Here is a 115,343-nt window from a genome sequence, read left to right on the forward strand (position 1 = left end):
GATGTATGGCTGGAAAACCGCTTTCGTCTTAACACTGCCGATCAACATAATGCTGACGCTACTTGGAATCGATCATACCGCTCTTCAACCTTCGAACTTATTGATTTCTAATCTAATTCCGCTTGTCACAAGTTATCTCATCTTTATGGCAAGCCATCGATGGTTGGCGCGTAATATTTTTGTTTTTATTTTTGTTTGTGGGTTTATCAATGGCGCAATTACAGGAAGCTTACACTTGGCGATTAGCGCGGCATACTTATCCTTAACTGAACAATATCACTGGCAAGTAATTTATGATAATTATCTGATATTTATAGTGTTAATGCTTTTCCCGGAAGGATTACTCAACGGTATGGCATTAGCCATGTTGAGTGTTTTCAAGCCTGAATGGCTGAGAGTTTTTTCAGACCGAGACTATATTTACCATCATTCTCAAAAAGACTAATCACATATTTTCAATTTCGAGGCATTTTTGCGAGCAAACATGTGGTGAGATCATGTTTCACGATGACGACTAAGGCTACTCTAAGTTCATAACGAATTGATTAGATTTTAGATAGTGAGGCAACCATGGAAATGACCAATGCTCAACGTTTGATCCTATCAAACCAATATTTTTTAATGTCGCAGCTCAACCCTGAAAATTCAGCAAAATATCAACGCCTTCAAAATATCGTTGAACGCGGTTATGAACTGCAAATGCGCGAAATCATGAAAGATTTTGGCTGTGTGAAAGAAGATGAATGCCGTGAAATCATCGACATCATGGAGATGTATCACGCGATGCAAGAGTCTTACAACATGCTGGCAGAAAATGCCCAAGGTGACGTAGACAAACGCCGCTTGACTTTCTTAGGGTTCGATATTGCAACCGAAGCCCATTTGGTGCATTACGTACGCTTTTTGATCGATTCTGAAGGTCTGTATCCGCAATTTGATAAAGGCGAACATCACTTCAATAGCCAAACACCTATGCTAGATAAATATCGTCGTATGCTAGTTTGTTGGCGCAATTGTCCACGTCAATATCATTTGTCTCCAGCGGAATTCCGACAAATTTTTAACGCATAAATTATGCTTTTATGTTCTCAGAGGCCGCAATTTTTGCGGTCTTTTTTTGCTTTATTTTTGTTAAATTTCAAATAAAAATCTGGCAGTTACCGCAAATCAACGAGATAATTCGGTCAAATACTCGCCTCCTACCATCTAAAATTCCTTTTTTGAACGGATTTAAAATCCGGCACCCCCTTCACGTTTTGTAAATAAACATATCTTTTTTAAGCAAAATTCATAGAACCAACTAGTCTTAAATATAAAGGATTTGCAATTCAATGCGGGTTGATTGTCGTAAGACAAGTTCAGAGGGGAATTCATTATGAGTATTTTCGACCACTTCCAAGCACGCTACGAAGCCGCCAAAGATGAAGAGCTTACGCTTCAGGAATTTTTGACGCTTTGCAAAGACGATAAAAGTGCTTACGCCAACGCAGCAGAACGGCTATTAATGGCAATAGGAGAGCCAGAACATATTGATACAGCGAAAAATTCTAGGTTAAGCCGTATCTTTTCAAATCGAGTCATTTCTCGTTACGAAACATTCAAAGACTTTTATGGCATGGAAGAAGCAATTGAACAGATTGTTTCTTACCTTAAACATGCCGCTCAAGGATTAGAAGAGCGTAAACAGATTCTTTATCTACTCGGCCCTGTCGGCGGTGGTAAATCGTCTTTAGCTGAGAAATTAAAAGCACTTATGCAACAAGTGCCTATCTATGTGCTGACTGCGAACGGTAAACGCAGTCCGGTTAACGACCATCCATTTTGTCTGTTTGATGTCAACGAAGACGGCGAATTGTTGAAACAAGAGTACGGTATCGATAAACGCTACCTTCGCTCGATCATGTCGCCTTGGGCAGCGAAACGCCTACATGAGTTTGGCGGTGATATCAGCAAATTTAAAGTGGTTAAAGTCCGTCCTTCAATTTTAGATCAAGTGGCAATTGCTAAAACCGAACCTGGCGATGAGAACAACCAAGATATTTCTTCACTGGTGGGGAAAGTCGACATTCGTATGTTGGAGCATTATTCACAAGACGACCCAGATGCCTACAGCTATTCTGGTGCTCTCTGTAAAGCCAACCAAGGTGTGATGGAATTCGTCGAGATGTTTAAAGCGCCGATCAAAGTTCTTCACCCACTCCTTACCGCAACTCAAGAAGGGAACTACAACGGGACTGAAGGCTTATCTGCTTTACCATTTGATGGAATGATTTTGGCCCACTCGAATGAATCAGAGTGGCAAACGTTCAAAAACAACAAAAATAATGAGGCATTCTTAGACCGTGTATACATCGTCAAAGTCCCTTATTGTCTGCGTGTTTCTGAAGAAGTTAAGATCTACCAAAAACTCTTGGATCATTCAGAGCTTTCCCATGCTCCGTGCTCACCAAGTACACTCGATTTACTATCGCAATTCAGTATTCTTTCACGCTTGAAAGATCCTGAAAACTCATCCATCTACTCAAAAATGCGTGTCTACGACGGTGAAACGTTGAAAGATACTGATCCAAAAGCCAAAAGCTATCAGGAATATCGCGATTACGCAGGGGTAGACGAAGGCATGTCGGGTCTATCAACACGTTTCGCATTTAAGATTTTGTCACGTGTGTTTAACTTCGACCAAACCGAAGTCGCGGCGAACCCAGTTCACCTGTTCTACGTTATCGAGCAACAAATTGAACGTGAACAGTTCCCACAAGACACCACAGAGCGCTACCTCGAGTTTTTAAAAGGCTACTTAGTACCTCGATATGTTGAGTTCATCGGTAAAGAGATTCAAACCGCGTACTTAGAGTCCTACTCAGAATACGGGCAAAATATCTTTGACCGATATGTCACTTACGCAGACTTCTGGATTCAAGACCAAGAGTATCGCGACCCAGAAACCGGACAACTGTTTGATCGTTCTGCGCTTAATAGTGAGCTTGAAAAAATCGAGAAGACGGCTGGTATTAGTAACCCTAAAGATTTCCGAAATGAAATCGTCAACTTCGTACTGCGTGCAAGAGCCAATAACAGCGGCAAAAACCCTGTTTGGACCAGCTACGAAAAATTACGTACCGTCATTGAGAAGAAAATGTTCTCCAATACTGAAGAGCTTCTTCCTGTGATTTCCTTCAACACCAAAACCTCCTCTGAAGACCAAAGAAAACACGACGACTTTGTTGCTCGTATGATGGAGAAAGGCTATACCGAAAAACAAGTTCGGTTGTTGTCCGAATGGTATTTACGAGTACGTAAATCCTCTTAATGGACTGCCTTATCGAGAAGAGTGGCTTCACCGCCACTCTTCAATGGATTGATGTTGATAAGGGGTAATTCATGGCACAATTTATCGATAGACGATTAAACGGTAAGAACAAGAGCGCGGTCAATAGACAGCGCTTCTTGCGTCGTCATAAAGAGAAAATTAAAGAGTCTGTTGCGGATGCCGTTAACCGCCGCTCAATCACCAATACTGATACCGGTGAAGATGTTTCCATCCCAGCGAAAGACATCAAAGAGCCATTATTTCATCAAGGAAAAGGTGGCTTAAAAGAGCGCGTCCATCCTGGTAATGATCAATTCATTACCGGAGATAAAATTGAACGTCCGAAAGGCGGAGGCCAAGGTGGTGGCGCTGGTGAAGGTGATGCAAGCCCTGATGGCGAAGGCGAAGACGAATTTGTATTTCAAATATCCAAAGACGAATATCTCGATATCCTGTTCGAAGACTTAGAGTTACCGAACCTTGAGAAAAACCAGATAAATCGAATTACCGAATGGAAAAGCCATCGCGCCGGTTATCAAACGGCGGGTGTCCCGTCCAATATCGCAATTGTTCGCTCACTGCAGCAATCACTTGCTCGCCGCACTGCGATGAACGCAGGGAAAAAACGTCTGGTTAACGAACTTGAAGAAGAGTTAGAACGCATAAAAAACAGCGAACCGGCTCAACTTCTCGAAGAGAAACGCATCAAAGCCGAAATTCAGGAGCTTCGCGACAAAATCAATCGTGTTCCTTTCATCGACACCTTTGATTTGCGATTTAAAAATTACGAAAAACGGCCAATTCCATCTAGCCAAGCGGTGATGTTCTGTTTGATGGATGTCTCTGGTTCTATGGATCAGGCAACCAAAGATATTGCCAAACGTTTTTATGTCCTACTGTATCTGTTCTTAACCAGAACTTATGAAAATGTTGATGTTGTGTTCATTCGCCACCATACCCAAGCCAAAGAAGTGGATGAACACGAATTTTTCTACTCGCAAGAAACTGGGGGCACCATTGTCTCTAGTGCATTAAAGCTGATGGATGACATCGTTAAAGAGCGTTATCCACTTGATCAATGGAACATCTACGCTGCTCAAGCGTCCGATGGCGATAACTGGGCGGACGATTCTCCACGCTGTCGTGAACTGTTAGTAGAACGATTGCTTCCAAGCTGCCAATACTATTCTTACATCGAAATCACCAAGCGATCTCACCAGACTCTTTGGCATGAATATGAAAAACTCGCCTCAGGCTTTGATAACTTCGCAATGAAAAACATACGCTCTGTTGAGGACATCTTCCCGGTATTTAGAGAGTTGTTTAAAAAGGAAACCGCATAGGGAGACAGTATTATGACAGCAAAAACTCGCCAAAAAACCGAGGCGAACAGCAAGTTGCTTCCTGATGGACCAGATTGGACATTTGAACTACTCGAACGTTATCACACCGAAATTAGGCGTGTGGCGAACGAATATCGCCTCGATACATACGAAAACCAAATTGAAGTCATTACGTCAGAACAGATGATGGATGCCTACTCAAGCATAGGTATGCCCATAAACTATAACCATTGGTCGTTTGGCAAAAAATTCATTCAAACCGAGCAAGGCTACAAACACGGTCAAATGGGACTGGCTTATGAGATCGTCATTAACTCTGACCCTTGTATCGCTTATTTGATGGAAGAGAATACCGTGACCATGCAAGCGTTAGTCATGGCGCATGCCTGCTACGGGCACAATTCATTTTTTAAAGGCAATTACCTGTTCCAAGCGTGGACGGATGCTAGCTCTATCATCGACTACCTATTATTTGCCAAAAACTACTTGGCTAAGTGTGAAGAAAAATTCGGCGTCAACGAAGTCGAAGATTTACTCGACTCTTGCCATGCACTGATGAACTTCGGTGTCGATCGCTATAAACGCCCTGAGAAAATATCCATTGCCGAAGAAAAGGCACGCCAGGAACAGCGTGAAGCATACCTGCAATCTCAAGTGAACGAATTGTGGCGCACCGTACCTAAATCCAAAATCAAGGAGGAAGAACAACAGATTCACTTCCCGTCAGAGCCACAAGAAAATATTCTCTATTTCATTGAGAAAAATGCCCCATTACTTGAGCCTTGGCAGCGTGAAGTGGTTCGAATTGTGCGAAAAATTAGCCAATACTTCTATCCACAAAAACAGACCCAAGTGATGAACGAAGGTTGGGCAACCTTTTGGCATTACACCATCCTTAATCACTTATATGATGAAGGCGTCGTGTCGGATAAATTTATACTGGAATTCTTACATAGCCATACCAGTGTGGTCGCCCAACCGGCATACAACAGCCCTTATTTCAATGGTATTAACCCTTACGCACTCGGCTTTGCGATGTTTAGGGATATTCGCCGTATCTGTGAAGAACCAACCGACGAAGACCGCGAATGGTTTCCAGAGCTCGCGGGTAGTGACTGGCTGGAATCACTGCACTTTGCGATGCGCAATTTCAAAGACGAAAGCTTTATCAGCCAGTATTTATCGCCAAAAATCATTCGCGACTTTAAATTGTTTTCTATTGTCGATGATGACCACAAAAACTTTATTGAAGTCAGTGCGATTCACAATGAAAGCGGCTATAAAGCAATCCGAGAGAAATTGGCGTCTCAATATAACCTGAGTAATTTGGAGCCTAATATCCAAGTTTATAACGTCGATGTGCGTGGCGACCGTTCGCTAACGCTGCAATATGTTCCTCACGATAGAATCCCACTTGATGAGAGCTACCACGAGGTATTGAAGCATCTGCATCGCTTGTGGGGATTTGACGTTAAACTTGAAGAAGTCAAAGAAACAGGCCGTCGCGAAGTCATCGGCGTATGTCCAACCAAACATGAGCATACTCAACAGCCTTAGTTAGCCTAAAAATAAAAAGGAGCCCTATGGCTCCTTTTTATTTTTAAAGCCGTCTATTAGCGGCTTTCAACAATCGCAATGACTGCTGCCAAATCTTCCGGTGTATCAACACCTGCGGGCGGCGCTTCACGCGCAACATCGACATGAATACGCTCTCCATACCAAAGCACACGTAGTTGCTCTAATGATTCAATTTGCTCTAGCGTAGATGCTGGCCAATTCACGTACTGGTTAATAAAACCTGCACGATAAGCATAAATACCAACATGACGAAGCAAAGGGTTGACCACTTGCTGAGGTGATTTCTGAAAGTTGTCCCTATCCCAAGGAATGCTGGCGCGGCTAAAATACAGCGCGTAACCATCTTTATCACATACCACTTTGACCGCATTTGGGTTAAAGACTTCGTCTTGGTGCTCAATTTCAACCGCGAGCGTCGCCATCGGCGCCTGACTCTTAGCTAGATTATCCGCCACTTGCTTGATGTTCGATGGTGGGATCAGCGGTTCATCACCTTGTACATTGACCACGATATGATCGTCGGGAATCGCCATTTTTTGGACGACTTCCGCCAAGCGCTCAGTACCAGACTGATGAGTTGGCAAAGTCATGCAAACATCGCCACCAAAGTCATTTACAACCTTGGCAACACGTTCGTCATCGGTAGCAATAATGACTTTTTCCGCACCCGCTTGGATCGCCTGCTCGTAAACCCATTGAATCATTGGCTTGCCACAAATATCCGCAAGCGGCTTTCCTGGCAATCGAGTTGACTGGTAACGAGCCGGAATCACGACGGTAAATGACATTATCTGCCCTCTTCAATCGACATTTCACGCGCTTCCGGTTCTAGCAGCACCGGAATCCCTTCTTTAATAGGGTAAGCTAAGCGATCAAGTTTGCAGATAAGCTCTTGATTAACTTTATCGAATGTCAATTTACCTTTGCAGACTGGACATGCAACGATTTCAAGCAGACGGTGATCCATAATTTTCTATAACCTCTTTAATTCTATTTAAAATACGCGCTTCTTGTTGCGAATCAAAACTTGCCGACACCGGCAAATACCACCAATTGTCTTGGGCGTAATCGGCGCATTTCACTGCATCTTTTTCTGTCATGATCAGATGCTGGCCGCGATTTGCAAGCGCCTTCAATTCGGATGGTTCAAACGCTTGATGATCCGCAAACCCTTGGCTAAATATTGGTTTTGCGCCCAGACTCTCAAGGGTCTTGAAGAATCTTGGCGGATGACCAATACCCGCCATGGCGACTAATTCTTTCAGCTGACTAACCGGCATACGCTGACCATTGGCTAAGTTTACCGCCAAACTCGGCGTCAGAGTCATTTTAATTTCTAACGGCTTTGCAACGCCGCCGTTATTGATGACAAAATCCACTTCATTTAAACGCGATAGCGGCTCACGCAGTGGCCCAAGAGGTATCGATGACTCATTGCCAAAGCGTCTTTTACCATCAACAACAATAAACTCTATATCTCGCTGCAACGCATAATGTTGTAAACCATCATCAGTAATGATCACATCGACATCATAGGAAAGCAGCGCTTTGACGGCTTGCGCGCGTTTAGGGTCAACCGCGACTGGCGCACCAGTACGCTTAAAAATTAATTTAGGTTCATCTCCGCAATGAGCCGTCGAGGTTGAATCATCAACGATAAGCGGATATTGAGCAGCTTTAGCGCCATAACCGCGCGAAACCACACCAGGGCGATAACCCAGTGTTTGCAACAATTCAACCAGCCAAATCACCACAGGTGTTTTGCCATTGCCACCCGCGGTAATATTTCCAACCACAATAACCGGTACGGGCGCTTTGTAGCTGCTTTTTTTTCCTTGGATGTAAGCATCACGTCTTGAACGAGCGATATAAGCGAAGAGTTGACTTAACGGCCACAACAGTGGCCATAACAGGTATTTGAGTGGGTGGTTTTCAAACCAGATTTTTTCAACCACCATCAGCCACCAAACTGAATTCGGTGCAACTGCGCATATGCGCCATCAGCTTCTAACAGCGCTTGGTGAGCGCCGCGTTCGACCACTTCTCCATCATCAATAACCAAAATTTCATCGGCTTTTTCGATGGTCGACAAACGGTGGGCAATCACTAATACGGTCTTGTCTTTTTGCAGTTCATCAAGTGCTGATTGAATCGCTTTTTCTGATTCAGTATCCAGAGCTGAGGTGGCTTCATCAAGAATTAAGACTGGAGCGTCACGCAGTAACGCACGTGCAATCGCGATGCGTTGGCGTTGACCACCCGATAAGCTGGCACCATTTTCACCGATCATGGTATCTAGGCCTTTGTCCATTTTGCCGATGAAGTCCATCGCATAAGCAAGCGTCGCCGCATGTTCGATCTGCTCACGGGTATATTTTTCGGTTGCCGCATAGGCGATGTTGTTGGCGATAGTATCGTTAAACAGGTGTACGTTTTGCGACACCAAGGCGAAATGCGAGCGCAGATTGTTGAGCTTGTAGTCACGCACGTCATGGCCATCAAGTAGAATTTGTCCAGAATCGACGTCGTAAAAACGGGTAAACAAGTTAGCAATGGTACTTTTACCTGAGCCCGAACGACCAACTAACGCGACCGTTTTCCCCGCCGGAATCGAAAAGCTCACGTGTGATAGTGCGGGTTTTTCTTTGCCGCTGTAGGTAAAAGTAACATCTTTGACGTCGACATCGCCTTTCGCTTTCTCTACCACCAGTTCACCGCTGTCTTTTTCGACCTCAAGATCCATCAGGCCAAATAAAGTCTGGCTGGCAGCCATACCGCGCTGAAAATCAGATGTGACGTTGGTCAATGCTTTAAGCGGGCGCATCAAACCAAACATCGCAGAGAAAATCACGGTAAATGTCCCCGGAGTGAGCTCACTGCGAATCGAGTCAAAACTGGCTAAAAACAGTACTGCAACCAGAGCAAGAGAGGCGATCAGTTGAATTACTGGGTTAGCAGTGGCTTGAGCGGCGACCAACTTCATCGAGTGTTGACGCATTTGGTTACTGACCTTATCAAAGCGTTCACGCTCAACATTATGCCCACCATAACTGAGCACTACTTTGTGGCCTTTCAGCATCTGTTCGGCAGAAGAAGTGACATGCCCCATACTTTCTTGCATGTTACGAGAGATTTTTCTAAATCGTTTCGATACCACACGAATCGCAACCGCCACAATCGGCGCAACGACAAACAGCACTAGAGAAAGCTGCCAGCTGTTCCAAAACATCAACACCAACAAACCAATAATGCTCGCGCCTTCGCGAACGATACTCACCAACGCTTTACTGGTTGCACCAGCAACTTGCTCTGAGTCGTAAGTAATACGCGACAGCAAACCGCCAGTGGATTCTTTATCGAAATACGACACTGGCATATGCATAAATTGATTGAATAGCTTGCGGCGCATTAGCATCACCACGTTGCCAGAGACCCAACTCAAACAATAGGTCGAGACAAATCCGCTCAAACCACGAACTAACATCATGCCGAAAATAATGAACGGGAGAATTTTGAGGAAATCGGATTGGGTAGAACCAAAACCTTCATCTAACAAAGGCTTTAACAAAGAAACCATATAGGTATCGGCGGCAGCGTTGATCACCAAAGCGATAACGGAAACAATTAAACCTGCTTTGAATAACCGAATATAAGTCCATAACCTGCGAAAAGTTTTACCTGTGGTTTCGTCTTTGTTTAATGACATAAAGTTTTTATTGTTTGTAAATTTGCGCCTATTCTACTCGGTTACGTAGCATCTGCCTATACCACGACTGCCCATGAGTCTCTCTTAACTGCTTGGCTAACCAATAATTTGAATAGAAATCTAAAGTTATCTGTCCACTGCTTCCAGTATCGAACCAAATTGCGCCATTTTCTAGGTAACGGTTGACGACTTTTTGGTCAGGAAGCCCCCAGCGACCATCTTTTTCCAGTGACGCAATCGCAAGCTTGGCATCTACTTTACGCACAAAGCCTTGCGATGAAGAGGTTCGACTACCATGATGGGGCACAATCACAATATCGCTTGCAAGATTCGGTTGACGAATCATGAGCCACTCACCGAGCGCACTAATATCTCCTGCGAGTAATATGCTAAAACGGCCATCGGAGATTCGCAGCACACACGAGTGGGCGTTATAGGCTCGATCCACACGATTTGGTGGCCAAAAGGCTTCGAGTTCAAGCCGATGCCAACGCCATTTAACGCCTTGAGCACAGGTTTGATAGCCCGGTAAGGTTTGACTGGCAAGACGCAGCGGTGGCTGCCAGTAGTGCTCGATAAACTCGCGCCCGCCTGCGTGGTCGAAATCTAAGTGACTCAAAACCAATCCATCAAGATACTTTATACCGCGCTTATGCATAAGTGGCGTAATTACATCTTGAGCAAAGCCACCCGATAGCCAGGCGGTGCCGGTATCATAAAGATACGCCCGCTCGCCTTGCTGGATAAGCACTGCTAAACCGTGACCAACATCGAGCACATCAACTCGCCATTGAGAGTCTTGCTTGACGCTCGAAAAAAGCCAATAACCACTTAGTAAAGCGCCGCACCACAATCGAAATAAAGGGGTTAATAGTGGCCAAATGATGATCACCATCAGCAACACAACCACCGCAGGGATATAGATACTCGCCACAGCAAACCAGCCAAAGTGCGCGGCGCTAATCGCTTCATGTACCCAGATGAGCAACCAATCAACGCCCTTCCAAATCGTAGTGCTTATCGACGCCGCTGAGCTGGTCATTAACGCGATAAGAATCAAAGGGACGATAACGATGCTAAACAGCGGTACAAACACCAAGTTATACAAAGGGCTAACGCTGCTGACACCGTAAAACCAAACTAGCGACAGCGGCATCATTCCGACAAAAATCCACACTTGAACCGATATAAGTGATGTCAATTTGTACCAAGGCTTGAACGAAGATTGCACAGGTTGGCGGCTGATAAACAGAAAAATCACGCCAACCGCGACAAAGGACAGCCAAAATCCCGAACTCAGCGTTGAAAAAGGGTTGAAGAGCAACACCACACACAAGGTGACTAACCATTTATAGCTGGCGGTTAAACGCCACCCCGTCATAAGCAACATTGAATAGATGACGCACATCACCAATGCGCGTTGAGTCGGTAACGTCATTCCAGCCAGCCAAGCGTACGTCAGCGCGCAAATCATACCAAGCAGATACGGCGCTCGGTACATAGCAAATGAAATGCGGAGTAGAAGCGTGCCGAGTCCCCATCCCACGCCAAACGCAATGCCAATATGCAAACCTGAAATCGCCATCAAATGACTTAAACCACTATTTTTTAGCGCTTGCCAAGTCAAAGCATCGATATGGTTTTTTATCCCAAACGACAAAGCCAAAATGAGTGCTTGCGAAGGCAATCCTTCAGTTTGTTGCTGAACTCGAGTGATTAGCCGCTGCTTGAATGAACCAAATTGCTCAAGTCGAAATCGAGTTCCTGACATGGTCGCAGTGGCGAGAATGTTTTCTGAAAAATAGTGCGCTTCTTGATCATAACCAACTTGGTTAAAGCGGCCTAAGATCGGCTTAAGACGAATCTGAGTATGAATCACATCGCCAATAAAAAGCGCTGTGGGGGCGATAAAGCGAATTTTAGGTTGGAAAAATCTGGTTACATTTTGTCCGTTGATTGATCTTAACACCAATGTTCCTTCAAAGCCGTGACTTATTTGCGTAAAAAGGCTGTCAACCTTTGCAGTTATGGTAATATCCCGACCAGATTGAAAAAGTACTTTCATCTGCTGGTTGACGGCGTATCCATGTACCAAAATGGTGAGACACGCAATGTACAAACCACAACCCCATCGTAACCGAGGCATTGTTCGGCTAAGTAATAACAATACGACGCAAATCAAGGACCACTCGACTTGAGGCATTTTCGGCCAATAAGGAGCGGTAATGATTCCAATCGATAAGGATATAAGCGTCCAGTAATGAAAGAAGAGAGTCATAGTCCACTATGCCAAGAAAGTTTATTAAACGTTTTATGCCAGACCCGGAAACCATCAAGCGTCAAAAGGCGCTCAAGATCTTTGGCAACGTTTTATATAATCCGAACTTATGGTGCCTGAATCGTCGTTCTGCAGCGGGCGCGTTTGCTGTTGGTCTGTTTATGGCGTTTGTTCCTCTTCCGAGCCAAATGATCATGTCGGCTGGGCTGGCCATCGTTTGTGGCGTCAACCTACCGCTTTCTGTCGCTCTGGTTTGGGTCAGTAACCCAATTACCATGCCGGTGCTGTTTTATTTTGCCTATAAAGTCGGCGCAAAGATTCTTCATGTTCCACCGCAACACTTTCATTTTGAACTGTCATGGGACTTCATCTGCAATCAAATGAGCACTATTGGCCCTCCATTTATTCTCGGCTGCATGGTTTGCGGTGTGTGTTCAGCGCTTATTGGTTACTTCGGAATTAAAGGCTTATGGCGCTATTCTGTGGTGAGAAGCTGGCAAAAGAGAAAACAAAAATAGCCAAGGCTCGCAGCCTTCGAGTGAACTCATCAAATAATGAAACTGCGCTGCGATTCATGAATGACATTGTGCAGAAAACAAAAAAGGCCCTTTACGGGCCTTTTGGTTTTCATGTGCGCGATTTTCACAGCAAATTACTTGGCGCTTAATACCGTTGCCGGGTTCAAGCGACTTGCCCTTGAGGCTGGATACCAAGTCGCAAGCAGGCTTAACACGATTGCGGTACCGGAAACCATCAGCACATCACTGGCTACCACTTGCGATGGCAGAAAGTCGACAAAGTAAATATCGCCAGATAGAAAATGATGACCAATCAAACGCTCTAAGCCTTTAATTAAGTTGGTTAAATTAAGAGCAATTACCACACCAGCTAAACTGCCAAATACACTACCCAGCACACCAGAAAACACCCCTTGCCAAACAAAAATACGCTTAATCAATCCGTCTTTTGCCCCCATAGTGCGCAAAATAGCGATTTCAGATGCGCGGTCTTTGACCGCCATCATCAGCGTTGAAACAATATTAAACGTCGCCACCCCAATCACCAGCACCATCACTAAATAAATAATGGTACGCACCAGCTGAATATCGCGGTACAAAAAACCGTATTTCTGCTGCCAACTGCGAAGATAAACGTAATCGTTCAAGGTGTCCCCTACTTCGCGCACGATCGCCGTGGCATTGAGCACATTGTCGACTTTAATCGAAACACCCGTCACGGCATCGCCTAACCGGCTATACGCTTGGGCATCTTTTAGCGGCAGCAACACTAAGTTATGATCGATTTGCCCATTGAGTGTAAGCAGGCCGGCAACTTTGACGCGCACGCGCCGCGGCGCCTGAACTTTTGCCGAGCGGCTCTCTTCAGGAATCATCAGGGTAATGTAATCACCTGGTGTAACCGCTAATTGCTCAGCAACGCCTTTACCCAAAATCACTTGCTGCTGGTCAGCCTGAAATTGCGCCCATGCCTTGGGCTCAACAAAATTGACCAAACTCGACACCTTGCCTTCCAACGCTTTATCTACGCCGCGCACCTCAATGGCTTTTAGATTAGTGTCCTTTTCTGCTAAGGCGGTAAAACGCACATATGGCGCAGCCGCGACAACGTGTGGGCTTTGCTGGGCTTGTTGGACCATGTTCTGCCAATTAGAGACTGGCGCACGAACCCCTTCAAACTCACCATGAGGAACCACAGACAAAACGCGATTTTTGAGTTCGCGTTCAAAGCCATTCATTGCCGACAGACCAATAATGATCACCGCAACGCCAACGGCAATGCCAATAGTTGATGACAGCGAAATAAACGACACCATCTTATTGCGCCGTTTGGCGCGGCTAAAGCGTGCACCAATAAACAGAGATAACGAGGAAAACAATTAATTGCCCCCCACGTTAATTAGCAATCCATCCTGCATATGCAGTTGGCGATCCATTTTACCAGCCAATTCTCCGTCATGAGTGACCACCAAAAACGCGGTTTTTGATTCACGGTTCAGCTCACGCATTAAATCGTAAATTGCCAACGCGGTTTTATGGTCGAGATTACCGGTTGGCTCATCGGCCAGCACCAAATCTGGGCTATTGACCAGCGCGCGCGCAATGGCGACACGCTGACGTTCGCCGCCAGAAAGCTCGGCAGGACGATGGTCAACGCGATGGGTCAAACCGACTTTCTCGAGCAGTTGCAGCGCCTTCGCTTTTGCGCTGGCAATTTTTTCACCGCCGATAAGAAGTGGCATCGCAACGTTTTCAATCGCGCTAAAGTCGGATAACAGATGATGAAATTGGTATACAAAACCTAAATGGCGGTTACGCATCTGCGCTTGCTTATTGGAAGACAATTTCGCCAGCTCTTGACCAAGGAAATTTACATGCCCCTCAGAGGCATCATCCAACGCGCCCAGAATATGCAGCAAAGTGCTCTTACCTGAGCCAGAGGTACCAATGATGGAAGCCAACTCACCAACTTGTAGGTCAAAGCTAACCCCTTTTAGGACTTGAGTGTCTAAGCCGCCTTCGCGATAGGTTTTACATACGTTTTTACATTGCAGAAGGTTATTCATATCTCAAAGCCTCGGCAGGGTGAACAGAAGATGCACGATAAGATGGAAACAAAGTGGCCAGCAAGCTTAACGTAATGGCTAGCACAACGACGATGGCGATTTGCAGCGGCTCAATCATAACGGGCAGCGAGCTGCCACCGGCAAATAGTGCAATGCCTAAACTCGATAAAATAGCGTTTAAGTTGGTGGCTAACACAACGCCCAAAACACCACCGACTAAAGCGCCAATCACGCCACTGCTCGCCCCTTGCACCATAAAAATGGCGAGAACTTGTCTGTCACGCATACCTTGAGTTTTTAAAATCGCGACTTCGGATTGCTTCTCCATCACCACCATAATCAGCGCTGAAATAATATTAAACGCCGCAACACCCACAATAAGCCCAAGCATCAAGCCCATCATATTTTTTTCCATTCGCACGGCTTGGAATAACTCGCCACGTTGGTCGCGCCAGTCACGCCAATGCCAACCCTGTGGCAAAGGCTGATTGGCAAGGTCACCAACCACAAATGGGTCGTCAAAGAACAAGCGCCAGCCAGTCATGGTATTAGCGTTATAGCGCAGCAAACGGCCCGCGTCTTCGATATGAGTGATGATCAGTTGTCCATCGATATCAGAGCCGGTGTTATAAATTCCGGCCACAGTAAACATACGCTGACTCGGAATCCGGCCAATCGGCGTGAACTGGCTGGCGCTGGTCACCATCAAACGCACTTTATCACCGACGGAAACACCCAATGAGCGCGACAATGCATAACCGATAAAGACTTGATATTTGCCCGCCTGAAGTGACGAAAGATGACCGGCAATCAAATGCTGCTGAATCGGATCCTGTTGCTGTGGCTCGATGCCGACCATTAACCCGGCGCTTAATTGCGAATTACTCTGGATCACCGCTTCACTCTCAACGATCGGTTGAGGTTTACCCGCAGACGACATAGCTTGAATAAACGCAGGTGCGTCGTCACTGCGCGCTGTTTTGCCATGGTCTTGCGATATCACTGCCTGCGGAAGCACGCCTAAAATGCGTCCTTTGAGCTGTGATTCAAATCCGTTCATGACAGAAAGTACCGTCACCAGCGACATCACACCAATCGTAATACCTGCTGTCGACATATAAGAGACAAAGCGACTAAACCTATCCCCGGACCGGCCGCGCAAATAGCGCAAACCGATGAATACAGAAATGGGATGAAACATAACACCAACCATAGAATTCGGATGGCGTTACTGTAACGATTAATCGGTTAGGGTTGTAGCCCTAAATTGCTAATTGAGCGTTAAAATGTGTGATTAACAAGGACATATCTTGATTAGTTGGCTGGTATGACGATAATCAGACAATATTAAGAAGGAACTCAAACATGACAGAACAAGAGTATTTCACCGTTCATCACCAGCTAACTATCAACGCACAACCATTAGCGGACGATTTTATCTTTCCTTCTTCTGCCCAGTTTGAAGCCGAAATTCCTGCGCCATTTGTGGTTGCTAGTGAGTTCAGTCAACTGGATATGCTTAACGACAGCGCGCGCAAAGAACTTAATAATTCCGATTTCAAGCACGTGATTAATTTGCTCGATACGCAGAACTCGAAACTCAACTTATTGCTGACCTTTCTGCTCTCTCAGCAAGATGACCCACAGTACCGCTCCACCACTGTCGCGTTTGGTGCGAGCCAATGCAGCTATTTATCTGCGACGCCGCTCAATAATGAACAAGCGTTGCGTGTTAAGCTGTTTCTAGAACATCCAGCGGCGGCCATTTACTGTTATGCTCGCGTTATCGGCTGTGAAGCTCACGAACAAGGTTATCTGATCACGGCCAAATATCAGATGCTTAGAGACGCCGACCAAGATTTATTAATCAAAGCAGCACTGTATCAACAGCAGAAATTGCTACGTCAACGTTCCATCGATAGAGAAAATAATCAATAGTTTTCACATGACGACTTCCTCATTACTCCATCTGGCTAATCCAACAAAGCCCGGTGATAAGAAATACGTTGGAAACCTCAAAGGCGCGAGTTTAGCCCTCGCCATTGCAGAGCTGGCTAAGCAGCACTCTAGCCATACGCTACTCGCCGTACCAGACCCGCAAACCGCGCTTAAGTTACAGCAAGAAATTGAGCAATTTAGCCAGCAAAGCGTGAGTGTCTTCCCTGATTGGGAAACGCTGCCCTACGATAATTTCTCTCCTCATCAAGAGATTATTTCAGAGCGTATCGCCAAGCTGTACCAATTGCCGACCCAAACCGATGGCATCACCATAGTGCCAGTCGGCACCCTATTACAGCGTCAATCCCCGCGTGATTTTCTGATGCAGCATACCTTGATGGTTAAGGCAGGCGATCTATTTTCGCTTGAGAAACTGCGTCTGCAGCTTGAGATTTCGGGTTATCGCCATGTCGATCAAGTGTTTGGCCCCGGTGAGTACGCCAGTCGCGGCTCCATCTTGGATCTCTACCCTATGGGTAGCCAAGCGCCCTATCGTATCGACTTTTTTGATGACGAAATTGATACGATTCGTACCTTTGACCCAGACACTCAGCGCTCGATTGAAGATATTAAAGAAATTCGCCTACTGCCTGCTCATGAATTCCCGTCAACAGAAGTAGCGATTGAAGAGTTTCGTATTCGCTGGCGTCAGCGTTTTGATGCCCGTCGCGAGCCAGAATCTGTATATATGCAAGTGTCTAAAGGCACGTGGCCTGCTGGTATCGAATATTGGCAGCCGCTGTTTTTTGAACACACTGAAACCCTATTTGATTATCTATCGCCAAATAGCCAACTGCTGTGCGTTGGTAATATTGAAGCGGCGATGGACACCTTCTTGACCGATGTCGATTACCGCTTTGAACAACGAAAAGTTGACCCACTGCGGCCACTGCTTGAACCGAATGAGCTGTGGATGCGCAAGGATGAATTATTCAGCCGCTTAAAACAGTTACCGCAGACGTTTTTGTCGGTTGACCCAATCGAAGAGAAACAAGGTCGCAGCAACGCCGCAATCCAAGCGCTGCCTGAGCTTAGCGTACAACATCAAAAGCAAGAGCCATTAGCCGCCATTCGCCACTTCACCGAGCAATTTAGCGGTAAGGTGATTTTTTCGGTGGAATCCGAAGGTCGCCGTGAAGCGCTGCTTGAGCTGCTGCAACCCGTCAAACTCAAACCAAGTGCCTGTGAAAGCTTTGCAAAGGCGCTCGAAAGCAGTAAAAAACACACGTTAGTACTGGGTTCTAGTGAACACGGTTTTATCGATACCGATAATAATATTGCGCTGGTTTGCGAAAGCGATTTACTTGGCGATCGCGTTATCGCAAGGCGTAAAAAAGACCGTCGTAATACCAATAGCGATGCGGTTATTCGTAACCTTGCTGAGCTCAAACCCGGACAACCTGTGGTACACATCGACCATGGCATCGGACGCTACATAGGGCTGCAAACCCTAGAAGCTGGCGGTATGACCACCGAATACGTGACACTGGAATATCAAGAAGGCGCCAAACTGTATGTTCCGGTTGCCTCGCTAAACCTAATTAGCCGCTACTCGGGCGGCGCAGAAGATGGCGCTCCGCTGCACCGTCTTGGTGGTGAAGCTTGGAGTAAAGCGCGCCGCCGCGCCGCAGAAAAAGTTCGCGATGTCGCGGCAGAACTGCTCGATGTCTATGCCAAACGTGAGCTGAAACCTGGTTATAAATTTGCCCTCGACCGCGGTCAATACGCCACCTTTAAAGCGGGATTCCCATTTGAAGAGACCGACGATCAGTCTACCGCCATCAATGCGGTGCTTTCTGACATGTGCCAAGCCAAAGCAATGGATCGTTTAGTCTGCGGCGATGTCGGCTTTGGTAAAACCGAAGTGGCAATGCGCGCGGCATTTGTCGCCACCGACAACGGAAAGCAAGTTGCGGTGCTGGTGCCCACCACGCTCCTCGCCCAGCAGCACTTTGAAAACTTTCGCGATCGATTTGCCAATTTACCGATTCGTGTCGAAGTGCTGTCACGCTTTAAATCGGCCAAAGAGCAGAAGCAAATTATGCAAGACATCACCGATGGCAAAGTCGATTTGGTGGTCGGAACCCATAAATTACTTTCAAGCGAGATTGTGTTTAAAGACCTTGGCCTGCTGATCGTTGATGAAGAACACCGCTTTGGCGTACGTCAGAAGGAAAAAATGAAAGCGATGCGCGCCGATGTCGACATTCTTACTCTGACCGCAACGCCAATTCCGCGCACGCTGAACATGGCGATGAGCGGTATGCGTGATTTGTCGATCATCTCAACGCCACCAGCACGACGCCTTGCCATCAAAACGTTTGTGCGCGAGCGTGAAGACAGCGCGATTCGTGAAGCGGTACTGCGTGAAATCATGCGCGGTGGACAAGTGTATTTCCTGCATAACCAAGTCGAGACTATCGATAAAGTCGCAGAAGATTTGGCAAAACTGATTCCCGAAGCGCGCTTAACCGTCGCTCACGGTCAGATGCGTGAACGCGAGCTGGAGAAAATCATGAACGATTTTTATCACCAGCGTTTCAACCTGTTGGTGTGTACCACCATTATTGAAACTGGCATCGACGTCCCGACCGCCAACACCATCATTATGGATAGAGCCGATAAGTTAGGTTTGGCTCAGTTGCATCAGCTACGCGGCCGGGTTGGACGTTCGCACCATCAAGCATACGCGTACTTACTCACGCCGCATCCAAAAGCGCTGACCAAAGATGCAATCAAGCGCCTTGATGCCATCGCATCACTTGAGGATCTCGGTGCAGGCTTTACTCTCGCCACCCACGACTTAGAGATTCGCGGGGCTGGGGAGTTGCTCGGTGATGAACAAAGCGGTCAGATTCAATCCGTCGGCTTTACCTTATACATGGAAATGCTTGAACAAGCGGTGGAAGCGCTCAAAGAAGGTAAAGAGCCATCACTGGATGATTTGCTGCGCGACCAGACCGAAGTGGAACTGAGACTGCCGGCACTTCTGCCAGACGATTATATCCCAGACATCAACACTCGCTTGTCGATGTACAAACAAATTGCCAGCGTCAGCGACCAAGGCCAGCTTGATGAGCTCAAAGTCGAGCTGATTGATAGGTTTGGTTTATTGCCAGATGCAGCTAAAAACTTGTTATCTGTTGCGAACTTAAAGATCAATGCTGCTAAGATAAAAGTGAAAAAAGTCGAAGCGCATGAAAAAGGCGGATATATTGAGTTCTATCCTGACGCTGACATTAATCCGGCGTTTTTGGTTAAACTATTGCAGTCTCAGCCACAAAAATTCGCGATGGAAGGACCAACCAAGTTCAAGTTTGGGGTACCATTAGTCGACAGGCGCAAGCGCCTGGATTTTGTCAACGACATGCTTAATGAGTTTCAACAAAACTTGCTTCCAGTCAGCTGATTATTAAAAGCAAATATGCAGTGCTTAAAACCGAATTACGGAGTTGTAATGAAAAAACTGATACCACTCTTACTCTTCTTTGTCGCTTTACCTTCATGGGCAGCGCGACAATTCGATGTAGAAGTGATCATTTTTAAACGTGCCGTTGATCCAGAACAGACCGCTGAATCATGGCCAAACGAGTTACCTAAGATTGATATGAGCAACGCTGGTAGCCTTAATGATGCCAACTACGTTGCCAACCAAGGCGCCCAACTGCTTTCGCCTTCGCAATATCAGCTTAATCAGCAAGAACAAGCGTTGAAAGACCACGCTGGCTTCCAAGTGTTATTGCATACTGCGTGGCGTCAAGGCGACGGTGGCCGTTATGCTTCTCCGGTTTTTCATATTCGCTCTGGTCGAGACTACTCACAGCAATTCAATGCTGACGGTTCGCTGCGCGGCGGTGAAGGCAGCGAAGTTATTGATGGGGTTACAGAACAAAGCATCAGCGGCCCGCTGTATGAACTCGATGGTAAATTCCAAGTCTATGTTGAGCACTACCTCTACGCTGACCTAAATCTCGATCTTAAAGAGCCGAGCGTACGTAACATTACCTTAGAACAGAAAGATCTCGACCTAAGCGCCGACAATCTCGACAGCACCGACGACACAGTGCAAATCGGTATGATGGAAGATGTCACGCCGACAGTGAAAAAAGAGGAATTCCTCAAAAGCTACCGCATGGAGCAAAAACGCCGCATGCGCAGTGGTGAGACCCACTTCCTTGACCACCCATTGCTTGGTGTGATCATTCAAGTGCGTAAAGTCGCTGAATAAATGCAATCTATGCCCTCGTTTGAGGGCATTTTTATAAGTGGCACACCATGAGTCCTGATTACCAAATCCTCTCACCTCGTTTAGTCTTGAAACTTATCGATAGCGACCACGCGCTTGAGCTACAAGCTCGTGTCGCCCTATCCCCTTCCCTGCATCGCTGGATTGATTGGTGTGAACCCAATTTTAGTCGTATCGATGCTGAGCAGTTTATCGTCGCTACACGCTTAAACTGGGTGAAATCTCATGCTTATGGCTTTGGAATTTTTCGGCGCTGCGATGGCGAGCTGCTCGGCATGGTCGCGATAAACGAGTTTTACCACACCTTCAATATGGCCAGTATTGGCTATTGGGTGGCAGATGATTATCAAGGACAAGGCTATGCCAAAGAAGCAATTAACGCTTTAGTGGAGTTCTGCTTTAGTCAGTTAAAACTGAGCCGACTTGAAATTGTCTGCGATCCAGACAACCATGCCAGTCAGCAGGTCGCCAAACGCTGCGGCGCAGAATTTGAGGCGTTGGCGAGAAATCGTTTTATCTTTAATAAAAAGCCGCGTGATGGAATGGTGTATGCGATTGTGCCCTGAGCATGATTCGCTTTTGCAAAAAACCATCACTGCCTAGTCTGCGGTTTAGAGCTGACAATAAAAAAGAGCCCATTCAGGCTCTTTTTTATTTGTTATGCGGTATGCAGTATGCGGATTAATGCAGTTTTAGATTTGGACGTAATACGCGGTTAATTCGTCCCATCAGAATAATCAAACCGGTTTTAAACGCACCGTGTAGCGCCATTTGGTGCATACGATACAACGAGATATACACCACGCGAGCGATGCGACCTTCAATCATCATCGAACCTTTGGTCAAGTTGCCCATTAAGCTTCCCACGGTTGAGAAGCGGCTTAATGACACCAAAGAGCCTTTATCTTTATAAACGTAAGGCTTCATATCACGGCCACTTAGCTTAGCCACAATGTTGCTAAATGCACGACTCGCCATCTGGTGTGCGGCTTGCGCGCGAGGCGGTACAAATGAACCATCGGCTTGCTGACACTGCGCCAAATCACCAATCACGAAGATGTTTTCATCACGAGTGGTTTGTAGCGTTGGCGTCACCACCAATTGGTTAATACGGTTAGTTTCAAGACCGCCAAAGTCTTTCATAAAATCTGGCGCCTTGATACCCGCAGCCCAAACCATTAATTGCGCAGGGATTTTCTCACCGTCTTTGGTCGTCAAACCTTCGCTGTCGGCGCAAGTTACCATAGTTGAAGTGCGAACATTAACGCCAAGTTTGGTTAACTCGCTGTGCGCCGCAGCCGACAAACGTGGCGGCAGTGCTGGCAAAATACGCTCGCCCGCTTCGACCAAGTTAACGTTCAGTTTGCTTGAATCTAAGTCGCCAAAACCGTAGGTTTTTAGCGCTTGAACCGCGTTGTGCAGTTCAGCCGACAATTCAACGCCGGTTGCACCACCGCCAACGATGGCGATATCCACCGTACCATTACCATTTTTCGCGTGCAGTTTGAGGAACTCATTGTTCATCTCTGTACGGAAACGGTGAGCTTGCGCTGGGCTGTCAAGGAAGATGCAGTTTTCACGTACACCAGGAGTGTTAAAGTCGTTTGAGGTTGAACCAATAGAAAGCACCAACATGTCGTATTCGACTTCGCGCGCAGGCATCAACAATTCGCCTTCGTCATCGGTCAATTCAGCAAGTTGAATCACTTTACGTTCACGATCAATGCCACACAGAGAACCGAGATGAAAGTCAAAATGATGGTTTTTTGCGTGAGCGCGATAGCTCAATGCGTCAACCCCTTCATCTAACGACCCGGTTGCTACTTCATGCAACAAAGGCTTCCATAAATGGCTTGAGTTTTTGTCGACTAAGGTCACTTTCGCTCGGCCTTTACGCGCCAACGTTCTGCCAAGTTTGGTTGCTAACTCCAAACCACCGGCACCACCGCCTACAACAACAATTCTTGTCACAACAACAATCCTCTTAAAATGAATAAACGTGTTTCAGCCCGATATCATCGAACCGATAGAATTCGTTTGTGGCGCGACTGTCGCCAATATTTAAAGGGTTTATCCACCAGATATTGTATCTGTATTGCACTCAACTTGACGCTCAATGCCTAACGCAGTGTTGCGTTGACTTGGCTATTTGTGGGCGGCTTTACATGCTCGCTCTCAATTTTTTTTGATATTCATCAAATAATTTGGAATTTGTCATTATATAGAGCAAAATGCGCTTCGCAACCAAAGAATGCGTAGCGACGAAAGAAAATTGCAACAATTTCTAGCGCCAAAATAACAAAAACAGCGTTTCAAAAACATAAAAAAAGCAGCTTGCTTACACATGCTGCTTGTTAGTCACTAAAACATTCAGTTTTGTTGCTTAAATGCTTTCATTGCTTGAAGATGCTGGGAGATCTTTTTGAACTTATGTGTCTCGTTTTCATCCCAAACTATCTCATAATAAGGTGATAATTCCTGCGCTGTTGACGAATTGTCACGCACCTCGTCACTTCGTGACAGAATCACTAAACATCGACCTTTATTGTTGTCTCGAAAATTTTCAACACACTTGGTCGCGATGTCTTCGTACTCTTCGGGCCTATCAATACGCCCATCCATATTGTGCTGTGGATGCAAATTGGGATTGAAAATGACTTGCTTGATGCCGCACAAAAAACCGATGCGCTCAGACCAGTAGCCCCCGAGCCCAACACCACAAATCAGCGGCGATGAATCCTCTGACTGTTCGAGAACCTTGTCCACCTCTTTGAGTAGATGCTGCATGTCGTGTTTGGGATGCAAAGTACTGTAGTTAATGAATCTGACATCATCATCGATGAACTGGAGCTGCATCACTTTTTCGTGGTTGCCAGGGCTGGTGCTATCAAATCCGTGTAAATAAATAATCATGTTACCCCCCGATTTCAGTCTGTTTAATCTACCACGAAGGCTAGGGTTTTAAACCCCGATGGTTTGAATTCTCAGCTCGAATTCCCAAAAAGTGATCATCACGTCATAATCCTTCGAGCAACTGTTGCGCTTGACTCAAATATTGTTCATCGCCCCATAATTGGTGCGCGAGCAGATACCACAGCAGCGCCATCATGGTTGCTCGTGGTTGCCAAGCCTGTACTCCTGCTATCCAATCATCGACTTCGATTAAATTGCGCAGTTGGCAATAGCGCGCCACGGCCTCGTAAGGGCTTTCCTCTGCGATATCAATACACAGAGCTAAATCAAGCCGCGGATCGGCAATGCTGGCGTACTCCCAATCGATGATACGATGGCCAAGAGGCGTATCGACCATGTTATAGCCGGCCAAATCAAAGTGACACAACGTTAAATCAACGGGCACCAAACTTGGCGCTTGACGCCACTTGTGATAGATAGCTTGGTAGGCTTCACTTTTGTAGCGGCTTTCAAGGCGAATCCAGTAATGGTCGACTCGAGCAGTATAATTGAAGGGCGCGATAGGAATGCGCGCGGTTGGAAAACTGTGGACTCTCACTAAGCTTTTTAGCAAAGACTCGAAACTTAGCCCTTTGGTTAACGATTCGCCTTCAATCCACTCCACCAGCAAACCATGACCATTAATATAAATTGGTTTGGGGCCAATACGCGAAGGCTCGATCGTGGTTAAGATTTGGTATTCTTGAATACGTGAGATGGAAAAAGCTTGAGTAATATGGGTGGTCGGCCGCCAGACATAAGCACTGCCATCGCGCAGCACGATTTTCCAACAGCGATTGGTCAAGCCCCCAGTCAAAGTTCGAGCATAATCGGGAGCAAGAGAAAATAAGGAGTCGAGTGACGCAAGTGAGTCATCCAGTTGACAAGCTTCTTGCCAAGACATTCGCGCCATACTCGTCCCCTTTTCACAGCAACCTAAAAGCCGGTAATCGACGTTACCGTTACATACCTAAAAAGCTTTTAGATTCTTGTTTGCGAATTTCAGTTTCATCCGCCCATTCGATCAGACCGGTTTGTAGGTCCATAAGTCGCATGGTCATTTTGTAGTATACGTCTTTGTCGCTGCCTGCGCTCTTCGCAATGCTGGATAAGTTACCGTATAACATGTATTGAGCGCCGACCATTTTACCAAATTGGATCGCGGTGCTTTGGTTAACCAGCTCATCATTGTTTTGGAAGTTTAACTGTTCGCGTACTGATTCAACGCGGTTCATATCAACAAAGCGGAACTTACCGGAGTTAAGCAGTTTGGTACTGATGCTATCGGTAATGGATTCGGTGTCGATATGTTCGCTGGTTTTGTTTTTAATGCTCTCAACAAACACAATTGGTCGCGAGTTTTGGGTAATCGCAGCCACAGAGCCAGACGCCATCATGCTATCCACCATATCCGCCGCAATTTTTTGCAGATCGGTTGAGCCAAAATCAATCGTGGTTGTTTCTACCGATTGCGCATCGCCATAGCTGATTTGGTTTGAACACCCACCTAACATCACCGCTAAGCCCACCAAAGCTAGAACACTTTTATTCATTATTGGTTCCTCGTTTACCAATTGTCTTGATTTTAAATTGTGTACTCAAAGTCGTTAGACCAAAAGTTACTCATCCAGTTCACGAACTTGCACACGAAAGTGCTTGCCGTTTGGATTGATTGATACTTCAGAAATCGCCATGGTTTCCATGCCGCGAATCACCGCCTGACGCCAAGGGCCTTGCTTTAAGTTAACTTCAAGTCCCTGATCATCATACCAGTAGAATCGATATTGAATGTGCAAATCGCCACTATATTGGCTCGCTAAGCGCACTACGCCACGGGCATGACCATCGACTTGGGTCGTCGCGATGCTGTCGATTTTGAGCCGCGACCCTAACACATTATCGCCAAAAAGCACGGTTTGCGTTGCACCATCGATGCGCAGCCCTGCGGTATTACTTGCGCACGCCGTGAGAGTCAGCGCCACAAACAGTACTGATAACCATTTTTTCATTACAGCCTTCCTAATTGTTTATGCCAAATGGTCGAGTTATCACCTTGACGAGAAAGCCACACCAATGCGGTTCTTCCCTCAGCGACATCGAACGAATAATCTTTACCATCAACCGTTACCACTTGTTGCCCTGGCGCCACAATGCGACTGGCACTGTTGACTTGCTCTGGCAACGTCAACCAACTACGGGTATCAGGTTGTTCGGTTAATGTGTTCCAAACATTAAAGAGCAAATTACCAACATCATCTTTGGCCGCCTGGCGGCGTAACTGCTCTTTTGCCACCACTCGCAGCGCTTGGCGCAAAATCAGTGCTGGCATACGTTCAGTTAAGTCACGAGTTGCCATTGCGTCCACATCAACCAGAGCGCTATCGCTCAGATTTTGATGATTTAGCTGCATCGGTGAAAAGGCTTGCTTTGGCGTATCACGGTAGTACGGAAGTGCCATAGAGTACCAAGCGGTGCCACCTTTACTGTCAAAGATCGGTAAAGCTTGCTTCCAGCCATCAAGAGCACGCACCACCCCTTGTTCTTCGATGATGATGACGCGACTTTTCCCTTGTGGTAACAACTCTGCTGCGCCATAACGTTTTTCTAATAAGCGCAAATCTTGGCTCATGCCAAGCCGTTTGGCGACGCGTTTTGTGCCCTCGATAATTTGCTGGTTGTCTGGTGCTACCGCTAACGCGCGGCGATAATCCACATACGCGCCATTAAGATCGCCCGACGCTTCATATAGCAGCGCCGAGAGATAAAAAAGATATCCGTTTTGCACACTTTGCAGAGTTTTACCTGCATCGGGATAATTGGCTAACACACTGCCTAAATTGGGGCTCAGCCCTTGGGAGGTCATTTCTTTTTGCGCAGATTCCAACTCGGCTTCGCGCTCTTTGCGCGCTCGCTCTTGAACTTGGTTGGCGCGGCGCATTTCCACCAAAGCACCTTCGAGATCGTTGTCGTGTACGTAACTAAGGCCAAGGTATAAGTGCAAAAAACCAAGCTCATAATCGGCGGGACGATAAATGTTGAGGTTATCGTTCACCGCCAGCGATCCAACGCTGGTCGCGGTATCTGAGATGGAAATGGTGGCTTTGTCTTGTTGCACTCGAACCGCTTGATCACTTTTCTCAAGGAAGGATTTTCCATTCGAATAATCTTGGTTGAGAATCGCCACGCGGCCTTTCTCAAAGTTATCCAAAATATCCCCGGCCACCGATTCATTCAGTGCTTGCTGAGCTTGTTGGTACTGACCGGTTTTGACCGATTGATACAAGGCTTGATTTTGTGCGCTGTAATGGCTAAAAAGATTGCCAGCTGAAAAGTTGGCGCACGCCGATAATACCGAGGCGCTAGTAATCGCTAATGCGAGTTGAATGCGACGTCGCACTTCTCACTCCAATCAAAAAGTAAAGGTTAAGCCATAAGACGTGAGCAGAACATTTCACGTCTTAAGTTCGTGGCGTTAGACCGTAATAAAGCTAAAAAGTTTACGTTAACTCAATAACATAGGACCAAGAGGTTGCCCTCCGACCAAATGCATATGAATGTGGTAAACCTCTTGCCCACCATGCGAGTTGCAATTGACAATCAAACGGTAGCCGTTTTCGTCAATCCCCTCTTGTTTCGCGATTTGCTTCGCTACGGTAAATAGGCGACCAAGTGCTAGTTCATCTTCAGTCGTCACATCGTTCACAGTTGGAATATGTTTATTGGGAATGATCAAAATGTGGCTCGGCGCACGCGGGTTGATATCACGAAATGCAGTCACTAAATCGTCCTGATACACCACATCGGCAGGAATCTCTTTACGCACAATTTTGCTAAAAATGGTTTCTTCGGTCATAAATCCTCCAACTCCTTAGAAAAACAAAGATTCCCAAAGTATGCGGCATGGGCATACAAAGCTCAATAAAAACAGACTGAGGTTAACAGATTCATGATTCGACTATTTTGTGAGGTTATTTTTGTATTGTGCGTCATAAAATGCGTAACCGCCCTGAAATAGTATGGCGCTGTTTCTGTTAACTTTTTTTAAACAGTTTTTGTATTGCCACGAAGTAAGGGAGAAATCTATGAAAGGCTCTGTCATTAGGCGCATGTATGTGGGGTTTGCCCTACTGATCGTCATGTTTGCCATCACCACATTTATGATGATGCGCAGCATGCAAACCATTCAAAGCAACTTTACCTCCGTGTCTAACCAAGCCTTACCTTTGGTTTCTTCTGCTAACCAAACCAGTGTAAAACTGCTCAGTGCAGACAAATACTTTAAAGATTTTCTAACCACCCAAAATGAGACTCGCATGCAAGAAATGCGCACTCAATTTGCTGAGGCTCAGGTGGATTACCATAAGTCACTGCTGCAGTTACAATCAGCCAGTGCGCACCAACCACAGCTGAGCGAACAAATTGAAAAGTTGAATGCGGCAGAAACGCGTTATTTTTCAGAAGCAGAGCAAGCGATGGAAAACTACCAAGCCATGTTCGCGGCGCAAGAAAAAGTGCAACAATCTACACGTAACTTTCAGCGTTTAACCTCAGAGCTCAGCATCGGTATGAAAGAGTATGTCGATGGCCAATCAAGCATTTCCGTTAAGATTATGGCCAAAAGCTACTTTATCAAACTCAAAGAAGCCGAAAGTATCACCTCCGATGCACTCGCCAGCAACGACCGCGACTTTGTCGCTAAAGCGGTGGCAAAAAACAAAAAAGCCGTGACTCATCTTAACTACGCTTATCGAGGTTTGACCGCTCAGTTACCCAGACTGAAAGACACTTTCGACGCTTCGGTGGAACAATTTACCCGTGACATCGGCCAAAAAGGTGGTGTGCTCGACCAGCACAGTGATTATTTAACCGCGAAAGCGGCGCTCTATGACAACATCGCCAACCTAGCCGCAGAAGTGGACAACACTATGGCGCTGTTAAACACCTTCAGCGTTGAAGCTCAAAATGGCCTCAATGATGCCTTACTCGATGCCGAGCAGGTCTACCATTCTGGGCTTGTCAAAGCTATCGCAATCGGCATTGTGGTGGTATTGCTGGCAGCAGGCGTTGGTTATCACGTTGCTCATAGTGTCCGTGAACCATTGACTCGGATTCTGGCGACACTTGAAGGCTTAACTCAAGGCGATATGACTCAGCGTATCGACATTCGTTATAACAATGAATTTAGCCGCCTAAGTCGCCACATTAATGAGCTGGCAGACAACCTTCATACTATTTTGCAGCGCTTAAATGGTGCTTCCGACAACCTCACCTCAACGGCGAATAATAACCAGTTGACCTCGCAAGATGCGCAATCGCAACTTAGCCATCAGCGTGAACAAACCGCAAGCGTCGCAACGGCAATGGCACAGATGGCTCACTCGGTTCAAGAGGTAGCGAGTAACGCGCAAAGCTCGCTAGAAATGGTTGAGAAAGTCGAACGCGCGTCTGAATCCGGGCGTACCATTATGAATCAAAACATCACCACCATTAATCAGCTCGAACAGCGTCTCAATCACTCCGTTGATGCTGTCGCTGACCTTAAGCAGATGAGCGGTAAAATAGGCACTATCTTAGATGTGATTCGCGGTGTGGCAGAGCAAACCAACTTACTTGCTCTTAACGCCGCAATTGAAGCGGCTCGCGCTGGCGAGCAAGGCCGAGGCTTTGCTGTGGTGGCTGATGAAGTTCGCGTGCTCGCCAAACGCACCACCGATTCAACCGCCGAAGTGGAAAACATGATCAGTAACCTGCAAAACAGTTCAACCTCTGCCAGCAAAGTCATTGAAAGTTGCAGGCAGGAAATGACGCTTTCCGTTGAACAAGCTTCTAAAGCCAATAACGCGATGGAAGAAATCCAAGCATTGATTATCGAGATCAGCCAAATGAGCGGCCATATTTCTCAAGCGGCCGCCGAACAAAACGAGACCACCGCAGAAATTGCACGCAATATTGAAGAGATTAATGCGATCGCCGGCATGAGTTATCAAGCCATAGCCGACATCGCCAATACCAATGTGCAACTGACTGAATTAGCTAATCAACAAGGTGCACTCGTACATCGCTTTAAATTGTAAAATCATTGTAAATTATTGACCAAAGGCGGCTTTCTTTTAGGGGTCGCCCTTGTTTTTTGCGATCTGTGTCTTTATATGATGCTTATAGGCTTGCTCACATCGTCCCTTAATCTCACTTTTGCAAGCCGTACATGAGGAAATCATATGGCAGTTCATGTAGGCATTATTGACTCGGACCCTATTCGTCTGGTCACCCCGTTATTAGATAAGCGCACCGTTAGTCGCCACATCATTTTCATTGGCGACAGTACTCAACAAGAAATGTATACCCGCCTTCATACTGTACTTAATCAACGCGATATCACCTCCGAATTCTTTGAAATTCCTGAAAGAGCCAATACATCCCAGATCAAAGTCGCTGTCCATGGCTTGGCAGAAACGCTTAAGGCTCGCGGCGAGCAAGAGGTCAAACTCAACGCCAGTTGCGGTTTGCGCCACAGACTGCTGTCGGTTTATGAAGTCTTTCGTAGTTACCACTGGGATATTTTCGTTGTCGAACCGAGTACCGATAGCCTTTGCTGGCTCTACCCAGATGGTAAAGAGGAAGTTCAAGTCGAAGACCACATTACCATTGCAGATTACCTGACAATCTTTGGCGCTCGTGGTGAGTTCAATCATCAAGAATTGCCACCACAGCTGGACAAAAAGCTATACGAACTCGGTGAAAGCTGGGCCAGTAACGCGCTAGAACTTGGGCCTGGCCTTGCCACCTTGAATTATCTTGCGACCACCTGCCGTAAAGAACACAAGCTGGATGTTGAGCTATCAGAAAAACAGCAAGGCTATCGCGAATTGGCGATGCTGATCGATGATCTGGTGCAGGCCAAAATCGCCAGCTATGAAAATGGCGTGCTGACCTTTGCCAACGAAGACGCCAGACGCTTCTCCAACGGTGAGTGGCTAGAGACTCTGGTTCACAGTACGGTTAAACAGATTCAAGAAGAAATGCCAACCATTCAGGACCGTTCATTAAACGTACAGGTCTATCGTCAACTCGGTGAACGTGAAGTCCGCAATGAATTGGATGTGGCCTCAGTGGTCAACAACAAGCTACACATTATCGAGTGTAAAACCAAAGGTATGCGCGACGACGGCGATGACACCCTGTATAAGCTCGAATCCCTGCGTGACCTACTTGGCGGACTTCAGGCTCGTGCTATGTTGGTGAGCTTTCGCCCGCTGCGCTACAACGACATTACTCGCGCCGAAGATTTGGGGTTAGCCTTAATTGGCCCAGATGAACTTAAGAACTTAAAAGCTCACTTAAGCCATTGGTTTAAAGGCGCTGGCGGCGCAGAAGATGATTGCTAATCACGTTTAAAAACGACAGGCTCTCAACGTCAAAAAGGCTCCATCAAGGAGCCTTTTGCGTATAGAAGTTAACCCGTAGCTTGATGTGAATTAGCTGTCATCTTCAGTAAAGTTGGTTGGCAGAGTCTTTTTCATTTCGTTCCAGATCTGCGCGCTGTGCATGCCATATTGACGTATCACTACTGCCACTTGATCGCGTTCACCACTTTTACACACTTGCAGCAAATCACGGTAAAATTGCAATGCTAATTTACGTGATTCAGCGTTTGAGAAATAGTAACTGCCGACACGATCATAGAGCTTCTTAATCCCGTTAAAGATCAAGCCATAAATTTGGTTTCCAGAATGGAATGCCAAACGTTGGAACAGCATGTAATCGTAAAAGTTAAACGTTTTGGCGATCAAATTCGCTTCACGAATTTGTTCGTCTTTTTCACCATCGTCTTTAACATGTTGCTGAATTTTTTCCGCGTATGGCGACGACGCCATAAAAGCATCCCAAGATGGCGCGCCAAGCAGTGTTTCACACGATTCGATCACGGTAATAATGGTGCGTTCAGCATGCTCTTTATTAAGTTTAAACGCGTAACCCATAAAAATTGGGCTGATATTGGTGCGTGCAGCGAGAAGATCTTCCACAATCGACGTCGCATTTTCTGCATCCAGAGTCATCAAAGTATCGAGAATATGCAGACCTGATGTCTCCATAAACTGATTCACTTTGGTCGGTTTACCATGTTGAATGGTTAACCATCCATCACGTGCCAAACGCTGTAATACTTCACGTAATGTCGTTCGTGTTACACCGATTAATTCTGATAGCTCACGCTCTGCGGGTAAAATTGAACCTGGAGGGAAACGACCTTTCCAAATACTCTCAATAATGTATTTTTCCGCGAAACCTGCAGGGCTTTTTGCCTTAATGACCATTTAATTTTTAATCCAAGTTTTTCGTTATTTGGTTCTATTACCACTCATCATACCACTAGTTGTTAAATACAGGAAACAAACGCCCATGAAACTTGGGCTCAAGCCCACAATGAATATAGCTATTTTGTATTAGATTTAATCAATCCAAATGCTGCATCAATATATGAGTTAATTAACCACACAAAATTCGATAAGTTAACAAGTGCATATAATATTGAACTTTAAATAAGCAATTCAAAAAATAGACACACGCAACAATTTGTCTTTGATTAAATACTCGCGAGCTCAATAATTGGATAAATTTAATACAAGGTTATTATTCCAACAACATCGCCGTTACAGCATAGAAACCATACGAATACCACATCGATCCCGTTTTTCAACAAAAACGCCCTTTTGCCAACAACAAAGCGCCTTCAAGCGTTGACTAAATCTATGCGTACAGTAGAGTAGCGCTTAAGTATGAGTGCTTGTCTTCTCAATGGATGACTTGGCAAGACCACAAGGATTACGTACTTGTTGTTTTACTAATTCATTGTTTTGAAACACTTCCTTTCTTTCGAAGTCAAGCGTCTCCCTTTCCTTATTGCAGATTATAAAGAGAAGCTCAAAATGCCGATATCGTTCGGAAATGCCTTAATGAAAAACTTTCTGGGTAAAGCACCAGACTGGTATAAGCTCACCATCATCGCCTTTTTAGTGTTAAACCCGATCATTTTCTTTTTGATCGATCCCTTTACCGCCGGCTGGGTTTTGGTCGCTGAGTTTATTTTTACTCTCGCAATGGCACTCAAATGTTATCCGCTACAACCTGGTGGTCTACTCGCCATAGAGGCGGTGGCTATCGGTATGACCAGCCCAGAACACGTAAAACATGAACTGGTTGCCAACATCGAAGTATTGCTACTCTTAGTGTTTATGGTTGCTGGCATCTATTTTATGAAGCAACTTTTGCTGTTCATCTTTACTAAGATTTTGCTTGGCATTCGCTCGAAAGTGCTTCTTTCTGTTGCCTTCTGTTTTGCCGCTGCGTTTCTGTCTGCCTTCCTTGATGCATTAACGGTGATTGCAGTTATCATCAGCGTGGCCGTCGGTTTCTACGCTATTTACCACAAAGTCGCGTCAGGTAAAGGTTCAGGCTCAGATCATGACCATACTCAAGACGAGCACTTCACCGAACTCACCCGTGACGACCTTGAAAATTACCGCGCGTTTCTTCGCTCATTGTTGATGCATGCCGGTGTGGGTACTGCGCTTGGCGGCGTAACTACCATGGTGGGTGAACCGCAAAACTTGATCATTTCAGATCAAGCCGGTTGGTTATTTGGCGAATTTATTCTGCGCATGGCACCAGTCACGCTACCTGTATTCATTCTCGGTATGCTCACTTGTGTGTTGGTTGAGAAATTCAAAGTGTTTGGTTATGGCGCGCAGCTTCCAGATGCCGTGCGCACCATTCTTAACGATTACGATATTGAAGAGTCGAAAAATCGCTCGAAACAAGACATCGCGAAGCTTTGGATTCAAGGCCTTATCGCGGTATGGCTAATTGTCGGTCTTGCCATGCACTTGGCGGCTGTGGGCCTCATCGGTTTGTCCGTTATCGTTCTTGCCACTGCATTTACCGGTGTGATTGAAGAACATGCACTGGGTAAAGCGTTTGAAGAAGCGCTACCTTTCACTGCCCTACTCGCCGTGTTCTTCTCGATTGTAGCAGTCATCATCGACCAAGGGTTATTTAAACCCGTCATCGATGCGGTGCTGCACGTTGAGAATGAAAGTACCCAGCTCGCTCTGTTCTATCTCGCTAACGGCGTACTGTCGATGGTCTCGGATAACGTGTTTGTCGGCACTGTGTACATCAACGAAGTGAAGACAGCGCTAAATGAAGGCATTATTTCACGCGAACAATTTGATATGTTGGCGGTCGCGATCAACACAGGAACCAACTTACCATCGGTGGCAACCCCGAACGGCCAAGCGGCGTTCTTGTTCTTGCTGACTTCCACACTGGCTCCGCTGATTCGCCTTTCTTATGGAAAAATGGTGGTGATGGCGTTGCCGTACACAGTCGTACTTACCGTTACGGGTCTTATTGGCATCATGGTGTTCTTAGAGCCCGTTTCCGCGGTGTTTTACGACTTAGGCTGGATCAGTGATAGCGTTTTGGAAGCCAGCTCACCTGCAGCGCCATCTAGCCATTAAAATTTAGATTGCACGTGAAACTATTTCTCGATAAAAAGCTCTGATAACCCAGAGCTTTTTTATTTTAAGGACATAATTTGTGAACCTATTAACTTCAATAAAGTCGTTTTCAATGCAAAGACGCGCTTGGTTATTGCTGCTGGCTTTTATTATTGTTTTTGAAGCCTGTGCGCTATTTTTCCAACATGTCATGATGCTCGCACCTTGTGTGATGTGCATTTATGAACGCGTTGCGATGCTGGGTATTGGTTGTGCGGCAATTGTTGGTGCCATCGCACCGCAGAATCCCGTATTTCGCTGGTTAGGCTTAATTGGTTGGGGCCTTAGCGCATACAAAGGCTTGACGCTCGCGATGCAGCATGTCGAATACCAATTCCATCCATCTCCGTTTGCAACCTGTGATGTATTCGTCACGCTACCGAGTTGGATGCCGCTCAACAAGTGGATGCCATGGATGTTTGAAGCCTACGGCGATTGCAGCAAAGTCGTTTGGCAATTTTTAACCCTTTCTATGCCGCAGTGGCTCGTCATCATTTTTGCCGGTAACTTGATTGCTCTTGCGATTATCGTGATAGCCCAATTGACAAGAACGAAACGCTAAGCAAATAAAACTCACCATAAAAAAATCCCCGCTGCTGCGGGGATTTTTTTAGTTCATATCTCGATTAGGCTTGGGCGCAATAACCTCTCGGTTACCGTTATGCCCCGGCGCACTCACAATGCCCTGAGCTTCCAATTGCTCAACAATCCGCGCCGCACGGTTATAACCAATCTTAAAGCGGCGCTGAACACCAGATACCGAACCACGACGGGTCTCCACCACATGCTCTACAACTTGGTCAAACAGTGGGTCAACATCTTCATCTGACTCCATTTTCTCACCAGGAAGCAGCGTCTCTGGGCTTTGGTCACCATTGGTGATTTCATCAATGTAGTTTGGCTTACCACGAGCTTTCCAGTTATTCACCACAGCGTGAACATCGTCATCAGAGGCAAAAGCGCCATGCACACGCACGGTATGGCTAGAGCCTGGCGGCAAGTAAAGCATGTCACCCATTCCCAGCAGCGATTCAGCGCCGCCTTGGTCAAGAATGGTGCGTGAGTCGGTTTTGGTCGATACCGTAAACGCCACACGGGTTGGAATGTTGGCTTTAATCAAACCGGTAATCACATCCACAGATGGGCGCTGCGTAGCCAGAATGAGGTGAATACCCGCCGCACGTGCTTTTTGCGCCAAACGTGCGATAAGCTCTTCGACTTTTTTGCCTACCACCATCATAAGGTCGGCGAACTCATCGACGATCACGACGATATAAGGGAGTTTTTCAAGTAGCGGCGGCTCTGGATCCATGCTGTCACCCGCTTGCCATAGTGGGTCATGAATCGGATGCCCGGCTTCTGCCGCCATTTTCAGTTTGTCATTAAAACCTTTGATGTTCCGTACACCAAGCGCCGACATCAGCTTGTAGCGGCGCTCCATCTCACCGACACACCAACGCAGCGCGTTGGAAGCATCCTTCATGTCGGTCACGACTTCCGAAAGTAGATGTGGAATGCCTTCATACACCGAGAGCTCAAGCATTTTCGGGTCGATCATGATAAAGCGCACATCATCTGGGGTAGATTTGTACAACATACTGAGGATCATGACGTTCACCCCAACCGATTTACCGGAACCTGTAGTACCAGCAACCAGTACGTGCGGCATCTTGGACAAATCAGCCACAACCGCGTCACCAGCGATGTCTTGACCCAGCACAACGGTGGTCGGTGACTTCGCCTCGGTAAATTGCGGGCTGCTAATAACATCCGATAGATACACGGTCTGACGGCTCATATTTGGCAATTCCAAACCAACATAAGGTTTCCCAGGAATCACTTCCACCACGCGCACCGCCATCGCAGATAGCGAACGCGCTAAGTCCATCGATAAACCAGAGATACGGCTGACTTTAACGCCAGGCGCCAAGTCCAGCTCAAAACGAGTAATGACTGGGCCTGGGAAAATGTCGACCACTCGAGCTTTGATTTTGTAATCGGCCAGTTTGGACTCAACCAAACGCGCAATATCTTCAAGAGCCTCTCGGTCAATAAAGTTTTCACGCTTCTCTGGATGGTACAACAACTCGAGCGTTGGCATAGGTTCGGTTGGCTTAGGCAACTGAACGTCGTTTTGCACCAAGAACGGGTTTTGCTGTGCGACCTGATTGGCCTGCGCTTCACTCACGATATTTTGGAACGCCGCAACATCTTGATCCTCAACCTCGGGCTCATCAAACTGATGGGCAGGCATTTCGGGCTCTTGCGTTTCAACGTCTTGAATTTCTGCGCCGCTAAATGGCGCATCTTCATCATCGATATCAAAACTTGAGAAGCTTGGCTCATGGCTGGTATTTGGCTCAACCTGATGACTGATCTGTTCGAGGTTATGGCGACTTAGCAATGGATCGTCTTGCTCATCAGTGTCAACCTGCCATGGCAAATTGTCGATGCTAAGATCTTGCTCGTCTTGAACATCAAAACTTGGGTCTGAATCTTCGCTTTGGTAAGAAACTGGCTGCGATTCCGATTGATGGGCAATGGCAGACTCTTGTTGCGCGGCAGCGGGCTGCGCCGCACTACGTTGCCAATCTCCCGCTTCTAGCTGTTCGATAGTCGCTCCAAGCTGACGGGCACGCTCATCCGCGTCCATGTCATCGTCATCATCTTCAGCATGGTACATCGGAGCTTGCGGCTTAGGATCCGCCGCTGGCGTGGAGAAATCGGCAAATAATGGGTCGTTTTCTTCATCCACATCGATGGGCTCTACCACGTCACGTTTTTCAGGGACGTGAATATTAAATCGGCGCGGCTCAGGCTCTACCGCTGGGATTTGTTCAAGTTTAGGTTCTGTCAAGAGCATATCATTGCTGTCTGCCACTTCATCACTCGCAATCGGCGCTGCGATACGCGGCTCAGCAGTCGCTCTTGGAGTAACAATATTCGAACTGAGATCTGGTTCAATGGTTTCATTGCGGCGGCCGCGGATTTTATTCAGCATGCCGGTGAGAACACGTAAACTAAAGTTACCTAACCAATCGACAATCTCTAGCCAAGAAATACCCGTTAGCAGCGTGAACCCCGCCCCCCACATAAACAGCAGCACCAAGGTGGTGCCCAGAACGTTCAGTGTGGGCAGCGCAAGACTGGTGAGCACATCACCAATCACACCACCGGATGAAAAGTACCAAATATCGTCAAAGTTGATATCGGCCAGCCCACAGCTGGTGAGGATAAGAATCGCAAGACCCAGCAAGCGAGTGCCCCACAACATTAAGTTAAGAGGTTCGTCTTCTTCACGTTTGCGAAATAGCACCCAGGCAACGCAAGTTAAGATTACTGGGATTGGATACGCCAGTGAACCAAAACTGAAAAACAGCGTGTCAGCAATCCAAGCACCGACGATACCGCCAGCATTCTCAACGTCAACGCCCCACGCGGTTTGCGACCATGAAGGATCGGCTGGATTAAAGGTCAGAAGAGAGACCGCAAGGAGAATAGAAAAAAGCACCGCAACAATGAGCGCGCACTCTCTCAAACGTTGCGTACCGGTTAGACGGGAAGACGTAGGCTCTTCACCCGTTTTAATGATTGTTTCTACTTTACTTTTGTTCTCTTTGAACATAACCAACTTAACTATAAAAATATGGAATCTAATGTATAAAAATAGTCCGAGCGACCACGTCGTCTCGGACTACTGATTTAACCATATTGGCGTCAAAAACCCAATTATATAAAGTCAGAATATCGAAAGGGATTCCGACCTTACCAACCGTTAACGAGTTTTGATAACCAATTGATTGGTCTGCTTCACTTCTTCCATTACCACGTAAGTACGAGTGTCATTTACCCCAGGTAAACGCAGTAAAGTATCGCCAAGCAGTTTACGGTACGCGCCCATGTCTGATACACGAGTTTTCAACAAGTAGTCAAAATCACCCGAAACGAGGTGACACTCTTGAATATCGTCTAAATTTTGCACAGCAGTATTGAACTGTTCAAATACATCAGGAGCACCACGGTTGAGCGTAATTTCGACAAACACCAATAGTGATGCGTCGAGATATTGCGGGTTTAATAGCGCGGTGTATCCGGTAATGTATCCTTGACGTTCAAGACGACGCACACGCTCCAAACATGGTGTTGGAGATAGCCCTACTCTTTTAGAGAGCTCAACGTTTGAAATGCGACCATCTTTTTGCAATTCATTAAGAATATTGCGATCGATACGGTCTAAATCCTTGGACGGCTTCTTATTGTTGTCTGCCATTTTTTATTCCACCTTATTACTTCCTTGCAAAAAAATATACTACAACTATTAAATATTTAGCATCAAATTTTTCAAACTTAATCCTATACTCGATTTAAATTCGATATCAATACCCTAAATATAGTTAATACGACCAAATAAAAATAAGGAGTCAGGATGATCATTGGCGTACCAAAGGAAATCAAAAACCACGAATATCGAGTGGGTATGATCCCAGCTAGCGTTCGCGAGCTTGTTTCACATGGTCACCAAATTTTTGTAGAAACCAACGCCGGTGTGGGCATTGGTTTTTCAGACGATGATTACATCGCTGTAGGGGCATCCATTCTTCCTACTGCTGCCGACGTTTTTGCGCAAGCAGATATGATTGTTAAGGTCAAAGAACCTCAAGCTGTTGAGCGCGCTATGCTCAAAGAGGGGCAAATTTTATTTACTTATTTGCACCTAGCACCAGATTTTCCACAAACCGAGGAGCTAATCAAGAGCAAAGCCATCTGCATAGCCTATGAGACTGTAACAGATAATATGGGTCGCTTACCACTATTAGCACCAATGTCTGAGGTCGCGGGCCGAATGTCTATTCAAGCGGGTGCACAAACCTTAGAAAAATCCCATGGCGGACAAGGCCTACTTATCGGCGGTGTACCTGGCGTTGAACCGGCGAAAGTGGTGATTATTGGCGCTGGTGTCGTCGGTGCCAACGCCGCGCGCATGGCCGTAGGTTTACGCGCTGATGTCACCATTTTAGACCGTAATGTCGATACACTTCGCAGACTAGATGAAGAGTTCCAAGGTCGTGCAAAAGTTGTCTACTCGACCGTAGACGCCATCGACAAACACGTCACTCAAGCAGACTTAGTGATCGGCGCGGTATTAATTCCTGGTGCTGCAGCGCCAAAATTGGTCACCAAACAACACATTGCCAAAATGAAACCCGGTTCTGCAGTGGTTGACGTCGCAATAGACCAAGGCGGCTGCTTTGAAACCTCTCATGCCACCACTCACGCAGATCCCACTTACATTGTGGACGAGGTGGTTCACTACTGCGTGGCTAACATGCCTGGCGCCGTTGCTCGTACATCGACATTTGCGCTTAACAACGCCACTCTGCCATATATTGTTAAACTTGCCAACAAGGGTTACAAAGACGCCCTACTCGAAGACAAAGGTTTCTTGCGCGGTTTGAATGTCATTTACGGACAAGTCACATGTAAAGAAGTCGCGGAGGCGTTTGGTTTACAGTATCTCGATGCCGAACTTGCACTAGAAAAATTCAGCTAGTTACCGTTGCCACGAAGACAAGTTAGAAAGTAGTAAGACTTAAAAACCAAAAAAGCTCTCGTTATATGAGAGCTTTTTTATTGGTACTCGGTTAAACATTAATGGATAGCCGAGCGGTCTAAACAGCGATAGGTTGAAAGTTAAAACCAACGCTCGAGTACGGATTTGTCTAATTGGCGAAAGGCGCTTTTCAATACCTTAGCAAGCTCCTTATAACGCGGTTTGCTTTTGATCGGCTCTAAAACACCACCACTTTCGATGATTTTCTGATGCAATTCGCGATACCAGCCAGCGAGAGATGGTGGCAATTGAGTGTTGGCGCGATTACCCAGCCACCAAAAGCCTTGAATGGGCAAACTGATCGCAAATAAAGCAATGATCACCGTTTGCGGCATCGCTTGATAATTGTTGAATACCATCTGCGTGAGTACGCTGATCGCGGCAATCGCCGGCATGGATTTAGTCGCAAAGCGCGTCGCTTTAATGATTCGCTGCTCAGGAAACATTGGCGTTAACTCTTTACGCATCGGCCAGATATCCATGTATTTTTGTCCATCACGTAAGCTATGAACTAATCCAACTTTATTACTCATGATACCCTCTCACTTCCGCGAAACGCTGATTCACTAAAAAATAGTTTAATCTTTCAACTTACAGCGTAAAAACTTGATAAAAGTTAATAGAACTTCAAATTTTTTTTGTTATATTTGTCTATTATCGCTATCCTTTGCGCACTCTCAATACCATTGTTGCTGTTATTTACAAAATAGGCAACTTTGACAAGATTTTCGCAAGGATTGCACAAGTTGCCTTCCGGGTAAAGCAACGTCTCACTATACGGAAATTTGAGTTTTATTGACCAAGATTAGTTCGCACTCCTATTGAGTTCGACTATATTCTGGTGAAGATTTTTCATACTCACTGATTTTTGAATCAGACGAATAACAGGTAGTAATACATGTCTAAGCTAGTTTTAGTTTTAAACTGCGGTAGTTCATCACTTAAGTTCGCGATTGTTGATGCAGAGAATGGCGAAGAGCATCTAACGGGTCTTGCGGAATGTCTACATCTTCCAGAAGCTCGCATCAAGTGGAAACTTGATGGTAAACATGAAGCACAACTGGGCAATGGTGCAGCACACAATGAAGCGCTTGCTTTTATTGTCGAAACTATTCTTGCTTCTAAGCCTGAACTGGCAGAGCAACTTAAAGCTATCGGTCACCGTGTCGTTCACGGCGGCGAGAAATTCACTCAATCTGCACTGATTACTGATGACGTAATTAAAGGTATCGAAGACTGCGCAACACTTGCACCTCTTCATAACCCTGCGCACATCATCGGTATCAAAGCAGCGCAAAAATCTTTCCCAGAGCTACAAAACGTTGCTGTGTTTGATACTGCGTTCCACCAAACTATGCCTCAAGAGTCTTACCTATACGCTCTTCCATACAATCTATATAAAGAGCACAGCATTCGTCGTTACGGTATGCACGGTACTTCTCACCTATTCATTACCCGTGAAGTGGCTAAGTTGCTAGGCAAGCCTGAAAGTGAAGTTAACATTATCAACTGTCACTTAGGTAACGGCGCATCAGTATGTGCGGTTAAGAACGGCCAATCTGTTGACACTTCAATGGGTCTAACTCCACTTGAAGGTTTGGTGATGGGTACTCGTTGTGGTGATATCGACCCTGCGATCATCTTCCACTTGCATGACGCACTTGGTTACTCTGTTGAACAAATCAACACTATGCTGACCAAAGAATCTGGCCTGCAAGGTCTAACTGAAGTCACTTCTGACTGCCGTTTTGTTGAAGATAACTACGGCGAGAAAGAAGAAGCGACTCGTGCGATGGACGTATTCTGCCACCGCTTAGCTAAATATGTCGCTGGCTACACCGCGTCTCTAGAAGGTCGCCTTGACGCTATCGTATTCACTGGCGGTATCGGTGAAAACTCAGCACCAATTCGCGAAATGGTACTTAACCGTCTTGGTATCTTCGGTATCGAAGTGGACAGCGAAGCAAACCTTAAAGCACGTTTTGGCGGCGAAGGTACAATCACAACGGCAAACAGCCGTATTCCAGCAATGGTTATCTCTACCAACGAAGAGCTAGTTATTGCCGAAGACACAGCACGTCTAGCTGGTCTTTAATGACTTTTCTGGCTAGCCACTCGGCTAGCCAGTTTTCTTTCTAATAATAGAAAAAACCACAGGGCTCAGTTTCTATTCCATCGAAGCCCAGGAATAAGAAGTTGGGCTTTAATTCAATAGTTAAAGGTACTCTGCTAATGTCCCGTACTATTATGCTTATCCCTACTAGCGCTGGTGTTGGTCTTACTAGTGTTAGCATGGGTGTTTTACGCGCGATGGAGCGCAAAGGTGTCAAAGTTTCTTTCTATAAGCCTGTTTCTCAACCTCGTAGCGGTGGCGATCAACCCGATCTAACATCGACTATAGTGGCAGCAAACAGCACCATCAAAATCGGCGAACCTATGCCGATGTCAGTGGTCGACAATCTTATCAGTAGCGATAAGATGGACGAGCTTTTGGAAACTGTGGTTGAGCGTTACAATCAGGTCAACAAAGAATCTGAAGTAACCTTGATCGAGGGTTTAGTCCCTACTCGCAAACATCCGTTTGCTAATAGCGTAAACGCGGAAATCGCAGCCACGCTAGGTGCAGAAATCGTGCTTGTTGCGACGCCAGGTACAGATAACCCATCTCAACTTAAAGAGCGCATCGAAGTTGCATGTTCTAACTTCGGTGGCACTAAGAACAAAAAAATCTCTGGTGTAATCATCAACAAGCTTAATGCACCAGTTGATGATGCTGGTCGTACTCGCCCTGACCTTTCTGAAATCTTTGATGATGCAGACAGCGCGAAGAAAAACCAGCTTGAAGTGATGCAGATCTTCAACTCTAGCCCAATTCGCGTGCTAGGTTGCGTGCCTTGGAGCATCGATCTTATCGCGACTCGCGCCATCGATATGGCGAAGCACCTGAACGCTGAAGTCGTGAACGAAGGTGATATCAAAACTCGTCGTATTAAGAGCATCACATTCTGTGCACGCTCACTGCCACACATGATTGAGCACTTCAAACCAGGCTCACTACTTGTGACATCAGCAGACCGTCCAGACGTTATCGTTGCAGCTTCTCTAGCTTCAATGAATGGCGTTGAGATCGGCGCTATCTTGCTGACTGGCGGCTACGATATGCCAAAAGAGATCGTTGACCTATGTAAACCCGCTTTTGATTCTGGCTTGCCAATTTTCAAAGCTCAAGGTAACACTTGGCAAACATCGCTTAACCTACAGAGCTTTAGCCTTGAAGTTCCAGCTAACGATAAAGAGCGTATCGAGTTTGTTAACGAACACGTTGCAGGCCACATCGATGGTAACTGGATCGATTCGCTAACCGAAGGCGCGGAAATGTCACGTCGTCTAAGCCCACCAGCATTCCGCTACCAGCTTACTGAGTTCGCTCGTAAAGCGGGTAAACGTATCGTGCTACCAGAAGGTGATGAGCCACGTACTGTGAAAGCAGCGGCTATCTGTGCTGAACGTGGTATCGCGACTTGTGTGCTTCTAGGTAACCCAGCAGAAATCAAACGCGTTGCTGAGCAGCAAGGCGTAACGCTAGGTGCTGGTATCGAAATCATCGATTCAGACAAAGTTCGCGAAAACTACGTTGAACGTCTGGTTGAACTTCGCGGCGCGAAAGGTATGACCGAAGTTGTTGCTCGTGAAAAACTAGAAGATTCTGTATTCCTAGGCACTATGATGCTTGAAGCAGACGAAGTTGACGGCTTAGTTTCTGGTGCGGTACACACAACGGCGAACACCATTGTTCCTCCGTTCCAAATCATTAAGACTGCGCCAAACGCGTCAATCGTATCATCAATCTTCTTCATGCTGCTGCCTGACCAAGTATTGGTATACGGTGACTGTGCAATCAACCCAGATCCAAACGCGGAACAATTGGCTGAAATTGCTATCCAATCTGCAGATTCTGCAGCCGCATTTGGTATCGACCCTCGCGTTGCAATGATTTCATACTCTACGGGTGAATCAGGCAAAGGCGCGGACGTTGATAAAGTTCGTGAAGCAACTCGTATCGCTCAAGAAAAACGCCCTGACCTCGTTATCGATGGCCCACTTCAATACGATGCGGCTATCATGGAAAACGTTGCCGCTTCTAAAGCGCCAAACTCTCCAGTAGCAGGTAAAGCGACAGTATTTGTATTCCCAGACCTAAACACTGGTAACACAACATACAAAGCGGTACAACGCTCAGCAGACCTAGTCTCTATCGGTCCAATGCTGCAAGGTATGCGTAAGCCTGTGAACGACTTGTCTCGCGGCGCTTTGGTTGACGATATCGTCTACACCATCGCTCTAACTGCAATTCAAGCAGCGCAAGCTAAATAAGCATCACTACATGGATTCAAGCCGCAGCCTTCGCTGCGGCTTTTTTTATTTGCTCGACTTTCCCCACAAACTCCAATCATCGAAAACCGATTCATCCTGACTTTCGAGTGATGACGCTCAATCATCTGCCACCAAAACTTTCTAAACCTTCACGCCATCTTTCATGAAATATCATGATTTTTAAGCCAAAACCCGATTTTCGAGAAATTTGATTCTATAGTTACAGCATCAACCAATCACGGCTTAACTAGTGACGCGAAAATTCCGATTTTCCTTACATCACAAGGCGTTACAAAAATGTCCTTAATCAATTTTGAACGCGGCTGAGTTACTTAAAATTCCCACTCTTTCTAATAATAAGTGCAATAAAGATGAATAAACTTCTCAAAGCAACGTTATCCGGTTCGGTTCTTTTATGTTCTTCAGCACACGCTGCAGGACTTTACCTTTACGAATTAGCCAATACCGATGTCGGCTTCGCTTCAGCAGGCAATGCCGCGCGAGCACAAGACGCTTCTGTACTTGCAACCAACCCAGCAGGCCTTAGCCACATTCAAGGCCGTTCATTTACCGGCGGCTTACAAGGTCTGTACGGTGATGCAACTTATGAAATGGACAGTGGCGCGGATGGCGGCAACGTCGTTGGCTTTGTACCTATGGCTTCAGCGTTTTACAGCCAACAGATGGACGAAAACTTGACCGTCGGCATCGGCTTGTACGGCAACTATGGTATGGGGTTAGAGTTTGATAATTTCCCGCTATCCGAAGGTAAAACTCAAAGCGTTATTCTGCAACCTTCTGCGTCGTACCGCTTAAATGAACACTGGTCATTAGGTGCTGGGCTTGGTATTCATTACGGCACGTTTGAGGCTAAAGGCGATCTGCTAAGCTCTGACGTAGATGACACGGACGTTGCTATCAACGGTAAGTTCGGTGTGTTATACGAACCGAGCGATCGTACTCGCTTTGGTCTGGCTTACACCTCAAAAGCTGAGTTTGATTTCAAACTCAAAGGTAACGTAGCGCCAATGAACCTTGATTTCAGCCTCAACAGTACTGCGGTTAGCCCGCAGCAAATCGCGATGAGTGCGTTCCATCAGGTCAACGACCGCTTCGCTATTATGGGTAACTTAAACTGGCAAAACTGGGAAGATTACTCATCTAACGATAAGTTCAGAGATACTTACCAGGTCGCGTTTGGTACCCAATACCAGTTGAACCCAACCGTCAAATGGAATGCCGGTATTGCCTACGACACCAGCATGTTTAAACATCAGTACAATGGTGATTTGACCATTCCAACCGGCGGTGCAGTGCGTGTTGGTACAGGCTTTGACTATGCACTTAGCGAAGGTCGTTCAGTGGGTGTCGCCTTTACTGGCGTATTCATTGACTCGTCTAGCGTAAGCGACATGGGCGCTTACAACGGTCACTACCACAATCCAGCGTTGTACTTCCTAAACGTTACCTACAGCTGGGCTGAAAAATAATCTCTAACCGATGTTAGCGATATAACCGTGAATGTAAAAAGAGCCGCATCAATGCGGCTCTTTTTTTTAGCGGGCAGTTACTTGTCGCGCCCGTGCTCACTCATTAAGTCCATCTCTGGCCCTTTTGGCACAATCTGAGTTGGGTTGATGGTGGTATGACTGAAATAGTAATGGCGCTTGATATGATAAAAATCGACCGTCTCTTTCACTTGCGGGAACTGGTACAACTCTTTCATGTAACCATTAAGATTCGGGTAATCAACAATGCGCTGCTTATTACATTTAAAATGCCCAACATAGACGGGATCAAAGCGAATCAAGGTGGTAAATAAACGCCAGTCCGCCTCAGTCAATTGTGAACCGGCTAAATAGCGATTATGCGCCAGATGCTCTTCGACTTTATCCAACGCATCAAACAGACTGTCATAAGCTTCTTCATAAGCATCTTGCGTGGTTGCGAATCCACAGCGATAAACCCCATTGTTAATATTGGGATAGATGAACTCATTCCAATGATCAATCACCGGGCGCAAAGCTTCAGGGTAATAGTCATCATGATTGCCGGTTAACTGATTAAATTCCGAGTTAAACATGCGGATAATTTCAGAAGACTCATTGCTCACAATGGTATTGGTTTTCTTATCCCACAGCACGGGTACGGTCACTCGACCGGTATAATCGGGTTTCGCTTGGGTGTAGATTTGATGCATGCGAGTGTGGCCAAACAATGGCTCAGGTAAGCCCATAACCCAACCTTCGCTGAGCATGTCTGGGCAAACAACCGTGACATCAATATGTTCTTCAAGGCCTTTTATTTTACGAAAAATGAGAGTGCGATGCGCCCAAGGACATGCCAAGGAGACGTACAAATGGTAACGGCCTGACTCAGGTTGAAACTTGGCATCTGGCTGATTTTGAATCCAATCACGAAACCCGGCGTCTTCGCGAACGAATTTACCACCGCTGGCTTTGGTGTCGTACCACACATCGTGCCACACGCCTTCAACTAATTTTCCCATACATCACCTCATCACTTAACTCTTTAATGACTTCAGTATAAATAATCTCATCATGGTCAACAGATGAGTGAGTTGGTGGTGTCATTCGAAAAATTTGAACCCTTCTCACAAACGCAAGTCACGTTTGAGGTTAAGGCAGATCTTTTTTCTCTAAACAGTTGTAGCCGACCCAAAACTGAGTGCGCAAGCCATTGGCCTTAACCTCATTTTGCACAATATGATGCGGGTAGTTATCCCAGCGCTTGTAGCCCAGATAGCCGCTGCTTAATGCCACACATAGCGCTAATGCACTCATGGAGATGCTCTGCACTCGCCCAACGACCACATTCGTTGTTGAAGCGCTAAACGTTGCCCAGTAACTGGCAAGCGCCAAGGTGGCCACCAACTGGCTTAGAGGCGAATCCAACACACCAGAAACTAAGCTATAAGCCAGCCCAGTTAGCAAATTGGCTCCGAGAACCCGCTGCTGACGATGATGAGTACGCATAACTTGCACCGCGAGCATTAACACCAACAAGCTGCAAAGCAGCACCGATGGCAACCCCCAATGCACTAAAATATTGAGCCAGACATTGTGTGGCCGCGCAAAATCAAACGGTTGACAGGCGAACGCACCGCCGCCGTGTCCCCAAAAAGAGCTAAAAGCCAGCGTTTCGAGCCAAAGTGCCACCCTACCCGAGCTATCTACACGAATCTCTGGCGCAGAAAACTCCAGGTCAAACAGATAGGCTGGAAACGGATTAAACAGCACTAACGAGATAATCCAGCCTAAGGCGAGGCTGATGAGCAGTAGCTTAGCCCAGCGTTTGCGATTCGCACCGTCCGCCACCATCATCACCACAAAGCCCACTATCGCGGCGAGCAGCGCACCACGCGCATCTAACGTAAAACACACCGAGAAGTTCATACTTAGCAATAAAACTGGGCCGATGAATCCTTTACCGCGTTTGAGGGCATGATGGGCAAGATAAGCAACGGGTAGGAAAAACCAAATTTGCACTTGGCTTAAAAATCTAGGATTAGCAAAGCTAACGAACACTGAATTGTTCACAGGCAGCGAATGCGATAAGCGGTACCAAAATGCGTAAGCGACACTAAAAAACAGCAAGATACTAAGCCAGACCGACATGCTAAAAAACAGTTTATGCTCACGGCGAAAATAGCACACCAATACCGACGCCAACATTACTAGCCCACCGAGATGCAACCATTGGGTGATTGCAGACACGCGATACACAGAGAACAGCGTTGGCACCAGCGAGGTAAACACCAGAGCCCATAGCACAAGTTTGGTATGCGCGGACAATGCGTGGTACTGGTCTACGATTTGAGTCTTAAGGGCGTTGGATAGGATGACACACAGGGCGACAATAATCAGCAGCGCCAACAAGAAGAAACGCTTGCTATCGTAGAGATAGAGCAATTGGTCGCGTGGAATAAACAGATTAAAACACATCATGCTGATGGCAAAAAAAATCAGCGCGACCAATAACGGCATCCAGCGAGGCGAGTTTTCCATACAGTCAGGTTTCCTTATTGACACTTTGTGTTGTCTGCATCGCCGTAACTGATGGCCAGATATCAGAGCAAGTTGCAATAAGTATAGTGTTGTTTTCGTGACTGTTTTCTTAACAATAAAAAAAGCGCGGTCCTAAAAGGATACCGCGCTTAAGCCCGTCACAGGCTGAATTAGTTACAATTAAATTTCAACGTGCAGACACGATACTGAGTGCGCGTCGGTACCTTTAATTGTTGGTCGAGTTTGAGCACATTCTGCCGTTGCTTTCGGGCAGCGAGTTCTAAACACACAACCTGATGGTGGATTAATTGGCGATGGTAAGTCACCTTCCAACATCTCGATTTGTTTACTGCGTTCCAGTTTCGGGTCAGGAATTGGCACAGCAGACATCAAAGCGCGCGTATATGGGTGTTTTGGATCGGCGAATAGCTCATCAGATTCACCCATCTCAACAGCGTTACCTAGGTACATTACCAAGACGCGATCAGAAATGTGCTTAACCACTGACAAATCGTGAGCAATAAAGACCAAAGACAAGCCTAGCTCTTTTTGTAGCTCTTTCAGCAAGTTAACAACTTGCGCTTGAATCGATACATCAAGTGCAGAAACTGGTTCGTCACAAATGATCATCTTAGGATTCAAGATCAGAGCACGAGCAATACCGATACGCTGACACTGACCGCCTGAGAATTCGTGCGGATAACGGTTGATAACGTTTGGCAGTAAGCCCACTTTCGCCATCATCTCTTTAACGCGAGATTTGACTTCGCTCTTCGACAATTCTGGATAGAACGTCTGTAGTGGTTCAGCGATGATGTCACCAATCGTCATACGCGGGTTAAGCGATGCTAGAGGGTCTTGGAAGATCATCTGCATGTCTTTACGCGTTTCACGACGCTGAACTTCTTTCATCTTAGTCACATCTTGACCAAGCCAAACCACTTCACCTGCCGTTGATTCAACCAAACCAATGATGGCACGAGCAAAGGTGGACTTACCACAACCAGACTCGCCAACAACACCTAAGGTTTCACCTTCATATAGGCGAATATCCACACCATCCACCGCTTTCAAGTTCGATGGTTTAGACCAAGGCCAAGCAGACTTAGAAGCAATGCTAAAGTGCACCTTGAGGTTTTTAACGTCTAAAAGGACTTTTTTATCTGTACTCATTTCTTCCAAGTCTCCCAATCAGAAAAACATGCACGCTGGCGGCCATTATCAAATGGCGTCAAAATCGGTGTTTCACGCTTACAGCGATCCATCACACGATGGCAACGCTCTTGATAAGGACAACCGGTTGGCAAACTGAGTAAGTTTGGTGGATTGCCTGGAATTGTCGGAAGAATATCGCCTTCAGTATCAAGACGAGGAATCGCTTTAAGCAGACCTTCCGCATATGGATGGCTTGGCTCATAGAAGATTTCATCAACTGAGCCGTACTCCATTGTACGACCTGCGTACATCACAAGCACTTTGTCACAAGAACCCGCAACCACACCCAAATCGTGAGTAATCATGATAATAGCTGTGTTGAATTCTTGCTTAAGCTCGTTAAGAAGGTCCATGATTTGCGCTTGAACGGTTACGTCAAGTGCAGTTGTTGGCTCATCGGCGATCAGCAACTTAGGACGGCATAGCAACGCCATTGCGATCATTACACGTTGGCGCATACCGCCAGAGAACTCGTGCGGATACATAGTAATACGCTTGCGAGCTTCAGGGATTTTCACCGCTTCAAGCATACGTACTGACTCTTCAAACGCTTCAGATTTACCCATGCCTTTGTGCAGCATCAGCACTTCCATCAACTGATCACTCACCTTCATGTAAGGGTTGAGTGACGTCATTGGGTCTTGGAAGATCATCGCAATTTGTTCTGCGCGAACCTTGTTTAATGCTTTTTCAGGAAGGTTAAGAATCTCTTTACCTTCAAATTTTGCACTACCTGAGATGATACCGTTCTTAGCCAGCAGCCCCATGATAGCGAAAACCGTTTGTGATTTACCTGAACCAGACTCGCCAACGATACCCAAAGTTTCACCTTGGTTCAGCGAGAAGTTCAAATCGTTTACTGCAGTGACGATACCATCTTGAGTGGTAAATTCGACACGCAGATCTTTGACATCTAATAAACTCATCATTGCTTCCTTAATCTTATTTTTAATTATCTGTCTTTTGGATCCAGCGCGTCGCGCAGGCCGTCACCAACGTAGTTGAAGCAGAACAGAGTCACAACCATAAAGGCAGCTGGGAAAGCCAATTGCCAGATTGCTACTTCCATTGTTTGCGAACCTTCTTGTAGAAGTGCGCCCCAACTCGTCATTGGTTCCTGAACACCAAGACCAAGGAATGAAAGGAAGGATTCAGTCAGAATCATGCTTGGGATAAGTAGGGTTGAGTAAACCGCAACAATACCCAAAACGTTTGGTACGATGTGGCGAGTAATGATGTTCCACTTACTCACACCACATACGTGCGCCGCTTCGATAAATTCTTTGCTACGTAGACTTAGCGTTTGACCACGTACGATACGTGCCATATCAAGCCAAGCAATCGCACCGATAGCGACAAAGATTAGGAAAATATTACGCCCAAAGAAGGTCACCAATACGATCACAAGGAACATAAATGGTACAGCGTAAAGAATTTCAAGAATACGCATCATGATGCGGTCAGTACGGCCACCGATAAAGCCAGATGCCGCGCCATAAAGCGTACCAATCAGTACCGCCACTAACGCGCCCATCACACCCACCATCAGTGAGATACGACCACCAACAAGAGTACGAACAAACAGGTCACGACCAAGAGCGTCGGTACCGAACAAATGTTCCATTGATGGTGCAGCATGCATCGCATACCAGTCAGTATCCTCATAGGTGTACTGAGAAAACATCGGTAGGAAAATGACCGCCATGGTCATAACAAATAGAATCGCAAGGCTCACCATCGCTGCTTTATTACGCATAAAGCGAATGCGAGCATCTTGCCATAAGCTACGGCCTTCGATTTCTAAGTTTTCTGAAAACTTCTCAACCGCGTCCAGGTTTTCTTTTTTCGTCAACATAACCTTACTTTCCTGTTAGTAGCGAATTTTTGGATCAATCATAGCCAACAGAATGTCGACGATGGCATTGAAGAGAATGAATAGGAAGCCGATAAGAATCGTCACACCCATTACGAGCGAGTAATCACGGTTGAACGCCGCGTTGACGAACAACTTACCGATACCCGGCAAACCAAAAATCGTTTCTACAACAACAGAACCGGTAATGATGCCGACAAACGCTGGGCCCATGTAAGACACAACTGGCAACAAAGCAGGTTTGAGCGCGTGCTTCACGACGATATAAGGGTAGCTAAGACCTTTTGCGCGTGCAGTACGAATGAAGTTACTGTTCAATGTTTCGATCATTGAACCACGAGTAATACGGGCAAACGTCGCAACGTAAAGTAATGACATTGCAAGCACAGGTAGCGCCATGTACTTGAACGAACCGTCAAGCCAACCACCTGCTGGGAACCAGCCCATATTAATAGAGAAGATATAGATTAACACTGGTGCCAGTACGAAGGACGGCATGACCACCCCGAGCATGGCCGTCGACATTATGGTGTAGTCGACCCAGGTATTCTGCCTTAATGCGGCAATGGTTCCGACCCCTACCCCCATAATGACGGTAAAGATGAAAGCGGCAAAACCGACTTTCGCTGAAACCGGTAACGCGCTCGAGATAAGCTCGTTAACTGTGTAATCTTTATATTTGAACGACGGGCCAAAATCCCCTTGCAGAATGTTGGTCAAGTAAGTGGTGTATTGCTCAAACACCGGCTTATCTAGGCCATATTTTGCGTTAATGTTCGCCATTACTTCTGGTGGTAATGGGCGCTCACTTGAGAATGGGTTACCTGGCGCGAAGCGCATAAGAAAGAAGGATATAGTGATAAGCACCAACATAGTTGGGATTGCTTCAAATACCCGTTTAGCGATGAATTTAAGCATAAACTCACTCTTTCAGTCTGTGACAATTATTTAAAAGTAGAAAGACGCTGCATGTGTCGCCACATGCAGGTCTAAATATTATATTTTTATTCGCTAAAGATTATTTAGCGATGATGTATAGATCTTTTGCGTAGATCTTATCTTCTGCGTTTTTCGCAGGGTAGCCACCAACGGTTGGTGAAACTAGGCGAGAAGTAACATATTGGTAAATCGGTGCAATTGGCATGTCACGAGCAAGCAGTTTCTCTGCTTCTGTGTACAGCTTAGAACGTTCTTCATCAGAAGTTGCGTTCATTGCTTTGTCCATCACTGCATCGTATTCAGCGCTATGATATTTCTGGTCGTTTGAGCTGTTGTTAGACTGCATCAACGATAGGAATGTAGACGCTTCGTTGTAGTCACCACACCAACCCGCACGAGTCACATCGTAGTTACCATCACGACGAGTATCTAGGAACGTTTTCCACTCTTGGTTTTCAAGAGAGATATCTACGCCCAAAGATTTTTTCCACATAGATTGGATTGCAGTTGCAATTTTCTTGTGGTTCTCTGAAGTGTTGTAAAGAAGAGTGAACTTCAGTGGGTGCGACTTATCAAAGCCTGCTTCTGCTAGCAATTTCTTCGCTTCAGCAACACGCTCTTTCTGAGTCAGTTTGCCGTAAGCTGGCATTACTGGATTGAATCCAGCAGTGATCTCAGGAGTTAGGAAGTACGCAGGTTTTTGACCTTGGCCTAGGATAGCACCTGTGATGATGTCACGGTCGATAGCGTAAGAAAGAGCTTTACGTACGCGAACGTCGTCAAATGGTGCTTTCTTGTTGTTGAAACCGTAGTAGTAAGTACACAAGTTACCTTTAACCTGAACTGATTCTGGATGCTCTTTTTCCAGACGCTTGAAGTGCTCTAGAGGCAGTTCGTTCGTGATCTGAATTTCACCAGAAAGGAAACGGTTCATTTCAGACACTTGGTTTTCGATTGGTAGGTAAGTCACTTTGTTTAGAACTGTGTGCTCGTTATCCCAGTAGTTAGGGTTACGTTTCAGTTCCATACGCTCGTTCACAACCCAGTTGTCGAGTACAAATGCACCGTTACCAACGAAGTGTTCAGGCTTAGTCCACTCATCACCCCATTTTTCAACGGTCGCTTTGTGAACAGGTTTAACCGTAGTGTGGCCCATCATCTTAACGAAGTAAGGTACTGGCGTTTCTAGGTTAATTTGAAGAGTGTAATCATCTAGAGCTTTAACACCTAGAGTCTCTTTATCTTTTTTCCCTGCAATGATGTCCGCTGCATTCACCATCGTAGTCATTTCCAAGTACCACGAGTATGGAGATGCAGTTGCTGGATCAACAGCACGTTTGAAGCTGTAAACGAAATCCGCTGCAGTTACAGGATCGCCGTTAGACCATTTCGCATTGTGACGAAGGTGGAAGATAAAGGTTTTATTGTCTTTAGTTTCCCAGCTTTCTGCAACACCAGGGATAGTGTTACCATTTGCGTCTTGGTTCACTAGACCTTCAAGAAGGTCACGAATAACGTTAGATTCTGGAACACCTTCAGTTTTCTGAGGGTCGATAGAAGCAACTTCAGTACCGTTACCACGAACGAGCTCTTGAACTTTTGCTAATTTAGTACCAGCGGGAACATTCGCTGCAAAAGAAGCCGTAGAGGCCACTGCGAGACCAGCACCAAGAAGTAGTGCTGTGGTGATTTTGTTTTTATACATGCGTAAAACTCCGAGTTTTAATTTTGCATCCATGACATCTTCGAAAGGTCACTAGAACGGCCAGTGATTTAGAGAAATTTAGCTCAAAAATTAAGCACAAAAATCTAAAACCTCACAAAGATTGCGGCACACATTAGCAATCATTGAAGCAATTTGCCATAAATATGTAGCAAAAAATGGGATAATTCTTCGTCCGATGTGACTAGCTAGCTAGATCTATCGAAATATCGACAAACCACAGTGAATTAGCATATGTAATCCATTGCAAGTAGCCTGACGTGCCATATTATCTAGCTATATGCATATTATTAGCATCTTCTACTAGACAACAGCCAGTGAATTTACCACTACCAAAAGAACTAAGCGAACAATTCACGCCATTCCAGTAATCAATACGGTTAAAACGTGAAACTCGTCACTGCACTGGTGGCATATTGTCCACATAAATATTGAGGCATTTATGCAAAAAGTACCTCAATTAATACACCATAGGCGGCTTGTTTTTGAAAACCATAAACGATTTTTGTTGTCGCACCTCATAGTTGTTATCACTGAGAATACCATTCTGTATGAAATATAATATCGGTAAGGCCCGAGTATAGACATACGGTAAATCTGAACCTCACGACAGCCTTTCCTACCCTATGTCAGAAAAAGTTTATAAATAAAAAGTTCTAGATCCAGCATTTTCGAAAAACAACCATACATAAAAAAGCCTCTGAATATTCAGAGGCTTTGTTCGAGTATTATTGTGTAAAGTAGAAAGTCTTAACTCAGTTAAACTTTAAATTGTTCAATCAGGCGGCGCTGCTGCAACGACTGTTCTTTGAGGCTTTGACTCGATTGGGCGTTTTCATTTGCCCCCTGCGCTGTCTCCTCTGCAGAATCGCTAATATGCACCACACTGGCACTGATCTCTTTTGCTGTCGTGCTTTGTTGCTCGGTTGCGGTGGCGATCTGCATGTTCATCTCAACAATTTGACCAATCACATCGCTCATGCGGGTCAAACCGTCGTCCGCTTGCTCCGCAACGGCAATGTTAGACTCATTCTTACTGACATTAACATTGATGGTTTCCACCACGGCTTGAATGAGCTTTTGCATAATCTCAATCATATTTTGAATCTCTTCGGTGGATTTTTTAGTGCGACTCGCCAAACTGCGAACTTCATCTGCAACCACGGCAAAGCCGCGGCCTTGCTCCCCTGCCCTTGCCGCTTCGATCGCAGCGTTCAACGCCAGTAAGTTGGTCTGCTCGGCAATATCTTGAATTGTCTCAATAATACTGTCAATTTTGCGACCGTATTCATTAAGCTCTATCGCCGTTTTGGAGGTTTTCTCGATTTGTTCAGCCTGCTCTTTGATATTGCTGATCGCCTGCTTAATACTCACCCCTACTTCTGTTACCTGTTCGTTGGCTTGCTCAGCCGCCATCATGGTATCTTGAGCTCTCTGAGCAACCTCAGCAACCGAACATTCCATTTCGGTCATTGCCGAAGCCGTGGTTTCAAGTAAACGACGTTGCTGTGATACTGCTTTGGTAGTGGTGTCACTGACGCCGGCGTTACGGTCTGCAACACGGGTCAACTCATCGGCTGCTTGGGTTAACGAGCTAAACACACCACGGAGATTCTCTGCCAATCCATTGAGATATCCGCCAAGTTCACCAAATTCGTTTTTCGCCGAATGTTCAAACTCAACACGCAAGTCACCTTGGGTCATCGTCAGTAGCGCTTCTCTGAATTTAGCCAGAGTATTTTTAATCCAAGTTGCGATCCACAGCGGTAAAATAATGGCAATGATTAACGCAATCGCACTCACCAACATGGTTGTGGTTTGAATTACACCGATATTGCTATCAGTATTTTGCTGCGCTTTTTGGACAATCATCTGCGATTGATCGACAAAGGCGTTGACCGACGAGAGCAAAGTGCTGATGCTGGTTTTGGTCTGATCGAGTAACTGTTCAATCTGCAAACTATTTTGGTTATCAAGACGATACAAATTGTACAAGCCATCCGGATCGCGTAACTCTTTTACCAAAGGCACCAACATTAAGCTAAACACTTTACCAATATCGCTATCTATTTGCTTGATGGTTTTATAGCGCTTCTCAATCACCACATCCATGCCTTCAATGTCATTGACAAGTTGCTTGGTATTACCGTTAACAAGGTAGCTATTGAATGCAATCAAGACCTGTTTCACTTCTCGATCCAAACCTTGCATCGTAAGAGTAAACTCTTCACCAAGATAGGTGCGCTTAGCATATTTACCTAGATAGTAGGTTAAACGACGCTCAATATTACTCATGATTCGTAGCTGCGAATTAATTTTTTGTTCAACTTGAATATCACTGCGCTGCAGCGCGAAAAGCGCCGTTGCTTGTTCCACATACTGCTGACGAACTTTACCGATAGCATCATACTCACGCGATAACACCTCGTTAGCGTTAATCACGTGTTTTGGTATCGCGCCTAGGATTTCAACCACCTGCTGGTCGTAGGTTTTGAATTCGCTTTCTAGTTGATTGACGACATCGACTTTATTGGTACTAAAAATCGACATTACATTCTGATTTTGCTGCAAGATATCTATCTTAATGTTATTGGCTTTCTGTGAAACTGGCAGGGTCTCATTGGTCACCTGATTCAAGTCATCTTGAATCTTAGAAATGGAGATATAACTGACCAGAACAATAGTAAGTAGCGCCAATAATAAGATGACAAAGCCACCAACAATTCTTTGAACTAAAGACATAAAGTGTTCCTCAATGTGCTAACTGGATTCGCTTCCATTTGGTAAAACGCTACTTAATAAAGTTTTCGAGGTTATCCGGCGTCACCAGACGAAACGGTATCCACACCGTTTTTTCAGTTTGAGTGCCATTAATTAGCCGATAAGCGACATCCACAGCGGTGATGCCTTGAGTAACCGCATCTTGTAACACTGTCACATCTAGGTTACCCGCTTGCATTTCACGCAATGCATCCGGAGTGGCATCGACACCGCCGGTGTAATAGTTTTTGGGATCTTTGCCCGCATCACGCAGCGCCATAATGCCGCCGAGGATCATCTCGTCGTTGTTGGCGACCAGAACTTTAAAATCGAGATTTTCCTTAATCCACCCAGACACCACTTTATAAGCTTGGTTACGTGCCCAGTTTGCGGTTTCACTTTTCACAAGTGTCATCTCAGGGTATTTCGCCATCACATTTTTCACATCCAAGGTTCGCATTTTGGCTGCAGGATGGTTTGGCTCGCCAATCAACAAAGCAACATTGCCTTTGTATCCGGCCAGACGGGCTAACTCTTCCATCTCAAGCGTGCCGGATTGCTCTTCATTGGAGCCAACATACACAGAGTTTGGCGGCATTTTACTTAAGTCAGCAATCGGCTCGACGTTGACAAACACCAAAGGCACTTGTTTGGCAAACTCAAGTAGCTTCTGGTTTTGGTCTTGATTACCTGCCGATAAAATGATCACCGCATCCGCCCCGGCTTCGACATAACTTTTGATCTGTTTGTATTGCAAATCAAAGTCCCCAGAAGCGGCATCGATGTAGATTTCATCGCCTTTACGGTCGACCGTCGCTTCGATATTGCTGGTGATAAGATTACGGAAGTTATCTTCGGCACTGACCGATACCGCGATAAACACAGCATGAGCAGGTAAAGACAAAAGCAAAAACAACGGAACGAGCACTGCACGTAAAAGGAAGGTTGAGCAAAAAACGGATGTTTTCATGGCAGCTCCAAAGTGGTTTGGTCATTGATAAACTTAAGTTTCAATTCTTAAATTTAATAATAGACACGACTTTCGAACAGCGTTCTTAAAAAGTGAATTTTGTGAAGAAAATGCAACAATTGCGGTATAAAGACGGGCTTATAATGCGCTATCGAAAGTGCTAAGTGAGCAATCTCACCATTAATGTTCTCACTAATACTCATCAAATGGCGTATAAAACACCTACCTCGACACACGTTGCCAATATTTTTTGATGCAAATCTTATGTGCTTTACTCGAAGGTTGTTTAGACTAACGGCTTTTAGCAACCCAAGTGGCTAAGTGTGAAACTGGAAGATATTTATCGCCGCGACTTAAACCTGTTGGTCGCACTAAAAGTTCTAACCGAGGAAAGTAGCGTCAGCCGCGCTGCAGAAAGGTTGAATTTAAGTCAATCAGCAATGAGCCGAGTCCTTGCACGCCTCAGGGAGTTACTCAACGATCCCTTATTTACGCGTCAAGGCCAGCACTTGATACCCACGCAAAAGGCCCTCGAAATTAGCCAAGCGATACAAGAACCGCTTGAGTCGATTCGACATATACTCTCACCTCAAGAGTTTGAACCACAGCTTTGCACTCAGTCGTTTAAAATCGCAACGACAGACTACGCGATGCAAACCATACTGCCGTTTGCCCTGCCGCGTATTTATCACGAAGCACCGCATCTGGCGCTAGAGTTAATTCCGCTGCGTCACGATAACTTAAACCATCAACTGAGCTACGAAGGCGCTGACCTTGCGATCTGCCGTCCTTCCCATTCGGTCGCGTCGCTGCGCAGTGAGTTTTTGGGCCGCGTTGGCGTGATGTGCTTGGTGTCTAAACATCATCCACTTGCCGATTGCGCACTGAGTTTAGCTGACTATCTACGCTACCCACACGCGATGATAGCCATCAGTGATGGTGTTAAAGCACTGCTTGATCAAGCGCTCGCTGATAACCAAAGCCAACCTAAAATGGTGCTGCGCGCCTATCATCTTGAAGTGGCATTAGCGATTATTGACACCATGCCTCTTATTATTACAGTGCCTGCAGATTTGGCTTATCTGGTTGCCGAGCGATATGATCTGGTGATTAAAACGTTACCGTTTGAATTTACCGCGTTTGATTACTCGATGATCTGGCACCCGCGCTGCGATCACTCGCCAGCTCAAGAATGGCTGCGCGCAACGCTGCGCCAAGAATGTAGTCGTTTGATTGCTAAACGTATTGAAGATATTGGCCTAGAAAAATAAAGACTCAACCATAGTTATTACTTGTAACAGAAATGGTTGAGCCTTTCTTTGTGTCGATTGACTGCAAACAGATTTACAGCTTAATCACCACTCGTCCGGTCACTTGACCGTTGGTGATTGACTCTGCATAGGTCGGCACTTGCTCAAGGTTGATTTCGTTACACGCTTGCTCAAAGTAGCTTTCTGGTAACAATTCAGCCAGTTTTTCCCACGCTGCAACGCGTTTTTCAAATGGGCAATTTACCGAATCAACCCCTTGCAGACGAACATTGCGCAGAATAAATGGCATCACTGTAGTTGGCAGATCAAAACCACCAGCGAGACCACATGCCGCCACAGCGCTGTTGTAATCCATCTGCGCCAACACCTTAGCAAGCATCTTGCTGCCTACGGTATCGATAGCACCCGCCCAAATTTGTTTTTCCAGTGGACGTGCTGGCTCTTCAAATTCACTGCGGTCAATCACACGTTTCGCGCCTAATTTCTCAAGTAACGGACCATTTTGTTCAACGCGTCCTGTTACCGCTGCTACTTGATAGCCCAATTGAGATAATAAGGTCACTGCAACCGAACCCACACCGCCGCTAGCGCCGGTGACTAAAATTTCACCTGCGTTTGGCTCAATGCCCGCATCAAGTAAAGCTTGTACACACAGCATGGCTGTAAAACCTGCGGTACCCACCATCATGGCTTGTTTACCGTTAAGCTTCTCGCTCAATGGCACCAACCACTGTGATTTAACGCGCGCTTGCTGCGCCATACCACCCCAATGGTTTTCACCGACCCCCCAGCCAGTCAAAACAACTTGGTCGCCAGCTTGGTAGCGATCGCAGCCCGATTCGATCACAGTGCCCGTAAAGTCAATGCCCGGCACCATAGGAAATTGGCGAATGATTTTGCCTTTACCAGTGATCGCCAAACCATCTTTAAAGTTGAGTGATGAGTAGTCGACTTCCACTAACACGTCGCCTTCAGGCAGCTGCTCAGCATCAATTTGTTCGATAGTTGCGATGGTACGTTTGTCTTCTTGATTTAGAATCAGGGCATTAAACATTGTGTTCTCCATATCGTCATTTGCAGACGTCAGTGATTCAATAAAATTCAACTCGGCCAATTGTAAGCACACAGAAAACATGAAAAAAATGAAACTTTGGCATTTATTCTATGCACGCTATGCATAAGGTTAATCATTGCTCGGCAGTAATGTCATCTTTCCATGCAGCATAGTGACCGCGCTTCCTAACAGTTTGACGCGCTGGTTTGGCAAACGTTCCACGCTAATTTCGCCACCGCGCGGTGAAGCTTGATAGGCGTTCATCACCATTTTATTCAGCTTCGGCCCCCAATATTCTGCCAGTGCGCAGTGGGCAGAACCTGTGACCGGGTCTTCATTGACCCCCACCCAAGGAGCAAAATAGCGAGAAACAAAGTCGTAGTCTTGGCTTTGAGACTCAGCAGTAACGACCACACCGCGCCCAGTTAATGCTTTCAGCCCTTCAAATTGTGGGGCTAAATCCTCGATCTTCGCTGAGTCTTTAATCACTAGCAGCTGTTTGGTATCAAACTCATAGCAGCCAACCACATCTGCTTGTTTAAGGCCAAATAGCTCGAGCCATTCGCCCGCTGGGCAAGCCGTTTGATTAAGATGTGCGGCGGGAAAATTAAGGGCGATATGTTGCTCTTCGATGCTGGCGTTCAGCGTTCCGGATAAAGTATTGAACGCCAGCACATCGCCGACTTTGGCAATCCCTTTTTTGGCCAGTACATGCGCGACCGCCAGCGTACCGTGCCCACACAGCGCCACTTCAACATTGGGCGTAAACCAACGCAATCGCCAATCATCGAGTGACAAAAATGCCGTTTCTGACACCGCCATTTCATCAGCGATCTGCAGCATCAAATGCTCATCGAGCCCTTTTTCTGTGATACACACCGCCGCAGGGTTGCCCTTAAACGCCGTTGTGGTGAACGCATCGACTTGATAAATCTCTAATTCCACATGAAATCCTTGCTGGTTGCTGTCTGAGTAATACTAACGTGAGATGGCCAACTGTGGCACGCGAATGCGCACAAATTTCGATGTTTAACCACTGGAATAGGATTTTCGTGACAAAATTTAAATTTAGAGCAGAAATGATGGCAAAAAATCCCGGCGAAAAACGCTGACGCCGGGTGAGATTAACATTCTGGATCTCTCATAACAGGGAGTGTTTTAATCACATTGAGTTAATGCGGATATTTAGCGCTCAACGGCCTGCGGCTCTGCCAACTGATTACGTTTTAGCTGGCTTTGATAATAACTGGCATACGGCGGACGATTGACATATTGACCATCGCCCGGCGCGGTTTTCAGCTCGCCCTGCTGCCAGGCAATTTTGCCCGCACAGATGGTGGTGTCGGGTACGCCGCTTACTGCCATTCCTTCAAAAATATTGTGCTCGATTTTGGAATACTGAGTTTCACTTGATAGAGTTTTGGTTTTGCTCGGGTCCCACACCACGATATCGGCATCAGAACCCACCGCAATGGTGCCTTTTTGCGGGAACAGATTGAAAATCTTGGCGCTGTTAGCCGAAGTAATAGCAACAAACTCATTGGCTGTTAATCTGCCCTGATTAACGCCTTTTTCCCACAGCACCATCATTCGCTCTTCAACCCCTGCTGTGCCGTTCGGGATCTTAGTGAAATCCTCTTTGCCCATCGCTTTTTGCGCTGTACAGAAAGCGCAGTGGTCGGTCGCTGTGGTTTGCAATACGCCGCTTTGCAGAGCGTTCCAAAGCGCTTCTTGATGCTTTTTAGGGCGAAACGGTGGGCTCATCACATGCGCGGCGGCCAGGTTCCAATCTTGGGATTGATACACGCTGTCATCGACCACCAAATGCCCAGCCAAACATTCACCAAACACAATTTGTCCTTTGTTTTTGGCGTATTTGATGGCTTCAACCGAATCTTCAACTGACACATGCACCAGGTAGATCGGTGCGCCAAGCGTACCAGCAATGTTAATGGCACGACTCGCCGCTTCCCCTTCCACTTTCGGCGGACGCGACAACGGATGCGCCTCAGGGCCAGTGATGCCTTTTTCCATTAACTGCTGCTGCAGATGAAACACCAGCTCGCCGTTTTCGGCGTGAACGGTTGGAATGGCGCCAAGCTCCAAACAACGGCTAAAGCTGGCAACCAAAATATCGTCGGTAGCCATAATGGCATTTTTGTACGCCATAAAGTGCTTGAAGCTGTTAACCCCATGCTGTTCAACCAAGGTTTTCATATCAGCATGCACCGAATCATCCCACCACGTAATCGCGACATGAAACGAGTAATTGCACTGAGCCTTTTGCGCCCAATCACGCCATTGGTGGTAAGCTTCAAGCAGAGGTTGCTGCGGATTTGGAATCACAAAATCGATGATGGTGGTCGTCCCGCCAGCCAGCGCTGCACCGGTGCCTGAGGCAAAATCGTCCGCCGCTACCGTACCCATAAATGGCAACTGCATATGAGTGTGCGGGTCGATACCGCCGGGCATCACCAATTTGCCATTGGCATCAACCACATCGTCGACATCGCTAATCTTAAGGTCTGGGCCAACTTCGACGATTTTACCGTCTACGCAGTAGACATCGGCGACAAACGTTTGTTCGTGAGTGACGACCGTGCCGCCTTGAATTAATAATTTCATGCTCTTCCCTCTTTGCCCATAAGCAGTACGCTTATGGGCATCATTCATCCATGGTTAGGCTTTTTTGAATCCTGATGTGCGCATCACAGGCTGCGGCTGAAACTGCGAGACTAAATAATAAATCACCGCACCTGAGGCAACGCCGGTAAACCAGCCGTAGTTATAAAACCAAGTCATGACATCAAACGTGATGGCGATGATGGTCAGCAGCACTGGCACAAAAAACGCTACAAAACCCGCAACATTGATGGCGGGATAAGCGTTTTCTTTGTACAGCGCAACAATATCAAGCTGTTGTTTCTTAACAATAAAGTAATCAACAATCATGATACCGGCGATCGGACCAAGCAGGCTGGAGTAGCCAAGCAACCAGTTGGAATACATCGCCTCAACGCTGACATCTGACTCCACCCAACCCATCTTTTTGATAAGCTCCCAACTCATCAGCAAAATGCCAATCACACCAGTTAACAAAACGCCTTTGGTATGGTTTATCTGCTTGGGTGCAATGTTTTGAAAATCGTTGGTTGGTGATACCACATTGGCTGCTGTATTGGTTGACAGCGTAGCAATCACAATTAAAACCATGGCGACAAACACCCAAAACGGGCTGTCAATCTGACCAATCAAAGTAATGGGGTCAGAAATGGTTTGCCCAAATAACGTGGTCGATGCCGCGGTTAGCACCACGCCAAGCGCAGCAAAAAAGAACATCGTTAGAGGCAGGCCAATAATTTGCCCGACCACCTGATCCTTTTGCGATTTCGCGTAGCGGCTAAAATCAGGGATATTGAGTGACAGGGTCGCCCAGAATCCAACCATTGCGGTTAACCCGGCAAAAAAGTAACTGGCAAAGCCGGCATCGGCTGGACGGCTTGCAGGCGTTGCCAGTAACTCGGTATAGGAGACTTTGTCACTTGCCCACAGCATCAAACCAAGCCCCACTAGCAGCAATAGCGGTGCCGACAGCGTTTCCAGCCATTTGATCGATTCTGCGCCTTTAAGCACTACGCCAATGTTCAGCGCCCAAAAGATAAAGAAGCCAAACACCTCCCCGACACTGCCAAGACTTGCCCAGCCATCTGACAACTCTGAGAGCATCAAGTGAATCGCCAAGCCGCCAAACATGGTTTGAATCCCAAACCAACCGCACGCGACCAAACCGCGAATTAAGCACGGCACGTTAGAGCCCAAAATGCCAAATGACGAGCGCAGCAGTACCGGAAATGGCACCCCGTATTTGGTGCCGGCGAACGCGTTGAGCGTTAGAGGAATCAGCACCACAATGTTGGCTACCAGAATGGTAAACAGAGCTTCGGTAACCGACAGCCCAAAATAGGCGGTTAATACGCCGCCCAATGTGTACGTTGGTACACAAATCGACATCCCGACCCACAGCGCGGCAATGTTGAATTTACTCCAAGTGCGTTCTTTTACTTTGGTGGGCGCCAAATCTTCATTGAAATATTTGCTCTGGGCTAAATCCTGCCCAACGTCCAACTCATAAAAGTCTCCGACTTTATTTAGTTTGCTATCCATGATCGTTTCCTCATCCAATTGAGTGTTATGGTCTGCGTGATCAGCTCGCAGACTCGCAAAGCGTTTGTTGCTGCTCGGTGGCGATACGACGACTCGCCTCTAACATGGTGTGCAACAATACATTCGCCCCCGCTTCGCATTCCTCGGGCGATGTATTTTCAATTTCATTGTGACTGATGCCGTTTTCACATGGCGTGAAGATCATTCCGGTAGGGACAATATCGGCCATGTAGCAAGCATCGTGTCCAGCGCCAGCGTAGATATCCATGTTGGAGTAACCGAGCGCTTCGGCGGCCTTTTTCACATCGTCAGAGGCGCTAAATTCCACCGGCGCGAAATACCAGAAGTGGTCAACACTAATGTCAATATTGCGCTCGCTCGCCACCTCAGCGCAAAAGCTTTGGAATACCTCATCCATCTCTTTAAGCACATCGGCGTTAGGGTTGCGTAAGTCAACGCTAAAGGTCACTTCACCGGGAATCACGTTGCGCGAGTTAGGATAAACTTGGACAAAGCCAACCGTGCCAAGACCGTTTTCATAGCGATGCGCCAGCGCTTCCACTTCGGCCATGATCTTGGCGCTGGCCACCATGGCATCATTGCGCAGATACATAGGCGTTGTGCCAGAATGCGACTCACGGCCTTTGACCGTCACGTTGTACCAACGAATACCTTGGCCAAGGCGTACCACACCAATGGTTTTGTCTTGATCTTCAAGAATCGGACCTTGTTCGATGTGAGTCTCAAAGAACGCACCGAAGTGGCGACTGCCCGGTTTGGCCTCGCCCAGATAGCCAATTTTCTCCAGCTCATCTTTAAGGCGAATTCCATTCACGTCAGTTTTATTCAGCTCAGTTTCGAGATCAAAGCGGCCAACATACACCCCAGAACCTTGCATCGCCGGCTGAAAACGCGAGCCTTCTTCGTTGGTCCAAACGGTAAACTCCATCGGCGTTTCCGTTTCAATATTGTGTTCATGCAGCGTGCGCAGAACTTCAACGCCAGCCAATACACCAAACACACCATCAAACTTGCCGCCCGTTGGCTGAGTATCGAGGTGACTGCCAGTGGCCACCGCTGGCAATTCATTGTTCTTCCCGGCGCGACGGGCAAAAATATTGCCAAAGCAGTCAAAACTGACTTCGCAGCCGCACGCTTCGCACCAACTGACAAACAAATCCCTCGCTTTACCATCCAGTTCCGTAGCCGCGAGGCGGTTACAGCCACCTTTCGCGGTTAAGCCAAACTGCGCCATTTCCATCAAGCTGTTCCAAAGACGCTCGCCATTCACTCTTAGATCTTGCATATAACATCCTTTTCTCTCTGTCAGACCTAGCCCTGCTAGGTGTTTTCCTCCGAGCGGAGTACAACAGGCTCACTCGGGACAATACGCACATTCTGTTTGGTCGTTCTCGTCATTTACCAAATGGTAAAACTTGAAAGCAAAAAAATTCTGGCTGATGCATATGACCCATTGCGATGGGCTTCGCTGTGCAGCAGCCAGATTGTGTCGCGATGCGCTAGAACGCTCGAATTAGCGCTCTATTTTACGACAATCGCTTACGTTCGTTTTTAGTCGTCTTCGGAGTAACTTGGGAACGAAAATTGTGTTCCATCTTGTACTCCACGCGACGGCCAGCGCTGGGTAATGGCTTTGCGGCGAGTATAGAAACGCACCGAATCCGGTCCATAGGCATGCAAATCGCCAAACAGTGAACGTTTCCAACCGCCAAAACTGTGATAGGAAACTGGCACCGGTAGCGGTACATTAATACCCACCATGCCGACCATGACATGGTCTGAGAAGTAACGTCCCGCTTCACCATCGCGAGTAAATATGCAGGTTCCATTCCCGTATTCGTGCTCATTAATGAGACGCACCGCCTGCTCTAGAGTCTCAACCCTTACCACCACTAGCACTGGGCCAAATACTTCTTGCTGATAAATGGTCATTTCTGGTGTGACATTGTCAAACAAGGTACCGCCTAAAAAGAAGCCCGCTTCATACTGTGGCACACTCTTGGTGCGACCATCGACCACCAAAGAAGCACCTTGCTCAATTGCTTGATCGATATAACCAATCACTTTTTGCTTTTGTGCGCCGGTAATGATCGGTCCCATTTCATTGCTGTTGTCGGTACCCGGCCCGACTTTGAGCGCTTCCACTTTTGGCGCCAATTTCGCCACCAGCGCATCGGCAACCTTATCGCCAACCGTTACCGCCACCGAAATCGCCATACAGCGCTGGCCACAAGAACCGAATGCCGCGCCCATCAATGAGTTAGTCACCACATCTAAATCGGCATCTGGCAATATCACGGCGTGGTTTTTAGCGCCGCCAAGGGCTTGGCAACGTTTGCCTTGTGAAGCGCTACGCTCATAAATCGCCTCGGCAATCGGTGTCGAGCCGACAAAACTCACCGCTTGAACTTCTGGCGCATCGATCAACTGATTGACCACATCAACGCCGCCATTCACTACGTTTAACACACCTTTTGGCAATCCCGCTTGTTGAGCAAGTTCTGCGATATACAGCGCCGAACTTGGGTCACGCTCTGACGGTTTCAAAATAAAGCAGTTACCGCACATGATTGCCGAGGGCCACATCCAAAGCGGTACCATGGCTGGAAAGTTAAACGGCGTAATACCGACCACCACACCAAGGGCGTAAAATTCGCTCCAAGCATCAATTTTGGTGCCGACATTGCGGCTGTGCTCACCTTTAAGCAGCTCTGGAATACCGCAGGCGTATTCGACATTTTCAATCCCGCGTGCAAGTTCGCCTTTAGCATCACTGAGCACTTTACCGTGCTCAAGCGTGATCAATTCGCAGATTTTGTCTTGGTTTTGCTCAAGCAGCTGCTTAAAGCGATACATAATTTGCGCGCGCGCGGCTGGCGGCGTCGCCGCCCAAGCTGGGAACGCTTGTTTGGCGCTGGAAATCGCCTGTTCGACAACTTGAGGGCTAGCCATTGCAAGCTCGGCGCACACCTCTCCCGTTGCGGGGTTATACACTGGCTGCGTACTCGCGCCATCGTTAAGCCGTTCACCATCGATAAGATGGCCAATTTGTTGAGTCATGATTTTTCCTTGTTGTTATAGATACACTCTGTGTGGGTACAACTATTTCCTGTGGGTATAGCAATTTTTTTAGGTATAACGATTTTTCTTTGCAAAGGATAACGAAGGTAATTGCCCATACGTGGCAATCACCTTAGTTAATGCACCTTAACTGACGCTGTTGATTGCTTCGCCCATGGCGTCCACCAATCGGTCGATTTCATGCGTTTGGCTGCAAAACGGCAGACCGAGTTGCAATGTGTCGCCGCCATAGCGAACATAAAAGCCTTGCTGCCATAAGCGCTGCGCGATTTCAAACGGACGAATAGCAGCGTCGCCATCACGATGGGCTATCGACAACCCAGCGGCAAAGCCAAAATTACGAATATCAAGTAGATGATTGGCGCCTTTAAGCGAGTGAATCGCGCGTTCAAAATGGCCTGAAAGCTCCGCCACTTGCGCGATATATTGATTTTTCTCGAGCAGATCTAAGGTCGCCAAAGCCGCAGCGCAAGCAACTGGGTGACCAGAATAGGTGTAGCCGTGTGGCAATTCGATGTTGTGCGCCGCACCTGCGTTATCCATATAAGCTTGGTAGATGTCATTTTTGACCATCACCGCGCCCATTGGCACACAACCATTGGTGATCTGTTTGGCGCTGCAGATCATATCTGGCACCACATCAAAGGTTTGCGCAGCAAAGTAATTACCTGTGCGGCCAAAGCCGGTAATCACTTCATCAAAAATCAGCAAAATATTGTGTTGGGTACAGATCTCGCGTAAGCGTTTTAGGTACCCTTTCGGCGGAACAATCACTCCGGCAGAGCCTGACATCGGCTCCACAATCACCGCAGCAATATTGGACGCATCATGCAGCGCAACTAGCTCTAAAAGCTCATCGGCAAGTTCAGCGCCCTGCTCTGGCATACCGCGACTGAACGCTTGTTGAGCTTGCCAGGTGTGCGGCAGGTGATCCGCTTCCATCGCTTGGCCCCACAATTTACGGTTTCCGCCAATACCACCAAAACTGATGCCGCCCCAACTGGCGCCGTGATAGCCTTTAGCGCGACCAATAATGCGCGTTTTGGTCGGTTGACCATTAACGCGCCAATACGCTCGTGCAATTTTGGTTGCGGTATCGGTCGCCTCAGAACCTGAGTTGACGTAAAACACTTTGTCTAGGCCCTGTGGAGTCAGCTCAGTCAGGCGCTCAGCCAACTCAAACGCTTTAGGATGACCGTATTGAAACGCCGGCGCGTAGTCGAGCTCACGCAACTGCTCGCCCACCGCTTGAGCGATTTCGGGATGATTATGCCCCATACCGCAGGTCCAAAGCCCAGATAAGCCATCAAAGATTTCACGACCTTTGTCATCAATGTAGTAAGCCCCTTTTGCCCCGACGATCATGCGAGGGTCGGCTTTGAATTGACGGTTAGACGTATAGGGCATCCAATATGCATCGAGCCCTTTCTGTGTGACTTGCTTATCCATAAAATCCCAGCTCCTTGACGGTTTTCGCGCCCAATGGCGTGAAGTAAAATCACTTTATGCAAGTTTATTTGTTTGATAAATTACAAATTATCGAAGCAAAGATTGATGTTTATGAAACAATGAAAGCGTTACTAGGACAGTTAACCGATGCCGATATTCGCTTGCTGCGGGTGTTTATGGCAGTGGTCGAATGCGGCGGTTTAAGCGCGGCAGAGATGGAACTCAACATTGGTCGTTCGACCATCAGTCGGCATTTGAAAGACCTTGAAATGCGCCTAGGTTTGGTGCTGTGTCATCGCGGCCGAGCCGGTTTTTCATTAACCAGTGAAGGCGAAAATATCTACAACGCCGCCAAACATTTAGTCAAATCACTCGAAGATTTTCGACATCAAGTCAACGATTTACATCAAACACTCAAAGGCCGCTTGGTGATTGCGATGTTTGATAAAACCATCACTAATCCTGAGTGTCGAGTTAATCAAGCCATCGCCCAATATGTTGAGCAAGCACCGGATGTGCTGATCGAAATCCACGTCTTGCCAGTTAATGAAATCGAGCGTGGCGTATTAGAAGGTGCCTACCATGTGGGTGTGATTCCGCCCCATCGCCGCTCGGCCAGCTTGCACTACATGCCGCTGTTTGGAGAGCAGATGCACCTCTACTGCGGCAAAGGCCATGCGTTTTTTTCTCAAACTCACGTGATTGATGAACAGGCGATATTGTCAGAGCCCTACGCCGGGCTAAGTTTTAGCAGTCCCAATATGGAAACTGGTCGCCACTTAGGATTGCAAAAGCGCGCCGAGGCCACCGACCAAGAAGGCATCGCCACTTTGATTGGCTCTGGACAGTATGTCGGATTTCTACCGGATCATTTTGCTCAATCGTTGGTAGACGAAGGAATGTTAGCTAAAATAAACAATCCAAAGTTTGCCTATCATTGTGAATTTACTGCGATTCATCGCAAATCACCTAAGCCGCCGCGGTTAGTGCAGCAATTCCTCAGTGCCTTAGAACAAACAAAAATTATTTAGACGTTGGATTTACCTATGGCTCGCCCTACAGTTTCTCATCAGCAAGGCTCACGCCAATCAAAAACGGCCGCCCCTTCTGCTTCTCGAATCGCCATGGAGCAGCGTATTTTACGCGGCGCTGAACAGGTTTTTGCCGAATACGGTTTTCGCGGCGCCTCAATGGATCGCATCGCCAATCACATCGGCATTTCAAAGCAGAACGTGATTTACTATTTTTCATCCAAAGAGACCTTATACCGCACGGTATTGCAACATATCGTCAATTTGTGGCTCGAAAGTATGTCGTTTTGCGAAGACGATGCTCAATCCCCTCAAACGGTGATCGCCAATTACATTCAAGGCAAGCTTAGACTGTCTCGCGACTATCCCGACGCCTCAAAAGTGTTTGCCCAAGAGATAATTTCAGGCGCACCGATGATAAAATCCTACTTACAAAAAAACCTCAAACCGCTGTTTGAACGCGATGTCGCCTTAGTACGCCAATGGATTGATAACGGTTACTTGCGCGCATTTGAACCCGAACACCTGTTCTTTGCTATCTGGTCAGCCACCCAAACCTACGCCGATTTCTCAGCGCAAATTCAGCTGGTGATGAACAAAAGCCAACTTGATGAACAGGACTTTGATGCAGCCACAGAGTTTTTGACTCAGATGATTCTGCGCGGCATTGTTGCGCCCGAAACGGCGTAATTTATAAATCTCACCAAAGTAGCGCAGGGATCATTATTTTTAGCCTTTTCTCTGCGCTGCCCTACGACGTACTGTGTGACCATGGTCATGATCCGCGGCGCAGCGACGTCGGCGATTTTTTCGCCACTCAAAATACTTGCAACCATATGCACTATCAGCCGTTGCGCGTATTTTCCGACCGTCAACACAATCAAAAAAACTTCGTCAGAAATGTCTTTTTAGCCGCAAATAGCACCAAATTGGCGCATTTAAGCACCAAAATAAACATCAAATTTTGACTTTACCATTTGGTAAAAACCGTGCTAACAATAATTTATACCAAATGGTAAAACTTTCGTCATTGGCGTATTTGCCAGCGAAAGCCGTTGTTGCTTACGCCATTACTGCATACGGATTTGCAGTGTTGCTCAAAGGATTGAGATCATGACTATGCTAACTCGCCAACAGGCTTACCAATTGCCGATGACACCCCACCAGCACGCCGAGCTGTATGAAAAAGCGCGAAGCGTGCGCAATGAGCATTGGGGTGACACCATCACCTATTCGCGCAAAGTGTTCATTCCCTTGACCAATATGTGCCGTGATAGCTGCCGCTACTGTACGTTTGTAAAAACGCCGCAATCTGGACAGGCGCATCTAATGACGCCTCAAGAGGTACTAACGACTGCACTGCAAGGCCAACAAATGGGATGTAAAGAGGCCCTGTTCAGCTTGGGTGAACGTCCGGAAAAGCGTTATGTGTTAGCGCGTGAACAATTGAAAGCGCAAGGCTATCACAGCACTTTGGATTACTTGCACGATATGGCGCAACTGGTGCTTGATAACAGTTTGTTAGTACCGCACATCAACGCCGGAGCGCTAAGCTACGACGAGTTAAAAGCGCTGCGCCCGGTCGCAGGTTCCATGGGCATGATGCTGGAAAGCCTGACCGACAAGCTAATGCAGCGCGGCGAAGCCCATCACGGCTGCCCAGACAAAACACCCAAACGCCGGCTGGCAACGCTCAAAGCCGCTGGACAGCTCAATATTCCCTTTACTACCGGGCTATTGATTGGCATCGGTGAAAGTTGGCAAAGTCGCATTGATAGCTTGTTTGCGATTAATGAATTGCACCTGCAATACGGCCACATTCAAGAAGTGATCATTCAAAATTTCCGTGCCAAATCCGGCACCGCAATGGCGAATTCATCAGAGCCAAGCCTTGAAGACATGATGCTGACTCTGGTTGCAGCAAGGCTCATTCTTGACCCGAGCATCAGTTTGCAAGCGCCGCCCAATCTTGAGCAAGCACACCAAAACTACCTCGATGCAGGCATCAACGATTGGGGTGGCATCTCACCGCTGACTCGCGATTTTATCAATCCCGAACGCGCATGGCCGCAAATCTCGACCTTGGCCCAAGGCTGTGAAAACGCCGGATTTACCCTCAAAGAACGCCTGACCGTCTACCCGGCTTACTTGCGCAATGAAGCTCGGTATCTTGCGCCATCTATCGCCGCGCGCCTAAGGCCAATGACGCGAAATGGACTCGCCGCCGAGCAGTGCCATATAGGCGGTCACAGCGAATTGGCATCTTGCCGCTAAGTGGTATTTCAAACCTAAGTTAAGGAGGACTTATGTTTTCAACCCAACTCGAAACCGAACATCGACGGCCCAAAGCCTCAGAGCCCAATGACGTCATTCACTGGTCTCGTCTATCGACCAACATCGCAGCGATTTTGCGTCAAGCTTTGCAAGGCGAGGCCATTTCGGCTGCGCAAGCTGAGCAGCTTTTTTACACCCAAGGCGTCGATTATCAAGCAGTATTGACCACGGCAGATCTGCTGCGTCAGCGCCATTGCGGAGACAAAGCCAGCTTTATCATCACGCGCAACATCAACTTTACCAACGTCTGTTATATGGCGTGTAAATTCTGTAATTTTTCCAAGTCGATAAAAGACGCCGAGGCCGAATTTCTCTCGGTTCAGGAAGTGGTCAATCGCGCCATCGAAGCTGCCCAGCGCGGCGCAACTGAAGTCTGCATTCAAGGTGGCTTGCACCCACAGATGCGCGCCGATTTTTATCGCAACATTTTACTTGGCATCAAAGCGGTGCTGCCCGACATGCATATTCACGCTTTCTCTCCGTTTGAAGTTTGGTATGGCGCGCGCAAAGCCAAAGTCACTTACCGCGAGTTTCTCACTGACTTAAAACAGTGTGGCCTCGATACCATGCCCGGCACTGCAGCGGAAATTCTTGACGTTGAAGTACGCAAGCAACTGACGCACAACAAACTCTCAACTGAAGAGTGGGTAGAGATCATTAAAACCGCTCATCAGGTAGGAATCAAAACCACCGCCACCATCATGTACGGCCATATCGATTCACCCAAACATTGGGCCGTTCACCTTAACCTGCTGCGTGAGATTCAACGAGAAACCGGCGGCTTTACTGAATTTGTGCCACTTGGCTTTATTCACTATAAAACAAAACTTTATAACGAAAACCCAAGCCAAGTTCGCCCCGGGCCAACCCGTGAAGAGCATTTTAAAATGCACGCTATCGCGCGAATTATGCTGCAAGGTGAAATCAACAATATTCAGGCATCGTGGGTGAAAATGGGCCACGACGTCGCCTCGCAAATGTTACGCTGCGGCGCCAATGACCTTGGCGGTACCTTGATGAATGAAAGCATTTCGCGCGCCGCTGGCGGTGAGAATGGCCAAGAAGTTGAGCCGCAAGATATGATTGAGCTCATCCATCAAGCGGGGCTTAGTGCGTATCAACGTAACACTCGCTACCAAGTCGTGCATGATTATCAGCACACCGAAAGAGAGCTCTCGACAAACGCTGTACTCCCAGCACTAGAAATAGCCCGCTTCGGAGCCAGCCTATGAGCGAGCTAAACATCACCCTACTCGCTGGCGGTGTCGGCGGCGCTAAAGCCGCCGAAGGGCTGACACTTGGACCATATCGAAACGGGCTCAATATCATTGGTAACATTGGCGATGACCAGAGCTTTCATGGTTTATGGGTCTCCCCCGATATTGATACCTTGACCTATACCCTAGCTAACGCCATCGACCGTGACCAAGGTTGGGGGTTAAAAGGCGACAGTAAACGGGTGTTAAGTCAGCTACAAACTTTAGGCTGTGACACCTGGATGCAACTTGGCGACCTTGACTTTGCCACCCATATTTATCGCACCGTGCAGCGCCAGGCAGGGGTAAGACCCACTGAGATCGCCAGAGCGATTGCCCGTGGCTATCAGGTCGATGTGCCGATTTGGCTACCGACGGATCACACCGTTGCCACTAAACTCGACACTGAATCCGGCTGGCTGGATTTTCAGGACTACTTTGTTGGTGAGCGCTGCGCCCCTAAAGTTCGTCAAGTGTGTTATCACAACGCCCATTTAGCCACAGCCACGCCAGAAGCGCTGGCAGCCATTGACAATGCTCAGTTGATTGTCATTGCGCCAAGTAACCCACTACTCAGTATTGGTGCCATTTTAGCCATTCCGGGCATTCGCAGCGCCATCGAGCAAAGCCGCGCGCCGGTGATTGCCATTTCGCCGCTGATCGCGGGTCAAGCGATGAAAGGCCCTGCAGCCAAACTGATGCAAGAGCTGGATATGCGCCCCGATTGCCTTGGCATTGCCCAATTCTATCAGGGCTTAATTGACCTTTTGGTGATTGACGAAAGCGATGCGCACTTAGCGCCCGCGATCGAAAAGCTCGGCATTCAAACCCTGCAAACGGCGATTGTGATGAACGAACCCAGCGACCGAGAGCACAAAATGCGCACCATAATCACCATGGCGAGCCAACAACTTGGCATTCACCTCTCTGCGAGGGCGTGCGCATGAGCGAACAACTTACCTTCACCAACGCCCAGTCAGTTAGCTCGAAAAAATATGCGCTCAATATCGTGATACCGATGAAAGGCGTGCAGCGCGCAAAGCAGCGGCTTAAGCATGTGCTGAGCGTATCGCAGCGCGAAACGCTAGCGCTGACGCTTTACACCAACACCTTACGTTTTGTCACCGAGCACTATTCGCAGTATGAGTTACTGGTCGTCACCGACGATGAGCATATTGCCAGCTTTGCTCGTAAGTTTGGCGCTAAGGTGCTGCGCGAGCCGCAAGGTGCCCTTGGTCTTAACGCTGCATTAAAGCGTGCAACCCAATGGAGCCTTGCGCGCGGCTTTGACCATCAGCTGATCATGCCCGCCGATATTGGCGAATTGGATAAGCGCGAACTCGATGCGGTGATCGAAGCTGGATTTTGCGGCCATGACGTGGTGATCGCCCGTGCCAAAGACTTAGGTACCAACGCATTAATGACCACGCCGCCCGATGCCATTCACCCTTGTTTTGGCGCGCGTTCGGCGCTCACTCACGCCAAGCTGGCCGAACAGCAATCACATCGTGTTGCACAGCTTGATTTGGAAAAGCTCAGTCTGGACATTGATGTCAGCAGCGACTTGGCCCGCTGGTCAATGCCTCTTAGCTCACAAGCGTTGAATACCAAGGAGATGTGTCATGAATAACCTGAAGCCTGTTACCCAACTTCGTCCGCGTTTGATGAGTATGTTTGCAATTGAAAATTTGCCGGATTTCACGCCCGGCATGGATTTGAGCGCCGAAATCATTGCCGCGCTTGATGCTCAAGGCGAGTCCTTACAAGCCTTCGACATTTTGGTTATCGCCCATAAAGCAGTATCTAAATGTGAAGGCGCGGTTTATCAGCTTGAAGAAATTGAACCCAGCAGCGAAGCCATCAAACTTGCACAAGCGGTCAACAAAGACCCGCGCAAAGTCGAAGTCATTTTGCGCCAGTCGCGGCGCATTGTGCGCCACATTAAACGCCCCAATCAAGATGAAGGCATCATCATCGCCGAACACAAATTGGGGTTTATTTGCGCCAACGCCGCGGTGGATGAGTCAAATGCCGACAAGCCCGGGCAACTCATCACCCTACCCGACGACCCAGACCAGAGCGCTCAGCGATTGTGCTCAGCGCTTGAAACCCACTACCAAGTAGAACTTGGCATGGTGATCAGCGACACCTTTGGTCGCCCGTGGCGAATGGGCCAAACCAATGTTGCTATTGGTGTTGCCAACGTACCGGCGATCAAATCGCTGTTTGGCGAACAAGATGCGTGGGGAAGACCACTCAAAGTCACCGCCCCGGCGTTTGCCGACGAACTTGCCGCAGCCTCAGGGCTATTGATGGATAAGGAAGCCAAATGCCCCGTGATGGTGTTTCGCGGCCTTAGCTGGACTCGCCAACACAGCCACATTTCTCAACTTATTCGTCCCAAACAAGAGGATCTGTTTCGATGACCAACTCAACCCAAATAGCCATTATTGGCGGCACAGGCCCACAAGGCAAAGGGCTGGCGCTGCGCTTTGCGATGGCTGGCATTCCGGTCGTGCTCGGCTCACGCGACGGGCAAAAAGCCGCGCAGACTGCAACTGAACTTAACCAGCTTTTAGGTCCACACTGCCCACCGATTACTGGCAGCGATAACCAAAGCGCAACCGAACTTGCTGGTGAACTGGTGATACTTTCTGTTCCATACAGTGCCCATCGCGCAACGCTTAGCGATCTCAAACCGCAACTGACAGGCAAAGTGTTGATTGACATCGTTGTGCCGCTGGCACCCGGCAATCCCAAAGCGGTGCAAATGCCAGCCGAAGGGTCTGCTACCGAAGAAGCGCAAGCGCTGCTTGGCGATGATATTCCGGTGGTTGGCGCTTTGCATAACGTCTCGGCGGTGACGCTTAACGACCTCACCCGCGCCATTAACTGCGATATTTTGGTGTGTGGCAATCAACTCGAGGCAAAGAAAAAAGTCATGGCGCTTATCAGTCAACTTGATGTCAGCACCTACAACGCCGGATTGGCAGAAAGCGCGCGTTGCATCGAAGCCATCACACCGATTTTGATTCGACTCAACATCTCCAAAGAGGTGCCCTTTAGTCATGCGGGCATTCGAATCGCTCCACCCTCACACTAATCAACTGCGAAAGGATCAAACAAATGGAATTTGGAATCACGTTTAAAGGCTTTGTTAGCCCCAACCGCGCGCGCAATTTGGTGCGCCAAGCAGAAGAAGCTGGCTTTGATTATTGCTGGTTCTACGATTCACATATTTTATGGCGCGAGTCGTTTGTCGCCATGGCGATGTGTATGGAGCACACCAAAACCATGCGCTTTGGCCCGTGCGTCACCAACCCCAATATTCGCGATTGGTCACTTGCAGCAAGCCTATACGCCAGCCTTGCGCTGCAAAGTGAAGGACGTTTTGATATCGGGCTTGGCCGCGGTGATTCGTCGATGCGCGTGATGGGCAAAAAGCCTGCGCCGCTATCACGCGTTGCCGAGTTCACTCACAAGGTCAAAGCTATGGTCAGCGGTGAAGAAGTCACTTACGGCGAGTGCGAAAATCCAGTCCAATTTCCGTGGGCAAACGGTTATGACCTTCCCGTATGGATTGCCGCCTACGGGCCAAAAGCACTCGCGACCGCAGGTGAACACGGCGATGGCCTAATTTTGCAAATTGGTGAGCCACAGCTGGTCAAATGGTTTGCTGATCAAGCCATCACTGCGGGTAAAGCGGCTGGGCGTGACATGAGCCAATTTAAAATCCAAGCCGCGGCGCCGGCCTATTTTGGCGATAAAGCCGAGTGCTTACAAAAAACCCGCTGGTTTCCTGCGATGGTGGGCAATCATGTCGCCGACATTGTTGAGAAGTACGGCACGGATTCTGGCTTAGTGCCAAAGAGCTTGACCGATTATATTGAGCAGCGCAAAGGCTATGACTATTCCAAACACGGCCAAAGTGATAACCCCTATTTAGATTTTATCAGCGATGAGATCATCGAGAGCTTTTCAGTACTAGGCAGTGTTGATCAGCATATTGCGAAGATTAAGCAGCTCAAGGAAGCGGGCGTGACTCAATACAACATTTATTTAGACAACGGCGATGAAGAAAACATTATCGCCCAATATGGTCAACACATTATCCCCGAGTTCAAAACGGCGAAATAATCGCGCGCCCTCTTCACCCTTATATTGACCACACTCCAATCCGACACCTGTGGTTAATTTCAATCCGGCTTAGTATTCTCTCTTAGCTAAGCCGGATTTTTTACTTTATAACTGGCGATAGCGCACCTGATTACGCCCCATTTTTTTGGCTTCGTACAAGGCTTTATCAGCCATCGCCACAGAAGCATCGGGCAACGCAGAAAACAAACATTCCGTCACACCAAAACTTGATGTAAAAGACACTTTTTTACCTTTATAATCAAACCAGCTGTTTTCACAGCGACTGCGCATTCGCTCAGCCACTTGCATCGCGGTGTCTAAATCCGCACCCGGCAAGAACACAACAAACTCTTCGCCGCCATAACGCGCCGCAATATCGGTATCACGAATCGACTCACGAATGATCGACTCGAAATGCAGTAGCCCTTGATCCCCGGCATCATGACCGTAGGTATCGTTCACCTTCTTGAAGTAATCAATATCAGCAATGATGATGCTGCCGCAGCCATGAGAGTCTTTTAAGTGAGCAAAATAGTCCTTCATGCGCTCAAAAAAGGCGCGTCGATTGAGCATATTGGTCAAGCTGTCTTTCTGCGCGATTTGCATCAAATCTTGGTTGTTATCGATCATATAACTGGCGAGCAAAAAGATGCTTTGCCCGCAAATAAACGCTGGAGCAAACACCAAGTGGAAAATAATGTCGTCAACGGTAATATCTAAGAAAGACAATTTATCTTTAGGAATGACCGCCATACCGAAAAGGTTTAAAAACAGGATCAATAATATGGTGATGGCCAAACACACATCAGCGAAGTTGGGTTTGGGCTGACGCGTAACTAACAAGGTGATGTTGATAAGGGAAATTAAGATTGAAAAGCAAATGGTTAAAATTAACGTCGACTGGCCGAGCCAATACAATAAGCCATAGCAAACGGCGATAAAATAACACACCCGCTCCACATTGAGTTTTGAAAAGCGAATTGCCAGACCAATTACAAATAACAATTGATGTATGGCAGTGACTGCTATTAATTCAATTTCATATAATTTACTCGCTTGTTCACCTAAATTACCCACCATCAAAGCGCTGATAATACCAGTCAGAAAAAATCCACTGAAATGGGGTTTGGCTTTGCGTTTATCTTTGGGTTCACGAATTAATTGAATCGCAACCAGTCCAAAAATGCTCACCATAACCGACGCGATGGCTAAAGCAGTATGAGCTTGCATGTACCTATCCAAAAATAACCTCTTGTTTAAAAGATAGCTGCTCGTTGCTTTAACCTTGAATTTTATTGTGCCAGCAACCTAAGTGTCTGATCATATCGGTCAAAACAATTCACTAAATGGTGTCGTTCCTAGCTCAACTAACGTGTTGGATGCCAAACCAAATCGAGGCGACGCTGGCGATATAAAGATTAATTTTTCACTCTTTTACCGCCGCCTTGGGTATATAAAACAGATTAAATATGAGTGGTGAATATAGACGATTAATCTCATTCATCATATTTACAACTTATGCTTGATTTTAATCAACTCAAACAATTGCGAAACCGTTTTATTATCATTATCAATAAAACATCACATTTAGATATCAAATCATTATCTAAATACCAACATAATAAGGTCACCCCATGAAAGCTCTCTTGAATTTTATCGACACCACATTTGATAACCCAGACCTAGGCAAACTGGTTTTACGCGTCAGTTTCGCAGCGATGTTCTTACTCCACGGAATTCACAAAGTCTTTGGCGGCACAGCTTTCATTCAAGGCTTGCTCGAACAGCACGGCGTGCCAGGATTTGTGGCTTACGGCGTTTATCTTGGTGAAGTTGTGGCGCCGATTCTATTGATTCTTGGCCTGTTTACGCGTGTAGCGGCGATTTTCGTCATTGGTACTTGTGGCTTTGTATTTTGGCTGATGCACGGCGGCGACTTGTTCACACTAAATAAACTCGGCGCGTGGGCAGCAGAAGATATTGGCGTTTATCTGTTCTCTGCGATTGCGATTTTGCTTTTAGGCCCAGGTAAATATGCCCTTGAAGGTACCAAACGTTCATCATCCATTTGATGCTTAAGGTGAATGCATACACTTAAGATGTATGGCACCCAGACCTTAAAACAGAGAAGGCGAGCTTAAAGCTCGCCTTCTCTATAATTGCCCCTAATTATTTCTGCCCACTATACATCACGCCGATTATATTGATGGTTTGTGGTGTTTTTTCCTTCTATCTTGCTGATATCTCTGCCATGAGCCACAATTATCCATAGCTAACTTGACGAAACTCAGGCAACATATTGTTACAGTTTTTTTGTTCATTCCATCAACCTTCATTCTTATGGATGCTCATCAGAGTGATTCCACGTCGTTACGCGGATTTTTATTGGGGAAAACTTTATGTCAGCCTATGACGCGCTGTGTTTAATCACTGCCTTGGCCGTTTTTATCTCATTGATAAATCATTACTTTGGTAAATTTCAAACCACAATTGCCATCACTGGATGGTCGCTTGCTATCTCAGCCACCCTGCTGTTTCTCAACTACACCGGTCTGGTGCCTTTAGAAAAAGAGCAAAAACTTATCGATATGCTGCAAAGCATTCAATTCGACGACTTTCTACTCAAAGGGGTGCTGGGCTTTTTACTGTTTGGCGGTGCGCTGAATATCGATTTAAGCCACTTACGCGACCAAAAATTTGAAATTCCTTGCCTCGCTTTTTGTGCAACGCTGATTTCAACCTTCTTTATCGGTGGCACGTTGTGGTACATCTTCTCACTGGTTGGTTTGCAGATTGACTTCATCTACTGCTGCTTATTTGGCGCCTTGATATCGCCGACCGACCCGATTGCGGTGCTGGCGATCGTCAAAAAACTCAACGCTCCGCAGCGCATATCAACCCAAATTGAAGGTGAGTCGCTGTTCAACGACGGCCTTGGTTTGGTAGTATTTTCCACCATCTTTACCATTGCATTTGGTCACTCAGCGCCGACCTTTGGCGGCGTTGCTAGCCTATTTATCCATGAAGCGATCGGCGGGATTGTGTTTGGTGCAGTACTTGGTTTTGTATTCCATTACTTGATTAAGAAAACGCACGACAGCATGATGCGTATGATCCTGACAATTCTAATCCCAACCGCCGGTTACGTGATTGGTGAGCACTTAGATGTGTCTGCGCCACTGGCAATGGTGGTTTCTGGCATCATGATCGGTAACTTCACCAAACCAGGTCTGAGCGACGTGGAATCGCATCAGTTAAGCCATTTGTGGGAATTGATTGATGAAATTCTCAATGCGGTGCTGTTCCTACTGATCGGCCTTATCATGTTGACGTTCACCTTCCACTACATCGATTTGGTGGCGGCCTTGATTGCGATACCTTTGGTACTTCTCAGCCGTTACATCAGTGTCAAAGCATGTTATATCGGCTTTAATCGCTTTCGTAGCTATAACCCAGAATCAGTGAAAATTCTGACTTGGGGCGGGCTGCGCGGCGGTCTTGCTCTCGCTATGGCAATGGCGATTCCGGTCGGTGTGAGCTCGGATTATGCCCAACATGTCGACATTCGCGAAATCATTGTAGTGATGACTTATGCTGTGGTGGTGTTCTCGATTCTGGTTCAAGCGTCGACTATCACACCGATGATTCAAAAAGCCAAAGCTTGGGAACAAGCGCGCGAACCAAAATCGGAAAACCGCGCCAAAGCTTGGCAAGAGCAAAACAGTAAAGCGCAATAAGCTGGCGCACTTTACTCGATAAAAAAGACGCCATTTGGCGTCTTTTCTAATTCTATTCTAGCGACTGAGCAAAGCGGATCACTTGCCTACTGCCGCTTGCTGATCCTTAATAATCTGCAGTAATGAAGGTAGGAACTCTCGCTGAGTGTAGGTTTCTTGCTGCCAAGGTTTAGCGAGCATCAAGGCTTTAGCACAGTGGAAAAACAGCTCTTTCACCTTCACCACCATCACTAATTTGGCCGGTTTTTCTTTCACGGCAAATGCCTCAAGCAGCTCAGGTTCACGTGATAACGTGGCTTCGCCTTTGACCCGCAAAATTTCATCGACCCCTGGCACCATAAACATCAGCCCAACTTGCTGCTGTTTCACCAAATTTTTATAGGTATCAAGACGATTATTTCCTGCGCTATCGGCAAAGGCTAAGGTATGGGAATCAAGCACTTTTACAAACCCTTTATCGCCGCCACGAGGTGAAATATCTGGAAAGCCAAATTCATCAACGCTCGATACCAACACCAGTGGACTGTGAGCAATGAAGGTTTCGCTGTGAGGGTCAATAACGCCGATGGCTTTACTTTTTGCCAGTGGGTGCGGCTGTGGGTAAACTTGCGCCAAATCGGCTTCTGATTGAAAAGTGCTCACCTTAAATCCTTGTAAATTATATTGATAATGATTCTTAATTATTTCGATCATCATAACTGGATTATCAAAAATCACAATCTTTGACCTCGAAAGCACCTTTACTCACGCGTCACCGAATGAATCACGTTGGCCATTTGCTCGCGAATAAAAGCCACCCACGCCGAATAAGAGCATGACTTTAATCAACGAAATAAAAAAGGCGCAACCACGCCTTTTTTATTGATTCAAAACTGCTAGGGCTAAGCCGCTTGAAACAGCTTAGCGATAAACTCGGCCGCCGTATCCGCCCCTTGCTGGGAAACGGTGTGCACGGTGGACTGCTCAAAAGAGCTTTGCACATTGACACCAAGCGCGCTTAATACGCTTTCGGCTCGCTCACTCTCTTGCCAAGCAATCACAGGGTCACTTTTACCATGCACCAGTAAAATCGGCAGATCAGCTTTTGGCGCATATGGCTCAGGTGACGCCAAACGGCCCGAATACGCGACTACGCCAGAGACTGGCAATCGACCACTTGCCACCACATCAAGCGCCATGATTGAGCCTTGAGAAAAACCAACCAGCACCACTTGGTCGTGTTCAAACGATGCCTGATGCTCAGCCAGCACTCGACTCAAAGTCGCATCCAAAGACTCGCGCGCGTTTTTAACTCGCTCTGGACGATTGGCTTCACTGATGCCATCTAAACTAAACCATTGATATCCTTGACCACCAGCAAAGCCAAACGGCGCATTGGGGGCAACAAACGTTACTTCGGGCAAACGTTGCTGCCAATACTCAATCACCGGTGAAAAATGACTGCCTTGGCTACCTACACCGTGTAAAAAAATCACCACTTGTTTTGCCATCATTGTTCCTTAAAGTCCGTAACGGGACATATCAGGGCCAACCGGAACAATACCGTTCGGGTTAAGCGCTTTAATTGAGTAATAACCTTGTTTAATGTGGTCAATATTGACGGTCTCTTTGATTCCAGGCACCGCCAGCATACGACTCAAAAAGGCATCGAGATAGGTATAATCACGAATCTGACGCAGATTACATTTGAAGATGCCGTGATACGCCACATCAAAACGCACCAGAGTAACGAACAAACGGATATCCGCTTCAGTCAACTGGTTACCCATTAAATAAGGTCGACCATCGTTTAGGCGCTGTTCTAGTTCATTGAGCGTACTAAACACATCATCGTAAGCTTCTTCATAGCTTACTTGGGTCGTCGCAAAACCGGCGCGATATACGCCATTGTTAAGCTTGGTGTAGATGTGCTCGGTAAGCGGTTCAAGCTCTGACGCCAGCGCTTGCGGATACAAATCATAATCTGAGCTGGCCAAGTCGCCAAAACCAACGTTGAACATGCGCACGATATCGGCGGATTCATTGTTAACTATGGTTTGGGTCTTTTTATCCCAAAGCACAGGTACGGTTGCGCGCCCAGTAAAGTGCGGATCAACTTGAGTGTAAATTTGGTGCATCCAAGTCGCATGATTAATGGGATCTGACGTTGAGCCCGGATAGTCACCAAAATGCCAACCTTCGCCAAGCAGTGCCGGTTCCACCACAGATACCGAGATAAGATGCTCTAAACCTTTGAGTTTACGTGCAATCAAAGTCCGTGATGCCCAAGGACAAATCAGAGCCACATACAAATGATAGCGATCGGCTTCGGCTTTAAAACCGCCAACGCCGGTTGGCCCAGCTTCGCCAGTCGGCGTGATCCAATTTCGAAATGACGAAGTTTGACGAACAAATCCGCCTTTTTCATCGGTCGCTTGTACCGGGTCCCAATCTTTGGTCCATACCCCATTGACTAACATGGCTCTCTCCGCAGTGTTTGTGTCGATGGAATTACTTTAGCTCACTTCCGCATTGAATATTATCCCCAAATTTTGAGGATATTTACTTCCATAATGGAAGTAATCACCAACCTTGATCCCAACGCGGTTCACCGGCAAAAGCGCTGACCAGAAAATCGATGACTGCACGCGCGGTTTGCGGCAAATGCTTAGAGGGAGGATAAAGAGCAAACAAACCAAGTGGTGGGGTTTCGAACTGATCCAGTACGGTGTGGAGATGGCTGTTTTGCAGGGCCTTTCCAGCAACAAAAGTCGGTAATCGCGCCACGCCAAGCCCTTCAACCGCCGCTTGCAGGCATGCCTCCGCATTGGAGAATTTTAACCGCCCGTCAACGCTGACATCGGTGATACTTTTGCCGCGCGCCTTAGTCAAATACGGCCATTGGTACGGGTTGACGAAGTTGGTATCGATGATGCACTGCTGAGTACTGAGTTCACGCCAATGCTTCAATGAAGGCGCGGCGCTAAGGTATTTTTCACTCGCCACCGTCACCACGCGTACATCGCACAGTTTTCTGGCGACCAAGCTGCTATCTCGCAGTGCGCCGATGCGAAACGCCAAATCAAACCCTTCGTCAACAATACTTACTGGCCTGTCAGCAAAACTGACATCCAAAGAGATCAACGGGTAGCGCTCAGCAAAAGCCAGCAGTTGGGGCATCAAATGGTCTCGCCCAAAACTGACGGGCGCAGAAATTCTCAACCGCCCGGAGGGCTGATTAGACGCAGTGCGAATCGAATCATTCAGCGCGTCCAGTTCGTCAATAATGGCTTTGATGCGCTGATAGTAACTCTCGCCCACTTGCGTTGGCGTAACCGCACGCGTGCTGCGTTTAAACAGTTGCACACCGAGCTCATTTTCCAGTCGAGAGATCATTTTTGACGCTTGACCGCTGCTGGTCCCCATTCGCTTGGCCGCTTTAGTAAAACTGCCCAGCTCTTTGACCGCGATGAACATGCGGTCACAATCTAGCCGTTCCACGCTGATACTCCAAGTGGTGAATCATACTGACTGTTATAACAAACTTTTTTGTCATTTACTTGCAAGCAAACATTATTCACATCAATGAATTATCTATCTTCCCATTCACCCTAGTCCGCCCAGCCAACTCACCCTCTTGTGCACAGATAAAAATCCCGCTATCGCACCTTAGAGTGAAAAATTTCGACGCAAACTTGGTGAGTTCTTTGCTATTATCACGCGACTTTTCTGTATCCCATTGTAAAGTGCAGCGTATTGACGCCTTGTATTTCACAATGGGCTTGGAGTTTGGGAGACACCAATGAAGCAAGCAAGCCATTTTTATCGCCAAGCGCACCGAGAAGCGCTGTGGGCGATTGCCCTCGCCCTAGGTTATTTCACCTGGTGGTACTGCAGTGCCTATCAATTCTCAGCGCCGATTGAAGATACCCGTATGCCAACGCTCTATTTTGGTATGCCACTGTGGTTTCTTCTTTCATGCGTCATCGGCCCTATTCTATTCACTGTGCTGTGCGGACTGATGGTCAAATATCTCTATCGCGATATGCCGCTTGATGATTTCGACAAGATTGAAACACAAAACCAGGGTGACACGCATGAATAGCCAAATTTTCATTCCGTTAGTCTTGTACGTCCTTGGCGTATTCGCGGTGGCATTTTTTACTCGTCGCCATCATAAACCCGGCAAGTTTTTAAGCGAATATTTCGTCGGCAATCGCAGTATGGGCGGCTTTGTACTTGCCATGACTCTGGCGGCAACCTACGCCAGTGCGAGCAGTTTTATCGGCGGCCCAGGCGCGGCCTACAAAATGGGCCTTGGCTGGGTATTGCTGGCAATGATTCAACTGCCCGCCACTTGGCTAACTTTGGGCGTATTAGGCAAAAAATTTGCGATTGAAGCGCGTAAACATAACGCCCTAACACTTAACGATATTTTGTACGCGCGATTTAAAAGCCGCAAAGTGGTGATCTTTGCATCGCTCTCGCTACTGTTGGCATTTTTCGGAACCATGGTGGTACAGTTTGTCGGCGGCGCGCGTCTGCTACAAACCGTGACCGGCCTGCCTTATCAATACAGTTTGCTGATGTTTGCTTGTACCGTGGGTCTTTACACCACCATCGGCGGTTTTCGCGCTGTGGTACTCACCGACACCATACAAGGCATCATGATGCTGATCGGGACGGTGCTGCTACTGTACGGCATTATTCATGCGGGCGGCGGCGTGGCCGAACTGGTGACCAAGCTACACAGCATCGACCCAGCGCTGGTCACCCCTTACGGACCTAACCATTTTCTTAGCCAACCATTTATGCTCAGCTTTTGGGTATTGGTGTGTTTTGGTGTCATCGGTCTACCTCACGCCGCGGTGCGCTGTATGTCCTACAAAGACAGTTCATCCCTGCATAAAGGCATGGTGATCAGCACCATTATGATTGCGATTTTGATGTTTGGTACTCACACCGCGGGCGCGCTAGGACGTGCCATTGTGCCGGACATCGCAACGCCAGATCAGATCATGCCGACTTTAATGATCACCGTCTTGTCACCCGTTGTGGCTGGCATTTTCTTAGCTGGACCAATGGCGGCAATTATGTCGACCATCGATTCACTGCTGATTCAAGCCTCAGCGACACTGCTTAAAGATTTGTACATTAATTACATCAACCCGAAAGTGGTCAATGAAGTCAAAGCAGAAAGCAAACTTAACCGCTTATCGCTGTGGATCACTGCTATCTTTGCCTTGTTGGTATTTTTCGCCGCCACCAATCCACCGGACATGATCATTTGGCTCAATCTGATGGCGCTTGGCGGCTTACAAGCGGTATTTTTATGGCCATTAGTGCTCGGCTTGTATTGGCAAAAAGCCTCAGCGGCAGGGGCATTAACCTCCATGGTGTGCGGGCTAACTTGCTATATCTCGCTGATGATTTTCAAACCCGATATGGGCGGCGTCCACGCTATTGTGCCAACCTTACTGGTCGGGCTAATTAGCTTTGTTGTGGTAAGCCTTGCCAAGCCCAACGCCAAGCTGCAAGCAGCCGTCGAGTAGGCCAAACGAAATCACAAACCATTACCAACGCTCAAGATGTTGATTCGGGGCTGATAAGCAAAAAAGCGCATTACAAATGCGCTTTTTTCTTTTCAATCTCAACGCTAGTTTCGCCTGTACACATCACTGCTGGCGCGAATAGGCCGCCGCTTGTTCAAACTGGGCCTTAGTTGGCCGAATGCCGGTGTATAACTCAAACTGCTCAAGCGCTTGCAATGCAAACACTTCGCTGCCTTTTATCACACGTTTTTCTAGCTGCTGAGCACATTTGACCAGCGGCGTTTGCTCGGGGAGCGCTACCACATCAAACACCACGCTCGCCGCGGCAATTTGCGCATGGCTAAACGCCAGTTCGTGCTCCAACTTATCACCTTGCATGCCAATCGGTGTGGCGTTAATCAAAAGTTCACTGTCTTCACTTTGCAGCGTGGCTACCCAATCAAAACCACACAACTTTGCCAAAGCCCGGCCTTTTTGCTCATTACGCGCCACAATCACACCACGACGAAAACCTGCATCGCGAAGCGCGCAAGCCACCGCTTTTGCCATACCTCCTGCCCCCTTAAGCGCAAAACTCAACTCCGGTGAGACTTGGTATTGTTTAAGTAGCGCTGCAATCGCACTGTAGTCGGTGTTGTAAGCGGTGAGATAACCGTCGCTGTTGACCACAGTGTTTACGGAATCAATCGCTTTGGCTGACGCTGCCAACTCATCAACCAAATCAATCACCGCCTCTTTAAACGGCATGGAAATCGCGCAGCCGCGAACACCGAGTGCACGAACGCCTGAAATGGCACCGGCTAAATCTTCACATTGAAAGGCTTTGTACACATAGTTGAGCCCTAGTGCTTGATAGAGATGATTGTGAAACCGAGTACCAAAGTTACTTGGCCGCGCAGCAAGCGACATACACACTGTGGTGTCTTTATTGATGACCACTTGGGTGCCGTGCTGCCCAATGTTATCCGTATTCGTTTCTGTCATCGTTAATGCTTCTCTTGCCAAAGTTCAAACTGAGTGCTTAGCATCGCCGATTTAAGCGCAAAAAAAAACGCCAAACTGTTTGGCGTTTTTATTCCTCTTTTTCCAGTGGATTAGCGAACTGCGCCGTGCAGAGCTGCTCAAACCACTGCCTAGATGGTAAAATACGGCAATAATGGGAGGGAGTTATTTCCTTAACCCTGAGATATCGATATCAAGGAGCGGTGTTGGCAAGCGTTCACTGGTAACGAAAACCCTTGAACCAGTTTGATCAAAACCAATCCCTTCCGCTTGCTTCAGTGGTGGTAATTCAATCCGCTCAGGCTCGCTGTGCAGCACCTTTAGCCAGTCATCTTCAACACCATTGGCGGGATAATAAAACGCATCACCATAGGTGAGTACCACAATGCCTGAGCCATCGGCGGCGATGTCCATACCGGTTGGTTTGTTCGTGAAACCAACCAGATCAACAAATCGGAAATGACGCTCTTTTGGCATTGGAAACGTAGGGACAGTGCCTACTCTTTTGGCTTTTGTCGCTTTAATTTTTTTCAATGGTAGTTTATAAAGCACTGGTGGCTCATTCCGTTTGCTCAACAACAAAATTTTCTTGTTCGCCACGTCAACGGCGACCGCTTCGCAATCGCGAGGACCGTCTTCATAGACAAAGTGGGTTCTCCACTCAGGCTCAACTTCAATATGCGCACCTTTTTCCAACTGACTTAAATCTGGCTCAGGTACGAAATAAAGCGTGTAACGCCAATCAGTTTCTGAATTATCGCCAACATCAGCAATCAGCAAATACGCCTTTCCATCCATAGTAAAAGAGGCGATATCTTCCCAGTCTAACCAGCCTTCATCGACGTCTGGAATCGTCACGGTGGCCAAACGTTCTCCCTTAGTATTCACAGCGTAGATATCTGCCGAGTTACCACTATCGTTATTCACCCATATGACATCGTTGTTCAAGCGTGATATGGCAATTCCGCTGGCTTCATTGATGTCGTTGTCTTTTAGTAAAGTGGACGTCATGGTGCTCGATATATATGGAGGATCAGAAAAATTAGTACACGACGACAACCAAAGTAAACCTGAGCCAAATAAAATGCACTGAAGAAAAAATTTAAACACTTTGCCCATTAACAGAGTCCGCAATAAGAAAAAAACAACGACCAAGTCACACTTTATCAAACTTCGAAGCGCAGACAACTCTCGGCGCGACCTCTATAGCCACATGCATCCGAATTCCCATTTATGAGTTGTTTACGACAGACGCTCAAATAATGAAAAGCTAACACTCTCCATCAGTTAGCAGTGATGTACTGACTGTCATGTATTGGTGCGCGCCACTCTATGCAAAGAAAGGCGTTACGTCATCAAGCGAATGTAAAATCAGCGCACGAATTAAGCAAAGCAGATTTTCGCCCAGCGCGCGAGCCCTGCGGTGACCGAGCCGAAATAGTTGCCGCTCACCACAGGAATGCCAGGCAGAGCTTGTTCAACCGCGCTGCGCAAGATAGGTGAGCGCGCCGAACCTCCGGTCATAAAGATCGCATCCGGTTTCACTCCGCCGAGTTTGACCGCCTCTAACACCAGATTGATCATCTTGCTCTTTGGCGCTTCAATCGCATCAATCATTTCGTCGCGACTGACATTCACACTCAACATCTCAGCCATCACTTTCATTTTGGCCTCGGCATGACGTTCATCTGACAGTGCAATTTTCAGCTCTTCGCCACTTTTCACTAAATGGTAGCCGAGAGTGTCCTGATGAACCGCTAACAGCCGCGCAAGCTTTTCAGGCTGCTGTGCGTCTTTGTGTAGACGTTTGAGATCAACCAGATTTTCACGCGCGTAAAAATCGCGCTGCGCGCTGACATCGTTAATCGCAATTGGATTCCAAAACTGAGTGGTGGGCATTTCAAGCCCTTTAAGAGTTTGGCTTTTGTAGCCAAACGGCGTCATCAATTGTTTAAACGTTAAGTGGATATCCAAGTCGTTACCGCCAACGCGCTGACCACTGTGGGCAATCAAACTGCCTTCGCGTCGCGCATTGTTACGCCAGCTCGGCCCCATTTTGATGAGCGAACAGTCGGTGGTTCCACCGCCGATATCAACCACCAAGACGGTTTTGTCCTGATCGAGTGTTGCTTCGTACTCAAGCCCCGCAGCTACTGGTTCAAATTGAAATTCGATGTGACGAAAACCAACTCGCTTAGCGGCGCTGTGCAAAATATTTTGTGCCTGACGGTTAGAGTCTTCGCCGCCGCGGCCTTGAAAGTTGATTGGCCGTCCAATCACAACATCTTCGACACTCTGCTGGCTGGCTTTTTCAACTTGGGTTTTGATGTTGGCCATCATGGCGCAGACTAAATCTTCAAAAAAGCTCAGTTGCATCTCATGCAGCCCCATTGCACCTAAAAAAGATTTGGGCGATTTAACGTAATAAACTTCCTGCGGATCACGCAAATACAGATCTAACGCCGCTTGACCAAACAGCACATCGTCAAACTCAATGTCGATGTCTTCCTCTCGGTTTAGCGCAATCGAACGGCGCAACAAACGTTCACCTACCGCGTCGGCAGGCTGAATATGGCGATGACGAAACAGATGTTCTGATACCGAGTCACGAGTCGGAGCCGCCAAGGTCGAAGGAATATAGAAGTCGGCGTTTTCCAGCGGAATCAAGCTTGGCGTATCGCCAGCCATTTTTGCCACTGAGCAATTTGCCGTTCCAAAATCAAAACCAATATACATAGCGCGCTCCACAACCAAAAAAAGGGCAAGCATGCTACTGCAATCGACACACAATTACCAACGCTTTACATATAAACAAACAGATGTTTGGTTGAAGACGACCTTTTCATCCCTTTTGACTAATAACACCATGAAAAATGGCCATTCATTTTTAAAGCTTTACGAATGATATACGGAGAAAATGGCTGATATAAAAAGATTTGGCCCGGTTAAATACGGGTTAATGGAAAAATTAATGCGCGAAGCATCGACAAGATAGCTTGTGGAAGAGAAATAAAAGGCAGAAAGAAGGAAGGAAGGAAGGAAGGAAGGAAAATGGCGCTTGAGCCGTTTAATGCGGTAATAGTGCAATGGCAAAATTGCCTGCAATAAACCCAAAAACGGCGACTCAAGCAAAAATCATCACAACCGCGTTTAATCGATACAACATGTAATTGAATTACATAAAACGACAAAAATTACCGTCACTATTTAAACGCCGATTGGCGAATAACTCACGAATTTTTGCGCTTTTGGTGACTTTATTATCGCGGTCGGTTGTGACGAATCAGTTAACCCAAGTAAAGGCCATAACTGCAGTGAATGCTGCGGCCAACGCCCAAAAGGTAACAACAAGTGCTAACTCGCGCAGTACGATTGGCAGTCTTGATTTGTTTTCAGAACGCTCAACAGGAACTTGGATACTGGCTGCTAATTGTGAACTCATAATTTTAACCCTCTTTGTTAAACTGTGTCCTTGGTCAAAATTATGGCAATAAGTGTGAGCTAGGTCAACAATATTTTGTAATTAATTTACGAAAAAGATGAATAAATTGTTACAAACACCTAACCCACGATCGAATGCCTTAACAGCGAGGTTTTACCTGTTTATTTGCTGACTGGCACGTCAATGACGCACTTATCTAACCATCGCTCAAAGGCGTCCACACGCCGTAAAGGGGCATTACGATATGATTTGACTTTCTAGCCGCGAGTGATTTACTGAATGACTCAAATTCATTCCAGCGATTGAATGCGTGCATTTAATCGCCGTTTAGGAGAGGTCATGGCTTCACTCACCGACATTCCTTTTTCCCTGCTTGAATTAGCACCGATTCGCCTTGGCTCCAGTGTTGGCGAAACCTTAGCTCTGAGCTTAAGTTACGCCCAGCACGCCGATAAACTCGGCTTCAATCGCTTTTGGTATGCCGAACATCACAATATGCCCGGCATCGCCAGTGCGGCGACCTCAGTGCTGATTGGCCATGTCGCTGCCGCCACCAATAAAATCCGTGTCGGCGCAGGCGGTATTATGCTGCCCAACCACCCGCCTTTGGTGGTCGCAGAGCAATTTGGCACCCTAGAAAGCCTATTTCCCGGTCGCATCGATTTGGGGCTTGGACGCGCACCGGGCAGTGACCAAGTTACCAGCCGAGCGCTCAATCGCGATGAGCGCCGCGCCGATAAATTCCCGGAAGAAGTCTCCGAGCTGCAGCGCTTGCTTGGTCCGCGCCAAGGCAATCATCCAGTGCGCGCTTTTCCGGGCGAAAACACCAATGTGCCGATTTGGCTACTGGGTTCGAGCCTGTTTAGCGCCCAGCTTGCTGCCAAACGCGGCCTGCCTTACGTATTTGCTGGCCACTTTGCCCCGCGCTTGGTTTACGATGCGGTGGAACTCTATCGCCGTGAATTTCAGCCCTCCGAGGTGCTGGATAAACCTTATGTGATGCTTGGCGTACCCTTAGTGGCCGCAGAAACCGATTCAGAAGCGGAATTTCTCGCCACCACATCTAAACAGCGTGTACTGGCCCTGATCCGGGGTCAAGAACTGTGGATGAAACCGCCCGTTGAGAGCATGGAAGGTTTGTGGAGCGAGCAAGAAAAGGCCTATGTCGACAACTTTCTGAGCTTGTCGGTCAGCGGCGGCCCAGCCACCATTCGCCACAAATTAGAAATGTTAGTGCGTGAACTCGGTGTCGATGAATTTATCTTTACCAACGATCTGTATGATCAGCAAAAACGTCTGCATGCGTTAGATATTCTGGCGGCGATTAAATCTGAGTAATCGCCATTTAATACGGAAAAAAGTCAACGCCGACGAAAAGCAAACGCAGACCAAAAACGGGCCTTAGCGCCCGTTTTTTTTATTCCCTGATATGCTTGCTAAGCCAATTAAAGACTGCGCACCTTGCCTTTGTTAAGCAAATTATTGGGATCATGGGCGCGAATTGAGCTCAGAATCGCCTCACTCAGCACGCCGTGATGTTTGCCATCTTCAAGGGTAAACACATGCGGATCGTTAATCCCTACCCCAACACTGCGATGCAGCTCAGTCAGTTCGGCTAAACGCTGCTCGGTGGTGAATTGAATTAAAGGTAATCCGGTAACAAACGGCTTGCCATCGGCGGTTTTAATAAACTCAAGGTGAATGCCGACTTCATTATCCGGGGCAAATTCGGCGATTTGCTTAAGCTGCTCAACCACACGCTCACTGTCGTAACTGGCTTGCAGATAGGTCAAGCCTTTATCGAATTTCAGCGCCTGTAAGGTCGAGTGATTCCAGCAACATTCCATCAAAGTATGGCCGCTCTGTTTCGCCTGCTCTGCGCTCTGCTGCCACGCGATACGCCCGCCAAATTCGCTAAGCATTTCTTCAAGCGGTTGGCTGGCATTTTCTGCGCACAGCGCAATTACCAGAAACTCGCCCGCGTTGAGTTGCTCGGCATTAGGGAAATAACTGGCGTTTTTCGGGTCAAATAGCGCCACATTGCGCTTATCAATGCCGGTGCTGTAGGCGAGCATATTCGCAAAACTGTGCGCGCTTTCTAAGCTTGCAAACGCCAGCATGTATTCACGCCATTTGCGCAGCGGCGCAAGGGCAATCTCCATTTCGGTAATAATGCCATTCGTGCCATAAGTGTGATGGTAAGTCAGCGCGTCTTTACCGTGAAATTCCAACACTTGCGGATTGGCTTCGATGGTCATGACCTTAATACTCAGCACGGTGCCTGCGGCGGCAAGCGGACCGTAATTAATTGAACCAATACCACCAAAACCACCACTGAACAAACCACCGATGGTCGCCATTTTATAGGTAGATGGCATGCAGCGTAGCTCATAGCCATGTGCCTCAAGCGCCTCTTCCAGCTCACCCATTTTGATGCCGGGTTCAACACGAACAACGCCCTGCTCGACACTCAGAACCTGTTTGTAGCTGGTCATATCCACCACCACACCGCCGTGCAACGGCACCGCTTGACCATAGTTGCCCGTGCCGCCGCCGCGCACGGTCAGTGGCAAACCCAGCTCGACACATTCGCTCACTAAGTCTTTCAGCTCTTGCTCGCTACGTGGCTTCACCGCGATATCGGCTTTCTTGTCAGCCAATTGTTGATTGAGTAACGGGCTGAACCAGTGAAAATCTTTCGACAGACGTTTGACCTGGATCGGCGCTGTGACCCAGTCAAGTGTAGTGAGACGAGTTTGCAACTCTTGGCATTGTGCTTTGATTTCCATAATGTTTTCCTAATACTTCCTTAAATTACACTTCGCTTTCGTGCCAGCGACCAATCACCAGTTTGGTCAGCACTGACATCGCAATAAACAGCACCACCCCGGTCAGAGAAATCAACGTCAGCGCAGCAAACATGCGCGGAATATTAAGCTGATAGCCCGATTGTAAAATTTGATACGCAAGCCCAGTGTTGCTGCCACCAGTACCGGCAACAAATTCCGCGACCACGGCGCCGACCAAGGACAAACCACTGGCAATTTTTAGCGCGGCAAAAAAGTACGGTAATGATGACGGAATCCGCAAACGCAGCAGGATTTGCAAGCGACTGGCGCGGCGCAAGCGAAAATACGCCAGTAAATTGGGCGAGACACTGCGAAGACCAAGGGTGGTGTTGGAGATAATCGGAAACACCGCCACTAAGGTTGAACACACCACCAACGCAAGCGTAGTCGAGTGAATCCAAATGATGATAAGCGGCGCAATCGCCACAATAGGCGTAACTTGCAGCAGCACCGCGTAAGGGAAAAACGCCGTTTCCACCATGCGGCTTTGCACAAACAAAAACGCAATCAAGGCACCGACGATAATCGCCAAACCAAACGACAGCGCGGTAATTTTGAGCGTGTACAGCAGCGCTGGGCCAAGCAATCCCCAATCGCTAAACAGGGTTTTAATTGTCACTAGCGGCGACGGAAAAATGTATTCCGGCACTTGCCCTTCGGTCACAATCAGTTGCCAGGCAATCAACAAAATCGCCGCCAAAATCGACGGAATCGCCACTTGACGAAAGCGCTCATGCTGCATCAGCGGAAAGCGTGCTTTGGATTTTGCGGCTTCGCTGCGGGGCGGCATGTTGGTTGACCGAGTACGAGTTGACTGACTATTGGTTGACTGCACGTTGGCAGATTGAGATTGGCTCATAACAGCTCCTCCTGCTCTGAGGCATTGACCAAGCACTGATGAAGCTGCATCGCGTATTCGGCAAATTTGGCGCTTAAGCGAAACTCTTGAGTACGCGGAAACGGTTCATCAATATGAATGTCCGCTACCACTCGCCCTGGGCGCGCAGCCATTACCACCACTCGCTCGGATAAAAACACCGCTTCATGAATTGAGTGAGTCACAAACATCACGGTTAAGCCACGCTCTTGCCACAGTTGCAGCAGTTCACTATCGAGCTTAAAGCGCGTGATCTCATCGAGTGCACCAAACGGTTCATCCATCAGCAGCAAATCCGGTTTGATCACTAACCCGCGAGCAATCGACACTCGCATCTGCATACCGCCAGACAGCTCGCTAGGCAGTGAATCGGCAAAACGCTCCAGCCCAACCAGTGTAAGCGCCTGTTCCACGCGCTGGTCGGCTTCTGTGCCTTTGACGCCTTCGAGTTCAAGGGCGAGGCGGACGTTTTTACGCACCGAGTGCCAAGCCATCAATGAGGCTTCTTGAAACACAAACGATAAAGTGTGGTCGGTTTGCGCAAGGCGCTCAGCCGGTTTACGCCACAGTAATAAACGCCCGTCAGACGGGGCTTCAAGCCCCGCAACCATTTTCAGCAGGGTACTTTTCCCGCAGCCTGAAGGGCCGAGCAAAGTAACAAATTCGCCCTGGTTAATGGTTAAGTCGACAGGCAGCAAAGCACGTGTGCCATTACTGTAGACTTTTTCGGTCGACAGCAATTGCACTGCAGGCACCACATCTGCGGTTTTGCTGCTTGGCTGTGGGTCTATCACATCATCTTGCCCGTCGTCTTGGCGACGAAAATTGACGATATTCATGGCAACACCTTGATATCACTCATGAACTGTGTGGTGTAGACCTTGTTAAGTTTGACGTCATCGGCACTGAACAGGCCATTGTCCACCGCCATTTGCCAGGTTTTGCCCATGCGCGCATCGGTAATCGAACCAATCCCCGCGGTTTTAGCCGCGCCGCCAGTGATAATGCCAGAGCTGTTAAGTTTTTCGACCGAGTACGCAATTTGGTCATCGCCCATGTTAGGGTTCGCCTTTTTAATCAGCGCATTTCCTTGGCTTGGATCGGCTAAGTAATCTTTCCACCCTTGCATGGTGGCTTTAAGAAATGCGGCAACTTGCTCTGGATGATCTTGAATAACATCGTTTCGACACGCAATCGAGTTGCCGTATGGCGGATAGCCTTCTTGACCGATAGAAAACACATTGGCTTTAGCATTGGCTTTTTGCAGCGCGAACGGCTCTGAAGTCATAAAGCCTTGTTGGGCAACACTGTTGTCCATGATAAATGGCTGAATATTGAAGGTGTATGGGCGGCTCATCTCATCGCTAAAGCCAAATTTTTTCTTCGCCCAAGGCCACCAGCTTGAGTGAGCACTGGCAGAAATGAGTACCGTGTGACCTTTCAAATCGGCAAGTTTCTTCACATCATCATGGGTAATCACCACCGTTGGGTCATATTGAAACGTCGTCGCGACCATCTGTACTGGCAGGCCGCGCTTGTTAGCCATCATCACGCCAATATCGTCAGTAATAATGCATTGCGCTTGACCAGCGACCAAAAGCTGAGTGGCATTAACTTGCGGCCCACCCATACGAATGCTGACATCCAAGCCATTTTTCTCATACAGCCCTTCGGCTTTAGCTTGGTAAAAACCGCCATGCTCGGCTTGAGCATACCAGTTAGTGATAAAGGTAAACGGTGTTGCAGCCACTGCAGACCCAGTAAAACACAGCGCAGCGAGCAGCGCCGAGCGTTTCATAACGTTAAGACGGCAAACTTCCATGTAGTAATCCTCTTGATTTAAATGCACGCGCCTCGGAGCGCATGATTATTAACTGACTGAACTTTATTGTGTTTTTATTATTTTTGACTGTGGACGTAACCGCTGTACTGGCTGCGTCCCCAACTGGTTTGCTCACGCGTAATCCATTTGGCTTGATGCACTTCGCTGATGGCTTGCGCCCATTGGCTGCCAAGTTGCTCAAGCAAATTTAAGCCAAGCTCAAGTGTGGCTTGAGTTGGGTCACCGATAACGCCACTTGGCCCAAAATCAAAGCTTGCCCACGCCGCCGCCGGACGCCCCGTGCTTAGGGTTGGAACTGGAAACGGCTCTGGATAATGCGCCTTGGCGCGGTCCATATGTACGTGTTCGCCTAGCAGCGCCATCATGATCGCGGTTTCGCCGTGACCGGCGTGCATCGCCAGATTTTTCTCTTGTTCGGAAAAGCTTGAGCTGTCGTGAGGCACACTCCATGCTGAGCGCGCGATGACCATAAAATCGCCATGACGCAAACGCAGTTCGCGCGCCGCCATTTCCAGCGGCTGCGGCTGTCCGCCATGGGCGTTGATCATCACCAATTTACGAAAACCGGCGCGATACACCGACTCACCGATCTCTTGAATGGTGTGCAGCAAAATCTCGCCCGTGAGCGTCACCGTACCTGGAAAATGCAGGTGCTCGTCAGATTTGCCATACACAATGGCAGGCAGACCAAAAGCAGGAATATCACTTGGCAACAGTTCAAGCGCTTTACCAGCAACTCCAGCAGCAACCGTCGCATCCACCGAACACGGTAGATGCGCACCATGTTGCTCAATAGCGCCAACTGGCAAAACAATAACGGTATTTTCTTTGTCCGGCATCGCGTCGATATCCGTCCAGCTGAGATACGGGAGAAAACGATGGGTTGGTGTGTAACCATGAATCATGTTGAGCTTCCTTGTCTTAACTTGCCCTTTCAAACAGGCTTTTCATTTATTTGCATACTTTGAGCGCCCAGTCTTTAGGCCATCAGCCCATAAGGCGAGCACTAAGCCGTCAACTAAGCGGCAGATACGCCGTGGCTTCGACTTCAATCAAAATTGCCTTACTTGGCATCATGGCGCTCACTTCCACCACGGTTGAAACCGGCGCTTGGTCGGGAAAAAACAGCTGACGGACTTGGCTGTAATAGGGAAAATGGTCGACATTGCGAAAATACTGCACCAGCTTAAACACATCGCTCATCTGCCCGCCTTGGGCCTCGATATGCCCACGAATCGCGTTGAGCACATACCAACTTTGCGCCAAAATTGGCCCGATTTTGTAGTCGGTAGAAAATTCGCCAGTTTGACCTATCAATTGCGCGGCCTCGGCTGGAATATCGTCAAAGCCATTAACGATGACCTTATTTTGTGGGTCGACCGCAATCACGCCAGAGAGAAAAATGTAGTCCCCAACTCGGCGACTGGCCGCGTATTTTGCCAGCGGCGCACCTTGAGTTTGGGTAGATAAAGTGTGAGTGGCTGAACTTTCCATGCTGATTCCTGTGATAATTCTGTTGGTTAACCGTTGCCTTATTCACTGCTGCGCCTTGTTCACTGCTGAGTAAGCAAAACCAAGTGAGCAAAATAAACTGCGCAGTGCTAAAGCCCTGAATTCATATCCAACCAAACGCCGCGGCGCATGGCTTTCCATCTTGGTCGCTGGTAATTAGGCTGCGGCCAGTGATACAGCTCACTGCTATCAAACAGCAGCCAGTCGGCTAGCTGGCCAATCAAGTTATATGATTGACCAATATCACGGTGAGGCTCAGCGCTATGCGCGGCGCTTAGATAGCGGCGATCGCACACCGCTTGTGACCAAACATCAAATGGTGCATTAAGCTGGGCGCTATAAATGCCAAGCAGCAGCGCATCGAGCGGGTTGTAATCGCCATAGGCGCAAAAACCATCACCGACGTTATCGCTGGCAAACATCACCGCGATGCCGCGCGCGCGCATCTCATGCACCAAAGTCAAGCCGCGAAAACGTGGCGTACGATTCGGCGTAGCATCTTGCAGCAACAAATTGGTCGCGGGCAGCGCAATAAAAGTCACCGGTTTATCAATAAATTGATCGAGCAGTGCGAGCGCCTCATCGTCATCAAGCTGACTGAGCGCGCAGCTATGTCCACAGACAATTCGTCCGCTAAACTCATGTTCCGATAACCAGTGAGCGAGGAATTTAAGCCCACTAGACGCCGCAAGTTCTTCGTCAATATGCAGGTCGAGATCAACACCCGCAGCCTGACTCTCTTCGAGCAAAATCTGCATCGCGTTTTGATCAAAGTTGCTGGAATGAATAAAGCCCCCCATTACCGCATCACGGCTGCCTTTAACGTTGGCAATAATGGCCCGGGCACGATTTCTATCGGCAAGTAGCGTTAGTGGCACCAAAGCCACGCGCTCTAAACACAACTGACTACGCCAGCGCTCCGCTTGGCGTTCAAACACTTGCCACGCCAGTGGTGTTTGCTCGCTGTGCCAATCAACATGGGTTCGAACCAAAATACAGCCATTGGCATAACTGCGCTTAAGGGCGCGCTCGCTGCGCTCAAATAAATCTTGCTCGCTCCAACGCTGATGATCGCGTTTCATGGCCGCAATGGCGTTGAGCAGGCCCGGCTCAATCTCGCCAAGGCGTGCGCGCGTGTAGGTTTTATCAAGATGAACATGGGCATCGATTAGCGGAGGTAGCGCCAGCGCCCCCTGCGCATCGTAAACAGGAGTTATCGGCGTGCCTGCCATTGCCACCGGAGTTACCGCAGCAATCACACCATCATCGTCAATTTCAATGTTGGCAAGCTCTGGGCTTGCGGAGCCTTCACCGCGGTTGTTATCCATCGGCCAAGGCTTGGGCAGCAGCCACATCGGCAGGCGCAGATTGGTTAACGTCAAACCCATCTTAGAGACCTCTCACGTCAAAGTTCCAGAGTCAGCGTTGCCGAGTCACACTGCGCGCAGCAAAGCGCGAGATACTCTTGCCGCTCGCTGTCATCTAAACATTGATCGTTGTGTTTTGGGCTGCCATCGCGCCACGCGACGAGACAGCTGCCGCAAATGCCCTGCTCGCACACGGTTTCAATTTCAAAACCAGCACCGCGCACCGCGTCAAGCATGCTCTCGCCTTGCGCCACTTCAATACGTTGATCGCTAGCGCTTAAATAGATTTGTAAATTATGGTCGCTAACCGCACTTTCAATTGGAGTAAAACTCTCTTGATGCCACTGCGCATCACTTAAGTTGCAGCTGGCTTTGACTGCCGCCATTAAGCCATCCGGCCCACAGCAATAAGCGTGCAAATCGGCCGGTAAATCGGCTAGCAGCGAAGAAAAATCAAGCTTGTCGCGCCCTGCGCTGAAATGCTGCACGGGCCATTGACTCGCCACCAATTCAGCCGCGAAAGGCATCGGCGCACCCGCTTTCGTGCAGACCACCAGAGTAAACGGTTGCTGCTTAGCGTGCAGTTCGTAGGCCATCGCCAGGAGTGGCGTTACGCCAATCCCTCCGCCAATCAAAAGATGGTGGCTGGCTATGGGTTCTAGTGCGAAGTAGTTCTTTGGCGCGCTGATTGAATAGACTGAACCTTCCTTGGCCTCGCGCTGCAGAGTTTGCGAGCCGCCGCGTCCCTCTGGCTCAAGTTTGACCGCAATATCATAATATTGGCGAGCACAGCTTGGATCGCTACACAGAGAGTAAGCACGGGTCATGCCCGGCGCGATGTCCAGTTCAATATGTGCTCCAGCGTCAAACGCTGGCAAGTCGCCGCCGTTATCATCAACCAGTCGGTAACGAATAATTTGCGCGCTGATCTGCTCTTTTTTGACCACGCGAACACTAAGACGTTTTTCTGCACTCATTCCATATAAACCAATTAGTTTGTCCGATCGGTCAAACTAAAGCATAAACAGTGCCAAACTGAGAAAACAACGTATCGGGGTGAAAACCAAAACGCCGCAGCGCATAAGACAAGCGGCGTGGTTGAAGTGGATAATATGACGGCGAATATTCAGATAAAAAGCTTATATTTTATAGCGTTATATTTTATAAGCTTAGACCGCAACCGGTGAGAATAAACGCCACGAGCTCGTCAAGAATCTGCTGCTTTAGGCTTGGATCGTCAATCGGCGTTTTAAGTAGGTGCTCTGCTTGCAGCGCGTAATCGGCGTAATACTGAGTCAGCGCCCAAATATTCATGATCAGCAATCTGCCATCTAATTGTCTGATTTCACCAGACTTTACCCATGAGTCTATGATCTCGGCTTTGACTAATGCCGACGACATTGCATTGGGCCAAAACTTGTCTAAATGCGGCCCACCGCTGATGACTTCCATGGTAAAAATGCGTGATAATTCAGGGTGAGAGAGGGCAAAATTGAGCTTCATCTCAATGTATTTTTTTAGCACTTGCGCCGGGGTATCTCCGGCTTGCTGATCGTACTCAAACAGCGCTTCCCAAGACGCAAACAGCTTTTCAAGCACTTGAGAATAAAGGGTTTCTTTATCTTCGATGTAGTAATGCAGTTGGGATTTTTTCATTCCCGCTCGCAAAGCGATGCCCTGAGTGGAGGCACCTAAATAGCCATGCTGACTGAATTCGATGATCGCAGCGTTTAAAATATTTTCTTTGATCAGTTCACGGTTCGCTTTATTGCGTAACGTTTTTGTCATTGCGAGTCCGGTTCCTTGCACTTTTTGTGGGCAAGAAGCACGTTAGTTGCACCAACCATACCCACACTTTTTACAATGTTATAAGATTTATATTACTTTTTTGCAGCAACCATCCGTTTGCTAGGCGACCTATGATTGCAAATCCCCTGCGGCTTGCCAATCAAATCTACCAACTTACGCCAAGTTTCTGATTTTCATTCACTATGCTGACCATTTCACAGCATAGTGCACGACTTGGTTATGCTAAGCATTCAAAAGCACAATTTTGCGCAGTTCATCTCGTGTTTTTTCTTCAAACTCAGTAAGATGCCAGCACTGTTCGCGTTTAGTAGGAAAGTGCAACCAATGATCACCACTCGCATTCTGATTTCTGACTCCACCGACCCTTGGTTTAACCTTGCCGTTGAAGACACCATTTTTCGCTCTATGCCCGCCAATCAACGGGTGCTGTTTTTGTGGCGCAATGCCGATACTGTGGTGATTGGCCGAGCGCAAAATCCGTGGCGCGAATGTAAAACTGACCGCATGGCAGAAGATAATGTCAAACTCGCGCGGCGCCAAACTGGCGGCGGCGCGGTGTTCCATGACCTAGGCAATACCAATTTCACCTTCATGGCAGGCAAACCTGAGTATGATAAAAGTGTGTCAACCGCCATTGTGCTTGATGCGCTGCGCCGGATTGGCATTAATGGAACAGAAAACGGCCGCAATGACTTGGTGCTGCAAGACGAACTAGGCATGAAAAAGTTCTCGGGCTCAGCGTATCGTGAAACCATCGACCGCGGCTTCCATCATGGCACCCTGCTCCTTAGTGCCGACCTAAGCCGCTTAGCCAACTACCTCAATCCCGATATCAAGAAACTTGAGGCTAAAGGCATTACGTCGGTGAAATCTAGGGTCATCAACCTTGATAGCATCAAACCTGATATCAACCACGACCAAGTGTGCCAAGCCATGATCGCCGCCTACAGTGACTACTACAAAGAGAACGCTGTCGTACCAGAGCTGATTTCGCCGCAGCACTTTAGCAACCTTCCCGGCTTTGAAGAGAAATTTGAACTGCAAAGCAGTTGGGATTGGAACTTCGGTCAAACCCCGCCATTTAATCATCGCATGGACGAGCGCTTTAGTTGGGGCGGTGTTGATGTGTATTTGGATGTCGAAAAAGGCGTGATCAAACAAGCCAATATCTTCACCGATGCCCTTGATCCCACGCCAATGGAACAGCTTGCTTTGGCTCTGAATGGAAAAAGTTATAACCCAGTGAGCATTAAGCCATGCTTTGCCGCGCTAGAACAACAAATGCCGCAATATCAGGCAATGTATGCGGATGTGAAGGCCTGGTTGTTGGACGAAATAGATTAAGGGAATTTGCTGGTTAAGTGGATTTGTATGATGCGCTTTACGTGCTCCGTCCTCTTTATGTTCTGCGAATGCGCACCAGTTCCTTTTGCTGGCTCAAAAGGAACCAAAAAGCCTTTTGATTGTTTGTCGCTGGTCGGCAGGGTTATAGGCGCGTCCTGCGCCGATAACCTAAAAATTCATCCCTGAATTTATACCTGATGTTGGTTTGTTTTGGTTATCAGTCAGTTGAATTTTACGCCCACGTTTTAGTCACACTTTACCTATCAAAATTGCACTTACTCGTTCGCTGATATAGCTCATCTGTATAACGTAACTCTCTCGCTAACTTCTATACTCATTTTTAACTACTGACAAAAATGTCGTTAATGATTTTAGGGCAAATGCATGGATAGCATTTTTGCTTTGTAAGAGGGAAACGGTATGACGATGTTAAGAACTATCCTATTAGCGGGTTTGATAACAGCAGTGCTTCCCGGTTGTGGTGGCGACGACTCCAGCTCAAGCAGCACAATCACACCGATGACTTTATCAGTATCGGATGCACCATCCGATGAGATGCTAGAAGTGGTTGTGGTATTCAGTAAAGTAGCTCTACTACCAATTGATGACGATGACGCCGAACCTATGGTGTTTAACCTAGATCCCGTGTTAAGTGTCAATTTGCTGGATTATCAAGGCAGCGACGCCAAAGCTCTGATCGAAAATGAAAACATTGCCGTTGGCAGCTACAAAATGTGCGTTTTTGCTAACGATGGCGACCACCCAAGCGATCCATCCTATGTGATTCATAGCGATGACGGCATGTTGCCTTTAACGGTCAAAGGTGACGGCAGTTGCCCGCAAGGGGTTAGCAAAGAAGATAACACCGGTGTGTTGTATTTCAATGAAACCTTTAATGTCAATGCCAGTAACAACGACTTTGTGGTTGAGTTTGATCTACGGCGCGGCATCAAAGCAGGCACCGATGATGACTACACCATTCAACGCACTTCGGTGGATATCGTCAATAGCGTAGAGACCGGCGCGCTCGGTGGCGATGTGTCGGACTCACTCTTCGGCAGTTGTGAAACGGAAACTACCAGTGGCACAGGTTTTACTCATGCTGTGTATTTGTACTCTGGCAATGTCGCACAAGAGGATATGGGGCCGTTTGCTGGTACTTCTGGCGAAACGCCCATTACTGCCGCCAACGTTCTTGCCGATGAAGAATCTGGCGACAAATCTTACCAATTTGGCTATCTAACACCTGGCACCTATTCGGTCGGCTATACCTGTGTTGCCAACAACGATTCTGAAGATGGTATTACCGAAGGCGAAACCTTTAGTATTTACGGCGCCGTCTCTGGGATTGAGGTGGTGGCTGATGAAGAGGCAGAAGCAGATTTCTAGCATCTGTTTTTAATAGAGAGTGGGTGTATTGGTAAAGCTGTAAATGTGCTTTACGCTCGCCGCTCTCTTTGTGTCGTGCGAATACGCACCAGTTGCTTTCGCTGGATGTTTTAGTTTTGTGGTTTTGTGGTTTTGTGGTTTTGTGGTTTTGTGGTTTTGTATGATGCGCTTTACGTGCACCGATCTCTTTGTGCTGTGCGAACGCGCACCAGTTCCTTTTGCTGGCTCAAAAGGAACCAAAAAGCCTTTTGCTTGTTTGCCGCTGGCCGGCACGGTTATAGGCGCGTCCTGCGCCGATAACCTAAAAATTCATCCTTGAATTTTTGCCTAGCGATTGGGTTTATTACTGTTCTCAACTTGGCAAATAATACCTCTCGGTAAACCAAACATCGTCATTCCGGAAATCAGAATGAGTTATCCGCAATCTAGTGTTTTGGGCGATATTCCGTGTGTGCTGATTTGTATGATGCGCTTTACGTGCACCGCTCTCTTTGTGTTCTGCGAATGCGCACCAGTTCCTTTTGCTGGCTCAAAAGGAACCAAAAAAAAGCCTTTTGCTTGTTTGTCGCTGGTCGGCACGGTTATAGGCGCATCCTGCGCCGATAACCTAAAAATTCATCCTTGAATTTTTGCCTCGTTATTACGAACAGATTCATTATCCTCTGTGATTTGTTTTCATCTAATAACCAAGACTTGGTCTGCTTTCTAAAATAACGCATCGGTTTTGTTGCTGAATTTTGAGTAGCTTCTGATAGAATCGTTGGGTAAATAGTCGGGGAGCTGAAAAGCTGAGATCGCGCTGCGAGACCCGTTGAACCTGATTCAGTTAGCACTGGCGTAGGGAACTATCAACTTGTCTTGAGAAGGCGTGCTTTGCCATCGCTGTCTTTCTCGTGAGGCATTTTTTAGTCACCTTATCGCTGATGCGTAAGGAGCTAAAATGAGCCATCTTTGCCAAGCGATACCCTCAGCAAACACATTGTCGCCCAAAGTACCCATTGTTTTGACCATCGCCGGTAGCGACAGCGGCGGCGGCGCTGGCATCCAAGCCGATATTAAAGCCATTTCGGCGACGGGTAGCTACGCCTGCTGTGTGATTACCGCCATCACGGCGCAAAACACCCTTGGCGTGCAATCGATCTTCCCAATTCCACTGCCTGAAATTGAAGCCCAGCTTGATTCAGTATTCAGCGATTTAAATATCGTCGCAGTCAAAATTGGCATGCTGGCCAGTTCTGAGATCATTAAACTGGTGGCGCGAAAGCTCAAACAGTATCAACCCAAACACATCGTATTAGACCCGGTGATGGTCGCCACCAGCGGCGACTTACTTGTCCAGCCCGGCGCCATCACAAGCTTAATTGAACATCTGCTGCCTATCGCCTCAGTCATCACACCAAATATTCCGGAAGCGCTCACGCTCATTGGTGAAAATCCAGGTCATTTTAATGGCGATATTGAGGCGCTATCTCACACGCTGAAAACCTTGCCTACTCAGGCAATTTTGCTTAAAGGCGGGCACCTGCAACCACAGGATGCCAGCATTGATTGGCTAATCTCTAAAGCGCAAGTTGACGCCTTTTCTAGCGAGCGAATCAATACTCACAATACCCACGGCACCGGTTGCACGCTTTCCTCGGCAATGGCCTCGTATTTGGCGCAAGGAAGCAGCCTAGTTGACGCCGCCCAGCAAGCCAAAAACTACCTCACCGAAGCCATTCGCAGCGCCGATGCGCTGAATATAGGCCAAGGGCATGGGCCAGTTGACCACTTTTATTCGTTGCACCGCAGCGCGTAACTGCTCGCTTTCGACTCAATCAGAAAGGAATTTTCAATGACGATTCAACATATTATCGACGCTCTTCATCAAGTGCGTGAACAAAAACCTCTGGTGGTTAATATGACCAACTATGTGGTGATGAATAACAGTGCTAATGCCCTGCTTGCTATTGGTGCATCACCAATCATGGCTCACTCACAGCAAGAGATGGCTGAAATGATGAGCTTTGCCGGCGCTCTGGTGGTCAATATTGGCACGCTCGATAGTGCCTGGATTACGCGAATGCGCCACGCGATTGAACAAGCCAATCACTACCAAAGGCCAGTAATTTTAGATCCGGTTGGTTGCGGCGCTACCAAGCTTAGAACCGAAACCGCGCGCGAATTTTCAGCCCTTGCGAAGCGCCTGACGATTCGCGGCAACGCTTCAGAAATCATTGCCCTCGCCGGCCAAAAATCCCAATCCAGAGGCGTCGACGCCCTTGACTCAAGCGAACAAGCCGTGGACGCTGCTCGGCAATTGATTGAGCGCTATCAGGCCAACGTAGTAGTGTCTGGGCCCACTGACCATATCCTTACTGATCAAAGCCACATCACCTTGCATAATGGCTCGCCGATGATGCCCTATGTGACCGGCACTGGTTGCAGCTTAAGCGCGCTGACTGGCGCGTTTGCCGCCGTTGGCGATAATACTGGCCTTAGCGCTGCCTCAGTAATGGGCGTCGCCGGAGAATTGGCTAGCAAAATCAGCCAAGGCCCGGGCAGTTTGCAAGTTAACTTGCTGGATACGCTTTATCACCTCGATGCCAAGGCGCTGACTCAGCATTTAGCTATTAACGCACATTAGGGCTTTACCGATGCATTCCCCAAACTATCAACTTTACCTCGTCACCGACGACCAAATTTCCGAAGCAGAGCTCATAGCTATTGTTGAGCAAGCAGTGTTAGGCGGCGTAACCATGGTGCAGATACGTGAAAAGCACGGCGATACACGGCGCTTTTTACGTAAAGCCCAAATCCTTAAGCAAATGCTGCAAGGCACCAACGTGACGCTGATCATCAATGATCGCGTCGATATTGCCCTCGCAGTTGATGCCGACGGCGTGCATCTTGGTCAGCAAGACATGCCAGTTGAAAACGCCAGAGCGCTACTTGGCGAAAATAAAATCCTTGGCTTATCGGTGGAAAGTCACCAACAGCTACTCGACGCTAATGCGCTAGCGATTGATTATATTGGCCTCAGCGCCATCTATAACACCGCCACCAAAACCGACACCAAGTTTGAATGGCAAATTGACGGTTTAAAATGGGCCCTTGAGCATACCCACCACCCTATCGTGGCGATTGGTGGCATTAACGCCAAGACGCTCACGCCGATTGCACAAACGGGTGTGGATGGTATTGCCGTGGTGTCGGCAATCTGCCATGCGGATGATCCTCGGGAGGCAGCGCGTGGATTACTCATGCAGATTAAGCAATCTCAGTAGGCTTAGAATATAGTGCCCTTTGTTGGCGAGCGCTTTAGTGGAAATTTGGTTTGAGTGGGATGGTATGATGCGCTAATACTGCTGCGCTTTCTTTGTCATCTGCGATAGCGCACCAGTCACTCTTTGCTGGCACAAAGAGTAACCAGAAATGCTTTTGGTATCTTTGGTGTTATCCGGCACGGTTTTAGGCGTTCCCTACGCCGAAAACCTAAAAATTCGTCCTGAATTTTTGCCTCGCGTATTGACCTAGATGGACCACGCATAGCGCGATCACAACAATTACAAAATTGAAGTTATGGGTTGCGGTCAACGAGTTCGATGGGCTTACGGGCCGTTTTGCGTTTGGGCCGATATTCGCTGAGCAAAATACTCATCACCACTAGCGCGCCGCCAAACAGCGCAAGTGGTGAAAGCCTTTCTCCGGCCATGCGGCCAAAAATGCCCGCCCACACGGGTTCTGCGGCGTAGATAACCGATGCCGTTGACGGTTCCACCACGCGCTGTGCCCAGTTCATCACCAATTGAATAAACGCGCTGGCGATACCAAGGCCGACAGTCAATGTCACCAAGGTGGTAGAAAACGGCGGTATGCTGGTTTCGCCCAGCATCGGCATGGCGATAAAAGCGAACATCGAGGCAAACAGCAGTTGCAGTGCCGTCACGCGTTGCAAATTGACTTTGGGCGCGAAATGGCTGATCAAGATGATTTCACACGCCACCGCAAATGCGCTAAGAATGGTGACCAATTGGCCAAAGTTAAAAGAGAGCGCCGTTAACTGTTTACCTGAAAGAAAGATCAAGCCGATAAACGCCAAAACAATTCCCAGCAAGCTCATGAAATGGGGAATTTTTTTAAACGCAACCCAGAGAATAAACGGTACAAACGGCACAAATAATGCCGTGAAGAACGCCGATTCTGAGCTGGTAATGGTTTGAAGACCAATGGTTTGCGCGCCATAACCGACGGTCATGGAAAAACCGATCACCACCGCCGCGCAGAGGTCTTGCTTGGTGATATGCTGCAGATGCTTAAATGAAATCAAGCCAATTGCAAACGCTGCTGCGGCAAAACGGCAGCCGACAAAAAACATTGGCGAGCTTGCGGTAAGGCCGTGTTGAACCAACAAATACGTGGTTCCCCACACCATAGTAACCAACACCATCGCAAGGTGCGGTGCTTTCGCCGCCAGTTTTTGAGTTAATTTGTGTTTCGATATCATTGTCATTAAGCATTCATCGGTGCAATATAATGCACAAACTACCTTAAACTGCACATTGGTGCAATATACTGCACAAGGAATATTTTTGACTGACTCTCAAACCGCGACAGTGCTTGAACACGTCGCCGCCAATTTAAAGCGTCTGCGCGCCAAGCATCAGCTCAGCCAGCAGATGTTAGCTGACCAATCTGGCATCAGCAGGCGCATGATTGCCGCACTGGAAATTGGCAACGCGAATATCAGTTTGTCGAAACTCGACCAAATTGCCACGGTGCTTGGCGTAAGCTTTGCCCAGTTGGTGAGCCCTTTTGACAGTGAACGCGCAACCAAACGTAATATTCTCGCCTGGCGCGGCAGTCGCCCCGGCAGCGAAGCGTATCTCTCCTGCTCGTTTAAAGACACCAATCAAGTCGAACTTTGGATGTGGACTATCGCCCCCGGCGACCAATACGAGGCCGAAGCCGACCCTCAAGGCTGGAATGAAATGCTGCACGTTATCGAAGGTTCGCTCACTCTGTGCTTTGCCAATCACACTCAAGTATTGTCGGCTGGCGAATCGGTGGTATACGCCAGCTCGCAGCCGTATTGTTATCGCAATCAAGGCGAGGCAATGGTGAGGTTTGTGAGGAATGTTATTGGTTAGTGTTTGGTTTTTGTCATTAGTGGATTTGTATGATGCGGGCAACTAGCTGGTTAATATGATGCGCCATAAGGTTGCCAATTTCTTTGCCATCTGAGATGGCGCACCAGTCACTCTTTGCTGGCACAAAGAGTAACCAGAAATGCCTTTTGTATCTTTGACGCTGTTCGGCTCGGTTTTACGCGTTCCCGACGCGGAAAACCTAAAAATTCGTCCTGAATTTTTGCCTAATGAGTTGGCTTAACGATCAATTTACTCTGCTCTACTCAACCTGTTACCGAAAACAAATAAATGATTGCTTGGTAGTTGTCGCATATTGAATCTTAGCGCTTAACATCAATAGATCATCAAGAGCAATGCTAGAGCTTTTAATATTAGTAATAATAGAATATTTAACATCCATCGAGATAACCTTATACACCCTAAAATATACAATTTCCGGATTACTGATTGGGGTAATAATTATTTGCTTTTGGGACTTTAAAACAACGCCGAGAAAGCTATTGAACATAGCTAGCATTACACTGATTTTGACGTACCGAGGATATCAACAGGCACTCCTCCATCTATCTAATTAATAGTGAGTGAAAATATATATTTGGAAGATACTATGAATAAATTAATTACTTTAGCACTGTGTTGCGCTATAAGCCCTATCGCTTTTGGCAGTACTTTAGTCACCGATAATTATATCGTTTCCATCGAGTCAAATTGCGCAGAAGGTAATGTAACTTGTGATGACGTAACCTATACCGGGAAATCAAAATCAACGGGTAATACGATTACGTTAAAAGGCACAACACTTCATCGCATGTGTTCAGATCGAGTCACTCCATGCCAATTCATCGGTTATGAATTTCACAATGGCAATGTCACATACTCTGTAAAAGAAACTGGTGTTTTAAGCGTAATTCAAAACGGTAAGCTGCTACTCAAAGAAAACGGCAAATGGGAATGGTGACCATATTTCTAGGAAGCATGAAAAGCGGCTAAAACCCACGCGAATTATTTTTGAGTGATTTCCGGTGTAAAAATAATATTAAGGAACATTGAATGAAACAAATTTTAGTGGCAATGACGATTCTGTTATCTCTTTCAGCTTGTGATCAAAGGTCTGCTAAAGAAATAGGCGAGGCTCTTGCTCAAGAGAAGGTTGACCTGATACAAGGTGTAGGGGGCGTTGTAAAAGAACAAGGGGAAGGCGTTGCTTCTACAGTCGCTGAAGGCGTAGGAAACGTATTTTCTGGGCTTGGAAAAGGGTTTGACGAATCACTAACAAAAAAGCAGATCAAAGTTGATGCAAATATATCGGCAACAAAAGTAGAAATTAGTCGTGCTCAACAAATTACGTCAAGTACGAAAGAAGGAATGTCGGTTTATATTCTGTCAAAAGATGGCGTAGAAGGAAGCTTCATTCTCAAAGCCTTTTCAGGGGAAAAGGAAGTTGGAAGAAGCGATGCCCAAGTTAGCATTGAGAAAGATGGTGCTAAGTTTGTCGATTTTGAGTTTGATAATAGGACACCATTTGGCTCTGTAGACTATTACCTCTTAAGTGAAAAATAAAGAATGAAACAATGGCGTTCAAGAAACTTTGTCCAAAACTCGTTAGCCAACAATTCCATTAAACTAGGCAAAAATTCATGGATGAATTTTTAGGTTTTCCGCGTCGGGAACGCGTAAAACCGGGCCGGACCACACCTGAGTACAGAAAGGCGCTTTTGGTTCCTTTTGCGCCAACAAAAGGAACGGGTGCGCTATCGCAGATAGTAAATAAACCGCCGCTGGTATAGCGCATCATACAAACCCGCCCAGCCAAACCAATTCAAACCCTCACCTTTTTTAAACCAACAATAAGTTTAAAAACCAACCTATTTGCGCCGCATATCAAGCGTTATATCAGCTTTAAAAAAGCGAGTTTAGAGCGGAGCGATAGATTTGAAATCAAACGAGAATAATACTATTAACTTCGAATTCTCAGTAGAAGGGTATGAAATAGTAGCATCTGTCAGTAAGGCTTCTGGTCAAGAAATAACCACAATTAATGGTGACATTATATCCAGCAAGCGTAACTTATACCGGAATTCAACTCATGAGTTTCAGCTCGATGGGAAGCGGTTTAAAGTTAATCTTCAAGTGCAAAGCATTATCAAAGGTATTTATGTATGCACGTTAACTATTGACGATACCGTTATTGAAACACTCCAATATAATTATGAAAAACCTGAAGGTTTTCATCGACGGATTCTCGCTTTATTGTTCATGTTCTGTGGCGCCCTACTTATAAATCATAAGATTGCGCTTGCAATTTATATCGCTGTTTTATTTCTAGTTACCGGATTTTTAAAAAATAGAGAAATGAAAAAGAAAAACTCTCGAAATTGACATTTAAAAATAGAACTCCTATCCCAAAATCCAGATTCCGGGTAGCTCATACTGAGCTTGTGGCATGACGGTGGCGAGTAATGCTCGCAATCGACACATACAATTCACATCAACAATGCGTAACCAAGCCACAGCAAAATAACCACAACACAAGAAACCCAAACCATAGGCAAAAATTCATGGATGAATTTTTAGGTTTTCCGCGTCGGGAACGCGTAAAACCGGGCCGGACAACACCTGAGTACAGAAAGGCGCTTTTGGTTCCTTTTGCGCCAACAAAAGGAACTGGTGCGCTATCGCAGATAGTAAATAAATCGCCGCGCGCAAAGCGCATCATACAAACCCACTCACCTAAACAACAACATACAGACCAACACCACCCCAAAAGCCCACCCTCTACATAAACTTCCCATTTATAAATCCACCAAATATTTCACCAAAAACCTATAACAACACACCGCTACCGTGATAACTTCCTATCAGACTCATTGCTAACAAGGAAGTTACTCGCATGCAGCCTCGGCTTTCGCTGATCCACACCTTAGGCGCGATCAAAACCCCGATCGTGATTCTGAATGGCCTACCCGGCAGTGGTAAGTCGGTGGTTCTCAAGCAGCTTGCCCAATATCTAAATCGCGATATTCGCACCAGCTTGCCCGAGCCTGCCGACCATCCAAGCGGCGCCGAACTCTTCTGGGACCCGGTCAGCGGCGCGTTTCAACAACACCTTCAGCAAGTATTACATCGTTTGCCAAGCCTCGAGCAGCGTGGTCAAACCCTGTTTATGACCGCCTGTTGGGTTGGCGAAAACCATTGGCTTTCATCAGCCTTGTTGTATCAAAAAGTCACCGTGATAGAGCAGCAGCAACTGTTTATGTCTGAGCACGAAATCCAAGCTTTGCTGCCTGAGGCAAACGCCAGTGAAGTGTGGCTGCAAACCGCCGGTTGGCCAGTATTGGTGGCGAACTGGGACAATATCGCTGCGCAGCGTGTTCGCCACTCTTGGCTCGATTTTATGCAAACGCGCATTTTGCCGCAGTTGCCGTTTCACGAGCAGCGGCTGCTGGTCGCGCTGGCGTTTTGCCCGGTATTGAAACAGAGCGCCATTCACGCCGAGCCGCTGAATATCGAAACCATGGCCCCACTAGTGCAGCTCAATAGCCTTGCCGAACTGCGCCTTGGCGTGCCCTATTTACGCGCAGTACTCAAAGAGATCGCCAGTAAAGAAGTGCGACTGTTCCAAGGGGCGATGCGCGTTGTTTCCAAGCATTATCAGCAAAGTGGTCAACGCCTTGAGGCGATTCAGACCGCGATTGAATCCAATAACCTCGATTTGGCGCTACAGTGGTTTAAACACAGTGGCGGCGGTATGTACGGTTATTACCACGGCTTTCAAGAGCTGGATAAAGTGCTGGCACTGTTTCCTGAACTCATGCTTAGCCAAGAACTGCATTTAGCGTGGGCGAACATGTTGTCGCTGCTTAAATCGCAGCAGTTTTTGCAAGCGCAGCATTTTCTTGAAAAGCTATCCCTCGACTCATCAGGGCATTTTGAATCACAAGAAGATCGCGGCATCGTCGCGCTGATGAAAAGTAAGCAGCGTGCTTATTTCTCGCCGCAAACGTCTGCGCAGCAACTTCTTCAGCATCGCCAACTGGAAAAGGAACTCGCAGGGCATGACGGTGCGCTGATGAGTTACTACGCGTCAGCATCGGTGACCCACTCCAATAATGGCGAATGGTTTCAAGCCTCGGTCTATCAAGACAAAGAGCTGGCCTTGGCGCAAAAGCACGACATTCCCTACCTGATTTTTTATTGCCACTTTAATAAAGCACGCTTTGACCTGCGCATGGGCTACCCGGAGCGAGCACTGAGCAATATCGAGCAAGCCGACATTGCCCTTAAGCGCGTCAGTTACTACCCGACCCTCACCTTTGAGCGAAACTTTGTTGATTTGGTGAGTGGTATTCACCAGCTGATGAGCGGCAATATGCAAAAAGCTGCCAAGCTGTGGGATAAAGTCGCCACCCTACGTAAACACTCAGAAATCTGGCCCGACTTTTTGATGCAGTTTCATCTGTTTGGTCTGTGTACCAAGCTGCTCGAACATTCCATGGATGACGCGTATCGCTTGCACGACGAACTGCGCTACGAATACCAATTAAGCTTTACCGACGACAGCGGCAACGTGTTTTTCTCTCTGCTGCACATTTTGATTTTGCAGCAACAAGAGCGCTGGGTGGATGCGCAAAAATACCTCGACATGCTAAATGCAACACCAGAAAGGTTAAGCGCCAATGTGCGCGAACTGCACCATTATTTGGCGCTGCGCAATCAAGTCGGGCTGATTTGTATTCATCAACAAAAACGCGCCGTAGCGCCGCTCGATAACAGCATTCAAACCACGCCGCTGATGGAAATCGCCAGCGAAATTCAGCATATCAAACTGCTGTGGTTTAAACGCGAATACAGCAAAATGCAGTCGCCTCTGGCGGATCTTTTAGTGCGTTGCTATCGATTGCAATTTTGGTTTGTACTGCTGTTGGAAAGTCAGTGGCTCAATGCGGCGGTGCAATGGTTGTGGAAGAAAGAGAAACAGCGCCATCTGAATACGCAATTGGAAGAAGCAACTCGCGCTTGGCAGCTGCGCCATCAAGCGCTCAGCATCCAAACTGAGATTGAAGAGCTTAGTGCCAAACAGCTGCAAGTGATTCAACGTCTGGCCGAAGGTTTATCAAATAAGCAGATCGCCCAGTATTGCGGTATCAGTGAAAGTACCGTCAAATTTCACCTTAAAAATCTGTTTAAACAGTATCAGATAAAAAACCGCCAGGCCTTATTGGCACTGGCGAAATCCAAAAAGTGGATCAAATAACACAGGAAAGGAGTTAATCGTTGCGATAGGCTTTGGCCTATCTAAAGTTGCACTACGCTTGCATTGGGTCGGTCACCAAATGTTGCATCGAGCCATAATGGGCAACTAAGCCGTTAAATTGCTCGGCGTCGTAAAAGTCACATTCACCGCGGCCATAGGCTTTGGCAACCTCAATACAAAACTTCGCTGCATAAGCGATGTCGGTTTCGTGGCTTGCGCCGGTGGCGCAGCCTGGTACCGCCACTTGGGTAGTCAGGGCAAGTCCAACTACCGGCGCATCGGTCGCGGTGGCGGGCTGCATAATGCTGTTAATGTGATAAAGATTGTTGGAATACGGCGTGATGTCGGCGGTTGAAAGCGGCAAGCACAGCGCCGGCTCTCCGCTGACAAATTCCATCAACCGCAGCAGATCT

99 protein-coding genes and 1 riboswitch (2 of these 100 cut by a window edge) are annotated in these 115,343 nt (G+C 47.4%); of the genes, 44 read left to right on the forward strand and 55 right to left on the reverse strand.

From position 1 onward, the window contains the following. From BLS03_RS02210 to BLS03_RS02230, 5 genes are all read left to right on the forward strand, one after another. Nucleotides 1-445 carry the 3' portion of an energy-coupling factor ABC transporter permease gene (locus BLS03_RS02210; RefSeq protein WP_143015586.1) on the forward strand. 221 nt of this gene lie to the left of the window's left edge, so 445 of the gene's 666 nt are visible here — the last part of the coding sequence; its start codon lies beyond the left edge, outside the window; the stop codon is at nucleotides 443-445. A 125-nt stretch (nucleotides 446-570) separates the two neighbouring features. Beyond that, the gene (locus BLS03_RS02215) at nucleotides 571-1,071 is read left to right on the forward strand and encodes a YfbU family protein (protein WP_093269057.1); all 501 of its coding nucleotides are present in this window, start codon (nucleotides 571-573) and stop codon (nucleotides 1,069-1,071) included. Between the two features lie 304 nt (nucleotides 1,072-1,375). Next, complete coding sequence (locus BLS03_RS02220; RefSeq protein WP_093269059.1) at nucleotides 1,376-3,310, forward strand: PrkA family serine protein kinase; 1,935 nt, start codon at nucleotides 1,376-1,378, stop codon at nucleotides 3,308-3,310. 71 nt (nucleotides 3,311-3,381) lie between these two features. After that, on the forward strand, nucleotides 3,382-4,653 hold the full coding sequence (locus tag BLS03_RS02225) for a YeaH/YhbH family protein (protein ID WP_093269062.1): 1,272 nt from the start codon (nucleotides 3,382-3,384) through the stop codon (nucleotides 4,651-4,653). A 12-nt stretch (nucleotides 4,654-4,665) separates the two neighbouring features. Continuing rightward, complete coding sequence (locus BLS03_RS02230) at nucleotides 4,666-6,210, forward strand: SpoVR family protein (RefSeq protein WP_093269065.1); 1,545 nt, start codon at nucleotides 4,666-4,668, stop codon at nucleotides 6,208-6,210. A gap of 56 nt (nucleotides 6,211-6,266) precedes the next feature. Here BLS03_RS02230 and kdsB read toward each other — a convergent pair whose 3' ends face one another. Genes kdsB through BLS03_RS02255 form a run of 5 tightly spaced genes read right to left on the reverse strand, consistent with a single transcriptional unit; the run spans nucleotide 6,267 to nucleotide 11,906 of the window. Continuing rightward, a complete protein-coding gene (gene kdsB / locus BLS03_RS02235; RefSeq protein ID WP_093269068.1) occupies nucleotides 6,267-7,019 on the reverse strand; it encodes a 3-deoxy-manno-octulosonate cytidylyltransferase in 753 nt (250 codons plus the stop codon). After that, on the reverse strand, nucleotides 7,019-7,198 hold the full coding sequence (locus BLS03_RS02240; RefSeq protein ID WP_093269070.1) for a Trm112 family protein: 180 nt from the start codon (nucleotides 7,196-7,198) through the stop codon (nucleotides 7,019-7,021). The genes kdsB and BLS03_RS02240 overlap by 1 nt, the downstream gene beginning before the upstream one ends. Beyond that, a complete protein-coding gene (gene lpxK, locus BLS03_RS02245; protein WP_093269570.1) occupies nucleotides 7,179-8,186 on the reverse strand; it encodes a tetraacyldisaccharide 4'-kinase in 1,008 nt (335 codons plus the stop codon). The genes BLS03_RS02240 and lpxK overlap by 20 nt, the downstream gene beginning before the upstream one ends. Nucleotides 8,187-8,188: 2 nt before the next feature. Then, the gene (msbA, locus tag BLS03_RS02250) at nucleotides 8,189-9,937 is read right to left on the reverse strand and encodes a lipid A ABC transporter ATP-binding protein/permease MsbA (protein ID WP_093269073.1); all 1,749 of its coding nucleotides are present in this window, start codon (nucleotides 9,935-9,937) and stop codon (nucleotides 8,189-8,191) included. Between the two features lie 28 nt (nucleotides 9,938-9,965). Further along, nucleotides 9,966-11,906, reverse strand: coding sequence for a DNA internalization-related competence protein ComEC/Rec2 (locus BLS03_RS02255; RefSeq protein ID WP_176765499.1), 1,941 nt, complete (start codon nucleotides 11,904-11,906; stop codon nucleotides 9,966-9,968). A gap of 317 nt (nucleotides 11,907-12,223) precedes the next feature. Here BLS03_RS02255 and BLS03_RS02260 point away from each other — a divergent pair, with 317 nt between their 5' ends. Beyond that, on the forward strand, nucleotides 12,224-12,733 hold the full coding sequence (locus BLS03_RS02260; protein ID WP_093269079.1) for a DUF2062 domain-containing protein: 510 nt from the start codon (nucleotides 12,224-12,226) through the stop codon (nucleotides 12,731-12,733). A 134-nt stretch (nucleotides 12,734-12,867) separates the two neighbouring features. Here the strand turns inward: BLS03_RS02260 and lolE are convergent, their stop codons facing one another. Genes lolE through lolC form a run of 3 tightly spaced genes read right to left on the reverse strand, consistent with a single transcriptional unit; the run spans nucleotide 12,868 to nucleotide 16,000 of the window. Further along, nucleotides 12,868-14,112, reverse strand: a complete 1,245-nt coding sequence (gene lolE, locus BLS03_RS02265; protein WP_093269081.1) for a lipoprotein-releasing ABC transporter permease subunit LolE — start codon at nucleotides 14,110-14,112, stop codon at nucleotides 12,868-12,870. Then, nucleotides 14,113-14,799, reverse strand: a complete 687-nt coding sequence (gene lolD / locus BLS03_RS02270) for a lipoprotein-releasing ABC transporter ATP-binding protein LolD (protein WP_093269084.1) — start codon at nucleotides 14,797-14,799, stop codon at nucleotides 14,113-14,115. Further along, nucleotides 14,792-16,000 (reverse strand): lipoprotein-releasing ABC transporter permease subunit LolC, encoded by a 1,209-nt coding sequence (gene lolC / locus BLS03_RS02275; RefSeq protein WP_176765500.1) that lies wholly within the window; start codon nucleotides 15,998-16,000, stop codon nucleotides 14,792-14,794. The genes lolD and lolC overlap by 8 nt, the downstream gene beginning before the upstream one ends. A gap of 164 nt (nucleotides 16,001-16,164) precedes the next feature. Between lolC and BLS03_RS02280 the strand changes: the two genes are divergently transcribed. Genes BLS03_RS02280 through BLS03_RS02295 form a run of 4 tightly spaced genes read left to right on the forward strand, consistent with a single transcriptional unit; the run spans nucleotide 16,165 to nucleotide 21,609 of the window. Then, complete coding sequence (locus BLS03_RS02280; protein ID WP_093269089.1) at nucleotides 16,165-16,737, forward strand: PilZ domain-containing protein; 573 nt, start codon at nucleotides 16,165-16,167, stop codon at nucleotides 16,735-16,737. A gap of 7 nt (nucleotides 16,738-16,744) precedes the next feature. Then, nucleotides 16,745-20,206 (forward strand): transcription-repair coupling factor, encoded by a 3,462-nt coding sequence (mfd, locus tag BLS03_RS02285; RefSeq protein WP_093269092.1) that lies wholly within the window; start codon nucleotides 16,745-16,747, stop codon nucleotides 20,204-20,206. Nucleotides 20,207-20,254: 48 nt separating this feature from the next. Further along, nucleotides 20,255-21,025 (forward strand): peptidoglycan binding protein CsiV, encoded by a 771-nt coding sequence (locus BLS03_RS02290; RefSeq protein WP_093269094.1) that lies wholly within the window; start codon nucleotides 20,255-20,257, stop codon nucleotides 21,023-21,025. A gap of 47 nt (nucleotides 21,026-21,072) precedes the next feature. After that, nucleotides 21,073-21,609 (forward strand): GNAT family N-acetyltransferase, encoded by a 537-nt coding sequence (locus tag BLS03_RS02295; RefSeq protein WP_093269097.1) that lies wholly within the window; start codon nucleotides 21,073-21,075, stop codon nucleotides 21,607-21,609. Nucleotides 21,610-21,724: 115 nt separating this feature from the next. Here BLS03_RS02295 and BLS03_RS02300 read toward each other — a convergent pair whose 3' ends face one another. The 7 genes from BLS03_RS02300 to hinT form a co-directional block, all read right to left on the reverse strand. Further along, nucleotides 21,725-23,014, reverse strand: a complete 1,290-nt coding sequence (locus BLS03_RS02300; protein ID WP_093269099.1) for an NAD(P)/FAD-dependent oxidoreductase — start codon at nucleotides 23,012-23,014, stop codon at nucleotides 21,725-21,727. A gap of 399 nt (nucleotides 23,015-23,413) precedes the next feature. After that, the gene (ycfP, locus tag BLS03_RS02305) at nucleotides 23,414-23,956 is read right to left on the reverse strand and encodes an alpha/beta hydrolase YcfP (RefSeq protein WP_093269102.1); all 543 of its coding nucleotides are present in this window, start codon (nucleotides 23,954-23,956) and stop codon (nucleotides 23,414-23,416) included. Nucleotides 23,957-24,059: 103 nt separating this feature from the next. Continuing rightward, a complete protein-coding gene (locus BLS03_RS02310; RefSeq protein ID WP_093269105.1) occupies nucleotides 24,060-24,908 on the reverse strand; it encodes a phosphotransferase in 849 nt (282 codons plus the stop codon). Nucleotides 24,909-24,957: 49 nt separating this feature from the next. Further along, nucleotides 24,958-25,548: a penicillin-binding protein activator LpoB gene (gene lpoB / locus BLS03_RS02315; RefSeq protein ID WP_093269107.1), complete on the reverse strand. Its 591-nt coding sequence runs from the start codon at nucleotides 25,546-25,548 to the stop codon at nucleotides 24,958-24,960. A 66-nt stretch (nucleotides 25,549-25,614) separates the two neighbouring features. Next, complete coding sequence (locus tag BLS03_RS02320; protein WP_093269110.1) at nucleotides 25,615-26,004, reverse strand: YcfL family putative periplasmic lipoprotein; 390 nt, start codon at nucleotides 26,002-26,004, stop codon at nucleotides 25,615-25,617. Further along, nucleotides 26,004-27,392 carry a COG3014 family protein gene (locus BLS03_RS02325; RefSeq protein WP_093269112.1) on the reverse strand — a complete coding sequence of 463 codons (1,389 nt, stop codon included), beginning with the start codon at nucleotides 27,390-27,392 and terminating at the stop codon, nucleotides 26,004-26,006. The genes BLS03_RS02320 and BLS03_RS02325 overlap by 1 nt, the downstream gene beginning before the upstream one ends. A gap of 105 nt (nucleotides 27,393-27,497) precedes the next feature. After that, nucleotides 27,498-27,848: a purine nucleoside phosphoramidase gene (gene hinT / locus BLS03_RS02330; protein WP_093269115.1), complete on the reverse strand. Its 351-nt coding sequence runs from the start codon at nucleotides 27,846-27,848 to the stop codon at nucleotides 27,498-27,500. 229 nt (nucleotides 27,849-28,077) lie between these two features. On the opposite strand from hinT, the gene BLS03_RS02335 reads away from it, so the two are divergent. Then, entirely contained in the window at nucleotides 28,078-30,069 is a 1,992-nt protein-coding gene (locus tag BLS03_RS02335) for a methyl-accepting chemotaxis protein (RefSeq protein ID WP_093269117.1), read from the forward strand. A 144-nt stretch (nucleotides 30,070-30,213) separates the two neighbouring features. Then, entirely contained in the window at nucleotides 30,214-31,380 is a 1,167-nt protein-coding gene (locus tag BLS03_RS02340; protein WP_093269120.1) for a DUF1887 family protein, read from the forward strand. A 90-nt stretch (nucleotides 31,381-31,470) separates the two neighbouring features. On the opposite strand, the gene fadR is transcribed toward BLS03_RS02340, so the two are convergent. Continuing rightward, nucleotides 31,471-32,310 (reverse strand): fatty acid metabolism transcriptional regulator FadR, encoded by an 840-nt coding sequence (fadR, locus tag BLS03_RS02345; RefSeq protein WP_093269124.1) that lies wholly within the window; start codon nucleotides 32,308-32,310, stop codon nucleotides 31,471-31,473. A 612-nt stretch (nucleotides 32,311-32,922) separates the two neighbouring features. Between fadR and nhaB the strand changes: the two genes are divergently transcribed. Both nhaB and dsbB read left to right on the forward strand, forming a co-directional pair. Beyond that, complete coding sequence (gene nhaB, locus BLS03_RS02350) at nucleotides 32,923-34,515, forward strand: Na(+)/H(+) antiporter NhaB (protein WP_093269126.1); 1,593 nt, start codon at nucleotides 32,923-32,925, stop codon at nucleotides 34,513-34,515. 79 nt (nucleotides 34,516-34,594) lie between these two features. After that, a complete protein-coding gene (gene dsbB / locus BLS03_RS02355) occupies nucleotides 34,595-35,116 on the forward strand; it encodes a disulfide bond formation protein DsbB (protein ID WP_093269129.1) in 522 nt (173 codons plus the stop codon). A 48-nt stretch (nucleotides 35,117-35,164) separates the two neighbouring features. On the opposite strand, the gene BLS03_RS02360 is transcribed toward dsbB, so the two are convergent. Continuing rightward, entirely contained in the window at nucleotides 35,165-38,179 is a 3,015-nt protein-coding gene (locus BLS03_RS02360) for a DNA translocase FtsK (RefSeq protein ID WP_093269132.1), read from the reverse strand. Nucleotides 38,180-38,329: 150 nt separating this feature from the next. Then, entirely contained in the window at nucleotides 38,330-38,824 is a 495-nt protein-coding gene (gene lrp, locus BLS03_RS02365; protein ID WP_093269135.1) for a leucine-responsive transcriptional regulator Lrp, read from the reverse strand. A 156-nt stretch (nucleotides 38,825-38,980) separates the two neighbouring features. Here lrp and ald point away from each other — a divergent pair, with 156 nt between their 5' ends. Next, nucleotides 38,981-40,105: an alanine dehydrogenase gene (gene ald / locus BLS03_RS02370; RefSeq protein ID WP_093269137.1), complete on the forward strand. Its 1,125-nt coding sequence runs from the start codon at nucleotides 38,981-38,983 to the stop codon at nucleotides 40,103-40,105. A gap of 140 nt (nucleotides 40,106-40,245) precedes the next feature. Here ald and yfbV read toward each other — a convergent pair whose 3' ends face one another. Then, nucleotides 40,246-40,698, reverse strand: coding sequence for a terminus macrodomain insulation protein YfbV (gene yfbV / locus BLS03_RS02375; protein WP_093269140.1), 453 nt, complete (start codon nucleotides 40,696-40,698; stop codon nucleotides 40,246-40,248). Nucleotides 40,699-41,063: 365 nt separating this feature from the next. On the opposite strand from yfbV, the gene BLS03_RS02380 reads away from it, so the two are divergent. From BLS03_RS02380 to BLS03_RS02390, 3 genes are all read left to right on the forward strand, one after another. Continuing rightward, nucleotides 41,064-42,260, forward strand: coding sequence for an acetate kinase (locus tag BLS03_RS02380; RefSeq protein ID WP_093269142.1), 1,197 nt, complete (start codon nucleotides 41,064-41,066; stop codon nucleotides 42,258-42,260). 137 nt (nucleotides 42,261-42,397) lie between these two features. After that, nucleotides 42,398-44,539: a phosphate acetyltransferase gene (gene pta, locus BLS03_RS02385; protein WP_093269145.1), complete on the forward strand. Its 2,142-nt coding sequence runs from the start codon at nucleotides 42,398-42,400 to the stop codon at nucleotides 44,537-44,539. 371 nt (nucleotides 44,540-44,910) lie between these two features. Further along, entirely contained in the window at nucleotides 44,911-46,029 is a 1,119-nt protein-coding gene (locus BLS03_RS02390) for an OmpP1/FadL family transporter (RefSeq protein ID WP_093269147.1), read from the forward strand. A 77-nt stretch (nucleotides 46,030-46,106) separates the two neighbouring features. Here the strand turns inward: BLS03_RS02390 and BLS03_RS02395 are convergent, their stop codons facing one another. The 9 genes from BLS03_RS02395 to BLS03_RS02435 all read right to left on the reverse strand — a co-directional run bounded on the left by BLS03_RS02395 (nucleotide 46,107) and on the right by BLS03_RS02435 (nucleotide 58,047). Next, nucleotides 46,107-47,048, reverse strand: coding sequence for a glutathione S-transferase family protein (locus tag BLS03_RS02395; RefSeq protein ID WP_093269150.1), 942 nt, complete (start codon nucleotides 47,046-47,048; stop codon nucleotides 46,107-46,109). Nucleotides 47,049-47,178: 130 nt separating this feature from the next. After that, complete coding sequence (locus tag BLS03_RS02400; protein ID WP_093269152.1) at nucleotides 47,179-48,567, reverse strand: O-antigen ligase family protein; 1,389 nt, start codon at nucleotides 48,565-48,567, stop codon at nucleotides 47,179-47,181. A 180-nt stretch (nucleotides 48,568-48,747) separates the two neighbouring features. Then, a complete protein-coding gene (oppF, locus tag BLS03_RS02405) occupies nucleotides 48,748-49,740 on the reverse strand; it encodes a murein tripeptide/oligopeptide ABC transporter ATP binding protein OppF (RefSeq protein WP_281241226.1) in 993 nt (330 codons plus the stop codon). Continuing rightward, the gene (gene oppD, locus BLS03_RS02410) at nucleotides 49,737-50,708 is read right to left on the reverse strand and encodes an ABC transporter ATP-binding protein (RefSeq protein WP_245696554.1); all 972 of its coding nucleotides are present in this window, start codon (nucleotides 50,706-50,708) and stop codon (nucleotides 49,737-49,739) included. The genes oppF and oppD overlap by 4 nt, the downstream gene beginning before the upstream one ends. 26 nt (nucleotides 50,709-50,734) lie before the next feature. Further along, the gene (oppC, locus tag BLS03_RS02415) at nucleotides 50,735-51,637 is read right to left on the reverse strand and encodes an oligopeptide ABC transporter permease OppC (protein ID WP_093269160.1); all 903 of its coding nucleotides are present in this window, start codon (nucleotides 51,635-51,637) and stop codon (nucleotides 50,735-50,737) included. Nucleotides 51,638-51,652: 15 nt separating this feature from the next. After that, on the reverse strand, nucleotides 51,653-52,573 hold the full coding sequence (gene oppB / locus BLS03_RS02420; RefSeq protein ID WP_093269163.1) for an oligopeptide ABC transporter permease OppB: 921 nt from the start codon (nucleotides 52,571-52,573) through the stop codon (nucleotides 51,653-51,655). Between the two features lie 100 nt (nucleotides 52,574-52,673). Then, on the reverse strand, nucleotides 52,674-54,299 hold the full coding sequence (locus BLS03_RS02425; protein ID WP_093269572.1) for an ABC transporter substrate-binding protein: 1,626 nt from the start codon (nucleotides 54,297-54,299) through the stop codon (nucleotides 52,674-52,676). A 777-nt stretch (nucleotides 54,300-55,076) separates the two neighbouring features. Next, nucleotides 55,077-57,059, reverse strand: coding sequence for a methyl-accepting chemotaxis protein (locus tag BLS03_RS02430; RefSeq protein ID WP_093269165.1), 1,983 nt, complete (start codon nucleotides 57,057-57,059; stop codon nucleotides 55,077-55,079). 49 nt (nucleotides 57,060-57,108) lie between these two features. Continuing rightward, complete coding sequence (locus BLS03_RS02435) at nucleotides 57,109-58,047, reverse strand: substrate-binding domain-containing protein (RefSeq protein WP_093269168.1); 939 nt, start codon at nucleotides 58,045-58,047, stop codon at nucleotides 57,109-57,111. A gap of 323 nt (nucleotides 58,048-58,370) precedes the next feature. On the opposite strand from BLS03_RS02435, the gene BLS03_RS02440 reads away from it, so the two are divergent. Further along, complete coding sequence (locus tag BLS03_RS02440; protein ID WP_093269170.1) at nucleotides 58,371-59,318, forward strand: LysR family transcriptional regulator; 948 nt, start codon at nucleotides 58,371-58,373, stop codon at nucleotides 59,316-59,318. Between the two features lie 73 nt (nucleotides 59,319-59,391). Here BLS03_RS02440 and acuI read toward each other — a convergent pair whose 3' ends face one another. The 7 genes from acuI to aptA all read right to left on the reverse strand — a co-directional run bounded on the left by acuI (nucleotide 59,392) and on the right by aptA (nucleotide 69,087). After that, nucleotides 59,392-60,372 (reverse strand): acrylyl-CoA reductase (NADPH), encoded by a 981-nt coding sequence (gene acuI / locus BLS03_RS02445; protein ID WP_093269172.1) that lies wholly within the window; start codon nucleotides 60,370-60,372, stop codon nucleotides 59,392-59,394. Nucleotides 60,373-60,501: 129 nt separating this feature from the next. Next, complete coding sequence (locus BLS03_RS02450) at nucleotides 60,502-61,317, reverse strand: PhzF family phenazine biosynthesis protein (RefSeq protein ID WP_093269174.1); 816 nt, start codon at nucleotides 61,315-61,317, stop codon at nucleotides 60,502-60,504. 240 nt (nucleotides 61,318-61,557) lie between these two features. Beyond that, nucleotides 61,558-62,997: a dihydropyrimidinase gene (hydA, locus tag BLS03_RS02455; RefSeq protein WP_093269177.1), complete on the reverse strand. Its 1,440-nt coding sequence runs from the start codon at nucleotides 62,995-62,997 to the stop codon at nucleotides 61,558-61,560. A gap of 54 nt (nucleotides 62,998-63,051) precedes the next feature. Continuing rightward, on the reverse strand, nucleotides 63,052-64,536 hold the full coding sequence (locus BLS03_RS02460) for an NCS1 family nucleobase:cation symporter-1 (RefSeq protein WP_093269179.1): 1,485 nt from the start codon (nucleotides 64,534-64,536) through the stop codon (nucleotides 63,052-63,054). A 40-nt stretch (nucleotides 64,537-64,576) separates the two neighbouring features. Then, a complete protein-coding gene (locus BLS03_RS02465) occupies nucleotides 64,577-65,842 on the reverse strand; it encodes a Zn-dependent hydrolase (RefSeq protein ID WP_093269182.1) in 1,266 nt (421 codons plus the stop codon). Nucleotides 65,843-66,108: 266 nt separating this feature from the next. Next, entirely contained in the window at nucleotides 66,109-67,617 is a 1,509-nt protein-coding gene (locus tag BLS03_RS02470; protein ID WP_093269185.1) for a CoA-acylating methylmalonate-semialdehyde dehydrogenase, read from the reverse strand. Nucleotides 67,618-67,764: 147 nt separating this feature from the next. Next, nucleotides 67,765-69,087 (reverse strand): omega-aminotransferase AptA, encoded by a 1,323-nt coding sequence (gene aptA, locus BLS03_RS02475; RefSeq protein WP_093269188.1) that lies wholly within the window; start codon nucleotides 69,085-69,087, stop codon nucleotides 67,765-67,767. A 119-nt stretch (nucleotides 69,088-69,206) separates the two neighbouring features. On the opposite strand from aptA, the gene BLS03_RS02480 reads away from it, so the two are divergent. The 9 genes from BLS03_RS02480 to BLS03_RS02520 all read left to right on the forward strand — a co-directional run bounded on the left by BLS03_RS02480 (nucleotide 69,207) and on the right by BLS03_RS02520 (nucleotide 77,845). After that, entirely contained in the window at nucleotides 69,207-70,118 is a 912-nt protein-coding gene (locus tag BLS03_RS02480; protein WP_093269575.1) for a LysR family transcriptional regulator, read from the forward strand. Nucleotides 70,119-70,133: 15 nt separating this feature from the next. Beyond that, the gene (locus BLS03_RS02485; protein ID WP_093269191.1) at nucleotides 70,134-70,808 is read left to right on the forward strand and encodes a TetR/AcrR family transcriptional regulator; all 675 of its coding nucleotides are present in this window, start codon (nucleotides 70,134-70,136) and stop codon (nucleotides 70,806-70,808) included. A 423-nt stretch (nucleotides 70,809-71,231) separates the two neighbouring features. Next, nucleotides 71,232-72,392 (forward strand): 7,8-didemethyl-8-hydroxy-5-deazariboflavin synthase CofG, encoded by a 1,161-nt coding sequence (gene cofG / locus BLS03_RS02490; RefSeq protein ID WP_218121977.1) that lies wholly within the window; start codon nucleotides 71,232-71,234, stop codon nucleotides 72,390-72,392. Nucleotides 72,393-72,424: 32 nt separating this feature from the next. Beyond that, nucleotides 72,425-73,684: a 5-amino-6-(D-ribitylamino)uracil--L-tyrosine 4-hydroxyphenyl transferase CofH gene (gene cofH / locus BLS03_RS02495; RefSeq protein ID WP_093269193.1), complete on the forward strand. Its 1,260-nt coding sequence runs from the start codon at nucleotides 72,425-72,427 to the stop codon at nucleotides 73,682-73,684. Then, nucleotides 73,681-74,655: a 2-phospho-L-lactate transferase CofD family protein gene (locus BLS03_RS02500; protein WP_093269196.1), complete on the forward strand. Its 975-nt coding sequence runs from the start codon at nucleotides 73,681-73,683 to the stop codon at nucleotides 74,653-74,655. Before cofH ends, BLS03_RS02500 begins: the two co-directional genes overlap by 4 nt. Further along, nucleotides 74,652-75,338, forward strand: coding sequence for a 2-phospho-L-lactate guanylyltransferase (cofC, locus tag BLS03_RS02505; RefSeq protein WP_093269198.1), 687 nt, complete (start codon nucleotides 74,652-74,654; stop codon nucleotides 75,336-75,338). The genes BLS03_RS02500 and cofC overlap by 4 nt, the downstream gene beginning before the upstream one ends. Then, the gene (gene cofE, locus BLS03_RS02510; protein ID WP_218121978.1) at nucleotides 75,331-76,134 is read left to right on the forward strand and encodes a coenzyme F420-0:L-glutamate ligase; all 804 of its coding nucleotides are present in this window, start codon (nucleotides 75,331-75,333) and stop codon (nucleotides 76,132-76,134) included. The genes cofC and cofE overlap by 8 nt, the downstream gene beginning before the upstream one ends. Then, nucleotides 76,131-76,811: an NADPH-dependent F420 reductase gene (gene npdG / locus BLS03_RS02515; protein WP_093269201.1), complete on the forward strand. Its 681-nt coding sequence runs from the start codon at nucleotides 76,131-76,133 to the stop codon at nucleotides 76,809-76,811. The genes cofE and npdG overlap by 4 nt, the downstream gene beginning before the upstream one ends. Before the next feature lie 23 nt (nucleotides 76,812-76,834). Next, complete coding sequence (locus tag BLS03_RS02520) at nucleotides 76,835-77,845, forward strand: TIGR03842 family LLM class F420-dependent oxidoreductase (RefSeq protein ID WP_093269204.1); 1,011 nt, start codon at nucleotides 76,835-76,837, stop codon at nucleotides 77,843-77,845. A gap of 105 nt (nucleotides 77,846-77,950) precedes the next feature. Here the strand turns inward: BLS03_RS02520 and BLS03_RS02525 are convergent, their stop codons facing one another. Next, complete coding sequence (locus tag BLS03_RS02525) at nucleotides 77,951-79,075, reverse strand: GGDEF domain-containing protein (protein WP_093269207.1); 1,125 nt, start codon at nucleotides 79,073-79,075, stop codon at nucleotides 77,951-77,953. Nucleotides 79,076-79,479: 404 nt separating this feature from the next. Between BLS03_RS02525 and BLS03_RS02530 the strand changes: the two genes are divergently transcribed. Further along, a complete protein-coding gene (locus tag BLS03_RS02530; protein WP_093269211.1) occupies nucleotides 79,480-79,917 on the forward strand; it encodes a DoxX family protein in 438 nt (145 codons plus the stop codon). 327 nt (nucleotides 79,918-80,244) lie between these two features. Then, complete coding sequence (locus BLS03_RS02535; protein WP_093269214.1) at nucleotides 80,245-81,582, forward strand: cation:proton antiporter; 1,338 nt, start codon at nucleotides 80,245-80,247, stop codon at nucleotides 81,580-81,582. A gap of 78 nt (nucleotides 81,583-81,660) precedes the next feature. Here the strand turns inward: BLS03_RS02535 and BLS03_RS02540 are convergent, their stop codons facing one another. The 4 genes from BLS03_RS02540 to BLS03_RS02555 form a co-directional block, all read right to left on the reverse strand. Then, a complete protein-coding gene (locus BLS03_RS02540) occupies nucleotides 81,661-82,224 on the reverse strand; it encodes an MSMEG_1061 family FMN-dependent PPOX-type flavoprotein (RefSeq protein WP_218121979.1) in 564 nt (187 codons plus the stop codon). Nucleotides 82,225-82,463: 239 nt separating this feature from the next. Continuing rightward, nucleotides 82,464-83,075: an alpha/beta hydrolase gene (locus BLS03_RS02545; protein WP_245696543.1), complete on the reverse strand. Its 612-nt coding sequence runs from the start codon at nucleotides 83,073-83,075 to the stop codon at nucleotides 82,464-82,466. A gap of 6 nt (nucleotides 83,076-83,081) precedes the next feature. After that, nucleotides 83,082-84,041: a glutathione S-transferase family protein gene (locus tag BLS03_RS02550; RefSeq protein WP_093269220.1), complete on the reverse strand. Its 960-nt coding sequence runs from the start codon at nucleotides 84,039-84,041 to the stop codon at nucleotides 83,082-83,084. Between the two features lie 103 nt (nucleotides 84,042-84,144). Continuing rightward, a complete protein-coding gene (locus BLS03_RS02555; protein ID WP_093269223.1) occupies nucleotides 84,145-85,062 on the reverse strand; it encodes a LysR family transcriptional regulator in 918 nt (305 codons plus the stop codon). Nucleotides 85,063-85,363: 301 nt separating this feature from the next. Between BLS03_RS02555 and BLS03_RS02560 the strand changes: the two genes are divergently transcribed. Together BLS03_RS02560 and panF are read left to right on the forward strand one after the other, a co-directional pair. Further along, on the forward strand, nucleotides 85,364-85,666 hold the full coding sequence (locus BLS03_RS02560) for a YhdT family protein (protein ID WP_093269225.1): 303 nt from the start codon (nucleotides 85,364-85,366) through the stop codon (nucleotides 85,664-85,666). Further along, the gene (panF, locus tag BLS03_RS02565) at nucleotides 85,659-87,113 is read left to right on the forward strand and encodes a sodium/pantothenate symporter (RefSeq protein WP_093269228.1); all 1,455 of its coding nucleotides are present in this window, start codon (nucleotides 85,659-85,661) and stop codon (nucleotides 87,111-87,113) included. Before BLS03_RS02560 ends, panF begins: the two co-directional genes overlap by 8 nt. A gap of 123 nt (nucleotides 87,114-87,236) precedes the next feature. On the opposite strand, the gene BLS03_RS02570 is transcribed toward panF, so the two are convergent. From BLS03_RS02570 to BLS03_RS25600, 4 genes are all read right to left on the reverse strand, one after another. Beyond that, nucleotides 87,237-88,097 (reverse strand): shikimate 5-dehydrogenase, encoded by an 861-nt coding sequence (locus tag BLS03_RS02570; RefSeq protein ID WP_093269230.1) that lies wholly within the window; start codon nucleotides 88,095-88,097, stop codon nucleotides 87,237-87,239. A 183-nt stretch (nucleotides 88,098-88,280) separates the two neighbouring features. Beyond that, on the reverse strand, nucleotides 88,281-89,126 hold the full coding sequence (locus BLS03_RS02575) for a hypothetical protein (RefSeq protein WP_143015587.1): 846 nt from the start codon (nucleotides 89,124-89,126) through the stop codon (nucleotides 88,281-88,283). A 372-nt stretch (nucleotides 89,127-89,498) separates the two neighbouring features. Beyond that, entirely contained in the window at nucleotides 89,499-90,851 is a 1,353-nt protein-coding gene (gene yegD / locus BLS03_RS02580) for a molecular chaperone (protein WP_093269588.1), read from the reverse strand. 547 nt (nucleotides 90,852-91,398) lie between these two features. After that, nucleotides 91,399-91,557 carry a hypothetical protein gene (locus BLS03_RS25600; RefSeq protein ID WP_176765502.1) on the reverse strand — a complete coding sequence of 53 codons (159 nt, stop codon included), beginning with the start codon at nucleotides 91,555-91,557 and terminating at the stop codon, nucleotides 91,399-91,401. Nucleotides 91,558-91,896: 339 nt separating this feature from the next. Here BLS03_RS25600 and BLS03_RS02585 point away from each other — a divergent pair, with 339 nt between their 5' ends. Then, nucleotides 91,897-92,895 carry an LLM class flavin-dependent oxidoreductase gene (locus tag BLS03_RS02585; RefSeq protein ID WP_093269236.1) on the forward strand — a complete coding sequence of 333 codons (999 nt, stop codon included), beginning with the start codon at nucleotides 91,897-91,899 and terminating at the stop codon, nucleotides 92,893-92,895. A gap of 107 nt (nucleotides 92,896-93,002) precedes the next feature. Here the strand turns inward: BLS03_RS02585 and BLS03_RS02590 are convergent, their stop codons facing one another. The 9 genes from BLS03_RS02590 to BLS03_RS02630 all read right to left on the reverse strand — a co-directional run bounded on the left by BLS03_RS02590 (nucleotide 93,003) and on the right by BLS03_RS02630 (nucleotide 101,793). Beyond that, nucleotides 93,003-94,346, reverse strand: coding sequence for an FAD-binding oxidoreductase (locus tag BLS03_RS02590; protein WP_093269237.1), 1,344 nt, complete (start codon nucleotides 94,344-94,346; stop codon nucleotides 93,003-93,005). 25 nt (nucleotides 94,347-94,371) lie between these two features. Beyond that, nucleotides 94,372-95,265, reverse strand: coding sequence for an ABC transporter permease (locus tag BLS03_RS02595; RefSeq protein WP_218121980.1), 894 nt, complete (start codon nucleotides 95,263-95,265; stop codon nucleotides 94,372-94,374). Continuing rightward, nucleotides 95,262-96,122 carry an ABC transporter ATP-binding protein gene (locus tag BLS03_RS02600; RefSeq protein WP_093269240.1) on the reverse strand — a complete coding sequence of 287 codons (861 nt, stop codon included), beginning with the start codon at nucleotides 96,120-96,122 and terminating at the stop codon, nucleotides 95,262-95,264. The genes BLS03_RS02595 and BLS03_RS02600 overlap by 4 nt, the downstream gene beginning before the upstream one ends. Then, on the reverse strand, nucleotides 96,119-97,105 hold the full coding sequence (locus BLS03_RS02605; protein WP_218121981.1) for an ABC transporter substrate-binding protein: 987 nt from the start codon (nucleotides 97,103-97,105) through the stop codon (nucleotides 96,119-96,121). The genes BLS03_RS02600 and BLS03_RS02605 overlap by 4 nt, the downstream gene beginning before the upstream one ends. A gap of 77 nt (nucleotides 97,106-97,182) precedes the next feature. Beyond that, a complete protein-coding gene (locus BLS03_RS02610) occupies nucleotides 97,183-98,031 on the reverse strand; it encodes a creatininase family protein (protein ID WP_093269243.1) in 849 nt (282 codons plus the stop codon). A 109-nt stretch (nucleotides 98,032-98,140) separates the two neighbouring features. Then, on the reverse strand, nucleotides 98,141-98,620 hold the full coding sequence (locus tag BLS03_RS02615; RefSeq protein WP_093269245.1) for a RidA family protein: 480 nt from the start codon (nucleotides 98,618-98,620) through the stop codon (nucleotides 98,141-98,143). Nucleotides 98,621-98,727: 107 nt separating this feature from the next. Then, a complete protein-coding gene (locus BLS03_RS02620; RefSeq protein ID WP_093269248.1) occupies nucleotides 98,728-100,026 on the reverse strand; it encodes an amidohydrolase family protein in 1,299 nt (432 codons plus the stop codon). 17 nt (nucleotides 100,027-100,043) lie between these two features. Continuing rightward, nucleotides 100,044-100,982, reverse strand: a complete 939-nt coding sequence (locus tag BLS03_RS02625; RefSeq protein WP_093269250.1) for a PDR/VanB family oxidoreductase — start codon at nucleotides 100,980-100,982, stop codon at nucleotides 100,044-100,046. Nucleotides 100,983-101,166: 184 nt separating this feature from the next. Further along, nucleotides 101,167-101,793, reverse strand: a complete 627-nt coding sequence (locus BLS03_RS02630) for a TetR family transcriptional regulator C-terminal domain-containing protein (protein WP_093269253.1) — start codon at nucleotides 101,791-101,793, stop codon at nucleotides 101,167-101,169. A gap of 345 nt (nucleotides 101,794-102,138) precedes the next feature. Here BLS03_RS02630 and lplA point away from each other — a divergent pair, with 345 nt between their 5' ends. The 6 genes from lplA (at nucleotide 102,139) to thiE (ending at nucleotide 107,813) form a co-directional block, all read left to right on the forward strand. Next, nucleotides 102,139-103,158, forward strand: coding sequence for a lipoate--protein ligase (lplA, locus tag BLS03_RS02635; RefSeq protein ID WP_093269255.1), 1,020 nt, complete (start codon nucleotides 102,139-102,141; stop codon nucleotides 103,156-103,158). A gap of 420 nt (nucleotides 103,159-103,578) precedes the next feature. After that, nucleotides 103,579-104,547, forward strand: coding sequence for a DUF4382 domain-containing protein (locus BLS03_RS02640; protein ID WP_093269258.1), 969 nt, complete (start codon nucleotides 103,579-103,581; stop codon nucleotides 104,545-104,547). 409 nt (nucleotides 104,548-104,956) lie between these two features. Beyond that, nucleotides 104,957-105,172 (forward strand): hypothetical protein, encoded by a 216-nt coding sequence (locus BLS03_RS02650; protein ID WP_093269264.1) that lies wholly within the window; start codon nucleotides 104,957-104,959, stop codon nucleotides 105,170-105,172. A 138-nt stretch (nucleotides 105,173-105,310) separates the two neighbouring features. Then, nucleotides 105,311-105,408, forward strand: a riboswitch (TPP riboswitch). 79 nt (nucleotides 105,409-105,487) lie between these two features. Continuing rightward, on the forward strand, nucleotides 105,488-106,345 hold the full coding sequence (gene thiD, locus BLS03_RS02655) for a bifunctional hydroxymethylpyrimidine kinase/phosphomethylpyrimidine kinase (RefSeq protein WP_093269267.1): 858 nt from the start codon (nucleotides 105,488-105,490) through the stop codon (nucleotides 106,343-106,345). A gap of 36 nt (nucleotides 106,346-106,381) precedes the next feature. Continuing rightward, nucleotides 106,382-107,173 carry a hydroxyethylthiazole kinase gene (gene thiM, locus BLS03_RS02660; protein ID WP_093269269.1) on the forward strand — a complete coding sequence of 264 codons (792 nt, stop codon included), beginning with the start codon at nucleotides 106,382-106,384 and terminating at the stop codon, nucleotides 107,171-107,173. A 10-nt stretch (nucleotides 107,174-107,183) separates the two neighbouring features. Further along, nucleotides 107,184-107,813, forward strand: coding sequence for a thiamine phosphate synthase (gene thiE, locus BLS03_RS02665; protein ID WP_093269272.1), 630 nt, complete (start codon nucleotides 107,184-107,186; stop codon nucleotides 107,811-107,813). A gap of 293 nt (nucleotides 107,814-108,106) precedes the next feature. Here the strand turns inward: thiE and BLS03_RS02670 are convergent, their stop codons facing one another. Beyond that, the gene (locus tag BLS03_RS02670) at nucleotides 108,107-109,039 is read right to left on the reverse strand and encodes a DMT family transporter (RefSeq protein ID WP_218121982.1); all 933 of its coding nucleotides are present in this window, start codon (nucleotides 109,037-109,039) and stop codon (nucleotides 108,107-108,109) included. Between the two features lie 79 nt (nucleotides 109,040-109,118). On the opposite strand from BLS03_RS02670, the gene BLS03_RS02675 reads away from it, so the two are divergent. From BLS03_RS02675 to BLS03_RS02700, 5 genes are all read left to right on the forward strand, one after another. After that, a complete protein-coding gene (locus BLS03_RS02675; protein ID WP_218121983.1) occupies nucleotides 109,119-109,676 on the forward strand; it encodes a helix-turn-helix domain-containing protein in 558 nt (185 codons plus the stop codon). A 607-nt stretch (nucleotides 109,677-110,283) separates the two neighbouring features. Then, entirely contained in the window at nucleotides 110,284-110,634 is a 351-nt protein-coding gene (locus BLS03_RS02685) for a hypothetical protein (RefSeq protein WP_093269278.1), read from the forward strand. A 92-nt stretch (nucleotides 110,635-110,726) separates the two neighbouring features. After that, on the forward strand, nucleotides 110,727-111,236 hold the full coding sequence (locus tag BLS03_RS02690) for a hypothetical protein (protein WP_093269280.1): 510 nt from the start codon (nucleotides 110,727-110,729) through the stop codon (nucleotides 111,234-111,236). A 372-nt stretch (nucleotides 111,237-111,608) separates the two neighbouring features. Continuing rightward, nucleotides 111,609-112,055 (forward strand): hypothetical protein, encoded by a 447-nt coding sequence (locus tag BLS03_RS02695; RefSeq protein ID WP_093269283.1) that lies wholly within the window; start codon nucleotides 111,609-111,611, stop codon nucleotides 112,053-112,055. A gap of 511 nt (nucleotides 112,056-112,566) precedes the next feature. Further along, a complete protein-coding gene (locus BLS03_RS02700) occupies nucleotides 112,567-114,930 on the forward strand; it encodes a response regulator transcription factor (RefSeq protein WP_093269286.1) in 2,364 nt (787 codons plus the stop codon). Between the two features lie 52 nt (nucleotides 114,931-114,982). Here BLS03_RS02700 and BLS03_RS02705 read toward each other — a convergent pair whose 3' ends face one another. Beyond that, nucleotides 114,983-115,343, reverse strand: the 3' end of a protein-coding gene (locus tag BLS03_RS02705; RefSeq protein ID WP_093269289.1) for a DUF1177 domain-containing protein. It continues 578 nt past the right edge of the window; the window shows 361 of its 939 coding nt (coding positions 579-939); its start codon lies beyond the right edge, outside the window; its stop codon occupies nucleotides 114,983-114,985.

Origin of the sequence: Vibrio xiamenensis (genome assembly GCF_900100015.1) — a bacterium.
In the GTDB taxonomy this organism is placed as follows: domain Bacteria; phylum Pseudomonadota; class Gammaproteobacteria; order Enterobacterales; family Vibrionaceae; genus Vibrio; species Vibrio xiamenensis.

Excerpts from the sequence above, each read along its gene's own strand:
- BLS03_RS02430 (WP_093269165.1), bottom strand. The coding sequence starts at position 57,059 with ATGTCTTTAGTTCAAAGAATTGTTGGTGGCTTTGTCATCTTATTATTG.
- BLS03_RS02435 (WP_093269168.1), bottom strand. The coding sequence starts at position 58,047 with ATGAAAACATCCGTTTTTTGCTCAACCTTCCTTTTACGTGCAGTGCTC.
- yfbV (WP_093269140.1), bottom strand. The coding sequence starts at position 40,698 with ATGAGTAATAAAGTTGGATTAGTTCATAGCTTACGTGATGGACAAAAA.
- BLS03_RS02280 (WP_093269089.1), top strand. The coding sequence starts at position 16,165 with ATGACAGAACAAGAGTATTTCACCGTTCATCACCAGCTAACTATCAAC.
- oppB (WP_093269163.1), bottom strand. The coding sequence starts at position 52,573 with ATGCTTAAATTCATCGCTAAACGGGTATTTGAAGCAATCCCAACTATG.
- BLS03_RS02650 (WP_093269264.1), top strand. The coding sequence starts at position 104,957 with ATGAGTTATCCGCAATCTAGTGTTTTGGGCGATATTCCGTGTGTGCTG.
- BLS03_RS02585 (WP_093269236.1), top strand. The coding sequence starts at position 91,897 with ATGGCTTCACTCACCGACATTCCTTTTTCCCTGCTTGAATTAGCACCG.
- BLS03_RS02670 (WP_218121982.1), bottom strand. The coding sequence starts at position 109,039 with ATGACAATGATATCGAAACACAAATTAACTCAAAAACTGGCGGCGAAA.
- BLS03_RS02470 (WP_093269185.1), bottom strand. The coding sequence starts at position 67,617 with ATGACTCAACAAATTGGCCATCTTATCGATGGTGAACGGCTTAACGAT.
- BLS03_RS02295 (WP_093269097.1), top strand. The coding sequence starts at position 21,073 with ATGAGTCCTGATTACCAAATCCTCTCACCTCGTTTAGTCTTGAAACTT.
- BLS03_RS02520 (WP_093269204.1), top strand. The coding sequence starts at position 76,835 with ATGGAATTTGGAATCACGTTTAAAGGCTTTGTTAGCCCCAACCGCGCG.
- acuI (WP_093269172.1), bottom strand. The coding sequence starts at position 60,372 with ATGTTTAATGCCCTGATTCTAAATCAAGAAGACAAACGTACCATCGCA.
- cofG (WP_218121977.1), top strand. The coding sequence starts at position 71,232 with ATGACTATGCTAACTCGCCAACAGGCTTACCAATTGCCGATGACACCC.
- BLS03_RS02320 (WP_093269110.1), bottom strand. The coding sequence starts at position 26,004 with ATGAAAAAATGGTTATCAGTACTGTTTGTGGCGCTGACTCTCACGGCG.
- BLS03_RS25600 (WP_176765502.1), bottom strand. The coding sequence starts at position 91,557 with ATGAGTTCACAATTAGCAGCCAGTATCCAAGTTCCTGTTGAGCGTTCT.
- BLS03_RS02395 (WP_093269150.1), bottom strand. The coding sequence starts at position 47,048 with ATGGGAAAATTAGTTGAAGGCGTGTGGCACGATGTGTGGTACGACACC.
- fadR (WP_093269124.1), bottom strand. The coding sequence starts at position 32,310 with ATGGTCATTAAGGCAAAAAGCCCTGCAGGTTTCGCGGAAAAATACATT.
- BLS03_RS02620 (WP_093269248.1), bottom strand. The coding sequence starts at position 100,026 with ATGGGTTTGACGTTAACCAATCTGCGCCTGCCGATGTGGCTGCTGCCC.
- BLS03_RS02525 (WP_093269207.1), bottom strand. The coding sequence starts at position 79,075 with ATGCAAGCTCATACTGCTTTAGCCATCGCGTCGGTTATGGTGAGCATT.
- kdsB (WP_093269068.1), bottom strand. The coding sequence starts at position 7,019 with ATGTCATTTACCGTCGTGATTCCGGCTCGTTACCAGTCAACTCGATTG.
- lpoB (WP_093269107.1), bottom strand. The coding sequence starts at position 25,548 with ATGAATAAAAGTGTTCTAGCTTTGGTGGGCTTAGCGGTGATGTTAGGT.
- BLS03_RS02690 (WP_093269280.1), top strand. The coding sequence starts at position 110,727 with ATGAAACAAATTTTAGTGGCAATGACGATTCTGTTATCTCTTTCAGCT.
- BLS03_RS02465 (WP_093269182.1), bottom strand. The coding sequence starts at position 65,842 with ATGCAAGATCTAAGAGTGAATGGCGAGCGTCTTTGGAACAGCTTGATG.
- BLS03_RS02530 (WP_093269211.1), top strand. The coding sequence starts at position 79,480 with ATGAAAGCTCTCTTGAATTTTATCGACACCACATTTGATAACCCAGAC.
- BLS03_RS02240 (WP_093269070.1), bottom strand. The coding sequence starts at position 7,198 with ATGGATCACCGTCTGCTTGAAATCGTTGCATGTCCAGTCTGCAAAGGT.
- BLS03_RS02220 (WP_093269059.1), top strand. The coding sequence starts at position 1,376 with ATGAGTATTTTCGACCACTTCCAAGCACGCTACGAAGCCGCCAAAGAT.
- BLS03_RS02700 (WP_093269286.1), top strand. The coding sequence starts at position 112,567 with ATGCAGCCTCGGCTTTCGCTGATCCACACCTTAGGCGCGATCAAAACC.
- thiE (WP_093269272.1), top strand. The coding sequence starts at position 107,184 with ATGCATTCCCCAAACTATCAACTTTACCTCGTCACCGACGACCAAATT.
- BLS03_RS02570 (WP_093269230.1), bottom strand. The coding sequence starts at position 88,097 with ATGACAGAAACGAATACGGATAACATTGGGCAGCACGGCACCCAAGTG.
- hinT (WP_093269115.1), bottom strand. The coding sequence starts at position 27,848 with ATGACCGAAGAAACCATTTTTAGCAAAATTGTGCGTAAAGAGATTCCT.
- BLS03_RS02480 (WP_093269575.1), top strand. The coding sequence starts at position 69,207 with ATGAAAGCGTTACTAGGACAGTTAACCGATGCCGATATTCGCTTGCTG.
- oppD (WP_245696554.1), bottom strand. The coding sequence starts at position 50,708 with ATGAGTTTATTAGATGTCAAAGATCTGCGTGTCGAATTTACCACTCAA.
- BLS03_RS02575 (WP_143015587.1), bottom strand. The coding sequence starts at position 89,126 with ATGACGTCCACTTTACTAAAAGACAACGACATCAATGAAGCCAGCGGA.
- npdG (WP_093269201.1), top strand. The coding sequence starts at position 76,131 with ATGACCAACTCAACCCAAATAGCCATTATTGGCGGCACAGGCCCACAA.
- BLS03_RS02590 (WP_093269237.1), bottom strand. The coding sequence starts at position 94,346 with ATGGAAATCAAAGCACAATGCCAAGAGTTGCAAACTCGTCTCACTACA.
- mfd (WP_093269092.1), top strand. The coding sequence starts at position 16,745 with ATGACGACTTCCTCATTACTCCATCTGGCTAATCCAACAAAGCCCGGT.
- BLS03_RS02560 (WP_093269225.1), top strand. The coding sequence starts at position 85,364 with ATGAAGCAAGCAAGCCATTTTTATCGCCAAGCGCACCGAGAAGCGCTG.
- BLS03_RS02290 (WP_093269094.1), top strand. The coding sequence starts at position 20,255 with ATGAAAAAACTGATACCACTCTTACTCTTCTTTGTCGCTTTACCTTCA.
- BLS03_RS02605 (WP_218121981.1), bottom strand. The coding sequence starts at position 97,105 with ATGGAAGTTTGCCGTCTTAACGTTATGAAACGCTCGGCGCTGCTCGCT.
- BLS03_RS02335 (WP_093269117.1), top strand. The coding sequence starts at position 28,078 with ATGAAAGGCTCTGTCATTAGGCGCATGTATGTGGGGTTTGCCCTACTG.
- BLS03_RS02610 (WP_093269243.1), bottom strand. The coding sequence starts at position 98,031 with ATGATTCATGGTTACACACCAACCCATCGTTTTCTCCCGTATCTCAGC.
- BLS03_RS02535 (WP_093269214.1), top strand. The coding sequence starts at position 80,245 with ATGTCAGCCTATGACGCGCTGTGTTTAATCACTGCCTTGGCCGTTTTT.
- BLS03_RS02225 (WP_093269062.1), top strand. The coding sequence starts at position 3,382 with ATGGCACAATTTATCGATAGACGATTAAACGGTAAGAACAAGAGCGCG.
- BLS03_RS02340 (WP_093269120.1), top strand. The coding sequence starts at position 30,214 with ATGGCAGTTCATGTAGGCATTATTGACTCGGACCCTATTCGTCTGGTC.
- BLS03_RS02390 (WP_093269147.1), top strand. The coding sequence starts at position 44,911 with ATGAATAAACTTCTCAAAGCAACGTTATCCGGTTCGGTTCTTTTATGT.
- aptA (WP_093269188.1), bottom strand. The coding sequence starts at position 69,087 with ATGGATAAGCAAGTCACACAGAAAGGGCTCGATGCATATTGGATGCCC.
- BLS03_RS02625 (WP_093269250.1), bottom strand. The coding sequence starts at position 100,982 with ATGAGTGCAGAAAAACGTCTTAGTGTTCGCGTGGTCAAAAAAGAGCAG.
- ycfP (WP_093269102.1), bottom strand. The coding sequence starts at position 23,956 with ATGATTATTTATTTACACGGATTTGATAGCACCAGCCCTGGCAACCAC.
- BLS03_RS02630 (WP_093269253.1), bottom strand. The coding sequence starts at position 101,793 with ATGACAAAAACGTTACGCAATAAAGCGAACCGTGAACTGATCAAAGAA.
- BLS03_RS02550 (WP_093269220.1), bottom strand. The coding sequence starts at position 84,041 with ATGTTAGTCAATGGGGTATGGACCAAAGATTGGGACCCGGTACAAGCG.
- pta (WP_093269145.1), top strand. The coding sequence starts at position 42,398 with ATGTCCCGTACTATTATGCTTATCCCTACTAGCGCTGGTGTTGGTCTT.
- msbA (WP_093269073.1), bottom strand. The coding sequence starts at position 9,937 with ATGTCATTAAACAAAGACGAAACCACAGGTAAAACTTTTCGCAGGTTA.
- oppF (WP_281241226.1), bottom strand. The coding sequence starts at position 49,740 with ATGAGTACAGATAAAAAAGTCCTTTTAGACGTTAAAAACCTCAAGGTG.
- oppC (WP_093269160.1), bottom strand. The coding sequence starts at position 51,637 with ATGTTGACGAAAAAAGAAAACCTGGACGCGGTTGAGAAGTTTTCAGAA.
- panF (WP_093269228.1), top strand. The coding sequence starts at position 85,659 with ATGAATAGCCAAATTTTCATTCCGTTAGTCTTGTACGTCCTTGGCGTA.
- lplA (WP_093269255.1), top strand. The coding sequence starts at position 102,139 with ATGATCACCACTCGCATTCTGATTTCTGACTCCACCGACCCTTGGTTT.
- cofE (WP_218121978.1), top strand. The coding sequence starts at position 75,331 with ATGAATAACCTGAAGCCTGTTACCCAACTTCGTCCGCGTTTGATGAGT.
- BLS03_RS02615 (WP_093269245.1), bottom strand. The coding sequence starts at position 98,620 with ATGGAAAGTTCAGCCACTCACACTTTATCTACCCAAACTCAAGGTGCG.
- lrp (WP_093269135.1), bottom strand. The coding sequence starts at position 38,824 with ATGGCAGACAACAATAAGAAGCCGTCCAAGGATTTAGACCGTATCGAT.
- BLS03_RS02400 (WP_093269152.1), bottom strand. The coding sequence starts at position 48,567 with ATGGAAAACTCGCCTCGCTGGATGCCGTTATTGGTCGCGCTGATTTTT.
- BLS03_RS02460 (WP_093269179.1), bottom strand. The coding sequence starts at position 64,536 with ATGGATAGCAAACTAAATAAAGTCGGAGACTTTTATGAGTTGGACGTT.
- BLS03_RS02685 (WP_093269278.1), top strand. The coding sequence starts at position 110,284 with ATGAATAAATTAATTACTTTAGCACTGTGTTGCGCTATAAGCCCTATC.
- BLS03_RS02500 (WP_093269196.1), top strand. The coding sequence starts at position 73,681 with ATGAGCGAGCTAAACATCACCCTACTCGCTGGCGGTGTCGGCGGCGCT.
- hydA (WP_093269177.1), bottom strand. The coding sequence starts at position 62,997 with ATGAAATTATTAATTCAAGGCGGCACGGTCGTCACTCACGAACAAACG.
- BLS03_RS02485 (WP_093269191.1), top strand. The coding sequence starts at position 70,134 with ATGGCTCGCCCTACAGTTTCTCATCAGCAAGGCTCACGCCAATCAAAA.
- BLS03_RS02360 (WP_093269132.1), bottom strand. The coding sequence starts at position 38,179 with ATGTTCAAAGAGAACAAAAGTAAAGTAGAAACAATCATTAAAACGGGT.
- thiM (WP_093269269.1), top strand. The coding sequence starts at position 106,382 with ATGACGATTCAACATATTATCGACGCTCTTCATCAAGTGCGTGAACAA.
- BLS03_RS02600 (WP_093269240.1), bottom strand. The coding sequence starts at position 96,122 with ATGAATATCGTCAATTTTCGTCGCCAAGACGACGGGCAAGATGATGTG.
- cofC (WP_093269198.1), top strand. The coding sequence starts at position 74,652 with ATGAGCGAACAACTTACCTTCACCAACGCCCAGTCAGTTAGCTCGAAA.
- BLS03_RS02215 (WP_093269057.1), top strand. The coding sequence starts at position 571 with ATGGAAATGACCAATGCTCAACGTTTGATCCTATCAAACCAATATTTT.
- BLS03_RS02425 (WP_093269572.1), bottom strand. The coding sequence starts at position 54,299 with ATGTATAAAAACAAAATCACCACAGCACTACTTCTTGGTGCTGGTCTC.
- BLS03_RS02640 (WP_093269258.1), top strand. The coding sequence starts at position 103,579 with ATGACGATGTTAAGAACTATCCTATTAGCGGGTTTGATAACAGCAGTG.
- lolC (WP_176765500.1), bottom strand. The coding sequence starts at position 16,000 with ATGTTTCATCCCATTTCTGTATTCATCGGTTTGCGCTATTTGCGCGGC.
- yegD (WP_093269588.1), bottom strand. The coding sequence starts at position 90,851 with ATGTATATTGGTTTTGATTTTGGAACGGCAAATTGCTCAGTGGCAAAA.
- BLS03_RS02380 (WP_093269142.1), top strand. The coding sequence starts at position 41,064 with ATGTCTAAGCTAGTTTTAGTTTTAAACTGCGGTAGTTCATCACTTAAG.
- BLS03_RS02310 (WP_093269105.1), bottom strand. The coding sequence starts at position 24,908 with ATGGCGCGAATGTCTTGGCAAGAAGCTTGTCAACTGGATGACTCACTT.
- BLS03_RS02260 (WP_093269079.1), top strand. The coding sequence starts at position 12,224 with ATGCCAAGAAAGTTTATTAAACGTTTTATGCCAGACCCGGAAACCATC.
- BLS03_RS02545 (WP_245696543.1), bottom strand. The coding sequence starts at position 83,075 with ATGATGGCAAAACAAGTGGTGATTTTTTTACACGGTGTAGGTAGCCAA.
- lolD (WP_093269084.1), bottom strand. The coding sequence starts at position 14,799 with ATGAATAACCTTCTGCAATGTAAAAACGTATGTAAAACCTATCGCGAA.
- cofH (WP_093269193.1), top strand. The coding sequence starts at position 72,425 with ATGTTTTCAACCCAACTCGAAACCGAACATCGACGGCCCAAAGCCTCA.
- nhaB (WP_093269126.1), top strand. The coding sequence starts at position 32,923 with ATGCCGATATCGTTCGGAAATGCCTTAATGAAAAACTTTCTGGGTAAA.
- BLS03_RS02230 (WP_093269065.1), top strand. The coding sequence starts at position 4,666 with ATGACAGCAAAAACTCGCCAAAAAACCGAGGCGAACAGCAAGTTGCTT.
- BLS03_RS02595 (WP_218121980.1), bottom strand. The coding sequence starts at position 95,265 with ATGAGCCAATCTCAATCTGCCAACGTGCAGTCAACCAATAGTCAGTCA.
- thiD (WP_093269267.1), top strand. The coding sequence starts at position 105,488 with ATGAGCCATCTTTGCCAAGCGATACCCTCAGCAAACACATTGTCGCCC.
- ald (WP_093269137.1), top strand. The coding sequence starts at position 38,981 with ATGATCATTGGCGTACCAAAGGAAATCAAAAACCACGAATATCGAGTG.